The following is a 113,997-nucleotide window of genomic DNA, read 5'->3' on the forward strand; positions in this document are numbered from 1 at the left end:
AAACAGCGTGCCGCCGTTGGCGTATTCCATCTTGCCGATGCGGCGACGGTTGGCACCGGTGAAGGCGCCCGACTCGTGGCCGAACATCTCGCTCTCGAACACGGATTCGGGCAGTGCCGCGCAATTGAGCGCGACGAACGGACCGCGCCGCCGGCTGCCCTCGTGAATGGCGCGAGCGAGCACTTCCTTACCCGAGCCGGTCTCACCGGTGACGAGGATGTCGGCGTCGGTCGGTGCCAGCGCGGTGACGAGCCGGCGCACGTTCTGCATGGCCGGGCTCTGGCCGATCAGTGGGTACGCCTGCCGGCCCTGTAACGCCTCACGCAGTCGGAGGTTTTCGGAAGTGAGCCTGCGCTTTTCCAGCGCGCGCCGTACCACGTCGACCAGGCGCTCGGAGTGAAACGGCTTCTCCATGAAGTCGTACGCACCAGCACGCATGGCGGCCACAGCCATCGTCACATCGCCATGACCGGTGATGAGGATGACGGGCAACTGGCGGTCGTGCTGCAGCATCTCGCGCAGTACGGCCAGGCCGTCGCGGCCGGGCAGGCGCACGTCGGTCACGACCACGGCAGGCGTTTGCGTCGCGAGCGCAGCCAGCGCGCTTTCCGCATCGGCAAACGACTGCACCGGCACGTCCGCCAGCGTGAGCGCTTGCTCGCAGCCCAGGCGCACCACGTCGTCGTCTTCGATCAGGAAGACAGGTGCGTGATCGATGGGGGAAGACAGATCAGGAGAGACGTTTTCAGGCATGCGGTTTTACGACACGTTCCAGCTCGATGACGAATTCTGCGCCGCCAGCGCCGTCGTCGGCATTCTGGCCCACGAGCCGCCCGCCGAAATCTTCGATGATGGCCAGTGAGATTGCCAACCCGAGCCCAAGGCCCAGGCCGTCGTCCTTGGTGGTGAAAAAGGGCTCGAACAGGCGCGGCAGTACGTCGGGGGGGATGCCCGGGCCAAAGTCGCGCACGGTGATGCGTACCCAATTCTCGATGGGTTCAACGCGCACATGCACGGCGGCGGATTCGGGTTGCGAGGTCTCGGCCATCGCATCAATGGCGTTGCGGATGAGGTTGACGAGCACCTGCTCCAGCCGCACGGCGTTAGCCCAGACAGCCAGGTCGGGCGGCACCGGCGGGGCCGTCACCGTCACACCCACCTGGCGGCGGCGCGTTTCCACCAGCATCAGCGCCTGGCGGATGGTCTCGTCCACCGACACTGCAGCGCGCGCCTCATCCCCACGCGCGCCCTTGCGCGAGAACGCCTTGATGTGCGAAACGATGCGGCCCATGCGCTCGGCAAGCTGGCTGATGTGCGTAAGGTTGCCGCGCACCTCGTCGATACGGCCGCGCTCGGCCAGTTGATTGGCGTTATCGGACAGCGTAGTCAGCGCGGTAAGCGGTTGATTGAGTTCGTGCGTGATGCCGGCGGCCATCTGGCCGAGCACCGCGAGCTTGCCGGCCTGCACGGCAGCGTCGCGCGTTTCGCGCAGGATGCGCTGTGCGGCGTCGAGTGCCTCGACCTTGCTGGCGAGTGCGGTGTTGGCGGAGGTCAGCTCAGCCGTGCGCTGGGCAATGCGCGCTTCCAGGTCGCGTTGGACTTCGCGCAGGGCAGCGCGTGCGCGGCGTTGCTCTTCGCGGCGGCGGGTACGCAGGCGCAGCGCAACGAACACGGAGAAGACCAATGCCATCGCAAACGCAGCACTGGCACCGGCCACCAGGGCGGTGCGTTGCTCGTCGCGCGGGTCAATCAGCACGGCAACCTGCCAGCCAAGCAGGCCCACGGGCCGGTACTGCACGCGCAGTGTCGACGCCGATTTTCCGGGCAGCGCAACGCGTACGGTCTGGGGCGGTTGGTCCGCAGAAAAGGGTACGCCCCCGGCTTGGGTGTCGAGTGGCGTGAGGGAATGCGGCGCATATTGGCGCGTCGCGTCGAGGGCAGTTTGCTGTTCGGGGCTCAACGTGCCGAGTGTGCGGTACTTCCATTCAGGCACAGACGACAGAAAGATGACGCCGTGGCGATCCACCAGCAGCACCGTGTCGCCGCTGCGCGAAAGCGATGCCTCGAAGGCATCCAGGTTGACCTTCACGACCACCACGCCGATCGGCTTGGCGTCTTCGCGTACTGGGGCAGCCACAAAATAGCCGGTCTCGCCGGTGGTGTTGCCTACACCGTAGAAGCGGCCCAAGCCCTCGCGCATGGCCTCGGCAAAGTACGGGCGAAACGCGTAGTTCTGGCCGACGAAGGAAGTCGGCAGATCCCAGTTGCTGGCCGCAATCGTGAGGCCCGTCGTATTGATCAGGTGAGCGGCGGCCAGATCTGTAGCCGCCTGGACTTCTTTCAGATAGGCATTGGCGGCACGACGCATGGTGGCGTCCCCCGCCTGCGCGTCTTGCAGCAGCGCAACGTGCAGTACGTGCTCCAGCGCAGCCAGCCGCGGCAACGATTCATAGCGCGCCAGCGTGCTGCGCAGGTTCTGCGCGTAGTAGGTGGTGCGCTGGCCGGCTTCTTCAGCGCGCGTGGCAACGTAGCGTTGCAGGGCGATGGCGTAGGCGCCCCACCCTGCCGCCGCGCAGCACGCGGCCATCGCCAGCGCAACGGCCAGCCGCCAGCCGCGCCCGCGTGCGGGGTGGGCAAGGTCGGCGTGACCGTCGGGTTGGGTCATGAATGCATCAGTGTTCGATTCGCGAGTGCTTGCGAGTATCGCGCATGAACACGTACACCATCAGCGAAATGAAGATCGTGCCCGTCACATACCAGTAGAACAGCGACTCGTGGCCGGCCTGCTTGAGCCACAGCGCGATGTACTCGGCCGTGCCGCCAAAGATCGACACCGTGAGCGCATACGGCAGACCCACGCCCAGCGCACGCACTTCCGCCGGGAACAGCTCGGCCTTCACCACCGCGTTGATCGACGTGTAGCCCGAAACGATCACCAGCGCGGCCATGATCAGGAAGAAGGCCGTCCACACGTTGGTGGTCTGGCTGATGCCGGTCATGATGGGCACCGTGAAGAGCGTACCCAGCACGCCGAACGAGATGAGGATCGGACGACGGCCAATGCGGTCAGACAATCCGCCCACGATCGGCTGCAGAATCGCGAACAGCAGCAGCGTGGCGCCGGACACCAGCGTGGCCTGGTCCTTCGACAGGCCGACCGTGTTGGCCAGGAACTTCTGCATGTAGATCGAGTACGTGTAGAACGCGACCGTGCCGCCCAGCGTCAGGCCCACGACGGTAGCCACCGCACGCGGATGCTTGGCGAGTTCGGCCAGCGTGCCGCGCTTCTTGTTGTCCTTCGCAGCGGTGAACGACTGCGTCTCTTCCATGTGCGAGCGCATGCGCATCGCAATCAGCGCACACAGCGCGCCGATGAAGAACGGAATGCGCCAGCCCCATGCCTCCAGTTGCTCATGCGTGAGCACGAACTGCTGCAGCACGATCAGCAACGCCAGCGCCACCAGTTGCCCAGCGATGAGCGTGACGTACTGGAAGCTGGAGAAGAAGCCGCGGTTTTCCTTGTTGGCGACTTCGCTCAAGTAGGTGGCGGACGTACCGTACTCCCCGCCCACCGACAGGCCCTGCAGCAGGCGCGCCAGCACCAGCAGCACCGGTGCCGCAACGCCGATGGTCGCGTAGCTCGGCGTGAGCGCAATGATGAGCGAGCCCATGCACATCAGCACCACCGAGAAGAACAGCGCGCGCTTGCGGCCGTAGCGATCAGCGTAGATGCCCATCAGCCAGCCGCCCACCGGGCGAGCCAGAAAGCCGACGGCAAACACCGCAGCGGTATTCAGCAACTGCGCGGTCTGGTCACCTTTGGGGAAGAACGACTTGGCAAAGTACAGCGCAAACGCCGAGTACACATACCAGTCGTACCACTCGACCAGATTGCCGACCGAGCCGGAGAAAATGGAACGCAGACGGCGACGCACATCTGCGGGGGTGTCTTTAGTGGGGGTGTCCGTCGGCGCGAGGGTGCCCGGAACCGCGCCAGCCTGGGGCTGCGTCATGGTGTCTCCTTGGAGCGTTGCGGCGGTGCTGTCGAAGCCCGCCGGTTAATAGGTGGTCGCTCTTACTCAAGAAGCATTCCATGCGGAAGGCAGGCACAGCGATCCGCCGCAAACGCCTTTGGGGCAAGGCTTTGCGGGAGATCGCCGGATCAACGAGGACAAGGAAAGTGTGCGGTTTTCCAGAATCGGCCACGCAGGCTGTGCGAAAACCCGCACGGTCGACCAAGGGCAATCGTTACGGAACGTCAGGCGGCCACGCCCAACGGGATGGTGTCGCGCACCAGCGGGTCTACTTCATCCACCGTTTCCTGCGCAGGTTGCAGATCCATGCGCGCGGCCAGATAGGCCGCAAAGTCAGCACGCACTTCCGGATGGCGCAGCGCAAACTCTACCGTGGCCTGTAGGTAGCCGAGCTTGCTGCCGCAGTCGAAGCGCTGGCCGCGATAGCGATACGCCAGGACCTGCTCTTCAGCGAGCAAGCTCTGGATGGCATCGGTCAACTGCAGTTCACCGCCTGCCCCGGGCTTCAGGCTACGCAGATGATCGAAGATGCGCGGCGTGAGGATGTAGCGCCCAACGACACCCAGGTTGGACGGCGCCTTCTCCGGCGCGGGCTTCTCGACAATACCGTCGAGCCTGACCAGGCGGTCATCCCATTCACGGCCCGCCACCACACCGTACGAACGTGTCGCCTGCGGCGCAATCGTCTCCACGCCAACGATCGAGCAGCGATAGTGGTCGTACAGCTCAGTCATCTGCTGCATGACGGGCGGCTGGTGGTCCAGCAGATCGTCCGCCAGGATCACGGCAAAGGGTTCGTCGCGTACCAGTTTCTGCGCGCTCAGTACCGCGTGGCCCAGCCCCAGCGTTTCAGGCTGGCGCACATAGAAACACGCGACGCCGGGCGGCTTGATCGACTGCACCATCTCCAGCAGCGCGTGCTTGTTCTTGACCGCTAACTCTGATTCCAGCTCGTACGCCTTGTCAAAGTGGTCTTCAATCGCGCGTTTGGCGCGGCCGGTGATGAAGATCATCTCCGTAATACCCGCAGCTGCCGCCTCTTCCACCGCATATTGAATCAACGGTTTATCGACAATCGGCAACATCTCTTTCGGGCTGGCCTTGGTGGCGGGCAGAAAGCGCGTACCGAGCCCCGCCACGGGAAACACGGCCTTGGTGATCTTCTCGTTCATGACAACTCCATCGGTGAGACGTAGCGTCACGAGCAAGTCATATGCCTACGGCTCAGCCCTTTAGCGGAGCGGGATGGTCAGTTCACGAGCGCATTCGAGCGCTATCCGGCGCGCCTTTCCTACAACCGATTGCAAGTCGGCCGAGCCAACTTTCAGCGCCGAAAGTTGAAAAGCGTACCCAATTCTGCGAGACCACTGACACCCGTTTGCGGCGCAGCAGGCCAGTAAGTACACGCCAACAGCGCATCAGGAAGATGGCTTGACCCAGCCGCGCGAGACCGGCGCGGCGCGTTCGGGCGCGCGGCGATAGGCGTCGATCTGAGTACGCAGTTGCGTCACCTCTGCTTCCAGCGTGCGGATGCGCTGGCGCAGCTGATCAGCTTCGTTTTGCGTCTGTTGGCGCACCGCGTCGTTCTGCAGGCGCAGGAAGCGCTCGGTGCCGGCCAGCGCGCTGGCTGCGCCTTCCAGCCGCGTGACGGTCTCAAAAGTCTGCTCCAGGCGCTCAAGCGTTTCGTCCGTCAGCTTGGGCGGGGTAGCCGGTGCCGTCGCCAGCGCCTCGCCAAGGCGCCGCTCCAGATCCGCCATTGCCGCCTGCAGTTGTCGGTTGCGCGCGGCTTCGTGCTCCAGCGCACGTTCGGCCACCTCGGCGCGGATGCGCGCCTCCATCCACTCGGCACCGGCGCCCGGTGCACCGATTGCACGTGATGCCACCCGATCACGCTCTTCGCGGGCGGAGTGGCCGGTTAGCGCCTGGGGCGTACCCGTTTCTGCGTGCGTCCACGGGATCGGCCACGGCGATACGGCGTCAGCAGCAGGGCCTGCAGACGTGTCACCGCGGCCTCGCGCACGATCCACCGCCTTCTGCAGCGTTGTATTGCTTGGCCGGCGTTGTACGCCAGCTTCAGCTAACCACTGAGCATATCGGCGTGCGCCATATACGCGGCGTGTCACAACGTGAATCGCCTCAATCACCTCATCGAGGAATACCGCGTTGTCATGCGGGAAGGCGACATCCAGACGCTGGATCGCATCAACGATCTGCGATTGCTGTTCGGGCGAGAAATGGAGACCGGGTCTGGCCATAATTGATGGTTCTGATGTCCATACAGTATACATCAAGGGTTAAAAACATCAATATCTGCATTTAACAAGTCATTATTTATATAACAGATTTTTATAGTTGTAGCGGCGTTATCATGCCAAGGACAGTCGAAAGAGCCTTCGGAATGCGTTTGCGGAAGCGCTTTCAGCGGTGCAGTGCGTCTTGCTGAACCATTGCGCATGCGGGCTTCGGGGGCGCAGAAATGGGTACGCCCTCCCCTCTTGGGAATCGGCGTGCTGGCGAATGGGCAAAAAAAAAAGCGCCCCAAGGGGCGCTTCTGATGATCTGAGGCGGTGGTTACAGCAGTGCGATATCCAAGCCGAAGCGACTTTTCAGCGCTTCCACCAGGGACTCGCGAGAAGCCCGATCTTCCAGCTTCACATCCAACATGACGCGGCCGGAATCCCATTCCTTGATTGTGCCGAGAAGATCACCTTCGCTGCTGCGAATCTTGTACTGGCGGCTGACTTCCTTGACCTTCCGGGTACGCCCTTCCTGGGCCACTTTTCGGATCTGCTCAACATCGCGGCTGGACAGACCTTCTTCCAGTACCCGATGCACCAGCTCGCGTGTGCGCTCCTCTCCAGCGCTCTTGAAGTACAACGTCAACTCGTAGCCGGTCGCAATCCCGATCCCCGCAGGGCGTTCCTTCATAACGTCGAGCACGGTTTCCGGCAGCTTCAGCAGAGCCAGGGTCTTGTTGACCGTACCGGCTGACACACCAGTAATCTCACAAATATCTTCTTCTTTTTTAACTTTTCCTTCGTCCAGTAACTGCCGCCAGGCGATGGCATTGTCGAGGACCGACTGCCCTGAACGTTGCTCGTTCAGCACAAACGACAATCGGTAAAAGTCGATATCCGACAGGCCATCCTCAATGAAGCAGTCCATCTCGGCCTTGCCCGCGGCGGCCAGTGCCCGCTTGCGGTAGTGGCCATCGATCAGGACATACCAGCCAGGCCTAGCAGGATCGGGGGCCGCCAAGCCAGGCGTCTGCTGGCCGTGCGTGGCAATCGAAGCCGCCCGTTCCTGCACGATCTGCGGATCGTAGATACGCCGGGCGTTGAGCGGGTTTTCCTGCAGGCGCTCCAGCGGGACCTTGATGACGCGGCGCTCAGAAGTATTCGCGGGCGCCGGACTTTCAGCGCTGAAAGCGGGGGCCGCCGGCTGCCCAAGCAGGCCGCGCGGATGCGAGGTGATGGCCTGCTCAGCCAACGCAAACCGATCAACCGGAGTCGCTTTGGTTTTCTCTGCCGCGATACCTGCCAGCATCCCATCCTTGAGCGATTTCAACTTCGCGCTCATGCGCGTTCCTCCTGCAACAACTGCAACACCTCGTCGACCAAGATGTCGATCTCATTGACTGCATCTCTCGCACCTTGTACGCCGTGTACCGTCGCACCGATTGCCTGGCACTCCCGGAATGCCGAGCGAGAGCCAATCATGGAATTCATTAATGGGATATCACCATCGTCACCAAGAATTTCAATTGCTTGCTTGGCGAGCGATACCCGTCGCTGAACCATGTTGGCCAACACGCGAATCCGCAGTGTTTCGTTAGTCACCTGCGCCTGCTGCGCGAGCGCCTTGGCAGCAACTGCGGCCCAGAGATCTGGCGGTGAGGGTACGACTGGAATCAAGGCGATGTCGGAAATCAACAACGCACTGGACGAGGAGGGAGAATGCACTGCTGGCGGACAATCGACCACGATGTAGTCGTAGTCACCGACAAACTTGCGAACTTCCCGATGCATCGCACCGCCCGACGGGGCAAGGCCGATCACCGAAGCGGGGAACGGCTTTTCATCTGACGCCTGTGCAGCCCACCGGGTAGCCGTACCCTGTTCATCCATGTCGACCAGCAGCGTCTTACTGCCGCGCAGGCCAAGGGTTCCAGCGATGTGCATGCTGACCGTCGTCTTGCCGCACCCGCCCTTCTGATTAAATACCGTTACGATCTTGGCGCTCACTGGTCCTCCACTTTCAGCGCTGAAAGTCAGTAGCGCCCATCTTAGGGAAGAGATTGCGAAAACACAAGATCAATAAAATTTAATTTATATAAATAGAGAAACGCGCGCCGCTAGATGCAAGCGGAGTTCAATCCACTTAAATTGAGATGTAAATGCCGTCTTCAGCGCATAACGTTCTGCGTTTGCCCCGGTACTTGCGCACTTTCTAGGTGTTTACCAGTGCGTGCGGAAAAGCGACATTGCGCAGAAATGCCGGCCATCGACACTGTGCCCCAAACTGGTTATGATGCTTAGACAGTCGTCTGAAGACTTTGTCTACGCAGGATTCGGAATCAGCCGGACTCTTCGTGCGATGTCCGGATCGGCTGGATGACTTGTATTTTTTGTTTTTTTAAAGGAATTTTTGCATGGCCTCGGGTACTGTCAAATGGTTTAACGAAACCAAAGGCTTCGGCTTCATCACTCCGGACGGCGGCGGCGCAGATCTGTTCGCGCACTTCTCCGAAATTCAAGGTTCGGGCTTCAAGACCTTGAAGGACGGCCAGAAGGTCTCGTTTGAGGTGAAGCAAGGCCCGAAGGGTCTGCAAGCCTCGGCGATCAAGCCGGAATAAGCATTTCAGGCTGACGGCCTGAAATGAAAAAGGGGAGCTTCGGCTCCCCTTTCTTTTTGCTCGCAGCAAACAGTTCGTTCTGCTTCAGGCTAGCTTTCGCACACTGGTGCGCGATGGTTGCAGGATCAGCGCCTTCGACGAATCCGCATCCACCTTGGCATCCGGGTACACCACCAGCACATCCTTCAAGGCCTTGCGGAACAGTGCACGGAATTTCCGCTCGCTCTCGGTCTCAGTACCAAACTGCATCTGCAGCGCTTCCCACGGGATCTCTGTACGCTTCTGGATCGTGAAAAAGCGGTACGTGAGCCACGAATACACATCGAGCGCAAACGGCGATTGTTTGAGCGCTTTCAACGCGCGCATGTCTACCGGCACTGGGCGATTCACGAGCTCGTTGAAGAACGGTTCGGACAACACCACGAAGCTCTCGAACATCGAGCCCTGGCCCGGCTGCATCGGGTCCCACCAGGTCGACAGTTGATCTGCCAGCAGGTAGCCGATACGGTCGATCGATAGTGGTTCCTGATTCTGGTTCTGGCTCGGCGCCGACTTGTTCTGCACGATCGCAATCGTCGCCGAGAACAGGCGGATCATTTGCTGGCGCACCAAGGTCATGGTGCCCCGCTTGCCACCCGTGGCCATCGGAATGCCCAGGTTGTACATGAACTCCGACAGCGAGTTACCAAGCGAGATGCGCCGGTCTTCCACCGTTCCCTGGAATTCCCCCCGCTTTTTCTTGGCCATGATCTCCTTGCCGATCCAGGCGAGCATCAGCCGTGGATACGAGCCGTAGGGATAGCCAAAGGAGACCGTCTCCGAGACGATGCGCTGCCGCCCATTGGTGGCCCGTTCAGAGCGCTGCTGGGTGAAGTACCCAGGCTGAATCATCAGCGAGATATTGCCGCTCGAGCGCGTCCAGACGGGCGGCGAGCCCTTGGGCGCCCGGTAGGGGAGAGTGACTTGCACGCTGGCACGGCTGAGGAAGCCGACTTCGCCGCTCTGCCACGCGTCTTCGCGTTCCATTGCCTGGGCTTCATCGAACAGGCGCTGAAATTTCTCCGGTGCGGCAATGACTTGCCCTCCCGAGGGGACGATGATGCGGCCGGGCGAATTGTCGTCCGACTTCCCGTTGGGTGTAAGGCGTTTGGTGACCATGGTGAGCAGGATTTGTTCAGAGCCTTTGTACTAAAACGCCTTCGGCTTGTCACGCAGAATTGGGTACGTTCTCTGATTTTCACTCGTTGTCGCGGGAAGGGCATCGGTGGGCAACCTGAAGGGTTGTCCACGGAAGACCTTTCCTCACTACAAGTTATCTATACCTTCTACGTTTACTACAGGTAAACCGTATACGCGCCCCGCAAAGCCTTGTCAGCATTGGGTTGAGGGGGGTGTTTTGTACCCGATTCTGCGAAGGTGCGAACCTGATTCTGCGTGGTTGCGTACCCGCTTCTGCGCGAAACCGTACCCGCTTCTGCGCAAAGCCCGTCCCCATTTCTGCGGGGACAACATGAGGTTGTCCACAGTGTTATCCACAGAAAACGCCGGTGAATGGCAGAACTCCTGCGCGTTTTGGGCGAAGCGTACCCGTTTCTGCGGGTGAAAAGACCGTGCTTGCGGCCAGAACGGCTTGCGTTGGTCCAAAGCGTACCTGTTTCTGCGATCCGATCGGCGTGTCATTCGCATTGGGGCGTACCCAATTCTGCGTACTGCCAAGCCATACGCTTGCAGGCAGCCCTGTTCTACTTAGGCCTATGAAGAAGCGAGTGCCCGCTTCGAGGTGTCCCCCTCCAACTTGTGCGTACCTGTTTCTGCGAAGTGCGAATCAGCGGCGGTAGGCATGCCGAGGTCCCGGAAGCGGTCGTCGGTATCGGGAGGCACAACTTTCATCGCTGAAACTTGGGGTACACCGCTTGGAGGTGGGCCCATCGGGTGAGCGCCACTTCGCGCCGCCGTACCTGTTTCTGCGGGTAAAAAGCCTTATTAGCCAATGGCTTGCCTCGCGTGTCTGCACGACGAGCGAACCTGTTTCTGCGGGAAGGGGCGCAGAAACAGGTTCGCGCTTCCCTGGGTGGACGGTCACCTTTCCCCGCAGAAATTGGTACGCCCTGCCCGACACGTTCTCGCAGAAATGAGTTCGCTTCGTTCGCACGAGAGCTCGCGCTGTGCCGCAGAAACGGGTACGGCTTACTTTGCGGATCCCCGCAGAAACAGGTACGCCGAGTCATTGCCTGGGTTTTGAGGAGATAAGGTGCCCTGAATTGTGTGGCACGTACCCGTTTCTGCGAAGGTGTGCGCAGAAACGGGTACGCCAATTGCCAGCCGGATCGCAGGGCATCGCGGTCTCGCAGAAATGGGTACGGTTTGTGCGGCGCGGCGAACCGCATTCGGGCTGATGGACAGGTGCGTGCAGACCGTCCACGTTTCGGGCATGATGCGCATCCCGCGCGCCAGGCGGTAAGTACTGCTCTGGCACGTTTTCCATCATTCCATCCGAATGCACCGCATTCCGACCGGCACGCTTCGGTGTGCCGGAATCTTGTTCAGAGTGGCCTCGCCCCATGGTGGGCGTGCATCGGGGGCCCCTGCTCTTCCTTGGGCTGGCCAGCGATGACCCTTCACAACAAGAGGAGACAACCTGCATGAATTGGCTCGCGCGCACTTTCAAGCTCGAGGAACACCAGACCGACGTCCGCACGGAAGTGCTTGCCGGGCTGACGACGTTCCTCACGATGGCGTACATCATCTTCGTCAACCCGAACATCCTGGCCGACGCGGGCATGCCGCACGATGCCGTATTCGTTGCCACCTGTATCGCGGCGGCGATCGGCACGATGATCATGGGGATGTACGCCAACTACCCGATCGCCATGGCGCCGGGCATGGGCCTGAACGCGTACTTTGCGTACGCCGTGGTCAAGGGCATGGGCTTTTCGTGGCAGGCGGCGCTGGGCGCGGTGTTCATCTCGGGCTGCCTGTTCCTGTTGGTGAGCGTGTTCCGCATCCGCGAGATGATCGTCAACGGGATTCCGCATTCGATCCGGGTGGCGATCACGGCGGGCATCGGGCTGTTCCTGGGCATCGTGTCGCTGCGCGGCGCGGGGCTGATCGTCGGTCATCCGGCGACGCTGGTGACGCTGGGCGACGTGCACCAGCCTTCGGTCATCCTGGCGGTGATCGGCTTCTTCGTGATCGTGACGCTGGACCACCTGCGCGTGAAAGGCGCCATCCTGATCGGCATCCTGGCCGTGACGGTGGCGAGCTTCTTCTTTGCCGGCAACACGTTCCACGGCGTGGTGTCGATGCCGCCGTCGCTGGCGCCCACGCTGCTGCAGCTCGACATCATGGGCGCGCTGTCGGTGGGCATCCTGAATGTGGTGCTGGTGTTCTTCCTGGTGGAGCTGTTTGATGCCACGGGCACGCTGATGGGGGTGGCCAACCGCGCGGGCTTGCTCAAGCAGGGCAAGATGGACCGCCTGAACAAGGCGCTGCTCGCGGATAGCACAGCCATCATGGCCGGCTCGCTCTTGGGCACGTCGTCCACCACCGCGTATATCGAAAGCGCCTCGGGTGTGCAGGCCGGTGGCCGCACGGGCCTGACCGCGCTGACGGTGGCCGCGCTGTTCCTGCTGTGCCTGTTCTTCTCGCCGCTGGCCGGCGTGGTGCCTGCCTATGCGACGGCGCCCGCGTTGCTGTACGTGTCGTGCCTGATGTTGCGCGAGCTGGTCGACCTGAACTGGGAAGACACGACCGAGGCGGTGCCGGCCGTGCTGACCGCACTGATGATGCCGTTCACCTACTCGATCGCCAACGGTGTCGCGTTCGGCTTTATCACGTACTCGGGCCTGAAGTTGTTCACGGGCCGCATGCGCGAAGTGCCGATCATCGTGTGGATCATCTCGGCGGTGTTCCTGTTCCGTTTCTTCTACCTCTCGGGCGGGCACTGAGCACGCTGTGCTGGCGACCGGCAATCAGACAACGCGGACCTTCGGGTCTGCGTTTTTTATGCCCGTGAGCCAAAAGCGTACCCGTTTCTGCGTGCAACTTTGAGCGCTGGCGTACCCGTTTCTGCGTAACGATGTCGACGATGACGCAGCAGAGCGTACCCAATTCTGCGGACGATGTGAGCGACAACTGTTGCGAGAATCCTCCCGACAATCGGTCTCAACGATCTGATCAGACACGCCAAACGCACGCAATGCGTACCCGTTTCTGCGTGATATGTGGAGGAATGTCAGGCCGACGGTGTGGCCAGTTTGCGTGCCGCTTTGGCGATGCTGGTGGTCAGATCAGCTTCACGTGCTCGTGCAGCGGCAGTCGGCAACGCCGCCAGGCCAAGTGCATGGGCCACGTCGGCTGCGGCCTCGCCAGCGGCAAGCCGCTCGCGTAGGTGCGCGCCGCGAACACCGCGCAGCGAGGCATTCGCCAGACGCGTCGCGGCTTCGGTCTGGCCGAGGGCGCGTGCGTAGTCCGCAGCTTCGACCAGCATGCCTTTCACGATCTGCAGCAGTTGTGAGCGTGAAGCAATGCCCTTGCGCTCACCAAAATCGCGGCGCAGCGCGGGGGAATCGATGATGCTGCCGTCGGCGCGGCGCGGTGAGCGTTTGCGGATCGACAGCAGCAGCGGCGTGGCTTCGTCGGGCAACGGCAGCGGCGATAGACCGAACGCGGTGCGGTACTCGCGCAGCGTGACCATCAACGCATCGCACGGTAGCCACCGCTGTGTACGCCCGCTGCCGACCGCCAGCAACCAGACGGATGCCGGCAGCGCGTCATCGGATGGCGCTTGCGCCGTGGGTACGGCATGCAGCGCGACATCGCCCATCCGTGCGCTCACGAGTTCCGAAACGCGCAGCCCCGCATGTGCAAGCAACTCGGCGAGGAAGCGATCGCGTGCCTGGCGCAGGCGGGCTTCACGGCCCAACGCCACGCGTGCGCGCACCGCATCCACCAGCAGCGTCATGTCGGCGGCGCTCAGCGAGGCTTCGGACTCGACGGCCGCCTGCGGTACCGATGGTGCGGCGGATGTCGTGCTCGGCTCCGGTACGGTGATGACGATCGCGTCGTCGTCGAGAAACGGGTTCGTGCGCAGATAGCCGGTGCGTTGTAGCCAGCCGCACAGGTTGGCTGCGATCACGCTGCTCTGGCGAGTGGAGCGTGGCGAGAGCGCGCCGCGCAGCGGTGTCCAGTTGGCATCGTCACGTTCGATGCCACGCGCACTGATCGCCCAGGCAGGTGGTTCTTGCAAAAAGCGCAGATAGGCGACGGCGTCGTCGCGGAGCCAACGGGCGATTGGCTTGCCGAACGTGCGTGCATACCAGCACACGCGCTCCGCTTCCACACGGTACTGCGACAGCGTTGACGCCCCCACCGCGCGCGCACCCGTTGCCCGTGCGTCGAGCCACGCCTGCACACGTTCGCGATCTTGCGCGAATGCTTGCAGATCCGCCTGGGAGGCGGCTTTCTCGGGAGGAGGCGCGGCGTCTGCCGGGCGCGGTTCGGACATGCTGGAACGCGTCGTGCACGAGGGTGAGGTGGATCGCGCAAGTATAGCGAGGCGCGTAGGGACACAGCGGCAAGCGTGTCATTGGAGGGCGGATTCAATCGCCGCGGGCACGCGCCGTGCTCGGTATGGAAGCGTCGCATTGGACAACGACACACGCGGGTGCGCTGCAAGGTGATCACCCGCTCAGAACCATTCTCCTCCGAGGTTGAAGACCATGAAGAATCAGATCAGGAAGATTGCCGCCGTGCTTGCATTAGGCTCACTGGGTGTGCTGACGGCGTGCGGCGGTGGCGATGATGACATCGGCCAGATCATCGGCACCAGCGCGCCGCAGTACCGCACGGTGCATGCCAACCCGTTCATCCAGAACGTCGACTTTGACGTGAACGGTACCGTCAAGATTGCCAACGTCGGCTTCAAGAGCGTCAGCAGCTATTTCGGGATCGATTCGGTATCGACCGTTGCGACCGTGACGAGCGCCGGTACCTCGGCACCGCTCGCTACGGCGAGTTTCTCCCCGGCCAACGGACATCGCTATACCGCACTGGCAATCGTCGCGGCCACTGGCACCGCCACCAGCCTGTCGATCATCGATGACCCGTACAACAAGTCGATTCTCTCGGACAAGGCACGCGTGCGTACCTTCAACGCGTCGTACAACGCGAACAACGTTGACGTGTATGTGACCGCGCCAAATGCTGATATCACCGCCCTTTCACCAACCATGGGCGGTGCGGCATATGGGGCCGCATCGCCGGTCAGCACGCAGGACTCGATCTATCTGGATGGGGGTACGTACCAGGTGAGCGTGACGACGGCGGGCACGAAGAACGTCATCTTCGCTTCGCAACCGTTCAGCCTGGCCAACAACGCAGACTGGCTGATCACCACACTGCCTGCCGGCGGTGTGGGGGCGGTCACGCCAAACGCCATTCGGGTGCTGGTGGCGCAGGCCAACGGCGCTTCGCAGACGGCCTCCGAACTGCCGTCAAAGTAAGCGCATTCGCATGCGCGGGTACTCGCCAACAACGGGCACGCCTCGCCTGTGCTGGCTCGGGAACGAAACCTGCTATCCAGGGGAGCGATGTTCACGTGTCGGCAGACGTCCGGCTGCCCAAGGGGGTGGGATGAGCGAATCCGCAGTCAACCTGTCGGCAACACTGCACGGCACGCAGCCCGCGGCACCCGTGCCCGGTGGTAGCCGGCATCTCGACGTGTTCTGGGTTGACGATCCCCTGAGGGGAACACGGCTGCACGTGAGTGCCACCGCCCAGAGTTGGGGTGTGCAGCCCGACACCCTGTGCGGTGCCCGCGAGCACTGGCTGGTGTACGTCCATCCGGATGATCACGCTGCGCTGCGCACTGCCTGGATGGGCTTGGCACATGGGCAGGGTTTCGCGCTTGAGTATCGCTGGATCGGTGCGGATCAACTTGAGCGCCGTGTGCGTGAGCGTGGCGACCTGATGCCGCCCACCCACGGCGTACCGTCCCACGCTGTGGGCCTGCTCGAAGACGTGACGCAGCATCAACAGGCGCTGGCTGCGCTCGCCGAGTCCACATTCCAGTTGCAATGGCTGACCGAGAGCGTGCCGTTTCCGCTGGCGCAGATCGACATCGGGCACTGCGTGCGCTTTGCCAACCACGCGTATGCGCAACGCTTCGGGTTGCGGGTGGACGACGTGCTGGGGCGCCATCTGCGTGAACTGATGGGGGACGCGGCCTACACGCGCGTGCTGGCCCAACTGGCTGAAGGCTTTGCCGGCCGCCGTGTCGATTTCGAAATGGAGCTGGAGTACCCGCGCGATATCGGCCGCCGCTTCGTGCATGCCGCTTACACGCCGCAGCGCGGCCTAGACGGCAGTGTGCATGCGCTTGTTTGCGTGGTGGAGGACATTACCGAGCGCAAGGAGGTCGAGCGTGAGCGCTTTCGCCATGAGCGCGAGTTCGTCACGCTGGTCGAGAATTCGCCGGACGTGATCGCGCGGCTTGATCGCGAGCTGCGCTGCGTTTATGTGAACCGCGCCGTGACCGAAGCCTTTGGCGTGACACCGGCAGACATGACCGGCCAGACGTTGACCGTGTCGTCGTTGCCGGCCAGCGTGGCGGGGCCGCTGGATGAGGCAACACGCCAGGCATTCGAGACGGGCACCGAGCAGACCTTGACGCTGCATCTGGAAGCCAATGCGGAGCGCACGCGCATCACGCACTACAACGCCCGTGTGATCCCTGAAGCCGATCGGTTTGGCGACACGGAGGCTGCGCTGCTGATCGTCTACGACGTGACCGAACGCACCGAGGCCGAGCGTGAGCGCAACGCGCTGCTGCTGCGCGAGCAGGCTGCCCGTGCGCAGGCTGAAGCCGCCGCGCTGGCGCGCGATCGGTTTCTGGCGGTGGTGTCGCACGAGTTGCGCTCGCCGCTCAATGGCATTCAGAACTGGGCCTACGTGCTCGAGAACCAGATTGCCGACGGGGCGCCGTTGATGCAGCGCGCGCTGGCTGGCATCAAGGCCGGTGTGGAGCAACAGGTACGGTTGATCGAAGATCTGCTCGATGCCACGCGGGTGATGAGCGGCAAGCTGCGCCTGACGCGTGAGCCCTTTACGCTGCGTACCGCGCTGGAGAGCGCGCTCAACAGCGTGCGCGCATTGGCCGCCGATCGCCATATCACCTTACACACCTCCTCCGCGCTGGAGGCGCACGAGATCGACGGCGATGCCGACCGCATCCAGCAGATCGTCTGGAACCTGCTGACCAACGCCATCAAGTTCACACCGGAAGGTGGCGACGTCTGGTTGTCGGCCGAGCTGGTGGGCGAGGTGGCCCGCATCGTGGTGCGCGACAACGGCCGGGGCATTGCGCCGGCGTTCGTGCCGTACCTGTTCGACCCATTTCGCCAGGCGGATGACTCGCACACGCGGCGTGCCGGCGGACTGGGCCTCGGGCTTGCGCTGGTCAAGCGCTTGACTGAGCTGCATGGTGGTCGCCTGCATGCGCACAGCGATGGCGAACACCGCGGTGCGACCTTCACCGTCTACCTGCCGCTGCACGCCGGCGCCGAGTTGACCGCGCCGCTGGCGGAAGACCCGGTGCGCGACGGGCCGCTGCCCTCACTGGCCAGTTTGCGCGTGTTGCTGATCGACGATCAACAGGACGCACGCGATGCGCTGGCAACGTTGCTGACGCAGGTTGGAGCGGATGTAGGCAGCGTCGGCTCCGGCCAGGAAGCCATCCTGCAGCTTGAGGCGTGGGGGCCATCGGCGCGCCCGCAGGTGATGGTGTGCGACATCGCGCTGCCCGATGAAGACGGCTACGTGATCCTGCAGAAGGTCCGTTGGTGGGAGCGCCAGCGCTTGCCCGCCGGCGCAGCACCGATCGAGGCCATCGCCTTGACGGCTTTTGCGCAGCCGGATGACCGCGTGCGCGCGCTGGCGAGCGGCTTTCACGAGCACCTGGTCAAGCCGGTATCGCCGCACGATCTGGTGCGCACGTTGCGCGTGCTGGCGCGGCTGTAGGCCCCCGGCGGCTTGGTTGTTCTAATACGACGTCAGCGGGCGACCGGCGACGCCGGTTTCTGGTCCGCCCATCAACGCCTGCGCAAACACCTGCGCAAAGCCGTTCTTGGTGACCGGCGTGCGTGTTTCCAGGCAAGTGGCCAGCAGGTCTTGCCAATGACGGATGACGTCTGGATAGGCGGCATCCGCCGGATGCAGGCCCAGGCGCAGCAGCGGCGTGTTGGCATGCTGCCGCGTCAGCCAACGCAAGTAGTAGCGCGACACCAGCCGGCGCGCGTTGGTCTGCACGCTGTAGGTCAGGCAGGGCGCTTTCAGCGCGCGCGTCGGGTGCAGCAGGAAGAAGCGCTGCAGTGTCGTCGTGTAGCGCAGCGGTAGCGCATCAAGTGCTTGCCACGTGGCTGCATTCATCAGCCATGCCGGCGCGACAAAGCCATGCAGCGGCCAGCCGTTGGCAGCAAACCAGGCGGCACCGGCTTGCATGCGTGCACGCGCAGTTGCCAGCGGAATCGCCGAAAACTCACCTTCACCCGCCGTATAGCGTGTGCGAATCAACTGGTCGACGAATCCGCCGGGGGGCTGGTCGTCCAGGTGTGCGTAGCCGTGCAGGACGAGTTCATCGCCAAGGGCCAGGCGCTCGGTCATCAGGCGGCAGAAGCGCTCGCTGTTGCGTGCGGTGGGTGCCTGATGGTAGTTGGGAATCACCAGTAGCGATTTCGGCACCGGGCAGACTTCATCCAACGCAGAAAGCAAGGCCATGCACGCCGGCCAGGTAGCTGGCGTGACATCGTGCATGGCAATGACCAGATAGCGCGACATGGTGGATGGGCTCGTCTGCTTTGGGGCTATCGCGTGCGATGGGCGCGCAGGTTGTGTTTGACGCCGTCGCATTCCGCCGCCCAGAACATCGTCACATCGACCAGGTGCGACGACGAGGTTACCGCGTCGTCCGCGTGGTCGGGGTGAGCGTGATGGTTTGGCAGCTTGCGCACGGGCGTCCTGTTGGTGGGGTGCGTGGTCAGGCCTGGCGGCGCAACTCGGCCGGTGCAATGCGCATCAGCCCGCGATACTTCGACACCGTGCGGCGCGCAACGATCACACCTTGCTCAGCCAGCATCTTGGCGAGCGACACATCGGAGAGCGGCGCATCGGCATCTTCGGCTTCGATCATTTCCTTGAGCAGCGCCCGCACCGCTGCCGCCGAACATGCACCGCCTGTGTCGGTGGCGAGCTGGCGTGAGAAGAAATGCTTGAACTCGAAGATGCCGCGCGGCGTGGCCATGTACTTGTTGCCGGTGGCGCGCGAGATGGTCGACTCATGCAGGCCAAGCTCTTCGGCCACGTCGCGCAGCACCAGCGGCTTCATCGCCACCTCGCCGTATTCCAGAAAGTGCTTCTGGTGCGCGACGATGGCCTCGGCCACGCGCTGAATGGTGGCAAAGCGCTGCTGCGCGTTGCGGATCAGCCAGCGTGCTTCCTGCAACTGGTGCGCCAGTGGCGTGCGACTGTGGCCGCGCGTCTGCGCAAAGAGTTCGGCGTAGACCTTGTTGATGCGCGCGCACGGCGCCACCGCCGGATTGGTGACAGCCACCCATTTGCCCTTGATCTTGGTGACAAACACATCCGGCACGATGTAGCCCGCATGCGTTTGAGAGAAGCGCTGCCCCGGGCGCGGGTCCAGCGCGCGGATCAGTGCACAGGCGTCGCGCAGTTCCTCCTCGGTGCAATTGAGTGCGCGGCGCATCTGCACGAACTCGCGCTTGGCCAGGCGCGGCAAATGGCTGTGCACGATGTCTTGTGCGATCTCCTGAATGCGTTCTTCGGCATCGGTATCTGCCGGGCGCGCCTCGATCTGCAGGCGCAGGCATTCGGACAGATCGCGCGCCGCCACGCCCGGCGGGTCCAGGCTCTGCACCAGCGCCAGCGCGATCTGCATTTCCTTCTCGGTGGGCACGGGCTCCACGGGTGCCAGCGGGATCAACTCAGAGAGCAACTGGCGCAGGTAGCCGTCGTCGTCCAGCGCTTCAACCACGGTCTGCGCCAGTACACGGTCGCGGTCCGACAGGCGGTAGCTCAGCAACTCTTCGTGCAGGTGTTCGCGCAGGCTTGGCGTGGCGTGTACCCACTCGCCGATGTCGCTGTCTTCACCATCGCCATGGTGGCTGCCGTTGTGGTTGTAATAGGTGCTGAAGTCTGCAGGAAATTCTTCCGATGCGGCGATGGCCGGATCGGTTTCGATGGCGCTGGTGGTGGTCTCCAGCGGCGTTGCATCGGCGTGCGAGGTATCAGCGATCGCACCGTCCGACTCGATGGATGCCGGCACTTCACCCGTACGAGCAATGCCACCGGCCTGGGCCTGCGCGCCCGCCTCGTGTTCGACCTCTTCCAGGAACGGGTTGCTGGCGAGCGCTTCTTGCATTTCCTGCGCAAATTCGTTGGCGGACAACTGCAACAGCTTCACGGACTGCTGCAGTCGCGGCGTCAGCGCGAGATGCTGCTTCGCACGCATTTCGAGAGCGGCCTTGATCATTCGCCTTGCCTCCTTCGGGTGAGTGGGCGCCGGTCTTGCGACCGACATGACTCTCCATCGATGCAAAGCGTGTGCCATGTCAGAAAACGCAGTTGCGACAAGGCTTTGCAGGCGGCAGACACGCCGTTTCTACATGGTCATGTCGTTTTTATATGCGCAGTGTTGCCGGCACATGACAGTGTTGTGCGTGCACGCGGGCCGCATCGCGCTATGGCAATGGGTGGCACGGCAGGTACATGCGTTGCTGCGGTGACCGGGAAACCGGCTGCACGCCGGCTTCGCGTTCCATCACCGCCACACGTAAGGAGAAACCGATGCAATCACGCACGCTGACTGCCGCCCTCGCGGGCACCATCCTGGCCCTCGGGATGACAACAGCCCAGGCCCAGACCAACCCCGCTCCGGCAGATGCGCCCACCAATGCGCCCAAGGCGGCCACGGATGCCATGCCTGCTGACGGCAATGCCGAAGGCGCCAAGCCAAAGGCCAGGCAGAAGAAGTCGCACCACGCGAAGTCTTCGAGCAAGTCAGGCGGATCGGGCAGCGCCAGTGCGGGTGATTCGTCGGGCGCGGCCAAGCAAAGCCAGTAGCCGATCCGTCCAACGAACCACACATGAGGAGACCCGCCATGCGAGTCCAATCTTTGACGCTACCGCAGGCGGACCGAACGGGATCCGCAGCGCAGAAAACAGCGGAACCCGTGCCACGCCGTGCGCCGCATGAGCACCCGGGCGAGCGCACGCACACGCATCCGCGCTGATGCGTTCAGCGCGGATGCGTACGGTGTACGGTATGCGACGTCGAGGAAGCGCCGGATCAGGCCGCCATGCCGGCGGTGGCCGTGGTCTGGTAGAGGTCGAGCCGGTTGTAGAGCGTCTTGAGGCTCACGCCCAGCGTCTTGGCCGCCTGGCGCTTGTCACCATGAAAGTGCTCCAGCGTGGCCAGGATCAGCGTGCGTTGCGCATCGGCCAGCGTCACGCCCACCGACAGGCTCAGCACACCTTCCTTGACGCTGGGCTGTGCAGGGCCGCGCGGCGATGCCAGCGGGGCGGTCAGTTCGATGGTCTTCTCGCCGAGGATGTAGCCGCGGTGCACCGCATTGCGCAGCTCGCGCACGTTGCCCGGCCATGCATGGTTGCGCAACGCGCCGAGTGCCGCGCGCGAGAACACCTTGTCGGTCTGATGCGCAGCATTGAACTGCGCCAGGAAATGCAGGGCCAGCTCTTCGATGTCGTCGTCGCGCTCGCGCAGCGGCGGCACGTGCAGTGGCACCACGGCCAGGCGGTACATCAGGTCTTCACGAAAGGCGCCGTCGGCCACGGCTTCCATCAAGTTGCGGTTGGTGGCCGCAATGATGCGCGCGCGCGTCTGGATCGGCTCTGTGCCGCCCACGCGCATGAAGACGCCGCTCTCCAGCACGCGCAGCAGCTTGACCTGCATCTCCACCGGCATCTCGGTGATCTCGTCCAGGAAGATGGTGCCACCGCTGGCGTGCTCGAAGTAGCCGATATGGCGCTGCGCCGCGCCGGTAAAGCTGCCCTTCTCGTGGCCGAACAGCTCGGACTCGATCAGGTTGGGCGAAATGGCGCCGCAGTTGACGGCAATGAAGGCCTGGTCGGCACGTGCACTCATGTCATGCACGGTGTTCGCGATCAGCTCTTTGCCGGTGCCTGACTCGCCCATGATGAGCACGGTGGCCAGCGTGTTCGACACCTTGCCGATCTGGCTGTACAGCGCCCGCATCACTGGCGAGCGGCCGTAGAGGTGGCCGAAATCGGGTTCCGCGATGGTCGGGGTGCCGGTTTCAACCGGCCCGTGATCGGCATCGTCAATTTCGGCAATGTCGGTCAGGCCCGGGGGGCAGCGTAGGCGCCCGGCAGTGACTGCACGATCGAAGGCGTTGGCTTCGCTCAAGGACATGGCTCCCTCGTGGTCGGTCACGACGGGGACGTTCCGGCACGGAGCCGCCTGTTCAGCGATGCTGGCTCCCGATGGCTTGGCGCGTCGTCATCCCGTCACATTGTGTGGAAAAGTTGAGCCATTATCGGGGCCGCTTTAGCGCGTTGTATGTCAGGCATGCGCTGACGTTTCGGCCATCCTGTCGGCCAAACGCTGACAAGAAACGGGCCCGAGACGCTGGCGGGGCGCAGGTTTTACGCCCGCTTCTGCTTTTTAGGCGGCCTATCGTGTCCATCGGTTGTCCATTCGGGCCGATGGGTGGCGAAGCCGTGACCTTCTCACCTATGCTGGGATCGCGCCTGCCTGGTCGGGCTGACCACTCGGCGTGATGCCGGCGCGTCTTTTCTTGCACGCGAGCGTGTAAAAGTTACCGGTTTGCGCACTGGCAACCAGGACTTGGCTGCGCAATCGCTGCGCCCCTCGCCAAGCGTGTCGGCGATGGAATACTTTTTGCACCTGCCGCTTGCCCGCGCATGGAAGGCCCGCAGTTGCCCCGCGCATTGACCGCCGACGGTCCAATCGAACCGCTGGCCACCCAATCGAATCGAGATGCCACATATTCTGATTGTCGAAGACGATGCCAACGCTCGAGCCGCCCTGGGTGAGCTGGTGAGTGCGGAAGGGTTCACCACCGCGCAAGCCGGCTCGCTGCGCGATGCGCGTATTCAGATGACGCGTCACAGCCCCGACGCCATCCTGATCGACCTGCTGCTGCCCGACGGCAACGGCATGGACTTGATGGAAGACATCACGCCGCACTCCGGCACCGAGATCATCGTCATGACCGGCCATGCCAGTGTGGAGACTGCTGTCGAGGCGCTGCGCATGGGCGCGGCCGACTACCTCGTCAAGCCGGTCAATTTCCAGCGCTTGAAATCCGTGCTTGCGCGCATCCCGCGCCCGGGTGATCTGAAGGCCGAGATCGGCAATCTGCGCGGCGAGCTGCGCCGGCTCGGCCTGTTCGGCCAGATGCTCGGCAACTCGCCGGCCATGCAGACGCTGTACGACCAGGTCAGCCGCGTGGCGCCCACCGAGGCGACCGTGCTGCTCATCGGCGAATCCGGAACCGGTAAGGAGCTGGCCGCACAGACCATCCACGACCTGAGCCTGCGTCGCAAGCAGCCCTTTCTGCCGGTCAACTGCGGTGCCATCTCGCCCAACCTGATCGAGTCGGAAATGTTCGGCCACGAGCGCGGCAGCTTTACCGGCGCCGACCGGCAGCACAAGGGCTACTTCGAGCGCGCCAACGGCGGCACGCTGTTCCTTGATGAAATTACCGAAATGCCGATCGAACTGCAGGTGAAACTGCTGCGTGTGCTGGAAACCGGCGTGTTCATGCGCGTGGGCACCAACCGCGAGATCGACTCCGACGTGCGCGTGATTGCCGCCACCAACCGCGACCCGGAAGAAGCCGTGGCCGACGGCAAGCTGCGCGCTGATCTGTACCACCGCCTGAACGTGTTCCCGCTGCAACTGCCGCCGCTGCGCGAGCGCGGCAAGGACGTCGACCTGCTGGCGCAGCATTTCCTGGACCAGCTCAACGCGCAGAACAACACCAAGAAGGCATTCCTGCCGTCCGTACCATCGGCCATGGACACGCTGCGCGCCTACAACTGGCCCGGCAACGTGCGCGAGCTGCGCAACTATGTGCAGCGCGCGTTCATCCTGTCGGACGACGCGGGCATCGACATAGCCAACGTGCCACTGCAGGTGTCGAGCACGCAAACCACGTCCGGCTCTACGCTGACGATTCCGGTGGGCACGTCACTGGCCAGTGCCGACAAGAGGATCATCCTGGCCACGCTGGAGCAATGCGGCGGTGTGAAGAAGCGTGCGGCCGAGCTGCTTGGCATCAGCCTGAAGACGCTCTACAACCGGCTGGAGGAATACGGCAACAGCAACAGCAACAGCGAAGACGGTGACGATGGCGCCGGTTCGGGTTCGGGCCGCTCGCATGCCACTGAGGCCTAGGCCGAGCACATCGATGATGTTCCGGGCGCGGTACGCAGCTTGCTGACGGTGGGGTATTCACACCCCACAGGAGGTTGCCATGCTGCGTTACGCCGTTATCTTTTTCATCATCGCGCTGATCGCGGCTGTGCTCGGGTTTGGCGGCATTGCCGCCAGCGCCGCCGGCATTGCCAAGATTCTGTTCATGATCTTCGTGGTGCTGTTTGTGGTGAGTCTGCTTTGGGGCCTGGTGGCCGGGCGCCGGTAAGGGCGCAGCCAACCTCGTGCGTGTGCCGATCGACACGCAATGCCACCTCTCAGGAGCGCAGACCCATGGAACCGTCCCAGACCAACCCGTTTCCCAAATCCGATGGCAACGGCAACCTGATCCGCGAAGATGTGGCGCAGGCGGCCGAGCGCGTCAAGGCGACGACCGCGGAGGCCATCGACCGCACTGCCGGCGCGGCCGCCGATGCACTCGATGAGGTCGTCGCCCGGCGCGCGCAGTGGCGCGCATCACGGCAGCGCTTTGCCAACGATGCGACGGACTGCATGCGCACGCATCCGCTGGCGACCATCGCGCTGGCCTTTGGCGCAGGCTTTCTCATCAGCCGGCTGCTGGGCAGCGACGACGACTGAGCCCCTGCCCCTGCTTGCGCGTATGCTGCGGGCTGACTACGCTCGAAGGCGGCGCGGGCTTGCCCGCTCGCCTTTCCTCAAGGACCATTCATGCGCCTGGCTGCCTTTTTCATCGACCGCGATGTGCTCAAGCGTTCTGCCCAGGTGCTGATCGGGGCGGCACGGCAGTGGTCTGTGCACCGCGCGGCCAGCAAGGGTGCGGCGCTGTCGTTCTACACGCTGTTCTCGATGGCGCCGGTGCTGGTGCTGGTGATCTCGATTGCCGGGCTGTTTTTTGGCGAACAGGCTGCGCGCGGCGAAATCTTCGGGCAAATCAGAGGCCTTGTGGGCGACCAAGGCGCTGCGGCGGTGGAGACGGTGCTGGCCGCCACCAAGCGCTCCGGCCACGGCCTGTTTGCCGCTGTGATGGCCGTTGTGCTGCTGGTGATTGGCGCCACCAGCGCCTTCTCCGAACTCAAGAGCAGCCTCGATGAACTGTGGGAAGTGCCGCCGCGCCAGCAGGCGGGGCTATGGGGGTTGCTGCGCGCGCGGCTGCTGTCGTTCAGCCTGATCCTGGTGCTGGCCTTTCTGCTGCTGGTCTCGCTCATCGTCAATGCGGCATTGGCGGTGGTTCAGCGCTTCTGGGGCGAGATCTGGGCGGGTGCGGGCTTCTTCGCACCGGTGGCAGAGGTCATGTCTTCTGCCTTTGCGTTTGCGGTGGTGTCGCTGTTGTTCGGCACCATCTTCAAGATGCTGCCCGAGACGCGCGTGGCCTGGCGTGACGTGGCCCTGGGCGCAGTGGTGACGGCGCTGTTGTTCTCGCTCGGCAAGCGCATCATCGGGTTGTATCTCGGCAGCAGCGCGGTGGCGTCTTCCTACGGCGCAGCCGGGTCCGTGGTGGCGTTGATGTTGTGGATCTACTATTCCGCGCAGATTTTCTTTTTCGGCGCGTTGGTCACGCGCCAGTACGCGTTGCTGTTCGGCAGCCGCAAGGAAGAGGCGACGGGGGTAACGGGAGCGACCGGCGTTGCCACGCAAGCCGCGCTGCTCAACCCAACGCTGGCGGCGGGTTCCGCCAACGGCACGCGCGACAGCGGACGCTAGTCCCGCGCAACGGCTCCAGCAAGCAGCACCTCTGCCACACAGGCCAGGCAGATCGTCAGCGCCGGATGCTGGCGCATGGAACGGCTGCCCTGCTCCGACACATTCGCGCACAGCGTCTTCAATTGTTCGGTACGCCGGTCAAATTGCGTGAGTGCGCGGGAGCCCTCGCCTGCCAGCCGGTCAATGCCCTCGGTCGTGGTGTGTTCACGCGCTGTGCGGTGTGATCAATCTGCGGGTGCAGGGGCGTGACGGTGGCGCCGTCGGACGGCGGTCTGGGGTTCTGCTCTGTCATGACGGGTTCCTGCGGTGCGAAGGCATGGATTGCCCAGCAACCGCCATGCCCCGATACGCCGCGCCCCAAAACAAAAGGGCCACGACTGTGGCCCTGGATACAGGTGAAAAAAACGACGCGACTAGCCGACCGTCACCACGGTCTTGCGCACGACCAAGATTTCCGCTTGCAGAGCGAGTGCTGCGAGTGCCCGCAGGCTGTCCTGCGGCAACGCCTTGATCCGCTTGCGGCGATTGGCGGCACGCTGCTGACGTGCCGCACGCAGGCTTTCTGCGTCGAGTTGCCACGCCTTACGGGTGGTCTCGAGAATGCGCTGCACTGCGGGATCAACAGGGGTTCGACTACGCACGATTGGACTCCTTACTTCTTAACTTCTTACTTGCTTTCAATGTCGCAAAGCACCACACCGTGTGGGTTTCGCGGCGGACTCCACAATACGGGAGCTTCATGACAACTTCGATAACACCGTCTCCGAAAGGGCTGTCGGAGCATTCCGACACCCTATTGGTCTCCACCATCCGGCGGACGGTTCCTACGGAGTTTCCCTTGCTTGGGCGCCGGGTCAGTTGATCCTAAGCAAGGTCGCCGATCGCGTACAATCTCGGCTGCCCCCTGGGTTGGCAACCCCGACAACCCCGATCGGGCAGTTCATCGGCCGTCAGGATGACCCCCGCCGGCCAGCGCACACGCCACGTGCGCATTCATCCGCATTTTTCACCCCTCCCTTTCGGTTTTTGCCCGTGAGTACGCTGCAGCAGGAGATCCGGCGCCGCCGGACGTTCGCCATCATTGCCCACCCGGATGCGGGTAAAACCACGCTGACCGAAAAGCTGCTCTGGTTTGGCGGCGCCATCCAGATGGCCGGCGCCGTGCGCGCGCGCAAGGCCAACCGCCATGCCACCTCCGACTGGATGGAGATGGAAAAGCAGCGCGGCATCTCGGTAACGTCCTCGGTGATGCAGTTTCCGTACCAGAACGAGGGCGGCGACTACATCGTCAACCTGCTCGACACCCCGGGCCACGAAGACTTCTCGGAAGACACGTACCGCACGCTCACGGCCGTCGACTCCGCCGTGATGGTGATCGACTCCGTCAACGGTGTGGAAGCGCAGACCATCAAGCTGCTCAACGTTTGCCGCCTGCGCAGCACGCCTATCCTCACGTTCATCAACAAGCTCGACCGCGAAGGCCGCGCGCCCATCGAACTGCTCGACGAAATCGAAAGCGTGCTGCAGATCCAGTGCGCGCCGATGACGTGGCCGATCGGCATGGGCAAGTCGTTCAAGGGTGTGTATCACCTGGTGAACGATACGGTGCAACTGTTCGACCCGAACGCCGATAGCGAGAAGGGTGCGACCGCCGGCCTGATCCAGGGTTTGGACAATCCCGAACTGGACCGCGTGCTTGGTTCGCAGGCCGAAGAGCTGCGCATCGACATCGAACTCGTACGTGGTGCATCGCACACGTTCGACAAAGAGGCGTTCCTGGCCGGCAAGCAGTGCCCGGTGTACTTCGGCTCGGCGGTGAACAACTTCGGTGTGCAGTCGCTGCTCGACGCGCTGGTGGGCCAGTCGCCGGAGCCGCTGGCGCGCCCCACCGAGACGCGCGAAGTCAAGCCGCTGGAAGAGAAGTTCACCGGCTTCGTCTTCAAGATCCAGGCCAACATGGACCCGAAGCACCGCGACCGCATTGCCTTCGTGCGCGTGTGCTCGGGCCGCTTCGAGCGCGGCATGAAGCTGCTGCAGGTGTCGACCGGCAAGACGGTGTCCATTAACAACGCCATCACCTTCATGGCGCAGGATCGCAACACCACCGAAGAGGCATTTGCCGGCGACATCATCGGTGTGCCCAACCACGGCACGATCCGACTGGGTGATGCGTTTACCGAAGGCGAGACGCTCAAGTTCACGGGCATCCCGTCGTTTGCGCCGGAATTCTTCCGCCGCGCGCGCCTGAACAACCCACTGCGGCTCAAGCAACTGCAGAAGGGGTTGCAGCAATTGGCCGAAGAAGGCGCTACGCAGATGTTCCGTCCGATTGCGTCGAACGACCTCGTGCTGGGTGCCGTCGGTATCCTGCAATTCGACGTGGTGGCGCACCGCCTGGAGCACGAGTACGGCGTCGATGCCATTTTCGAGCCGCACGAATGCGCGACTGCCCGCTGGCTCAAGGGCAAGCCGGAAGACATCGACAAGCTGATCGACAAGGCTGGCCACAACGTGGCGCTGGATGGTGCCGGTGACTACGTCTACCTGGCGCCGAGCAACGTGAACCTGCGGCTGACGCAGGAGCGGTTTCCGGACATCCAGTTCCTGGAGACGCGGGAAATCGTCTAAGGAGATGCGCAAGAAGAAACGGGGCCGAGTGCCCCGTTTTTCTTTGCGCGCTATCGGCCGTCCAACCGCCGCTGGCGCTGTATCCGCACCCGTATCGCATCCAGCCCACCACCCGCATCCAACACCGCATCATCCGCAAACACACCTAGTGCCAGACGCGCGAGCGTGCCGCCGCCCGGCACCTCCACCGCCATGCGCGCACCGCGTTCAAGCGCATGCCGCAGCGTGTCGTGCCAGAGCACGGGCCGTGCCATGTTCCACGCAAGGTCTTCAACGATGAGGGGCGCGCGGAAGAGCGCGCGTGCACGGCTGCTGCTCACATAGGTGATGTGTGGTGCGTGGGCCGCGACCTTTGTGGCGGCTGTAGCCAGTTTGGCGGCCTGCACATCAAGCAACGGACAGTGCGACGGCACTGCCATGCACAACCGCGTTGCCGTTGATGCGCCTGCCGATTGCGCGAGCGCGATGACCTGCGCGAGTGCGGCATCGCTGCCCGCCACCACAATCTGCCGTTCCGCGTTCAGGTTGGCAACATAAGCGGGCGTTGCCGCCGAGTTGACCTGCGCGACGATGGCGGCGACCTCCGGTTCGGTCAGGCCGGCGGTGACGGCCATGCCGTAGCCGCTCGGATAGGCGTCTTCCATGAGTTGCCCACGCAGGCGGACGAGGCGCAGTGCATCGCTGAAATCTAGTACGCCTGCCACGACGGCCGCAGGCCACGCACCGATCGACAGGCCAGCCACCATATCCGGCGCCGCATCCTGCCGAACAAGCGTGCGCGCTACAGCGACACTGGCGATCAGTAGACAGAGTTGAACCGCCACGGTCGACCGCAATGCCTCTGCGGTATCGAGCGTGAGCGGATCGACGCCCAGCACGTCACCCGCTTCGGCCAGGGCTTGCGCGACAGCCCGATCTGCGGGCAGCGTGTGCAGCATGCCCACGCGCTGGCTGCCCTGGCCGGGGAACATGAAGAGGATGCTCATGCGCCATCGTCCCATGGGTCTGCGACGAGGCGCGGGCCGTTGTCGGTCTTGAGCAACGTCTTGTGTGGCGAGGCCAGCCAGTCGCGGAAGGCGAAGCCGCCGTGGCCGGTGTCGATCTGCAGGTCGACGCGGCATTCGGTGTCGTCCAGCAGATGCACAAGGAGATCGCGTTGCGCGGTCGATGGCGGATGCGGCATGCGCACGACAAGGTCCAGATCGCTAGTCCCATGCAAAACCGGCAAACCGCTGGCAAGTGCAAAGCCCGCACCGCCGGTCGGCCCCCATGCCCAGCCGAGTGCGTCGAGTGCGGGGGCCAACGCGCGCAAGGTGCGCAGTGCTGCAAACGGAGCGTCGTGTGGGATCGCTGTGGCGGTGGTCGCCAGCGTTTCCGGCGTGACCACACGCGTGATGGCGCTGGCCGCGATGGTGCCTGCGCAGCGCTCGTTTCGCGCGCTGCCGCGCAGCCCTACCGGGATCAACCCATCCGCGCCGCGCGGCGCACGACGCACGACGACGGGCGCACCTTGCCGACATGCCGCGATGGCCCAGTCCGGCAAAGGTGCGCCGTCTGCTGCTGTGGGCATCGTGGATACCCACAGCAGGTCGTGCGCGCCGTATGCCTGCTGTGGCGTTTGCGTCATGCGATCAGCGCCTTGGTCGCGAGGAACAGCACCGAAGGCCCGAGCAGGCAACCGATGCCCGTATGGAACGTCGCCACCAGCGAGCCGTAGGGCACCAGGCGCCGGTCGGTGGCAGCCAGCCCAGCCGACACGCCGCTGACCGTACCCGCCAACCCGCCGAACACCATGGCCGCACGCGGGTTGTTCAGGCCCAATGCCTTGGCCGCGAATGGCGTGCCGACCATCACCAGGATCGCCTTGACGAGGCCTGTGGCAATCGACAGTGCCATGACGTCGGAGCTGGCACCCAGCGCTGCGCCCGTTACCGGCCCGACGATGTACGTGACGGCACCCGCGCCGATGGTGGTGACGCTCACGGCATCGGTGTACCCAAAGGCGTAGGCAACGCAGGCGCCAACGATGAACGGCAGCACCGTCCCCAGCAGCAGCGAGACGGCCCCGATCAGACCAGCCTTGCGTGCTTCGGTCACCTGTACCTCAAAGGCGGTGGCGACGATGGCGAAATCGCGCAGCATGGCACCGCCCATCAGGCCGATGCCGCCGAACAGCTTCAGGTCAGCCAGACCGCGCTCACCGCCGGTCTGCACGCCGCCCCAGTAGGCCAGCACCAGCCCGATCATGATGGCGATGGCGGAGCCATGCACACGCCCAAACGTCAGCTTTTTCGACAACCACATCGACAGGCCCATGACGATGCCGACCAGCGCAAAGGCGGCGACCAGGCCGTTGTGCTGCAGAACTTTCTCTAGCATTGACAGCATGGTGGGGCTCCTTAGGCGCGGACTTGTTCGGACTCTGACAGCGGCGGCAGGGGTTGCCGGTCTTCTGCCTTGCCTGTGCGGTTGATGAGTGCGATGCACACACCGCACACCACCACCGCGCCGATCGCGCCGAGCAGTGCGACGGGGCCGCCGCGCAGTGCCGTCACCACGTTTTGCGTGGCGGCCATTGCCACCACCACGGGGATGTACATCGCGCCCCAGAACGAGACGCCAGCCTCTGTTGCGGCGGGCATCAGCCCACGCTTGTGCAGGTAGAGCCGCGCGAAGATCAGCAGCAGCATGGCGATGCCCACGCCGCCTACATTGGCTTTCACGCCGATGGCCTGGCCGAGCAGGTCGCCCAGGAGGAGGCCGGCGATGTGACATAGCGCCAGCAGGGTCGTACCGTAGATGATCACGTCTTTGTCTCCTGAAGGAACGGCGATGGGTCGCCTGTTATGGGTGTTGTGGTGATCGAGGGCTAGAAACTTTTTTTTGCTGGTGGTGCATTCCTTGTTTCATCCCCTGCCGGGGCTGACTCACTTTCTTTGTCTTGCCAAAGAAAGTAAGCAAAGAAAGGCGCGCCCGAGATGGCGACCCCCTCCTTGAATTTCTGTTGCAGGGAGGGAAGGGAGGCAAACTCGCTTCGCTCAGACAGGCCTCCCTTCTTTTTCCTCCCTGCAACAGAAATTCAAGGCGCCATCTAGGGCAGGGGACGGCCACACCGTCTGGTGCGTGGCTTGGTGCCCAGATGGCATTTCTCCGTGGGCTACGCCTCCTCTGCGTGTGCGTTCCATTGCGCGCGCAGGCGTTCGCGCACTTGCGACGAGGCTTGGCGCAGCGGCGCGCCGAGGCGGCTTTCCAGCCCGCGCGATGGGTCCGCCGCAATGTCGGCCAACGCTGCGGCGAGTGCGGTTTGCACGGTGTCGACGTCGCCTGCATCGGGCGCGTTGGCCGATTTGACCTTCAGCAATTTCCACAGCAACCCGAGCGACGCAAAGCTGGCGATGTCGTGGGCCATGGGCGGAATTTCCTGCGCGAGGCGTTCCAGGTCGGCCACGGAGCGCAGCGTCACGCGCGCGGCAGCAGCTTTACCCATCGCGTGCACCATCACCTCGGCATCGTCGAGGGCGAGCAGGCGGTTGGCCTGATAGCCGTGTGCTAGCAGTGCGCCAGACATGGCACGCCCGACGATCAGGCCGATCACCGGGTGGCCAGCCAAGCGTGCTGCGGCATACGCATCGGCGGCGGCGGCCAGTGCGAGGTGGATGCCATAGGCTTCCTCTCGGCGCCCATAGGCTTGGCTGGCGACATCAATGACCGCGACGATGGCGCGTTTCTTCTCTTGTCCGGCGTCTTCGGCCATGACATCGCGCACCGCGCGGGCGAGTTGCCAGCCTTCCACGAGGCCGACTTCACCATTGCGTGCGCGGGGGAAGCGGTTTTCTGCATCGGGCACGACGGCGATGTAGCGGGCCGGTCGATCACCGAGGGTGGCATCCACGACTTGCACAGTGCTGCCGTAACCCGCAGCGGGTGTGCTGTTGGTCAGCGCACGCAACCAGGTCGCGCCGCGGGCGGAGAGTGGAGTCTGGTTCATGCTGGGTCCTTTGCGTAGAGCGTGCGCACATCTTCAGCGGTGGCCTGGCGCGTGGTGTCGACGGCAGAGAGACGTTCGAGGTAGTGGTCGATCCGCTCACTGCGCTGGTGCTTGGGTGCACCGGCACGCAGCCATTCGATGACTTGCGCGCGGATGCTGACGGCGTCGTCTTCGACGCAGGCATCGGCCAGGCCGGTGGCGGCGCGTTGCTCGCCGCCGGTCAGGCTCCAGATGAAGGGGCGGTCGCGCGAGTCGTATTCCTCAATGCCGGCTTCCTGTTCGATCACTTGCGGACCGTTGAGGCCCAGGCGTGCTTCGCGCGTCATCAGCAGGTAGCTGCACATGCCCGCTGCGATGCTCATGCCGCCAAAGCAGCCGACCACGCCTGCGGTGATGCCGATCACCGGGCCGTACTCACGCAGCGCGCGGATGCCTGCATGGATTTCAGCGATGGCCGCGAGGCCAAGGTTGGCTTCCTGCAGTCGCACGCCGCCCGTCTCGAAGACGATCACGGCGCGGGTGGGAATGCCGTTGCGGTTGTCTTCCGCCGCCAATTCCAGTGCGCCGGCGATCTTGGCGCCGGACACCTCGCCCATGCTGCCGCCCTGGAAGGCGCCTTCAATGGCGAGCACCACGGCGGGCTGTCCACCCAGCGTGCCGCGCGCCACGACCACGCCATCGTCGGCCTGTGTGACGATGCCCTGGCGCGGCAGCCACGGAGATGTCAATTGCTCAAATGGATCGAGCAACTCGCGGAAGGTGCCGGGGTCGAGCAGGGCGATGGCACGACGGCGCGCATCGCGTTCGATAAAGCTGTCGCGTTCAATCGGGTTGCGTGACATGGCTTCTCCTTACGCTGGGGCAAGCGCTTCAAGCGCCTGCTCGAGCCGCAACCGCACCACGGCCGGTGTCGCGCCGAAGTCGTTGATGGTGATCTTGGCAGCAGGCCATGGATGCGAGCCGAACACGCGCGCAAGCTGCGCCTGCCACGTCGCCTGCATGCCGTTGACCGAGGTGGTGATGGTCACGTCGATCTGGCCGGCGTTGCCCGGGGTGAGCAGCACTTCCAGGTCGCCCGAGCCGACCACGCCGGCATACGCGCGCCGGGCAGCGGGTGCGCCGCCGGCGAATTGGAAATCAAGATGCTCCATGTTCGGTTTCCTGATGAGCGGATTCGAGATCGGACACTGCGTGCGCGCTGGCGGGCAGGCGGTCGAGGAACAGCGTGGCGGCCAACAGATCGGCCGCGCCACCGGGCGACACGTGCAGTGCCAGCATGTCTTGTTCGAGCAGGCGGAACGCGTGGCGACCTTGCGGCGTTGCGAGGCCGCCCTCGGCGCGCACCATCGCCGCGCCGGTTTGCACGACGCGCAATGCATTCGCGCCGCCGCGTGCGAGCACGCAGGTGTCGTCCAGCGTGGCCATGACGGCGAGCAATGCGTCGACGCATGCATGGTCTTCGCGGATGCCCGCTGCGCGAGCCCGATGCAACGCGGGCAGCGCAATCTTGATCACATGGGGGAAGCCGGCGCAGGCCTGTCCCTTGGCACCACCGACGCCGTAGTCGTTGCAAGCACGCTCGCCCTTGTGGCCGGTCGAGACGGGCGCAAAGCGATCGGGGATGTTGGCAAGGCGTGCTGCACGGCTCGCAACAGCGGCTGCACCTAACGCATGCGGCGCTTGTGCGGAGGCTGTTACCAACAGACCGAGCGCCCAGATGGCGCCACGGTGCGTGTTGATGCCACCGGTGGCATCGAGCATGGCCGTTTCGCCTTCGCGGCCCAGACGGCCGATGCGCTCGCGCAGCGCCAGCGGCGAGTCAATTTGCGCGCCAGCCAACGCCATGGCTTCAAACGCAGGGCGCAGGGTTTGGGCCGAGTGCACCATCAGCGTCCAGTCGAGATCGTGATGCGCGCCGTTGCCACGCACGTCCACGAGACCAGGTTTGGGCGACAGCGTGACCTCGTCGATGAGCGCGGATTCCACCAGCGCGGCCAATCGCTTCGCACGCGCTTTCGGGCTGGCCGGCAGAGGCCGGTTCAGGGACTTTTCCATTACCAGCTCCGGAAGCGTGCAGGCGGGTCGTACAGGCCGCCAGACCATTCGACCAGGTCGGCGATGCTCTTGGCGGCGAGCAGCTCGCGGCTGGCATCGCTGCGGCGTACGTCGAGGTCTTCGGGCAGGGCGATCAGGCCGTCGCGGCGCATCTGTTCGGTCTGCGATGGATCGTGGCGCAGGCCGATGGACGTGACGCCCGCGACGGCCGCGATCATCGCGCGCCGCTCTTCCAGCGAACGTGCCTTGTAGAGGTACGCGATGCCGTCTTCGGTCAGCAGGTGGGTGACGTCGTCGCCGTAGATCATGATGGGCGCGAGCGGCATGCCGCTTTGCTTGGCGACGGACACGGCATCGAGCGTATCGACGAAGGTCGGTTTGCCGCCTTCCTGGAACGTTTCCACCATCTGCACGACGAGCTTCTTGCCGCGCTCCAACATCGTCACCGGCTCGGTCATGTCGAGCCACGCGGGCGTGGCATGACGGCGGCCGCGCGGGTCGTGGCCCATGTTGGGGGCACCACCAAAGCCCGCCAGGCGGCCGCGCGTGACGGTGGACGAATGCCCATCGCCATCCACCTGCAGCGTCGCGCCGATGAACAGGTCCACCGCGTATTGCCCCGCCAACTGGCACAGCATGCGGTTCGAACGCAGCGAGCCATCACGGCCGGTGAAGAACACGTCGGGGCGTGCGGCCACGTAGCGCTCCATGCCGAGTTCGGTGCCGAAGCAATGCACGCTTTCCACCCATCCAGATTCAATGGCGGGGATCAGCGTCGGGTGCGGGTTGAGCGTCCAGTTGCGGCAGATCTTGCCCTTGAGGCCCAGGCGTTCACCGTACGTCGGCAGGATCAGCTCGATGGCGGCGGTGTTGAAGCCGATGCCGTGGTTGAGCGACTGCACGTTGTGCCGCTGGTAGATGCCGCGAATGGCCATCATCGCCATCAGCACGTGCACGGGTTTGATGAGGCGCGGGTCGCGCGTGAACAGCGGCTCGATATAGAACGGCTTGTCGGCCTGCACGATGAAGTCGACCCACGAGCCGGGAATGTCGACGCGCGGCAAATCCGCCGGGTCATCGACGATCTCGTTGACCTGCACGATGACGATGCCATCCGAGAACGCGGCGGGCTCGACCAGTGCGGGCGTGTCTTCGGTGCTGGGGCCGGTGTAGATGTTGCCCTGGCGGTCGGCCTTGAAGCCGGCCACTAGCGACACGTTGGGGATCAGGTCCACCACCAGCCGCGCATAGAGCTCGATGTAGGTGTGGATCGCGCCCACCTCCAGCAGCCCGTCTGCCAGCAACTGGCTGATGCGCAGGCTCTGGGGCCCGGCAAACGAGAAGTCGAGCTTGTGGGCGATGCCGGCTTCGAAAATATCCAGGTGTTCTGCACGGCTCACGCTCGGCATGATCATGTGCAGATCGTGCAGGCGCTCGGGGCTCACCTTGGCCAGCGAGCGCGACAGGAAGTCCGCCTGCTTCTGGTTGTTGCCCTCCAGCACGACACGGTCACCGGGGGCGAGCAGCGCTTCGAGCGCAGCGACGATATCGCCGGTGGGGATGACCTTGCCGTTGGCGATGCGGCGGGCCGCAGCCAGGCGGCGTTCCTTCTCGTCGCGCCGCTTGCGCCACTGGGGCGGGATGGCGGCGTTGGCCGGATTGTTGGACATCGCTTGCATGAGTGGACAGCTCCAACCGTGGACTCGATGGGCTGTACCGTATGCCGGAAGGCTGCGCACTTCAATCAACCTTGGCGCGGTTTCATTAACTTGAAGTTAATGAAACAATGGGCAAATCACGGCAAAGTGCGGCGCAACAAGCCCATGCCCGGCGGAGACAGAACCATGGCAATTGATGAAGACATCACATTGAAGAAGCTGGAGGTCTTCCAGTCCTTCATGACACTGGGAAACATGGCGCGCGTGTCAGAGGCGCTCGGGCAGAGCACGGTGAGCGTGCACCGCGCGCTGCATTCATTGGAAGAGGGCCTGCGCTGCCCGCTCTTCAAGCGCGACGGCCGCAAGCTGATCCCGCTGTCCACCGCCTACGTGTTCGCCGAACATGTGGAGCGCATCCTGGCCGAGTGCGAAGCGGGGGTGCGCCGCACGCGCGAGGCGGCGGGGTTCTCGTCGACGACGCTGAAGATTGGCGGCCTGTATTCCATGACGGTCGGCACGCTGCCGCGCATCTTTGCCGGCCTGAAGACGCGCCGCTCGGCGCTCGACATCGAGCTGACGCTGGGTTCAAACCGCAGCCTGCTCGCCAAGCTGGAAGACGGCCAGCTCGACGCCATCGTCATTGCGCTGGGCGAACCGCTGCGCAACCCCGATCTGCTGACCGTGCCGATGTTCGACGACGAGATCCTGTTTGCCGCGCCGCTGGGCTCGCCGTACGCGTCATCGGCGGAGATCGACCTGCAGGCCGTGCGCAGCGAGAAGTTCGTCGCGCTCGGCGATGACTTCGCCACGTACCACGATTTCATGGCCGCCTTCGACAAGGCCGGCTTTGCACCGCAGATCGCGCTGCGCGTGGGCGACATCTTCTCGCTCATGAACCTGGTGAGCGGCGGCATTGGTTATGCGCTGTTGCCGCGCCGCGTGGCGGATTTCAGCCCCAAGGTGCAGCTGATTCCGCTGGCGGCGCGGTATGCGATCAGTCAACACATCGTGTTGGTGATGCAGCGCAATCGGGAGCGCGATCCGAATCTGTTGGCGTTGTCGGCGGAGTGTCGGTTGTTGGGCACGCGATAACGATGATCACGTGTGCCGCACCACGTGGAAGCCTTCTTCCGCTGTGGGCGCAACGAAGTAGCGCGTGATCTCTTCGAACTCTGCATCTGTCGGCGCGAACGGGTGGGCACCTGCGGCATTGCGATCGTGCAGACGCTGCTTGCAGACCGCATCGGGCACGTCCAGGTAATGCAGTTGGTGCGCGACACCGGCGCGCTCGAAGACTTCGCGCATCCACGCGCGGCTAGTCAGTGTATTGGCAGGGAAATCCAGCACAACAGAGAGCCCAGCGCCAAGCAGTGCGCAAAGGTGCTCAGTCAATGCGCCACGCAAGCGGCGTGCGCTGCGGGCGTAGTCGGCCACGCTTGTGATCTCACCCGGATACAGATGCGCGAGCCAGCTGTCTTCACTCAGCAACACCGTTGCGGGCGCGTCGGCCAGCCGTTGCGTCAACGTTGATTTTCCGGCGCCGATCTTGCCGCACACCAGATGCAGCGTGGCCTGGGTGGATGCGGCGCCGGGCGTTTGCGATTGCAGCGTCATGACAAGCTCCTGAGAGGGGAGGGTTCAGGAGGCGGGCACAAAAAACCCGCCTCGGGGGCGGGTTCGTTTGCTACCGGCTGACGCGCGCTAACCCACCATTTTTGGAATGGTGCGAATAATCGACGCGAGGCGGGAGGTGTGGCGAAGCATGGTGGGGAGCTTGGGGGATTGGGTTTGGGTTGTCAACGGTAGGTTGTGGTCAGTGTTTCTTGATGCCATTGGCGCGTACGTATTGCTAGCGCTGGAAGGGTGCCAGTTGAACCCAGAGACATGGGATGCACTGGAAGCGGTTGAACGCCAATAGGCACAACTGCAAATGAAAACGCCCTGAGCGGGTCAGGGCGTCTTAGTCCTTCATGCGCTTTCATGCTGGAGCATCAGCGGCGCGTTTTTCGCTCATGGGCCATACCCGCCGTTCGAATTCATGCGGCAGAACCGGCGTCGAATAAAAAAAGCCCTGCGCAAAATCGCAATCGACTGCCTTGAGAAAATCCCGCTGCTCGGCGGTCTCCACACCCTCGGCAATGACTTTGAGCCCCAGTTTGTGCGCGAGGACGACCATGGCCTCGCACAGCGCCTGGTTGTCTTCGTCAAAGCTCAGGTTGTGGACGAATGAGCGATCGATCTTCAGGTAGTCAATGTCAAAGCGCTTGAGGTAAGCAAGCGACGAGTAACCGGTCCCGAAGTCGTCGATCGAGATCCCGATGCCCGCGCTGCGCAACGTCCGCAGCGCCTCGTCCGTCCGCGATTCGGCCTGCAATAGCAGCCCCTCCGTGATTTCCACCATCACGCTCTGCACCGGCAAGCCTTCGCGCGCAAGGAAGTCGGACCATCGCGCGCACAGTTGGGCATCCTGGCGCATCTGGACTGGAGACATGTTGACGCTGATCTGGAACGACGGATGGAATTGATCGCGCCATTGCCGCGCCTGTTGCACCGCCTGCTTGAACACCCAATCGCCGATGGGAACGATGAGGCCCGTGTCTTCCGCCACGGAAATGAAATCGTGCGGGTTGATCGTACCGCGCTCTGGGTGCAGCCAGCGGATCAGCGCCTCGGCTTTGCAAACCTCGCCCGTGGCGAGGTCGACGATGGGCTGGTAGTAGACCTGAAACTGGTCACTGGGCAGCGCGGCGCGCAAATCGCTGGTGAGCCGCAGGCGCTTTTCTGCCTCCACCTGCATATCGGGCTTGAAGTAACTGAAGCGATTGCGCCCGGCGTTCTTGGCCGCATACATGGCTTGATCGGCGTTCTTGAACAGCACATCAAGATCGTGGGAGTCGTCGGGGTAAAACGTCACGCCAACGCTGGCAGAAATGAAGGCTTCTTCCGTGCCCAGCGTGAATGGCTCGGCCAACTTGCCGATGATGGTCCTGGCGATCCGTTCAACGCTCTCCGTGTCATCCAGATTGGGCAGGATGACGGTGAACTCATCGCCGCCTAGACGGGCGACCGTATCCGATTGGCGCACGCACGAACCGATGCGCTTGCCGGCCTCGATCAGCAACGTATCTCCCCTGTCGTGGCCGAGCGAGTCGTTGACCTCCTTGAAGCGGTCGAGATCGATCAGCATCAACGCCATGCGCCGCCCGAAGCGGCCTGGCTGACTGGCTTCCTGAGCAAGGCGCTCATGGAACATCTGGCGATTCGGCAGGCCCGTCAGTGCATCGAAGTTGGCCTGTTTCCAGATGGTTGCCTCAAACGCCATCCGGTCGGAGAGATCACGACCGATCGCCAACACGGAATGCACATGGCCGGTGTGGTCGGTCTCGGGCGTGAGGCGGACGTGCGAGCATTGTTCGCGCCCATCCTTGCCGGCCCATCTCAGTTCGAATTGCGTGCTGGTTCCGCTTGCAATGACATCGCTGATGATTTTTTCGTAGACGCGCGCGTTGTCGCCGCCGGGGAGTTCCGAGGGCCGCTTGCCAAGCGCTTCCGTGAGGCTGCATCCCGCCGCGGCACAGAACGCAGGGTTGGCGTAAATGCGGCGCAACTCGCGGTCATAGCGGGCAATGGTATCGGGCGAGTTCTCGATCAGCGTGCGCGACTCCCGCTCCCGCGTGACGAGCTCTGCCGTGCGTTCGACAACGGTTTGCTCGAGCGAGGCATTGATCTCGTTGATCTTCTGGATCTTCTGCTTGATCGCTTCGCGCATTCTCTCGAAGCGCTGCGCGAGCCTGCTCAGTTCGTCCTTGGCGCGGGCCCCGGTTTCTACGTGCTTTTCTTCGTCTACCTCGGCGCCGGCATCGTCGCCGGTATCGTGCACCTTGCGCACCAGCTCCCTGAGCGGTGCAGAAATGCTGTGCGAGATGAAGTAAGCAAGGAAGATCGACAGCAGAACCCCCGAGATGCCAACCAGCGCGATCTGGTTTCGCACCGCTTGTGCCTCGGCCGTCAGTTTTTTCTCCGCAATGGTGCTCACCACGAACCAGGTCGTGCCGGGGATTTTGGCGTACGCAGCCAAATAACGTCCTCCGCGCTTTCCCTCGACCGCAACGAAGCTTTGCGCCTCGCCCGATGTCGCGTTGCGCGCGATGTTTTCGAGCAGGCCGGGTTCGGGTAGGGCGCCGGTGTCATTCGATGCGTCGGCGGGCCGGATGATGACCTCGTTACTCGCATCGAGAATGTAGATTTGCGTACCGCTGCCCGTGGCGACGTCGTTGAAGATGGTCGAGAAGTATGCCGGGCGGACGATCAGCACCAGATTGCCGAGCTGCTGGTTGCTGTTCTTGTCGATGATGGCGCGCACCACCCCGAGGTTTTGCTGTCCGACACCGTTGTCGTAGCTGCCCCAGTACGTGTGCCCATGCGCGTCCTGAGCGCGCGAGACGAGGCGTGTCACACCCTGGGTCAATTGCGTGGCGGCCTGTGTGTCCAGAATCCGGTTGTTCTTGTCGAGCAGATACTTCTGGTTGATGAAATCCACCGATCCGTAATGCTCGAGGAGCAGCCGCGCCATGTCCTGGCGTGCCTCGCTTTGTTCCTTGCCGTGGCCGCTCGCAGCCCTGGCAAGCGCGCCTTGAACCCGATTGGAGAGCACCAGCAAGTTGCTTTCCGTCTCGATCTGCCGCATGCGCAACTCGATGTTTCTCGAGACTTGCTTGACCACCTCCTTCGAGAATATCTCCGCGTTCTCCTTGATCGCCGCGATCGAGTTCACATACGAAATGCTGGCCGAAATGAAGATCGGCAGCAGAGACAGCAGGATGAACGCGGCAACCAACCGGTGGCGAATCTCAACGCGGCGAAGCAGGTCCTGTGAGAGGTAGTCGAAAGCGCGCTGCAGCAACCGTGGGATCGAGTTCATTTGTAGTGCATCTTCGCTTCATTCTTGACCGATTCATCGAGTCGCTTCGCCGCTTGCCTGGGCGACATCTTCTTGAGCAACACGTCCTGCATCAACCCGTGCAGTGACTCGAGTGTGTTTGACGGCAGCGTCGAATAGTACGGGCTGGCAGTGACCAGATAGCGGCTGGCCGTATTCGTATAGTCGACGATTTCCGGGTCACTGACAGTCGTTTCCGCGTCTTGCTGGAATGGAGAGATGTTGTGGCGCTTTCTCTGCAGAATCGGGAAGCCTTTGCCGGCGATGAATTCCAGAAAGCGCATTGCAGCCGCCTTGTTGGGCGTCTCGCATACGGCAAAGCCTGTCTCACTGCCCAGCACGGGTACCACCTGCTCGCCGCGCTTGTTCCATGGCGGGATGAACACGCCGACCGCAAAGCGATTGCCATGCAGCAGCAGGCCCGCCGCCCAGCTGCCCTGGAAAGCCATCGCCACCTTGCCTTCCTTGAAAAGACGCATGCCGTCGTCGTAGCCGGTTGCCATGAACGACGCCTGCACGTAGCCGCGTTCCGGCAGCAGCGCCATCCTGGCGAAGATATCGGCGACCTCGGGGGTGCCGAGATCCAGCGTGCCCTCGGCCATCTTGTTTTTCCAGTTTGGCTCGTGCGCGACCACGTTGTTGGCGAAGCCCGAGGCAAACGGTCCGTTTCCGAGCATGTTCGGGAATGCGCCATTCAACATCAGGGGCGTGAATCCTGCGCGTTTGAGCTGCGCGCACACGCGCAGGAACTCGTCGAAATTCGTTGGCAGCTTGTCGACACCCGCTTTTTCGAACATCTCGCGGTTGTAGTAGATCATCGTCGTTGCGACGCCGCCCGAGATGCCGAACCCTTTGCCGTCGCGGCTGGTCCAGTCCCGCTTGAGCGGGGCGAGCATGTTCGCCCAGGCCGATGTCTGGCTGACATCGGCAAGGACACGCTGATCGGCCAGTTCGGCCGAATAGGCATTGGGATTGACGCTCAACAGATCGGGCAGCGTGCCGGCAGCAACACGGGGTTTGATGTTCTCTTCGACCGAATTGCCGATCATGAACTGAACGTCCACCTGCACATCGGGATTGAGCTTGCTGAACTCGGCAGCGATCTGAAGCATCTGCTCGGGCCAGTCCGGTGCCCAGATCAATGCCGTAATGCTGGTTCGGTGCGGCGGGGGCGAACTGGTAATGGGGGCATCTTGCTGGTGGCAACCGCACAGAACCAGCAAACCGATCAGACCGGATAGCAGCCGGGCAAAGTGACTTTGTCGCACATCACGCTCGCTTTCGGGTTTGGTATGCGCCGGTTGGGCTCGCGAGGCAGGGGAGACTTCTCGCGGCGGCCCGTCGATTGGGGGGCTCGATATTGCTGAGCATGGATTACCTGCAGATGATGGCGTGCGCCAGCAGCGCCCGCCACGCCGGGCAGATCGGGAAGCCCATGCGACAGCCAGAATGCGGATAGTTGGGCATGACGACGAATAAGCTGATTAACCGCAACAGAGGCAATCTGTTCATCGGCAGCCCACATGAATCCTTTAATGGTCGCCAGGCGCGTGCGTTTGTTACCCATGTGGCCCAGCGCCGCAATGAACCGGGCACCTCGACACATGGCAATCTGCAAACGTTTGGCCCATGACGACGGCGTTGCCGGGCACCATCAGCACGGCTTTGGTGATCTTGCTTGCGGGGCGAGACGGCCTTGCGTCCAATCCTCCGCAGTTAGCGGGCAGGCCAATCGGCACCTACGGGCGCAAGCCAAACAGCCCCTGCCAGAACGATTCAAAAGTGCCGGGGTGCCGCGAGTGCGTCGTCGGCGCATCAGTCTTTGAACCCAGTGCTTCATCAGGCGTCGGGGCTGCCTCGCTGTCCGGCGCCGCAGCCGCAGCCACACTCGCCCGCCGCGCTTCCTGCATCGCCCACACGCTATCCGCAATGCGCGCCGCCAGTTCTGCCTCGCAGTCCCGGCCGAGCAGCACACCGAAGAGCACGTCCCGGTTGTGACCATCGTCAGCAAAGCGCATCGCAATGGCGACCATCTTTTCGTAGTGTTCCTGCGCAATGCGTTCACGCTCGCGTTGCGCTGCGCGCTCCTCGGCTTCCTGCGCCTCGTGCTCGGCCTGCCAGCGCTGCATCTCTTGCGCGAAGACTTCGTCGTAGACCCGGCGTTGCTCGGCGTCGGAGAGGATGGCGTAGGCCTCGCGGATCTCCTGGAACGCCGCATAGGCCTCGGCCTCGCGGCCAGGGTTGCGGTCGGGGTGCCACTTCATTGCGGCACGGCGATAGGCCTGCTTGATTTCATCCAGGGTCGCGTCGGGCTGCACGCCGAGGGTCGCGTAGATGGTCGTCATGGCGGAAGGGGGCGGCTGCCAAGGGTAAGGTGATCCTAGCATGCGGTTGTTGACCTCTTATGGCTGATTTCCGGTCGGGTGGCCTCGTCTCTTCGAATGAGTTGCGTTGACCCTCGGCGCTTGCACGGCGCATGCTGCTATCAAGTCGTCACCCACAGGGTGCGTGCCGTGGCAACGAAATCATCTGGCCTGTTAAAAGCGGTCGCCCATTGCCGGCACGCTCTACGACTTGCGCGCTTGTCCACGGGGTGGGGTCGCCAAAGTGCCAAGGGCAGTGACCAGACGCTGCTGTACTTCGGCTGCCTGACGCTGTTCATCGCACTGGCTTCACCGGCCGGCTATCTGGTGGATATCCAGACGTCGTACCTGCTCAAGAACCAGTTGCATGCCACGGCGACGCAGATCTCGATGTTCCGGCTGGTGACGGGCATCCCGGTGTACCTGGCGTTCGCGTTCGGTCTTGTGCGCGACCAATGGAACCCGCTGGGATTGCGGGATCGCGGCTTCTTCCTGATGTTCGCGCCTGTCACCGCGCTGGCACTCGTCGGGATGGCGTTGTCGGGTCTCTCCTACCCGGCACTGCTTGTCGGGATGTTGCTGGCGATGTTGTCGTCCCGGTTTGTCGCGGCGGCCTACCAAGGGTTGATCGCGCTGGTGGGCCAGGAACAACGCATGTCTGGGCGCCTGAGCGTGCTGTTGAATTGCGTTGGCACGCTACCGGTTGTCGCGAGTGCGTTCGCCTCCGGGTACATCTCCGATCATCTTGCTCCGAAGCAGGCCTTCTTCCTGGCGGCGGCGCTCATGTTGGTGGTGGCCATGCTGGGGCGATGGAAGCCCGCTTCCGTTTTCGGCCACACCTATGCAAGGCCGCAGGCCAAGGCGGCGGATTTCGTTGGGAACGTCAGGCGGCTGGTGAGGCATCGGGCTGTCTATCCAGCGGTGCTGATCTGCTTCCTGTGGAATTTCGCACCGGGCGCGGCCACACCGCTGCAGTTCTATCTGACCAACGCGCTGCATGCATCGGATTCCGTGTACTCGTACTACAACGGCATCTTCGCCGCTGCGTTCATCCCGACCTTCTTGCTGTATGGCGTGCTGTGCAAGCGTGTGGCGCTAAACAAGCTGCTGTGGTGGGGAACGATCGTCGCCGTGCCGCAGATGGTTCCGCTGGCCTTCATTCACTCGGCCGATCTTGCGCTGGTGCTGGCGGCACCGATCGGGCTGATGGGCGGTGTCGCCACGGCAGCGTACTTTGATCTCGCCATGCGGTCTTGTCCGCCAGGGCTGCAAGGCACGCTGATGATGCTGGTGGATGGTGTGCTCGCACTCTCTGCGCGTGCAGGTGATTTGCTTGGCTCACGCATCTACAGCAGCAGTCCAACGTACGGATTCACGTACTGCGTGATTGCGACAACTGTGGTGTACGCGCTGATCTTGCCCCTCATCGCACTGACGCCGAAGGGGTTGATTGCCACCAGGGATGGTGAACCCAATCCGGAAGTCGAGGCCGAGGTGGTGAACGAGGTTCGGGGCACAGAGTCGACTTAGACGCCGAACCACCAAAGAAAACGCCCTGACATTTCAGGGCGTTTTCTTTGGTACGAGTTGCGCTTGCCTTATGTCACCGTCAACGTCCCATTCATCGTCTCATGCCCCGAGCCGCAGAAGATGTCGCACAGGAAATCGAACGTGCCGGTCTTGTCGGGCGTGAGTGCCAGGCGCACCGTCTGCCCCGGCACCACATCCGCCCGCACGTTGAAATCCGGAATCGCAAAGCCCATCAGGATGTCCTGCCCGGTCAACTCGAACACCACGGGTACGCCGCGTTTGAGCGTGATCTTGTCGGGCGTGAAGGTGAACTTGCGCGCGTGCACGCGGATCACCTGCGGGCCTTCGCCATGCGCAACGCAGGCGAGTGCGGCACCAGCGGCGAGTACGGTGAACTGACGCAGCGCCAGACGCCGTTTGGGGTTGTGTGCAAGGGTGGGGCGCATGTCAGGTGGTCTCCGGGGTCTTGGTGGTGGCGTTGGTCTCGCTGCTGGCCTGGATCGGTTGTTCGGCCAGCGCCCAGGTGGCAGCATCCTGCTTGCCGTGTTCGGTGATGCTGCGCCAGCCCAGGCCGCGATACGGCGCGGCGGTATCCCACGGGATCGGGTTGCGTTTGGCTTGCGAGCCCGGTGCGGGTGGCGCAGGCAGCGGGAACATCAGCGAGCGCGCCGAGTGGTGCGCGATGTGCCCGGTCATGTGGTGGTGTTCCTGGTGGATGTGGCCGTAGAAGACGGTCACGTTCGGGTGCGGCGTCAGCAGATCAATCACCTGCTGACCGTCGCGCGTGGCCCAGTCCCACTGCGGGTACAGATCAAACAGCGGGCGGTGCGTGAACACCACGACGGGCGTGTGCTCTGGCACCGAGCGGATGTCTGCGGCCAGCCAGGCAAGCTGCGCCTCGCCCACGCGTGCGGATGGGTCCGACACGTTGTCGATGGCGATGAAGTGCACGCCCTTGTGGTCGAACGAATAATGCGTGCGACCGAACAATTCAATGTAAGCGGCGCCATTGTCGAGCGAGGCGTCGTGCTCACCCGGCATGTAATGCACCACCGGTACCGTGAGCTTGGCAGCGATATCGCGGAACTCTGTCAGCCGCCTGCGGCGCTCGTCAGGGTCGTCGCTGATGTGGGTGAGGTCACCTGTAAAGACAACGAAATCAGGGGCGGGCGACAGCGCGTTCACGGCGGCAATCGCCTTGGGCAGCGTGCCGCGCGCGTCGGGGTTGGGCGCGCCCTTGAAGCCCCAGTGGCAGTCCGATAGCTGCACGAAATAGAAGTCTTCCTGCTTGCCGCCTACTGCGCGCGTGGTGGCGGCCATTGCCTGCCAGCCGGGCAGGCCGGAGGCATACACCAGACCGCCGACCGCGGCCAGTTGCAGAAACTGGCGTCGTCCGGGTTGTTTGCTCATGGGGTGTCCCCTGCGTTGGGTTGCTGATTCGGTCGTTGATCCAGCGCAATGGAGAACAATGAAGAGAGATGGCGCGCCGGTCCTGTCTGTCATACCGGCCGGCGTGGGCGCGTATTCCACAAAACGCGCGTTTTCAACGAAATTTCTTTCGGCGGGAATAAACTGGATTGCACCCCGGTAGTACGTTCGTCAACCGCTATCAGGCCGCCATGTCCGACCTGTCAGACCCCACGCTCGATTTGCCCACCGACGCCCAGCGCTTCGCCCAGGCGGTGCTGCCGCATGTCGATGCGGCCTACAACCTGGCGCGCTGGCTCTCGGGCGATACGCAGGACGCCGACGACATCGTCCAGGAAGCCTGCCTGCGCGCGTTCCGGCTGTTTGGCGGATTCCGGGGCGGCGATGGTCGCCCCTGGCTGCTGGCGATCGTGCGCAACACGTGGTTCTCGGAATGCGCGCGCCGCAAGCAGGCGCCCGCCCAACCGTGGAATGACGAGGCCGCCGCCAGCCAGGCCCAGGCTGATGACGATGGCGCCAGCTACGGTGTGGACCCGGCCGCGCTGCTCGCCCGTATCGACGATGTGCGCCGGGTGCATGCCGCGCTGGCGCAATTGCCGGTGCCGTATCGCGAGGTGCTTGTACTGCGTGAGCTGGAAGACCTGCCGTACCGCGACATTGCCGCCGTGGTCGATGCGCCCATCGGCACGGTCATGTCGCGGCTGGCGCGTGCGCGGCAGCAGCTCGCGCGCCTGTTGACCGAAGACACCGCGCCACCGCGCACCAATGTCACGCCGATCCGTGCATCGGGCGGCACGGGAACCAGTACCAAGGAGGCCCGCCATGAACTGTGACGACATCCGCGCTTTGCTGGCCGCACGCGCCGATGGCGAACTCGGTGCGGCCGACAGCCTGCGCATGGAAACGCATCTGGGCACCTGCGCGGCCTGCACGGACGTTGCCACGCGCCACGACACCGTGGTGCGGGCGCTGCGCCAGGGGCTGCGCGCGCCTGCGCTGTACATGAAAGCGCCCGCAGGCTTGAGCGAGCGCGTGCTGCACGCTGTGCAGGTTGAAGCGCAGGCCAAAGCCGGTGCGCGGCATACACCGCCACCTGTGCCTGCCCGCGCGCCGCGTCGGGCCGAATCCGTCTGGCAGCGTCTGGCCGGATGGCTGATTACGCCAACCCGGGGCCTCGGCGTGGCGGCGGGTGCGCTGGCAGCCGTGGCGCTTGGCGTGGGGGTGCTGGTCGGCCGGCCTGATGCTGCTGCGCTCACTGCGCACGACATCACCGCCAGCCATGTGCGGGCGCTGCTGGGCGCACGTGAGACCGATGTGCTGTCGTCGGATCGCCACACGGTCAAGCCCTGGTTCAACGGCCGGATCGACTACGCGCCGCCGGTCACGGACCTCGCCACGCGCGGCTTCCCGCTCATCGGCGGGCGGCTGGATTACATCGACGGCCGCCCGGTGGCGGTGCTGGTGTATCGGTCTGCGCAGCATCCGGTTGATCTGTATGTGCGCCCCGAGGCCGGCGGCGACGCCGAGCCCGCCCTGCGCACGGAACGCGGTTATCAGTTGATGGTCTGGCGCAGTGCCGGCATGGGCTACTGGGCCATCACCGATGCCTCTGCTGACGTAGTGCAAGCGTTTGCGCGTGCCGTGCGCGGTGGTTGAAACCGGCGTTTCTTTCGCGCGTGTGCCTCGGCGCAACGCGCGCCCACAGTGTGCACTTTTGCCGCACCGTGCCGAATGACTGCAATGTTGCCGACGGCTGTCCTGGCAAGGACTTACCCGAATTTGTGTCCGATCGCAAAGGTTTCGGTTCCGGTGGCCGATACGTTCCTTTACCATTCAACTCAGTTTTGTGAGGTGTGCTCTGCGAGCCGCTTCCATGTCTTCCCGGTATCTGTTTGATAGGTTTAAACATGGTTTCTGCGACGCCCCGCATCAGCAACGCAACCCTGGCAAGCATGCTTCGCGGCGGCCGGTTCTCACTCGGCAACCGCATCGTCTTCAGCTTTGGTGTGCTGTTCGTATTGATGGTCGTCATGGCGGTGGTGTCTTACGACCGCCTGCGCGTGATTGATGAAGAAGCCGTGAGCCTGGAGCGCGACTCCGTGCCGGGGCTGTATCTGGCGACGGCGCTGCGTGGAGCCACGCGCAACAGCCATGCAACGCTCGAACGTGCCCTGTTTGTCGACGCCGACGCTGCAACCGCCAACCGTGATCTTGAGCGCGCCGCCCAGAGCGTGCGCGAGCTCGACCAGCACTCGGCTGCCTACGAGGCCACGATCTTCCGCGAAGACGACCGCCAGCGCTTCCGCGCCTATCGCGCAGTCGTTGACAAGTACCTGCCGATGTTCAACGAGGCCATGCAACTGGCGCGCACCTCCAAGCCCGCCGCACAGGCGGCTACCGTGCGTGGCACCGCACTCTGGGAGGAAGCCACGGTGCTCGCCGACGGGCTGGTCTCCGACAACCGCAAGGTGGCCGATGAATCGGCACGGCAGATCCGCGTCTCCGTGCAAGGCGCCGAGGTGACGCTGGCCGTGGCGTTGGGCTTGGTGCTGCTGGCGGCGCTGGTGCTCGGCTACGTCCTGCACAAGGCGATTACCGTGCCGATGGCGCGGCTGGTGCAGGTGCACGACAACATGCGCACCGGCAATCTGTCTGGTCGGCTGGACCTGCACCGCAGCGATGAATTCGGCACGCTGGAAGAAGGCTTCAACCGCATGGCCGAAGAGCTGGCGAGCCTGGTGTCGCAAGCGCAGAAGTCGTCGCTGCAGGTGACGACCTCGGTGGCCGAGATTGCCGCCACCTCCAAGGAGCAGCAGGCCACCGCTGCCGAGACAGCTGCCACCACCACCGAGATCGGCGCGACTTCGCGCGAGATCTTCGCCACTTCGCGCGACTTGCTGCGCACCATGAACGAGGTGTCGACCGTGGCCGAGCAGTCGGCCACGCTGGCCGGGGCCAGCCAGAGCGGCCTCACCCGCATGGAAGACACCATGCGCGGCGTGATGGAAGCGGCGGGTTCGGTCAACGCCAAGCTGGCGATCCTCAACGAGAAGGCGACCAACATCAACCAGGTGGTGTCGACCATCACCAAGGTGGCGGACCAGACCAACCTGTTGTCGCTCAATGCCGCCATCGAGGCCGAGAAGGCCGGCGAATACGGCCGCGGCTTTGCGGTGGTCGCCACCGAGATCCGTCGCCTGGCAGACCAGACGGCCGTGGCCACCTACGACATCGAGCAGACCGTGAAGGAGATCCAATCCGCCGTGTCCGCCGGTGTGATGGGCATGGACAAGTTCTCGGAAGAAGTGCGGCGCGGCATGCGCGATGTGCAGCAGGTCGGCACGCAGCTCTCGCAGATCATTACCGAAGTGCAGACGCTGGCGCCGCGCTTCCAGATGGTGAACGAAGGCATGCAGACGCAGGCCACCGGTGCCGAGCAGATCACGCAGGCGCTGTCGCAGTTGTCGGAGGCCGCGCAGCAGACGGCGGAATCGCTGCGCCAGTCGTCGCAGGCGATTGATGATCTGACGCTGGTGGCCAACCAGCTTCGTACCGGCGTGTCGCGTTTCAAGATCGAAGCCTGACGCCTGCCGGAGTTTTTTGCTGTAGCGAGAATCGCCATGCTTTACCTCCTGTTTGAACTCGATGGCGACCGCTATGCGCTCGATGTGGCGCAGATTGCCGAAGTGCTGCCGCTGGCCGCACCCAAGGCGATTCCCGGCGCGCCCGCGTGGGTGGCCGGGCTGATCGAGCGGCATGGCACGCCGGTGCCGGTGATTGACGTGCCGCAGCTTGCGCTTGGCCGCGCGGCGCGGCCGCTGCGCTCCACCCGCCTGGTGCTGGTGCAGTACGAGGCAGACACCCGCGGTGGCGATGCACCACTGCTCGGTCTGATCGTCGAACACGCCACCCACACGCGCCGCATTGATGCGGCGCGTTTTGCCGACAGCGGCATCGCCATGCCCAACGCGCGTTGGCTCGGGCCCGTCGCCAGCCTGGAAGAGGGCCTCGTGCAGCGTGTCGATGCCCAGGCGATGCTCGATGCGCAGGCGCGTGCGCTGCTGTTTCCGGCCGCCGTAGCCGCAGCCACACAGCCGGCCTGATGATCGTCATGGTGGCCGTTGACCCCCGTTTTGAAGCCTGGCTCTCGCACGAGACGGGCATTGATGCACCTTCGCTCGGTACGAACACGCTGGAGCGCGTGGTGCTCGACCGGACCCGCGCCATGCTGGCTGCGCGTGGTGCACCGAACACGGTGGATGCTGCGGCGCTCGACGCGTACTGGCTGCGCCTGAATACCTCGCCCGAAGAGCGCCAGGCGCTGATCGAAGCGCTGGTGGTGCCCGAAACGTGGTTCTTCCGAGACCGCGAAGCCTTTGTCACGCTCGCCCGCCTGGCCGGTGAGAAGCTCGTGCGCGAGCCCACGCGTGTGCTGCGCATCCTGAGCGCGCCGTGCTCGACGGGCGAGGAACCCTATTCCGCGGCGATGGCGCTGCTCGACGCGGGCATCGACCCCGCACGCTTCACCATCGACGCGATCGACATCAGTGCACGCGCGCTTGAAGTGGCCAAGCGCTCGGTCTACGGGCGCAACGCGTTTCGCGGCCATCCGCTTAACTTCCGCGAACGCCATTTCACCGAGGCCGAAGGCGGCTGGCAGTTGAACGACGCTGTGCGCGGGCTGGTGCGCTTTGCGCAGGCCAATCTTTCTGATGCACCGGCTGATGCATTGACCAAGGATCGGCGCTACGACTTCATCTTCTGCCGCAACGTGCTGATCTACTTCCACCGCGATGCGCAGGACCAGGCGATCCGCCGGCTCGATTCACAACTGGCGGACGACGGCATGATCTTCGTTGGCCCGGCGGAGACGGGCCTGATGATGCGCCACGCCATGAGTTCCGCGCGCATTCCGTTGGCGTTTGCCTTCCAGCGCACGCCTGCGGGTGAGAAGCGTGTGCGGACACCGCTACCGTTCCGCTTGCCGCTGCCACCCGAGAAGCCCGCTGCGGCGCCGGTGGGTTTGCCAGGCATTACGCTGCCGACCGTGCCCGTGCGCCCGGTGGCGGCGCGCGTGCCTGCCGCCAAGCCGGCTCCCGCGTTTTCGGCACGGCCTGCGACCTTGGCCGTACCGGCCATCCCCGTTCTGGACGCCCTGCTGCCCGAGCCGCCCACCTTGGCGGAGGCACGCCGGCTGGCCGACGCCGGCCGCTTTGATGAAGCCGAGCACGTGGCGCTGGAGATCGCCAACCTGCGGGCGCCCGAAGCCGATACGTTCTACCTGCTCGGCCTGATTGCCGATGCACGTGGCCGCCACACCGATGCGGGTGATTTCTACCGCAAGGCGCTGTACCTGGAACCGGCGCACTACGAAGCCCTGACCCACCTGGCTGCGTTGCTGGACGTGGCCGGCGACACGGTCGGCGCACGCCAGCTCATGCTGCGTGCAGAGCGGGCCTTGGCGCGCCAGGGCAGGGCGCCTTCCGGACCCTCTGCACCATCCGAACCACCGCAGTACTCACGAGGAACGCATGGCGCACGCCGTCCATGACCACGCGGGCGTCACCACGCTCGTTGATGACTGCTGGAACCGCATCGGCACCCGCGGTGATCAGTCCTGCCCGCAGTTGCCAACGTACACGCGCTGCCTGAACTGCCCCGTCTTTGAACAAGGTGCCGCCGCGCTACTCGACCGCGCGCTCAGCCAGGACGATCTGGAGGCTGCCGCGCGGGCCCATCGCAACGCTGCGCCACTGCGTGCGCAAGACCAGGCCGATGCAGAACTGGCCGTGCTCGTCTTCCGCATTGCCGACGAATGGCTGGCGCTGCCGGCCACCGCACTGCGTCAGATCGACGAGCCACGCGCCATCCATTCGCTGCCGCATCGGCGCAATCGGGTGGTGCTGGGGCTGGTCAACATTCGTGGGGCGCTGACGGTGGCGGTGTCGCTGGGCGAGCTGCTGGGCCTGGACTTGTCGCGCAGTGGCAAGCACGCGAGCCGCAATGGCTACGCGCGCCTGCTGGTGGCCGCGTACCAGGATGAGCCGGCCGTCTTCCCGGTGGACGAGGTGGAGGGTGTGCTGCGCTTTCCGGCGTCTGCCTTGCTGCCGGTGCCGTCCACCTTGACCGCCGCCGCCACGGCGCACGCACGCGGCGTGCTGGCCTGGCGCGAAACCACCATCGGCCTGCTCGATGCCGATCGCCTGTTCGATTCGATTGCCCGGAGCCTGCGATGAGCATGGATGACGATCTGGGCCGCCAATCGCTGCTCGCGCTGTTCCACGAAGAGGCGCAGACGCAAACGCGCGTGCTGTCCACCGGCCTGCTGACGCTGGAACGCGCCCCCACCGACGCTGCCGCGCTGGAAGCCTGCATGCGTGCTGCGCACTCGCTCAAGGGGGCGGCGCGCATCATCGGCCTGCAGGACGGTGTGGACGTTGCGCACCGCATGGAGGAATGGTTCGTGGCCGCGCAGCGCGGCACACTGGTGCTGACGGCCGCGCATATCGATGTACTGCTGCGCGGGACGGATCTGCTGCTGCGTGTCGGCCAGCCCGCCACCGTTGGGCAAGTGCCGCGCGCGGAGATCGACGCCGTGCTCGCTGCGTTCTCTGCCGCCGATGGCGCTGAAGCCGAGCCTGCCACTACAACGTTTGCCGACCCCGAGCAGGCCGCCGAAGACGCCACGCTGAAGGCCGCGATGGCCCTGCTGAACGCCGAGGTGGCGGCGTTGTCTGCCCCGGCGCCGGCCGCGCTGCCGGAACCGCAACCCGAATTACCGCCCGAGCCCATTACGCCGGCGCCACATCGTGCGCCCATCGGCGCAACGCGCCGAGGTTTCCACGACGGGCAGCGCATGCTGCGTGTGCGCGCCGACAACCTCGACCGGCTGCTGAGCCTGTCGGGAGAATCGCTGGTGGAATCACGCTGGCTCAAGCCGTTTGGTGAGTCGATGCTGCGCGTCAAGCGCAGCCACCGCTCGGCCACGCTGGCGCTCGATACGCTGTACGAAACCCTGGTCGAGCGGCTGGACCCGCATGCCGATGCCGACATGCATGCCGCGCTCAACGACGTGCGCCAGATGCTCGGCCACATGCAGCAGACGCTGGGCGAGCACATCGACGATCTCGACCGCTTCGACCGCCGCAGCACGCACCTCGCACAGCAGCTGTATGACGAAGCCCTGCAATGCCGCATGCGCCCCTTTGGCGATGCCACGCACGCGTACCCGCGCGTGGTGCGTGACCTGGCGCGGTCGTTGGCCAAGCGCGTGCGCTTTGCCATCGTCGGTGAAGCCACCCAGGTCGATCGCGACATTCTCGACATGCTGGATGCCCCATTGGGCCACCTGCTGCGCAACGCTATCGACCACGGCGTGGAAACACCGGAAGCCCGCGAGGCACAGGGCAAGCCCGCCGAGGCCAGCATTACGCTGGAGGCGCGCCACAGTGCTGGCAAGCTGTTGATTACCGTGGCGGATGACGGCGCGGGCATCGATCTGGAAGCCGTGCGCGCAGCGGTGGTGCGGCGCGGTTTGTCCGATGCCGATACCGCCAGCCGCCTGTCGGACCATGAACTGCTCGACTTCCTGCTGCTGCCGGGCTTCTCGATGCGCGAGCAGGTGACGGACTTGTCTGGCCGTGGTGTCGGGCTCGATGCTGTGCACGAGATGGTCAAGGCGGTGCGCGGCACGGTGCGCATTCAGACCGAGCCCGGCCGCGGCACGCGCTTCATGCTGCAGTTGCCGCTCACGCTGTCGGTCATCCGCAGCCTGCTGGTGGATGTGGGCGGCGAGGCGTATGCGTTTCCGCTGGCCTACGTGCGGCGCACGCTGGAGCTGGCCCGTACCGAGATCGACATGCTCGAAGGGCAGCAGCATTTCCGCTTCGATGGCCGCCCGGTGGGGTTGGTGACCGCGCACCAGTTGCTCGGCACGCAGCCACCGGGTGAGGCGCGCGACAGCGTGCCAGTGGTCGTCATTGGCGAAGGGGCAGAGACCTACGGCATTGCCGTCGACCGCTTCCTGGGCGAGCGCATGCTGGTCGTGCAGCCGCTGGATGCACGGCTGGGCAAGGTGCGCGACATTGCCGCCGGGGCGCTGATGGAGAACGGCGACGCCGTGCTGATCGTCGACGTGGATGATCTGCTGCGCTCGGTCGACAAGCTGGTGCGTGGTGGCCAGCTCGACAAAGTGCAGCGCGGGCAGGGTGTGGCCGTGCAGCACCGCAAGCATGTGCTGGTGGTGGACGATTCGCTCACGGTGCGCGAGCTGGAGCGCAAGCTGCTGGAGAAGCGCGGCTACGTCGTTACCGTGGCCGTGGACGGTATGGACGGCTGGAACGCCCTGCGTGGTGCCCAGTTCGACCTCGTCGTCACCGACATCGACATGCCACGCATGGACGGTATCGAGCTGGTCACACTCATCAAGCGCGATGCGGTGCTCAAGTCACTGCCGGTGATGGTCGTGTCTTACAAGGATCGGGAGGAGGATCGCCGCCGCGGGCTGGAAGCCGGCGCCGATTACTACCTCGCCAAGGGCAGTTTCCACGATGAAGCACTGCTCGACGCAGTGCGAGACCTGATTGGAGAGGCGCGGACATGAACATCGGCATCGTCAACGATATGCCGCTGGCGGTGGAAGCCATGCGCCGCACGATTGCGCGCCGGCCCGAGCACCGCGTGCTGTGGGTGGCGACCGACGGCGCGCAGGCGGTGGATTTTTGCGCCGCGCAGCCGCCCGACGTGGTGCTGATGGATCTGATCATGCCGCGCTTTGACGGCGTGGAGGCCACCCGCCGCATCATGGCATCGAGCCATCCGTGCGCGATCCTGGTGGTCACCAGCAGCGTGGGTGCCAACGCCTGGCGCGTGTACGAAGCGATGGGCGCGGGGGCACTGGATGCCGTTGATACCCCCACATTGACCAGCGGCACCGATGTCGAGTGCAACCACCCACTGCTGACCAAGATCGACCAGATTGGCCGCCTGCTGGAAAAACCCGTCATGCCCAAGCCGCGCGCCATTGCGCCTGTACGCGGCGGTGCGGTGCCCTTGGTCGCGATCGGTGCTTCTGCGGGTGGCCCCACTGCGCTGGCTGCGGTGCTGGGCAAGCTGCCGGTGGAGTTTCCGGCCAGCATTGCCGTGGTTCAGCACGTGGACCAGGCGTTTGCCGCCGGCATGGCCGAATGGCTGGATGGCCAGACTGCATTGAAGGTGCGCGTGGCCGTCGAGGGAGATCGCCCGCGTGCCGGCGAGGTGCTGCTGGCGGCCACGAATGACCACATGCACGCGCTGCCCGGCGGCACCTTCGGCTACACACGAGAGCCGGCCGCCACGCCATATCGGCCGTCTGTGGATGTGTTCTTTCACAGTCTGGTCGAACACTGGCAGGGCACCGCCATTGGCGTGTTGCTCACGGGCATGGGGCGCGACGGTGCCATCGGCCTGAAGGCGATGCGTGCCAAGGGCTATCACACCATCGCGCAGGACGAGGCGACCAGCGCAGTGTACGGCATGCCCAAGGCAGCGGCGGCCTTGGATGCGGCACGCGCCATCCTGCCGCTCGGCCGCATTGCCGATGAACTCACGGTGCTCGTGCGCAAATGAACGCGGCACGGGCCATGATCGACCACACATAACCAAAAACGGGGAGCATCACATGACCAACCAACCACACGACAGTCCAGGCGGCCCAGACAGCTTGGATGGCCCGGAAGACAAGCCCATCCCTGTGGCGGAAGCCACACTGGAGGCGGCGCGTGCCCTGCTGCATACGCCGGCGGCTGCCGACGTACCGGTGATGGTGCTGCTGGTGGACGACCAGGCCATCGTGGCCGAGGCCGTGCGCCAGGCGCTGGCCGGCGAAGAGCGCCTCGACTTCCACTACTGCGCGCGTTCGGACGAGGCAATGATCGCCGCCATTCAGACGCGGCCCACCGTCATCCTGCAAGACCTGGTGATGCCGGGCACCGACGGCCTGACGCTGGTGCGCGACTACCGCGCCAACCCGGTACTGCGCGATGTGCCCATCATCGTGCTGTCCACCAAGGAAGAGCCGGTCATCAAGAGTGCCGCGTTTGCAGCGGGTGCCAATGACTATCTCGTCAAGCTGCCGGACCGCATCGAGTTGCTCGCGCGCATCCGTTACCACTCGCGTTCGTACGTCAACCTGCTGCAGCGCGATGAGGCCTACCGCGCGCTGCGCCAGTCGCAGCAGCAGTTGCTGGAAGCCAACCTGGAGCTGCGCCGCCTGACCAACTCCGACGGCCTGACGGGCCTGGCCAACCGCCGCTATCTCGACGAGTATCTGGGCGCCGAGTGGCGACGCGGTGCACGCGAAGGCACGACGCTGTCGTTCCTGATGATCGACGTCGACAACTTCAAGCTCTACAACGACACCTACGGCCACGTTGCGGGCGACGAGGTGCTCAAGCGCATCGGCAGCACGGTGGAAGCGTGTCTGGGCCGACCCGGCGATCTGGCCGCGCGTTTTGGCGGCGAGGAGTTTGCCGTCGTGTTGCCCGGCACCAGCGCAGAGGGGCTGACGGTACTGGCTGAAAAAATCCGGAGCGCAATCGAGGCGCTGCAGGTGCCGCACGTGCATTCGTCCACGGGTGCATACGTGACAGTGAGCGTGGGTGGCGCGATGGTCAACCCGGTGCACGATGTGCCGACCACCACGCTGATCGAAGCCGCCGACCTGGCGCTGTACCAGGCCAAGCACGAAGGCAAGAACCGCACGGTGATCGGCACCGGCGAGGGTGCCGGCCGCAGCGTCTAGGTTTCGGCGAGCTGCCGTTCGAGCACAAAGGCTTCGAACGCTGCCGGCGGCACCGGCGGGCAGAAGAGGTGGCCTTGCCCGTAGTCGCATCCGGCGGCCATGAGGATGGCGCGCTGCTCCTCGGTCTCGATGCCTTCGGCAATGACTTTGATGCGCAGTGCGTGTGCCATGCTGACGATGGCGCTGCACAGCGCGATGTCTTTCGCGTCATGCGCCAGGCTGCGCACGAATGACTGGTCAATCTTGATGTAGTCGATATCGAAGCGCTTGAGGTACGACAGCGAGGAGTACCCGGTGCCGAAGTCGTCGAGCGCAATGTCAATGCCGGCGCGACGGAAGTCATTGAGGTGCTCGACCACATCGGCGTTGTCGGCCATCAAAGAGCCTTCCGTGATCTCGACAACCAGGCTGTGCGGTGGAATGCCCCTGCGCATCACCACCTTGGGCCAGGACTGATCTCCCGTGGCGTTGACGCGAAACTCTATCGGCGATTTGTTGACGGACACCTGCAGCGCGTTGTCGAGCGTGGCGTGCCAGTGCATGAGCTGGTCCAGCGCCTGGTTCAACACCCACTTGCCGATCTCGACGATCAGGCCCGAGTCCTCCGCCACCGGAATGAAATCTGCCGGATCGATCTCGCCGCGCGCGGGGTGTGTCCAGCGGATCAGCGCCTCCGCCTTGCGTACCTTGCCGGTCTGCATGTCGACGATGGGCTGGTAGTGCACCGCGAGCTGGTCTTGCTGGAGCGCCACGCGCAGGTCGCTCGTGATGCGCAATCGCTCCTGTTCCGCCCGCTGCAATGCCGGTGTGAAGACGGCCCATTGATTGCGCCCGGCGCTCTTGGCGGCGAACATCGCCTGATCGGCGCGCACCAGCAACGTTTCCGCGCTGTCCGCATCGCGCGGGTACAGCGCCAGCCCAATGCTGGCCGACACCTCCACGCTTTCCTGGCCAAGCCGCAGCGGTGACGCGATCCGCGCCAGCAGGGCCCGGATGATGGGCGCCGCGGCGCCAGCATCGGACAGGTCCGGCAGGATGATGGTGAACTCGTCGCCGCCCAGCCGCGCGACCGTATCGGTACCGCGCACGATGGCCGAGATGCGGCGCGCGATCTCCTTGAGCAGGATGTCGCCCTGGTCGTGGCCAAGGGTGTCATTGACCTCCTTGAAGCGGTCCAGATCAATGAACAGCAGCGCGACTTGCGAGTGCGACTGGCGGGCCCGCGCAATCTCCCGGCGCAGACGGTCGTAGAACAGGTGCCGGTTGGGCAGATCGGTGAGCGCGTCGAAGTTGGCCTGCCGCCAGATGACCTCTTCTGCGCGCTTCTTCTCGGTCATGTCGTGAATGAGCGCAACGCGGCGTGGTTCGCCCAGCGCGCTGCCGGCAAACGTGTCGATGGTCAGCAAGGCGGGGAACTCGCTGCCGTCCTTGCGGCGGATCAGGTATTCGCCGCTCCACGTGCCCTTGTCGGCAACGGCCGAGCGCATGGCATCGACGACGGCGCCTTCGTTGCATTCGGAGCGGATGGCATCGCTGGACTGGCCCTTGAACTCCTGTGCGCTGTAGCCCGTCGTGACGGTAAAGGCTGGGTTGATGTCGACCACCTCGCCGTCGAGCGTCGTCACCATCATCGCTTCGCTGCTGGACGCATAGACGAGCGAGGCCATGCGCATCTCTTCCAGGTGTCGCTTGCGCTCAGCCATTTGCCGACGCAGGGTGAGATACAGCAGCCCGATCAGCAAGGTCGAGGCAATGCCCCCCACCACCGCAGTGTGCCGGTACGTCTCGAACGGCTCCAGCACCGATGCCACTGACTCACCAACCAGGAAGTAGAGCCCGATCTCGGGCACATGGTGATAGCCGATGATGCGCTCGATGCCGTCGGTGCCCGAGACCACGCGGTAGCTGCCCGTTTCCGGCGCACCCGGTTGGTTGAACTGGCGCTTGCGCGGCGGCTTCTCCATGCCGACGGTCGGGTTGGGTACTCGGGCGATGATCAGGCCCGAGTCCTTGATGATGGTGGCCACGCCATCCTTGCCCACGGTGAGCGTGTTGGCAAAGCCTGCGAACTGCTCCGGGCTGACCGACACCACCACCACGCCTGCAAAGCGCCCAGCCTTGAGGATGGGCCGCGTGAACTGGATGGACCACTTTTTCGAGACCTTGCCCTGGACCGGGTCACTGATGAACAGCGTGTCGCGTCCGCCCGATGCCTTGTGCACGCGAAAGTGCTCGCGCTGGCTCAGGTCAACGCGGTCGGTGACGGGGCCGATGCTGGAGTAGACCAGCATGCCGTTCTCATCGATGACGGCCACCTGGAAGGTCAGGTCGCGCACGACTTCCTGCCGTTCGTGGATGACCTGTTCGAACACCTCGCGGCCAGCCAGCCAGCTGGCGCGCAGGTCGAGCAGGAATTCCGACACGCGTCGCGCGCTGCCGAGCGAGTACTCGCCAAAGGCCTGCGCTTCGACTTCGGTGCGCGCTTCTGCGTCGCGGATCAGCCGGTCATGCTCCTTCGTGAGCTGGTGGAACGTGAACCACCAGATGAAGACCAGGCATGCCGCCACCCCGAGGTTGAGCGGCGACAGCAGCCAGCGCAGCCCAGTGGGTCTCCCCGGCCGCCTTCGCCGTTCTGACGTCGTGCCATCTGAAGCCTTCGATTGCGCCGTGGCCATCCCCACTCCAGGGTGAGCTCATCCATTTGTCTCCGGGGCCAGTCGTCTCTGGGGGACGTTTTGCGGCCCGGGGTTTCGGCAACTCCATGCACATCACTCTATATCGGAGCAGATCATCTGTGTCTTAAGCCAAACGGTAGGAGGGGGGCTAGAACAGCGCAATCGTTTGCCAGGACATGCGCGCCTTGAGTTTGGTGTTTGGGTGCAACGCGGTGCGCTGGCGGTTCAGCGCATGTTGTCGAGCATGCCGCGCGCCCGGGCGCGTGGGAGGTTGGCCGCGGGTGTGGGGTCTACCCTGTCTGAGGTATAGGCCGCCATGCACCTGCGAATCACAGCCCAGTACGAGGGCGCGACACAGCGGGCATGTGCGTAGTAGCCGCGCTGTGTCAGCAGCCGGTGCAGGGCAGGCAGCTGGTAAGACGGCACGCTCGCAGCCAGGTGATGTTCAACGTGAAAGTTCACCCGGTTCGGGCCGATCAGCAACCGCCCGAGCGGCCCAGCCAGCGTGGTGCCGGTGTTCTCGCGTGGGTCGCGCGAGAGGTGGTCGGGCACGCCGCCGTGCTCGCTCATCACCCGCACGCGCACCAGCAGTGGAAACACGAACACCATGCCGATCCACCAGCAGGCGTAGACCTGCGGCACGCCCAGCGCCCACAGCGTGCCGAACAGCACGCCATGCGAGACGAGGAAGGGTGCGGTGGTCTTCCAATGGAACGTCTGCACCTGATAGACGAGGTTCTTCACGCCGTTGATGCCCGACACGTCCCGCAGCAGCTTGCGCGCGAGGCTCGCCCGCGTGGCCGGGTAGCCGTGCACGAAGGCCAGATCGGGGTCATTGGCCGTGCCGGCGGTGCGGTGATGTTCCAGATGCCCTTTGCGATACGCCCGGTACGGCACGTTGGGCAGGCCACCGAACAGCCACGTACCCGCCCATTCGTTCATGCGCCGCGAACGGAAGAACGCCAGATGCGCCGTGTCATGCGTGAGGATGCCCAGCCCCAGCGCGCGCCCTGCCAGCACGATGGACGCCACCCCCCACGCAAGCGGATGCGGCCACACGGCGGGCAATGCAAATGCCGCGGCAATCAACGCAAAGTTGACCGCCGTGACCCACCATGCGCGCCAGTCTGACGGCGTGGTCAACGCCTTCAGCTCGGCCTTGTCGATCACGTGCAGGACGGACATCGCGCGGCTCCTGTTTTGTCGTCGTGTGGATCAGCGCTCGTAGAACGCAGCCTGCCGCGCGGCCATGTCGCGCAACAACGCGGGCGGCGTAAAGCGGCGGCCATGCTTGTCGGCCAACTGGTCGCACAGTGCAACGAACGCGCCTACACCCACGCGGTGGATGTGCGATACCGGCCCGCCCCGGAATGCCGGGAAGCCCCAGCCGAGCAATGCACCCACATCGGCATCGCGCGGGTCGGTCACCACGCGTTCGTCCAGGCAGCGGGCAGTTTCCACCGCCTGCACGGTGACGAGCCGATCGACCAGCGTCTGCACGTCGGGCTGCGTGGCGGCCTTCGGGTACTCTGTCGCCAGCCCCGGCCACAGCGTCTTCTTGCCACCCTCCGGATAGTCGTAGAAGCCCTGTCCCGCCTTGCGGCCGATGCGGCCCAGCGCCACCATGCGCTCGGCCACGGCTTCACCGGGGCGCTCGATGTAGGCGACGCCCAGGTCTGCGCGGGTCTGCTGGTTGACCTTGTGGATCAGCTCGCTCGACACCTCGTCGATGAGCGCCAGCGGCCCGACCGGCATGCCCGCTTGTACCCCGGCGTTCTCGATGAGGGCAGGGGCCACACCCTCGGCCAGCATGGCCAGCCCTTCGAGCACGTAGGTCGAGAACACGCGGCTCGTGTAGAAACCCCGGCTGTCGTTGACGACGATGGGCGTCATGCCGATCGTGCGCACATAGTCGAGCGCCTGCGCCAGCGTGGTCTGCGAGGTCTGCCGCCCGACGATCACCTCCACCAGCGGCATCTTGTCGACCGGCGAGAAGAAGTGCAGGCCGATGAAGTTGCCCGGCCGGCTGCTGGCCTCCGCCAGCCCGGTGATCGGCAGCGTGGACGTGTTGGACGCGAAGATGGCATCCGGCGACAGCACGGCCTCGGCCTGGCGTGTGACATCGGCCTTGATGTCGCGCTGCTCGAACACGGCTTCGATGACGAGTTCGGCGCCGTCCAGATCGGCATAGCGCGTAGTGGGCTTGATGCGTGCGAGCAGCGCTTCGGCCTGCTCCGCATGCAGACGGCCGCGCTGTACCTGTTTCTCGACCAGCTTGCGCGAGTAGTCCTTGCCGCGTTCGGCGGCTTCCTGCGTGCTGTCGAGCAGTACGACCGGCAGCCCCGCCTTGGCCGTGACGTACGCAATGCCGGCGCCCATCATGCCGGCGCCCAGCACACCCACCTTGGCGTAGCGGCGCACCGGCACATCGGCAGGGCGTGCGGCCAGCTTGTTGGCGGCGTTCAGGCTGAAGAAGAGGGTGCGGATCATCGCGCGTGCCTCGGGCGAGAGCACGGCTTGCACGAAGTAGCGCGCCTCCGTCTTCAGGCCCGTATCCAGATCGGTGATGAGCCCTTCGTACACGCATGACAGGATGCTGGCCGCCGCCGGGTAGTTGCCGTAGGTCTTCTGCCGCAGCATGGCGTTGGCAGCCGTGAAGATCTGCTGCACGGCGGGGCTGGAGATGCCGCCACCGGGCACCTTGTAGCCTTTGGTGTCCCACGGTTGCTGCGCGCGGGTTTGGCCCTCAGTTTGCACATGACCCAACAGCCACGTGCGCGCAGCGTCGGCTTCTTCCCCCGCATTGACCACCGCATCAACGATGCCGAGCTTGAGTGCCTCTGCGGCCTTGATGCGCTTGCCTTCCAGCAGCATCGGTAGCGCCTTCTGCACACCAATCAAGCGCGGCAGCCGCTGCGTGCCGCCACCGCCCGGCAGCAGGCCCAGCGTGACTTCCGGCAAGCCGAAACGCGCACGTGCGTTGTCGGCGGCCACTCGGTAGTGGCAGGCGAGTGCAATCTCCAACCCACCGCCCAGCGTGGAGCCGGGCAGCGCAGCTGCCACCGGTTTGCCGCAGGTTTCCAGCTTGCGCAGCGCGCGGTGCAGTTCGCACGTGCGATCGAACAGTGTGGCCGCGTCGTCGCTGGCCTGCAGCCATTCAAGGTCGCCGCCGGCAATGAAGTCCGGCTTGGCGGAGGTGATGAGGATGCCTTTGACGCTGGCGTCCGCCACCACCTGGTCGATGGCGGTGAAGAAGGCGGCGCAAGTCTCGCCGTTGAGTACGTTCTGTGCGCGGCCCGGCTGGTTCCACGAGAGCGTGGCGATGCCGTCGGCGTCGATGGTGATGTCGATCATGTCGGCGCTCCCTTAGATGCGTTCGATGATGGTGGCGGTGCCCATGCCCGCACCCACGCACAGCGTGGCGAGGCCCGTGCTGGCGCCACGGCGCTCCAACTCGTCGAGCAGCGTGCCGAGGATCATGGCGCCCGTTGCGCCCAGCGGATGGCCCATCGCAATCGCGCCGCCGTTCACGTTGATCTTGTCGTGCGGTACGGCCATGACCTCCATGAAGCGCAGCACCACAGAGGCGAAGGCTTCGTTCAGTTCATACAGGTCGATGTCCGATGTAGACATGCCGGCGCGCTTGAGTGCTTTCTCGGCGGCGTAAGAGGGGCCCGTCAACATGATCGACGGCTCCGAGCCGATGCTCGCAAAGCTGCGGATGCGCGCACGCGGTTTGAGACCTGCGCGCTGGCCGGCCTCGCGACTGCCGATCAGCACGGCGGCGGCGCCATCGACGATGCCCGAACTGTTGCCGGCGTGGTGCACGTGTTCGATGCGTTCCAGTTCCGGATAACGCTGGCGGATCACGGCGTCAAAGCCGTATTGCTCGCCGAGTTCCGCAAACGACGGCTTGAGCTGCGCGAGCGTGTCCACCGTGGTCTGCGGGCGGATCATCTCGTCGCGGTCGAGGATGGTGAGGCCGTTCTGGTCGCGCACCGGCACGATGGAGCCGGTGAATCGGCCTGCCGTGGCCGCAGCATGTGCGCGGCGATGGCTCTCGGCAGCGTAGGCGTCGACATCGCGGCGGCTGTAGCCAGACTGGGTGGCGATGGTGTCGGCTGACACGCCCTGGGGCACGAAGTACAGCGGAATCGCTGCGGCCGGGTCGACTGGCCATGCGCCGCCGCTGGCGCCCATCGGCACGCGCGACATACTCTCCACGCCGCCGCCGATGGCGAAGTCGCTCTGCCCAGCCATTACCTGCGCGGCGGCCATGTTGCAGGCCTCCAGGCCGGAAGCGCAGAAGCGGTTGATCTGTACACCAGCGGTCGTTTCGGCATAGCCGGCGGCGAGCACCGCCACGCGGCCGATGCAAGCGCCTTGTTCGCCTACGGGCTCGACGCAGCCAAGCACCACGTCATCCACCAGCGCGGTGTCGAGCTGGTTGCGATCACGGATGGCGCGCAGTGCGGTTGCGGCCAGGCGCAGCGGCGTCACGCCGTGCAGGCTGCCATCCTTCTTGCCCTTGCCGCGCGGCGTGCGTACGGCGTCGTAGATATAGGCTTCCATCGGGTTCGGTCCTTGGTGTCGTACTCGTCAAAGGGTGCGGGCGATCAGCTCTTTCATGATCTCGTTGGTGCCGCCGTAGATCTGCTGCACGCGCGAGTCGGCCCACGCGCGGGCGATGGGGTATTCCCACATGTAGCCGTAGCCGCCGTGCAGTTGTACGCAGCGGTCCATCACCTTGAACTGCAGGTCGGTGGTCCAGTACTTGGCCATCGATGCGGTGGCGGCATCGAGCTTGCCGGCCAGCTTCAACGCAATGCATTGGTCGACAAACACGCGGCCGATCTGCACTTCGGTTTTCAACTCCGCCAGCGCATGGCGGGCGGTCTGGAAGTCGAGGATGGATTTGCCGAAGGCCTGGCGCTCGCGCACGTAGCGCAGCGTCCAGTCGAGCGCACCTTCGGCCGAGGCGATGGCGCTGATGGCGATCTGCAGCCGCTCCCACGGCAACTCCTGCATCAGGTAGCCAAAGCCGCGATGCTCCTCGCCCAGCAGGTTGGCGGCGGGCACGCGTACGTTGTCGAAAAACAGCTCGGCCGTGTCCTGCGCCTTCATGCCGACTTTCTTCAGGCGCTTGCCCTTGCTGAAGCCGTCCATGGACGTATCCACCACGAACAGGCTCGTGCCTTTGGCGCCGCCCTCGGGCGTGGTGCGCGCCACGACGATCACCACGTCGGCATGCCAGCCGTTGGTGATGAAGATTTTCGAGCCGTTGAGCACGTAGTGATCACCGTCGCTGCTACGTGTCGCGGTGGTGCGCACGCCCTGCAGGTCGGAGCCGGCACCGGGCTCGGTCATGGCAATCGCGCCAATCATCTCTGCGCTCGCCAGCTTGGGCAGGTAGTGCTGCTTGAGCGCCTCGCTGCCGTAGTGCAGCAGGTAGGGCGCGACGATTTCCGAGTGCAAGCCAAAGCCCAGGCCCGTGGCACCCGCGCGGGCGATCTCCTCCATCAGCACCGTGCTGTAGCGAATGTCGGCCCCGGCGCCACCGTAGGCCTCGGGCATGCTGGCGCAGTGGTAGCCCGCGGCAGCGGCTTGCTCCCAGATGGCGCGGTCGACGTAGCCCTGGTCTTCCCAGCGCTCGTGGTGGGGCAGGACTTCCGCCTCGATAAAGCGGCGGACGGATTCGCGAAAGGTGTCGTGTTCAGCATCGAACAGCGTGCGGGCAATCATGAGGGCTCCGGAGGAGGGGCGGATGGTTGCCGTATTTCAGCAAGACCCGCACAATTCCGGTTGATCTGGGTCGCCACGTTATTGATATGAAGCGCCAGCCGAAAACAGTCTCCAAACGCCCGCGTCGACTTGAGCGCCCTGAGCGCGCCCGCATCGCCATCCTGTTGCCGCCACGCCTGTTCGCGGGCTATGTGTTTCTCACGCAGGAGATGCTGCTGGTGGCCGGCACCATGCAGGCGCGCAGCGTGGACGTGATGGGCAGCCGGCTGTTCGAGATCGATCTGCTCTCAGCAGACGGGCAACCCGCCATCAGCTTTGCCGACATGGCCGTGCCGGCGAGTGGTGCGTTGCGCACGGCCGGCCTGCACGACGTGGTGATCGTGCCTGGCCAGTTCGCGCCGCAGGCGATGCTGGAGGGGGAGGAGTCGCAATTTGCCGATTGGTTGCGCGCGCAATACGACGCGGGCGCGCTGGTCGTGGGCTTGAATGCCGCGCCGCTGTTCGCCAAGGCAGGCCTGCTCGATGGTCGCCGCGCGACTGGGCTGGCGAGTGAGCGGGCGTGGTTTGCTCGGCACTTTCCCGATGTGCACTACACGCCGGACAAGCCACTGGTGGTGGATGGCCGCCTCATCACGGTGAGCGGCATCAACCCGGCGGTGGATGCGTGCGCCTATGTGATCGATCACTGCCGAGGAGCAGGTGCCTCGCGGCGCCTGCTGCGCACGGCGCTCACACAGTCGCTGCCGTCATACGAGCACATGGCCGTGTGGACAGCGCAGTTCAAGCGCCACGGCGATGCGGCCGTGCTGGCCATTCAAGAGATCGTGGAACGGGAGTTGGCAGCGCCCCCGGCGCTGGCAGAGCTGGCCGCCCAGGCGGCAATGAGTGAGCGGACCCTGACACGCCGTTTTGCCGCCGCCACCGGCAGCAACCTGCGGCGCTACGTGGCGGCGTTAAGGCTGGAGTTGGCGGCGTTCCTGTTGCGCACCGGCAGGCAGCCGCTTGATCACATTGCGGATGAATGTGGTTTTGGCAGCGTCAGTGCGCTCAGCCGTGCGTTTGCAACGGGCTACGGCAGCAGCCCGCTGCGTTATCGGGCGCAACAACGTGGTAGCAACAACTGAGTGCATCACGGACGGAACAGGTCGTAACCGGCGAGCAGAACAACACCTGCCAACGCGGTTAACGCCAGTGAATGTTGGCCGAAATACAGCAACGCGGCGGCCAGCCAGCTGGCCGCGAAAAAAGCACTCATGCGGTTCATGATCACACCTGGTTGTTTTGTGGTTGGGGCGGCGCTGCCAGCACATCGTGTGCGTTACGCGTGCTGGAAGCGATACTCCTGGGTCTTGCCGCCATAGCCATACGCTGCGGCGCGAACGTCCTGTACATAGATATAGGACTCTTCGTGCAGATTGCCGAGCAGCGCTGCAAAGGCCTCGAACGCCTCGGCGATGTACTGCGCCTTCTCCGCTTTGGTGTTGGTTTCGTCCGTCACCTTGATGTCGAAATAGACGCTGTGCTTGCCTTGCGCCGCGAGCGTTTGCCCGCCAACGATCCAATCCGCGGGGTCGACGTAATCGATGGCGATGGCCGTGACCTTGGGGTCTTTGCCGAGGATGCGGGAGGTGAGTTCCAGCAGCGTGGTGGAAATTTTCTGCGTCATCTCCGCAGAACGTTGGGCACTGACTTTGACGTTGAGGATCGGCATGATAGCTTCCTTTATTAGTTAGCAATGCAACTATAAGAGCCAAAAAAATGCGCTCAGGTCAGGGTCGAGCGCACACCCCGGATTTTCGACACCGTATCGGTGAACTCCGCACTGCCCAGCACGCGCTTGAGGCGGGCGGTGACGGCGCCACTCGCATCATTCAGAGCCGCACCAATCTTCATGGCCTCCGGCGTCGGGAAGATCGCGGTCTCGCGGCCGTCGGCTTCTGTCTTGCGGCGCTCGATCAGGCCTTTGGCTTCCAGGCCGTCCAGCGCGCGCGTGGCCGTCGGGCGCGTGACGGACATCGCTTCCGATAGCTCGCTTTGCAGCATGCCGGGACGGTCGACGATCGCTCTCAACATGAAGCCTTGCGGAGGCGTCAGGTCGAAGGGCGCGAAGGCATCTGCCCAGACGCGTTCGAGCTTGCGGGCCAATGCGGAGGTGTTGAAGTAAAGGCAGTGGTCAAACATGGTGAGTTGGATGGTAGGCGGTTATAGTTAGATATGCAACTTATTCTTGTTGTGTGACGCGGGCTTAGTCCAACTGGATCCATGCACCGTGCCTGGCTCAGTACGTCACCGTCACGATGATTGTGTCGTTATAAACCCCGGCCTGCGGTGTCACCTGTACGGGTACGCGCCCATATACCGTCGATACCTGCGATGCCCCGCTCCCGATGCCGGCCACCGTTGAGGTTCCGGCCGTGCCATCCCCCCACACGGCGGTGAACGCACTGGTTGTGTAGAGCCCGTAGCCCACGGTTTGGGTGCCGCCCGTGCGCGTCAGCAACCGGTTGGCGACCGTCGCGCCGCTGCCCCCGCCGGCGGACAGCGACAACGTCCACGGCGACTGGTTCGTGCAGTTGAGTGTGATGGCGCTGCTGGCGGTGACGGCCGCGTTGAGCAGGCCGGCTGTGCCGAAGTTCAGATTCGTTGCGCTGATGATGCAGTCGCTGATCAGGCTGGCGGTGGCAGAGAACGAAAACGTGGTCGGGTTGGTGGTGATGCTCGCGCACGTCGTGGTGCCGGGGTTGAACAGCGAATAGGTGGTCGCGCTGGCGCCAGAGAAGCTCTGCGTGTAGGTGCCGGCAGGCAGTGTGGTTTGTCCGCCAGTGACGCGGCCATACACCGTAACGGTGGCGGAGCCCGCGCCGAGCAGGCCCAGCGGTACATCCACTGTCAGCGCCGGTGTGGAAGGGGTCGTGCGCCCACCCCAGACGGTGCTGCGCCCGCTGTCTGTGTACACGTTGTACTGCAGTTGGTTGCTGCCGAAACTCAATACGCGTGGCGTGATGCTTGTCCCGCCACTGCCCGTGCCCAGATTCAGGCACGCGCGTGCGGAGCCCTGGAGCAGCGGAAAGCCGTTGCAGTTGACGGTGAGCGTGGTGGTGACATCGGTGTTGCTGCCCTGCACGGGGCTGATGTTGCCGAAGTTGATGCTGGCCGTGGTGACGGAGCACGACTGTGCGTGTGCATACGCCGGCAGCAGCGCGGCCAGCATCAGCAGACAGGTGCGCAGCCAGCGTCGGCTCATGGCGCGCCACGCTGTGGTTGAGGCACGCAGCGCAGCGGGCCGAACGTCGGCAGCGCGCCAGCATCAGCGGGGTAGGTGAACTGCACGACGCAAGGCGGGCTCACGTCATCCACGCGTACGGTGTTCTCCGTATCCAGCGTGTCGATGAAGGCCAGGCCGTCATAGCCGATCGGGTAGCGCTGGCTATTTCGCACGAGTGTGGCGGTACTGCCGGCCGGCAGTGGTTGGTCCTGCGCATCGACCAGGCGAAGTTGCGCGCCGCGAAAGGTTTCGATTCGAAAGCGTGCCAGCACACCAGAGCGGTCAGCCGGGGCAATCGTCATGGTGCTGGTATCGAGCTTGGCGTTGATGGGCAGTACGAGCGGATCGATCGCCACGCGGTTGTTTTCGTATGAGACGAGGTCCGGTACGAGCAAGTGGCCACCCGCATTCGTGCGGCCCATCAGGCGGTTCTCGAAGGTCACCGGCACGTTGGGGATGCCTTCGGTTGAGACCAGCGCAAATCCGTCGTTGATGCGTCTGCCCGGCAGCACGTCGCCATCCATGACAACAACCGAGCCGGTCAGGTCCACTGCTGTGCTGGTCTGGCCGTTGACCTCCTGCGCGGCGACAAAGGCATCGCCGTAGCGGCTGCGGTAGTTCAGTTGCGCCAGGGAGCGGCGGTCCGACCCGGTCTGGTTGGCTTGCAGCTGCCAACCGAAGCCACCGCCGTATTCCGGCGTGCGGATGGCGCTGACGGTGGCCGAGGTGTGGCCACGGTCGGTGCCCACGCCAACGGCCGTGCTGGTGTCGTTGCCCAGCGCCATGGTGAGCGTCATCAGCACACCGCGCGCGCGGCTGTCTGCGAGGTCTTGATAGGCACTGGCGCTGAGCGAGAAATCGCGCCCGACCTGCGTGCTGTACGACAGCGATACGATACGCGACCTGCCCGTCACTGGGTCGGACACACCGATGTAGCTGGCCGCCACGCTGCCCGAGCGGCCTGCCGGCACCGACACCGTGGTGCGCAACAGCGAGCGTAGAAACGGCGCACCTGCAGCGCTTGCCAAGTCGCGGTACGTGCCGAAGCTGCGCATGCCTTGCACGTCAACGTTGAAGATGGGCGTGCGGTACTGATAGCCGATGGTGCCCTGTGCGCCGTTCCGGCCATCGCCTTGCGAGTACGCGGCCGCGCCAGACAGCACGCCGCCCTGGCCCAGTCGCACAAGCGCACCTCCGCCGGCATTGGCGACGCTGCGCGTGGCTTCTGCATGACCTTCAAGCGTGAGGCTGCTGGTGAGGCCATAGCGCGTGGAAGTGCTCAGCGCGGGGCTCGATGCATAGTCGAACGAGCGCACGCCATAGTTGTTGCGCAGGAAGCCCAGCTCTACGGCGTAGTCGAGCAGCCCCGCAGCAAGCAGCCGCGTGTCGATGTACAGCGGCACCGATGTCACCACGTCACGCCCGAGCGCATCCTTGACCACGATCACCGCCTGCCCGGCGCCCGTGATGGCCGGCGCGTTATTCAGCACGAACGGCCCGCTGCCCACCTGCCCCGTGAACTGCCGCACGTTGTTCACATAGAGATCGACCGCCGTGGGCACGGCCGCGCTGCCGCCAAGCGCGGGCAGTGGGTACGTCACCAGGTCGGGGCGCAGTGCGAAGTTGCGTCGCCACTGCATGCCGCCCAGCCGGACGGCACGGCTCCAACTGAGTGATGACGTCACGGTGTCGCCCACGGCGAGCGTCGTGAGCCTGTCGGCATCGGAGTGCGACCAACTCGTGTCGAGCCGGGTGTAACGGTGTGCGCTGGAGCCGAACACGGCAACGCCGCTGTTGGCGAACACGCCGCCCGGGTGGAAGACACGCTGCTCGCTGAACAGGCCCAGGCTCGGGCCGCCGGGGCCGAGCGTGGTGGGCTGCAGGTAGGCGTCGTAGTTGAGCACGAGGCCCGTGCCGCTGGTGGCTGCCACGCGGCGTTGCGTCTGATAACTGAGCATGTTGGGTACGCGGCGCGCGTCGTCCAACGCGAATTGCGCCTGCTGGGTGCGCACGTCATACACATAGCGCAGACCGGGGATGCCGTCGAGCGCGATCAGACCGTTCGCGTTGGGTTGCAGATCATCCACGCGGATGCCGATCGCGCGCAGTTCATCGGCGGTGGTGGACAGCCGTCCATCATGCAGGCGGAAGCGCGCGATGATCTGCGTGGACGTGCCGTTGATGATGGCCTCCAGATAGATGTCGCCCAGGCCGGCGGCGGGCAGTGGGCCGTCAGGGCGTGTGGCAGCGAGCAGGGCGGGTGCATCGGTGCCAGCGCTGAGATGCTCCTGCGCGGTGGCGGACACGGCCAACGCCAAGCCGCAACCCACGGCAAGTACGCGGCGGCAGGTCGTGCCCGCGTTGCACATCAGTCGGCACGGGCAAGCGGAATCTCAACCGCAACGCCATTGATCTGCGACCGCAGTCGCTGCGGTGTGGCAGTTGCTGTGCCGGCATTCGCGATGGGCCAGGTGCGTGTGGCGCCGGCCAGCGCATAGCCGAGTAGGCCCGGAGTGATCTCGTTGCGCGTGCCGTCGCTCCATTCGATGGAGACGGCCGAGAGCTGTGCGTGGTACCTGTCGATGTTGCGCACCACCAGCACGGCCTTGCCGCCGTCTTGGCGCAATGTGGCCGTCAGCTTGGGCGGCGCATCCGCAGTTGCATTGACGAACACTGGCACCGAGTAACGCAACTGCATCGTCACGCCGGTCAGCGTTTGCGGGCGACGATCCGGTAGTTCGTCGATCAGCAGGCGGTAGGCCTGTTCACCCGCGCCGGCAGCAGGCGGCTGCGTCAACACCACACGCACAACCTGTTCGCCGCTGGCCGGAATCTGCACGATGGGCGGGCTGGCGACCAGTGTCGCGGCAGGCTCAAGATGATCGCCATCGGCATCCTGCGTCCATCGGAACACGCGTACCTGCGCGTTGAGTGGTTGCGTGCCGCGGTTGTGCAGCATGATGACGGCCGCCATCTGGCCTGGCGGCAGGTCAAGACGGATGGGTGAGATCTGCAGCGCAGCCGCGTGCGCGGCGAATGGCGCGAGCGCTGCAATCAGCACGGCAAGGCTCGCTACCCAGACCCAGCGCACGTGTCGGCATCGCAACGCCGTGACGTTGCGATGCGCCGCATGCGAGGCAACCCCAAGGCCGAGCAAACTCAGAACGTGATGGTGGCGGTGATGGTGGAGGTATAGGTGCCGGCAGCTGGCGTGCTCTGCTGTGGCACACGGCCGTAGACCGTCAGGGTTTGCGCAGTGCCGGTACCGGTGCCGGTGACCGTGTTGGTGCCGATGGTGTTGCCCCAGACCTGGGTGTGGGCGCTGTCACTGTAGAGCTGGAAACCCACGGTGGCACCACCGCTGCCCGCCAGCAGGCGTGCGGCGACGGTTGAACCTGTGGTGGTGCCCGCATCCAGCCCCACGTTGTAAGGTGCGGCGGTGCTGCATGTGACACTCAGGCTGGTGGTTTGGTCCACGTTGGCGCTGAGCACGCCCTGGGTGCCGAAGTTCAGCGGGTTGGCGCTGATCAGGCAGTTGTTCTGCAGCGTGAGCGTGACCGTGAAGGTGGTCGTTTGGGTAGCGGCGCTCAGCCACCCGGGGGCAGCCAGCAGGCCGGCCAGCACGATCAACCGGGGGTGGAGGCGGAACAGGCGGGATGTTGATGAGCGGTTGCCACGCATCGGGCTCTCCTCGGAAGATGGCCCGATGATGCGTGCGGCAGCACATGCATCGACAGTGACGTCGCGGGCTCGGCTTGTTGTTGAAAGGTGATCGTTTCAACATAGTCAAAGAGAGGTCCGCTTCCCACTGATTATCAAAATTCCACAGTCACAATCTGTTGGTGTGCTGAGATCGCCGCATCTTCGACTTGCGCCGGTAGAGCCGGTATGGCAGCGCCGCGCGATATGCGGCTGGGCGACGCGCCCAGGCATTGCACGCTGACAGCGGCGGGTGGTTGGCTGTTGATCATGCAGCTATCGGCCACCGCAAGGTTGATGGTCAGGTTGGTGCGGGTTGCGGCCACCGGCACGGTGGGGGTTGCGCCCAGGGCCAGTGGGGCAAGGAGTGCAAACGTACGAGGGAGTTTCACGAGATCAACGGACGAGCGATGAGGAGCGCCGGCCGTATCGCGGCCGGTGGACTTCGTCTGTATCGGCACCCGGGGCCAAAGATATAGGCCCCGGGAGAGCGAAATCTCCCCCGGCGGAGGCCGCTATGCTCAAAAGTTGATCGTGGCGCTGGCCCGGAACGTGCGCGGCGCCCCTTGCGCGAGGATGAACCCCCAGCTCGGCAGCCAGTATTTCTCGTTGGTCAGGTTGTCGATGTTGAAGCGGAACGTGACGGCCTTGCCGCCCACCTTGGTGCTGTAGCGTGCACCCGCATCAAACGTGTGATACCCCGGCACGATATTGCTGTTGTTGGCCTCCAGCGCCGAGTTGCCGACGTACTGGCCACCGGCCGACAGCACCAGCCCGGGCATGGCCGGCACCGCGTATTCGACATACGCCGTGGCCTTGTACCGTGGCGATCCGTAGGCGCGCTTGCCAAGCACCGAGGCATCGGATTCCGTGTTCTCCGAGTTCATGAACAACACTCCACCAAGCAGAGTCCAGTCACGCGCGATCTTGCCGCGTGCGCTCAACTCCAGGCCGCGGTAGCGCGTCATGCCGTCTTGCGTATAGACGTTGTCCGGGCGCAGGTATGCCAGGCCACGTTGCACCTGGAACAGCGCCGCACCCAGGGTCCAGTCGTGTAACTCCGCCTTGGCGCCCACCTCGACTTGCTTGCTTTTGAGCGGGCCGAACACGGTACCCGCATTGGCTGCTGTGAGGGGTGCGCTGGCACCGGCTTCGAGCGATTCCACATAGCTCGCATACAGCGTCATCGGTTGCACGGGTTTGAACATCAGCGCCAGCGTGGGCGTGATCGGCTCGCGGCTGTACTTGGCCGACACGTCACCGCTCGGCGTGTAGCCGGTCTGGCTGAAGCGCGTGTAGCGCAGGCCGCCCAACACCGACCACTGTTGGTTGAACTTGACTGTATCGCTGGCGAAGACCGAGGTCTGGTCGATCTTCGACGTGCGGTACATCCCCTCGGATGACGGCACCCGCATCAACGGCGCACCCGACGACACAAACGCCGATGGGTTGTACAGATTGCCCGTGCCCAGGAAGGTGGAGGCGAAGCCGGTATTGGCCTGCGTCAGGCTTTGCCACGATGTGCCGAACACCAGTTCATGCTCGATCGACCCGGTGCGCACGCGGCCATTTGCCATCACCTGGGCTTGGCTGTACGCATAGCGCTGGTACGAGCCGTACTGCAACTCGCTGAAGGTGCCGGCGTTGTCGGTCAGCTGGATGGCGCTGTCGGCGTTGCCGCGGTTCTGCTGCGTGTAGCGGTATGACGCGCGCACGTTCCAGTCGGGTGCGGCTGCCCAGTTCAGTTCGGTGCCGACGGTCTTGATCTCGGTCTCGTAGTACGAACCGCGCGAGGCCACGCGCTGGCTGCCGTCGATGGCGCGCGGTGTACGCACGAACTCGCTCACCGGTACGCCAAAGTCCTGCCCGGGGATGATGCCGTAGTACGCGCCCTGCACGTTGCGCTGCATGTACAAGCCATCGAACGACCATTGCAGATTCGGCGTGATGCGCGCATCGAGCGCGAGTGATGCCGAGTCGCGCTTGATATGGCCGCCGTCGACAAAGGTGTTGCCTTCTTCATGCACCACGCCAAGCCGTGCACCCAGCGCCTTGGTGGGGCCAAAGCGGCCGCCCAAGTCGATCGATTCCTTGAGCGTGCCGCCGCTGGTATAGCCGAACGTGGCGCTGCCGCCAAAGGTGTTGGTCGGGCGCTTGGTGACGAAGTTGGCAATGCCGCCCGGCGTGCCGAAGCCGTACATGAAACCCGACAGACCCTTGAGGAGTTCCACGCGCTCGAAGTGTTCCAGCGGCACATCGCTGCCCCAGTTGGGCACGGCCATGCCGTCGATCTTGTAGCCCTCCAGCAAGTCGAGCTGCAGGCCGCGGATGGTGATATTCGATGCCTCGCCAATGTAGCCGTCGTTGTTGGCGGTCACGGATGGGTCACCCTTGAACACCTCGCCAATCGTCTGCGCCTGGCGGTTCTGGATCAGCTCCTGCGTGACGACGTTGATGGAGAACGGCGTGTCGAGCAGGGGCTTGTCACCCAGGGCACCGGTGCTGGCCTGCTTGGCACCGTACGCAGCCGCTTTGCCGGCGGAGACCTGCGTGGCGGGCAGGTCGACCTGGGCCGAGGTCTGCTGCGCCCAGGCGGGTGCGCCCGCACTCATGGCCGCGAGCATCCACGCGAGCCTCCTTGTCAGGTGCGGCGCCAATGGCGTGACACGTAGGCGTGCGGCGCGTGTGCGGCAACGAAAGGTGGATCGGCGTGAAACGGCGGCTGGCATGTGATGCTCCCCTGAACAGCGTTGTCATTGAAAAAGGCGAGCGCGTGTCCACGCGCCCCGTTGAACGGCGGGCGCGGGAACGTGCGGGTGGTTGTCGTTTTTTTGAGGTGAGCCTGGCGTTAGGGCTCTTTGGCCACGCTTGGATGCAGGCCGTTGCCGGCGCGTGCGGCAGGTGCGTTGTTGGCGTCTACCTTGCGTGCAGGCATCGCCCAGACAGAATCAGGCGCACCCTGGCGCGCCCGGCGCAGCGTGGCACGGGCGAGGGCGACAAAGCCGCACGCCAGCACCAGCGCGCCCAGGTCGAAACCGGCCACGTTCCATTCGCCACGCGCGATCGTGCGCAGCAGGTGGTCGCCAGTCACGACGGCATTGGTGATGGGCACCAGCACCGCTGCAATGGCTGCGGCGCTCAGCAGCTCAACCGCACCGCGTGCAGGCGGTCGTACCAGCGCCCACGCAATCGCTGCGAAGAACACCGTGTAGTACGTCACGCCCGTTGAACGCTCTGGCCACAGCAGCGCCGCCGGGAACATCGCCATCACCCCCACGCAACAGCCGATGCATACGCCCACTGTGGCGCGCGCCAGCAACTGGTGCACGCGTGGCTGATCGAGTTTGCGTTGTTTGCGGCGCGATTCGATCCACAGCAGGTTGCCCGAATAGAAGACGAACGCGCCGGCAATACCCATCACCAGGTACGCCAGGCGCAGGACGATGTCCCCATAGGTGCCGAAGTGCAGGCCGTAGACGAGGCTGAAGATGCCGTGATTGGTGTCGCGTGCATCGGGTGTCTGGTTGCTGACGAGCTGGCCGCTGTTGGGCTGGCCGGCGGCGGCGTGAATGGCGACGGAGCCGTAGTCGCCCACCGCGCGCGTGCTGCTGCCGCGCACTTCTGCCACGGCGTTGGCATCTCCAATGTGCTGGTAGTGGATCGACTTGACGGTGAAGTTGGGGCCGGCGGTTTCGCGTGCGCGGGCCAGCAGCTCCTCAGCCGACAACATCGATGCCGATCGATTGGCAGCCACCACCGTACCGGCCGCCGTGGTGACGCGCGGTACAGCATCAAACAGCTTGCCGTTGAGCGCCACGCTGTTGAACACCGTCATCAGCACCACGCTCAGGCACAGCACCGGCGCGGTCATCGCAAAGATCAGGTGGAACGGCAGGCTGAACAGGCCGAGCACGTTGTGCACGTCCATCCAGAAACGCTTGAGGTTGCGCCCGGGGCGCACGGCCAGCAGGTCCTTCTTCAGGCGCGGCAGGTGCAGCAGCACGCCCGAGATGAGCGCCACGCCATACAGCACCGAGATCGCGCCCATAAAGTACATGCCCACATCTTCCAGCCCCAGCGAGTAGTGCAGCCGGTTCAGGAAGTTGGCCAGCTCCCCCTTGGAGGGTTCGAGCGACAGGTCCTTTGGCGTGGTCTTGCCGGCGGTGAGCTTGCTGCCGGTGGTGGTCTGCCAATCGCCCTTGTTGTTCTGCCAGTAGGCGGAAAACTCGGGCTCGCCTTCGTTGGGGAGGATCACGTAGGCGCTGGCGGCCGCTGCCGGGTGCGTGCGCACGAGCGTGTTCACGAAGTGGTCGACGTCGGCAGGCGTGGTGGCAACGGCAGCGTGTTCGGCCCGCAGCGGGTTTTGCCACGCGTGCAGCTCCTCATGGAATACCGTGAGCGCACCGGCAAAGAACGCAATGAACAGTGCCCAGCCAGCCATCAGGCCGACCCAGGTATGCAGCGTCTGATACAGACGGAGAGTGGCGGATTTCATGGTCAGGGGTGCAGCAGGCGCGGCAGCCAGAGCACGCCAAATGACAGGAGATTGGCCGTGCCGAACACGACCCACGCGTGAACGCTGGTCGAGAACAGCACGCTTGCGCTGATGAAGACCACCCACAGCGGCAGGCAGACGAGCAGCGCGCCGATCAGGCCGCTCTCCCAGCCGCCCGGCAGCCACAGGATCGCCAGCGTGCACAGCGCAATCGACAACGGCAGGCCGAGTACCACACCGGCCAGCCACTTGGTGCCCATGCCGGTCACGGCCGTACCTCCGCCGCCTGGCGACGTTGCTGTACCCACGCACCGGCCATTGGCCACAGCGAGAGGCCACCTGCTACCACCAGCAACACACCGATGGTCGCGCCGGCCCAGCCGAGCACGTCGTTCCACAGCACCACGGCAATTGCCGCCATCACCAGTGCGGCCGCGCAGAGCACGCGGCCACGCGCAAGCGAACCGGGCGCGAGCAGCGCCTGATTAGGCGACGCCGCGTACAGGCAGCCTGCGGCCAGCAACCCGAGCAGGAGGGCAACACCGTGCATGACAGATTTCAGTGGAATCAAGAACGCAAATGATAATGATTCGTATTGAATGAAACAAGCCAATGCCGGTCGCGTTGTAAGGTTGGAGAGGCGGGGGGGCGGGTGAGCGAGGCCGCGCCATGCCGGCCGCACGTCGGCGGCCGGCTGGCGGGTAGGGGAAGCCGGGGTTACTGCTGCAGGACCTTGTATTCGATCTTTTTCAGCACACCGTCCGAATCATCAAAGTAGAACGAAGCCACCTTTTTTGAGCCAACAGGAATCCCGACGAACGCGATGCCGATTGCCGCGTTGCGCGAATAGCGATAGTTCCAGATGTCGAGGCCACCAGCCGTTGCCTTGTCGCTCGGTGCGCCGAGTTCCAGTGCAACGTCTTCGCGCTTGGCAACGCCCGGAACGAACTGCTTCTGCAGCGATTCCTGCGTTGCGTCAGAGATTTTGTCGACGCCCGTGCCACCACCGACGCTCACGGCGCAGCCGGACAGGGCAAATGAGAGGGCGAGACCGGATACAAGAATACGAAACATGAAAGTCCTTCTTATTGGTTGGAGTATGGAAAGCCGCTTCGATGCCACAGCGTGAACCGCGAGTTCGCTGCCCCCGCATCGCATGCGCGCCCGCATCGTAGAGAGGGTGCGCGGAAAGCGCATCCCCTTAAGCGTCGTGTTTCCGCCAAATTGAAGTGAAACTTTCTAAGGTCTCGTCTGATTGATCTTTAATTCCAGGCTGGGAGCGGGTTTGCGCTGGTTTAGCTGAGCGCTGCCTCGACAAAATGCAGACGATCTTGCCCCCAGAACATGTCGTTGCCGACAAAGAACGTGGGCGCGCCGAACACGCCGCGCGCCACGGCTTCTTCGGTGGTTTTGCGCAGCGTCTGCTTGACGTGGTCATCCTGCACCAACTCCATCATCAGCGCGGGCGAGATGCCAGCGGCTTCCAGTACGGCCGCCAGCTCGTTCAGGTCACCCAGGTTGCGCGGGTGCTCGAACATCGCGCTGAAGATGGCGCCGAGGTAGTTGTGGAACTCGACGTCACTGCGCAGTTGCATGCCCACGGCACCGCGCATCAGTTGCAGCGTGTTGATCGGGAAGTGCGGGTTCTGCTGGATCGGCACGCCAAAGTATGTCGCCCAGCGTTCCAGGTCGATGTTGGAGTACCGGCCCTTGGCCGGAATGGTGGCCGGGCTGCTGTTGCTCGTGGCCTGGAACACGCCGCCCAGCAGCATCGGCCGCCAGACGATCTCCGCGCCCTTGGCTTGCGCAATCTTCGGCAGTTGGTGATACGCGAGGTAGCTGTACGGGCTGCCCACATCGAAGAAGAATTCGACCTGCTTCATGCGTGTGTCTCCTGGTGTTGTAATGGTGTTACCAGCGCTCGATCCACGGGCGCAGATCCAGCTCGTGCGTCCAGGCGTCGCGCGGTTGCGTGTGCAGGTACCAGTAGTTCTCGGCGATGTGCTCGGGGTTGAGGATGCCGTCTTGGTCTTTCAGGGCATAGCGCTCGGGAAAGTTCTCGCGGATGAACTCGGTATCGATGGCGCCATCGACCACCACGTGCGCCACGTGGATGCCCTTGGGCCCCAGCTCGCGCGCCATGCTTTGCGCGAGCGCCCGCAGCGCATGCTTGGCGCCCGCGAATGCCGCAAAATTGGCCGATCCGCGCATCCCTGCCGTTGCGCCGGTGAAGAGAATCGTGCCGCGCCCCCGCGTGACCATGCGCTTGGCCACCTCGCGCCCGGCCAGGAAGCCGGAGAAGCACGCCATCTCCCAGATCTTGAAGTACTTGCGGGCGGTCTCTTCCAGGATGCTGCTCGGCACGTTGGCGCCGATGTTGAAGACCATCACCTCGATGGGGCCGACGTCGCGCTCGATGTCGTCGACGAGCTTGATAACGTCTTCTTCCTTGCGCGCATCCGACGCGAAGCCGAGCGCCTGGCCGCCTTCCGCACAGATCGCTTCGACCAGCGGCTGCAGCTTGTCGGCCGAGCGGCGCGTGACGCAGGCAACCAGGCCCTCGCGCGCAAAGCGTTTGGCGATGGCACCGCCTGTGGCGTCTCCTGCACCGATGACCAGTGCCGCCTGCTTGTTGCTTGTCTCCATATCCACCTCGTTTATAGAATAACGATCGTTACCATAACAAACGTTATGCTACTGGTTGCATAGTGTCAAGCGAGTCGAAGTACGGAGGTAAAGATGCGATACCAGCCGGGTCACAAAGAAGAAAAGCGCAAGGCGCTGCTCAAGGCAACCGCCCGCAAGGTCAAGATCAGTGGGTTTGCGGCGACGGGCGTGGATGCCCTTGCGCAGGCTGCCGGCATGACCAGCGGCGCGTTCTACAGCCACTTTGGTTCCAAGTCGGATTGGCTCAAGGCGTTGATCGAGTCCGAACTGGCCGCCAGCCGCGAGATGTGGGCCGGCAACCCGCACGACACGGCGCAAGACTGGCTGCGCTTTGAGCTGGACCGCTACCTGAATCTCGCCCACGTAAAGCATCCCGAAGCGGGCTGTGCGGTGCCTGGTTTGGCGGCAGAGATTGCACGCGCAGACAACAGCGTGCGTGCGCTCTATCAGGAAGAGATGCGCAAGGGCCACGCGGTGCTCGCGCAGCGCCTGGGCGATGACGATGCGGCGTGGGCGATGATCGCGCAACTGGTGGGCGCCATCCATATCGCCCGGGCCATGCCGGACGAGGCCATGCAGCAGGTCGTCATCGAAGCGAGCAAGCGGTTCTTGCAGGACGCTGTGATGCGTCTGGCCGCCAAGGCGCAGCCGTAGTTACTGCAGATTGCCCCAGCGCGGCACAGCGGGTTCTGCATTGGCCCATTGCCAAGCGTTGCCGTTCTGGCAGGCGTAGATGGTGTAGCCGGGGGCGGTCTTGGGGGCGTCGCCGTCCTGCACGGTGAGGATCGCCTCGCGGCACGTTGCCAGCGGCGTGGTGAAGGTGCGTACCAGCACCACCTTGCCATGTGCCTTGGTGATGCCCATCAGGCGTTCCAACGACCAGTTGAGCGAAGGGGCGCCGTCACTCAATCGGCCCACTGCTGTGGCCAGCGCGTCTTGCTCACTGGCGGCCCATTTGCGTGTGGCGTACTTGATTGACGCATCGGTAGCCGCGTTGACCGTGACCGCCACGCCATAGGCCACTGCCGGATTGGCTGTCACCGCACCGCTGGCCACACCCGCCGCCGCGCCGGTCAGCGGCCCGACCGATGAGCATCCGGCAACCAGGCCTGCACAGCCCAACAGAAGCCAGCGCAACGCCCTCATTGCAGCGAACCCCATCGCGCGGTGGCGGGCTCGGCGGTCGCCCATTTCCACTGCTTGCCGTCGTTGCAGATCGACGCGATGAAGAAGTCGACCTGCGTGGCCTCGCCGTCCACAGTGAAGAGAATTTCCTTGCAGCTGACGAGCGGTCCGGTGATCGAACGGGTGACGACGACACGCCCGCGTTCATCGGGCTCAAGGGGGATGCGGTGTTTGACCTGCCAGTTGCCGACAGTGTTGTCAGGCAGCGCGCCTGCGATCTGGGCAATCTGATCCTGTGTCTCGGTGTGCACGACGCGTTGGGTGTGCTGCAGCGCCGCGCGGGCGCCGGCCTGCACGCCCAGGCCGATGCCGGTGGCCACTGCGGCGTTGTCGGTCACCTTGGCGGCGAGGGCCGCGCCACCAATACCGGCCGCGGCCGTCGTACCTTCCGACATGAAAGAACTGCAGCCGCTGAGGACGGGCGCGCTCAGGGCGAGGGCACAGCCCAGCATCCGTGCGGATGTGAACCAAGGTGTGCGCATGGGGGGCTTCCAAATCTGCAACGCGCTTGATTCTAAGGGATGTCGCTGCCCGGAAACGGTTATGTGGCGCGGATTCCCACAATTGTTTTCAGTTCGCGCGGGTCACCTATACTGATCTGCCCAGCATCAATCCATGCGCTTCCATCAGCGTTCCGCTGGTGATTTCTGGAGGTGTTGTGAGCAGCGTGTCGAACGTCGACAGCGCGCGCTGCACGGGTTCGGAGGCCATGTGCGCCTCCCACGCGGCCCGGTCCCGATACACCTCGTGCAGGAGAAAGACGTCCGACTCGTCATGCGCGCGATAGAAGGAATACGCCAGCGTGCCGGGCTCCTCGCGCGCCAGTGCCACCAACGTCGAGAGCTGCCGGCAGAGCGTATCAACGGTTTCGGGCTGCGCCCGCAGTCGAACGATCAGCAGATACATGTTTCGCCTCAGAGCTAGGAAGATGGGTTGCCATCTTTCATGGTCAGGCGAGCGAGGTCTTGTAGAAATGCGTCTTCGTTTGCGCGTCTCGCCGATAGTGCAGGGGCGATTGCCCCGTGAGCGATCGAAACTCCCGGTTGAACTGCGGTTGATCGTAGTAGCCGTGCGCGAGCGCGGTGTCGAGCAACGGCAACTGCGGTTGCAGATGCAAGGCGCGCACCGTGTGTTGGAACCGCACCAGCCGCCGGAATGCGACCGGCGGCAAGCCTTCCACCGCCAGGAAACGGCGCTCCAGTTGCCGCCGGCCGAGCTGCAAGCGTGCGGCCAGCGCGTCGATGGAGGTGGTGTGTGGTGCGGCATAGAGTGCGGCAACCGCAGCCGTCACCTGAACATCGGCGTACGCGGGTGCCAGCTGCGCCAAGAGGAACGCATCGATCAACGCAACGCGCTGTGAGAAATCGGCGGCTTGCGCCACCTGCTCGTGCCAATGGAGCGCTTCGCGACCCCACAGTACGTCGATTGGCGCTTGCGTATCCAGCAACCGGCCGATGGATTCGCGGACCAACGCCCCCCATCGGCCTGCGCGAATCCGTATCGCCGTGAAGCCGATGTCATGGGTTGATGCCAGCGCATACGGCTGCAGCCGTACGCACAGCATGTGGGCGGAGGGCAGCACTGCTCCACCTTCAGTGCGAAACGGCTGGCGGTGATGCAGAAACACTTCCGCGCCAGTGCCGGGCAGCAGTCGCGGCAGCGCAATGCGCTCGCCCGGCGTGGCTTCCCAACTCCAGTAGCGGTCGATGTAAGGGCGCAGTGCGGGATGCGGGCGCGCCATCTGCGTTTGCACGGGTTTGCCTCCGGGCGGTCGAAACGCCATTGTGTTGCAGTGTTTGGGCAGCGGGGCAGCCGCGTTGCCCGCTTTCACGTACGGCAGAGCACCTTCAGGTGCGCGACCAGCGCATCGAACACCACCCGCACGCGCGTTGGTACGGGCCCCCGCTGCGGGCGATAGACGTGAAGCGTCCATGAAGGAGGCTCGAACCGCCGCAACACGCGCACCAGTTCCCCGCGCTCGACGTGCGGGCGCAGCAGGTACTCGGAGGTTTGCGTGAAGCCCAGGCCCGCGCAGGCGGCTTGCACCTCGGTCTCCGGGTCATCGGTCACGAAGGCCGTGTGGCGGGGTTGGATCTGGGTGTCACTACGGAAGGCCCACGACCAGGCACGGCCATCCGTGCGGTTGATGAGCGTGGTGACCGGCAGCGCCAGCAGTGCATCGGGTGTCTTGGGTTCGCCCACGCGGGCGAGCAGCGCGGGTGCGCCCACCACCCACAACGGCACGGTGCCGATCGAGCGCGCCACGAAGCGGTTGTCACCGATGAAGCCGACGCGCACGCCCACGTCGATCTGCTCATCCACCACGGCGGAAGGGGTGTCCGACAGGCGAAGGTCTGCGACCAGGCCCGGGTGCTGTTGCATCAGTGCCGTCAGCACAGGCATGACATAGGTGCGCCCCACATGCGAAGGCGCCGTGACACGCACGATGCCGCCCATCTCTGCCGCCTTGGCCGACGAGGCATCGAACAGGCCATCGACGGTCTGCAGCGCGGTCTGCGCCTGTGCGGCGAAATCCTGCCCGTAGCGCGTGATCTGCACGCTGCGCGTGTTGCGGTGGAAGAGCGTCTCGCCCAGCGTGTCTTCCAACTCGCGCACCGCCCGCGTGACGGCCTGTGGCGACACGCCAAGCCGTGCTGCCGCTTCTCGAAACGTCGTCGCGCTGGCGGCCGCAGTGAAGATGCGCAGCAGTTCAAGCCGGTCTTGCATGGCAACCCCTTGAATTCCAGAAATGGGAATTTTGTTTGCCGGATTATTCCATTTATTTGCCGCATCAGCCTACCCATACTTGGCTCCAAGCCTGGCGGTACCGAGCCCCAACCAACCGCCGGACGCCAGATTTCTCCATCTACGGCAAGGAGCCGAACATGAACGCAGCAACGCAACAACTGAAGGACAAGATCGCTCTCGTGACGGGCGCCAGCTCGGGTATCGGGCACGCTTCTGCCATTGAACTGGCCAAGCGCGGTGCCAAGGTGGTCGTGGCTGCTCGGCGCAAGGCAGAACTCGACGCGCTGGTGCAGACGATCCGCGCGCAAGGCGGCGAGGCTGCCGCCATCGAAGCCGACGTCACGCGAGAAGACGACATCCGCAAGATGGTCGATTTCACCGTCAGCACGTACGGGCGCCTGGACATTGCCTTCAACAACGCAGGCACCGAGGGCGTGTTCGCACCGCTCACCGAGCAGACCGATGCCACCTACGACAAGGTGTTCGATCCCAACGTGCGCGGCGTCTTCCATTCGATGAAGTACGAGGCCGAGGTGATGCTCCGCCAAGGCTCGGGCAGCATCATCAACAACGCATCGATGGGCGGCGTGATCGGTTTTGAGAACGCGGGCCTGTACATCGGTACCAAGCACGCAGTGATCGGCATGACGAAGACCGCGTCGATCGAATGGTTCCGCCGTGGCATCCGCGTCAACGCGCTGGCGCCGGGCTTGATCGAGACGCCGTTCCACCATCGCGGTATCTGGCCGTCGGCCGAGGCGATGTACGACTTTGCCGCCGGCACGCCAGCGGGCCGCGTCGGCAGTGCGCAGGAAATGGCGACGATCGTGGCCTTCCTCGCCTCGGATGACGCGAGCTTTGTGTCGGGCCATGCGCTCGTGGCGGATGGCGGGTACTCGGTGGCTTGATGTGGTGCGCGATGCGGCGCGGCCAGGGTTTGTTGAGACCCTAGGTCTCGCCGCACATCTGCCGCCGGTAGCGCTCCGGCGAGAAACCGAGCTGCTTGCGGAACATCGTGATGAACGCCGATGGCGTGCTGTAGCCGAGCGCCAGGGCGATGTCCTGGATCGAGCAATCCTCCTTGAGCCATACCAGTGCGCGCAGCAGCCGCACGCGGTTGCGCCATTGCACGAAGCTCATGCCGAGTTCGCTCTGGAAACGGCGTGCGAGCGTGCGCTCGGTGCTGTGCACGCGTTCGGCCCACTGCTGCAGCGTGGTGTTGTCGGTCGGGTCCAGGCGGATGGCCTGCAGGATAGGCTCGAGGTGGCGATCGGTGCTGTCTGGGAGGTAGCTGTCGGTATGCCCGGCGCGAACGAGGGTTTCGACCAGCAGCTCGAACTGGCGCAAGTCCCAGTCGTCCGCCATGGCGGTGACACGGCGCGCGGCAAAGTCTTCGAACAGCGCGCGCACCAGCGGCGTCTGCGGGATCAGGCAAGCCATGGGCGGCAGCCGTTGCGCGAGCGGCTCGGCCAAGTACACGGAGAGGAAATCCGTCGCCTGCCGGATCGACGCCGAATGTGGCTGGTTGGCCGGCACCCAGATCAGGTATTCGGCCGGCGCCGTCAGCCGACGGCCATCGACCACGACCTCCATCAAGCCGAGGTTGATGCGGTTGATCTGGCCCCACGGGTGCGTGTGCGGCTCGATGGCGGTCTCGGGTTCGAAATGGTCGTAGCGGAAGTAGAACGGGGCGCCCTTGGGCACCCGCAGGTCGGCTTCACGGTAGGCGGTGTACATGTTGGCGCGCTTTGTCGCTTTCGATGCGTTAAATTGTCTGGTTTGCATTATATGTTCTGAACCAGACATCACTACACTTCGGCCATCGTCTGATAACGGAGGCCATCGTGCCTGTGCTGTATCCCCTGCTGGCGGTGTTGATCTGGGCCGCCAACACCATCGTTTCAAAGGCCGCGGCCGGTGTGCTGGATCCGGCGGCCATCTCGCTCTACCGCTGGCTACTGGCGGCGTGCGTGCTCACGCCGTTCTGCGTGCGGCCGCTGTGGCGCCAGCGTGCGCAAGTGGCGGCGCAACTGCCGCGCTTTGCCGTGCTCGCGCTGCTGGGCATGGTGATGTACCAGTGCCTGGCCTACTACGCCGCGCATAGCACGAGCGCCACCAACATGGGCGTGATCGGCGCGTTGATCCCGATGCTGGGGCTGATCCTCAACGTTGCAGTGTTTCGCCAGCCCGTGGGCATGCAGGCGGTGACGGGCGTCGTGGTGTCGCTGCTGGGCGTGCTGTATCTGCTTGGCCGCGGGCATCCGGCCACGTTCCTTGATGGTGGCGTCAACCGCGGCGACGTGCTGATCCTCATTGGTGCAACGTCATACGCGCTGTACAACATCCTGTACCGACGCTGGGCGCTGCCGTTCGGGCAATGGCTCAATCTGTACGTTCAGGTGCTGATTGCCGTCGTTTTTCTGGTGCCCGTGGCCTTCACCGCGCAGAGTCTGGCGGTTCCGCGCCAGGGCATCGGGCTCGTGGTGTTTGCGGGCATTGCTTCATCGATTGTCGCGTCGTATCTGTGGATGCTGGGCTTGAAGCGCATCGGCGCCGAGCGTACGGCGATCTTGATGAACTTGATGCCCGTCTTTACCGCAGCCATGGCGGCGGTGATGCTGGGCGAGACTGTGCACGGCTATCACTGGATCGGCGGTGGGCTTGTGCTGCTGGGGGTGAGTCTGGCGCAGGGCATCGTCCGTCTGCCGATCGGGCGACCGGGCTTGAGCCCACGCTGATTTCGGCCATCACGGCACAGTGGTTGGCGGTAAAATTGGGAAGCACGACGGGCGCTTGAGGCGCCCGCCGCGTTTTCCAGAACCCCCTTCGCCAGACCATCGCTAGACCATGAAGCGCAGCGCCCGCACTGGCAACACCAGCGTCACCGTCGATGATGTTGCCGCGCATGCGGGCGTGTCGATCAAGACCGTCTCGCGCGTGCTGAACCACGAGCCCAACATCAGCGAGAAGACGCGCGCCAAGGTGGTCGAGGCGATGCAGACGCTCGACTACCGCCCCAATCCCGCTGCCCGCCGCCTGGCCAGCAAGCGCGCCGACATCATCGCGCTGGTCTACGACAACCCCTCCGACAACTACATCGTCAACATCCAGCACGGCGCGCTCGAAGCCTGCCAGGCGCTCGACTACAGCCTGCTGCTGACGCCCTGCAACTACCGCGATCCGAACCTTGCCGAGCAGATCATCCAGAGCGTGCGCCAGCGCGCGCTGGCCGGGTTGATCCTGACGCCGCCGGTGTCGGATGTGGCGTCGTTGGTGCATGCACTGGACGAGGCCGGCGTTGACTACGTGCGGTTGGCGCCCGCCGATCGCCAGCACAAGGGTTTGTCCGTCAACACCGAAGACCGTGCCGCCGCGCGCGATATGACGCTGCACTTGATCGGCCTGGGCCATCGCCGCATTGGCTTTGTGGTGTGCGATCCGGACCACGGTGCGGCATACCAGCGCGTGTTCGGCTACCGCGATGCGATGGCGCAGGCGGGTATCGCTGTTGATGAGCGCCTGGTAGAGCAGGGCGAGCACTCGTTTGAATCCGGCGTGGCCTGTGCAGAGCGGCTGCTGTCATGCGAGCCGCGTCCGACCGCCATCTTTGCCGGCAACGATGATATGGCCGCCGGTGTACTGCGCGTGGCGCAGGCGCGCGGCATCAAGGTGCCCGAAGAACTCTCCATCTGCGGCTACGACGATACACCGCTGTCGCGCCAGTTGTGGCCGGCGCTGACCACCGTGCGCCAGCCGATTCAGGCGATGGCGCATGCCGCGGTGGAACAGCTCGTGGCGATTCACCGCCCGCACCTGCCGGGGTTGAAGCCGCATTCGGTGCACGAGAACCTGCAGTACGAACTCGTGATCCGGGAATCGACTTGCCCGCCGGCGCGGTGATGTTGGTTACGCCGGCTGCTTCAGCAACGCGTATAGATCATCCTGCGGGTCATAGCCAAGCAACCGGCGGCCGGTCTCCAGACCCCAATCCATCCCCTTGTTGTTCGACACGCCATTCACGACAATGGCCGGTGCCGGCCAGCGTGCGGGGTCGGCCGTGACGGAGCTCAGGAACAGCCGGCGCAGGTCGCCGTTCGACAGCCACATGTTGCGGAACCAGCGCAGTGCGATGCGGCTGGCTTCATCGGACACTTCGGTGGGCACGGGCGTACCGGCGGTGCCGGAGTAGTTGATGTCGTTCGGGTCGTTCTCGTCGGGCAGCGCCCAGCCGATGCGCAGCGACACGATCGACAGCTTGCCGCCTGTTGCTGCTGACACAGCACCCACCGCCTTGCACAGCCGCTCGCCCATCGCCTTGGAGGTACCGTAGGCGAGCGAGTAAACGTCTTCGATGCCGTTGTTCCAGCGCGTGCCGGGTGCCGGGGCCAGCTCGGCGGTGAGTTGGCCGGGGCCGATGGTGCCAGCCAGCGGTTGGTCCTTGTACGCGCCCATTGCATGGTTGGATGAGGCGAACACGAAGCGCCGCACGCCGCGCGTGGCGGCCGCCTCCAGCACGTTGAGCGTCATGCCGTACGAGGCCAGCGCCTGCTCCCACGTCGCATCGGGCGTGGAGTGGATGGCAGCCAAGTGGATGACGGCATCGACGTTGTTCAGCAGGTCGGTCCACGCGCCGTCGGCTTGCGTGAGATCCGCCTGGACCCATTGAAAGCGCTGAGCCGCCTGCGGCGAGAACTCGACGTTCTGGGCGACCCAGTCGACGCCGATGATGGACGTGCACCACGGGGCCGAGGCCAGCGCTTCAACGACTTTGCGGCCGAGGTTGCCGGCTACGCCGGTGACGAGTACGCGAGCAGGGGTTTGGTAGTCAGCCACGATGTTGGATTTTGCTTGTGTGTTTGATTGGAGCTTGGGCCTGGTGGTCCATCCCCCGTTTCACCCCCTGCCGGGGGCGACTCACTTTCTTTGTCTTGCCAAAGAAAGTAAGCAAAGAAAGGCGCGCCCGAGATGGCGACTTCCCCTTGAATTTGTGTCACCGGGCGGAGAAGGAGGCAAACTCGCTTCGCTCAGACAAGCCTCCTTCTTTTTTCCGCCCGCTTACAAAAATTCAAGGCGCCATCTAGGGCCGGAACGTCAACGGCCGAACCGTCTCTGCGTTTGTGTTGGCGCCGGGGTTCGTGTGTTGTCAGCCACGGTTCGAGCCAGACAGCACATCGATCCACACCGCCAGCACCAGCACCACGCCCTTGACGATCATCTGCCACGAGGCGTCGACGTTCATTTGCTGCATGCCGTTGTCGAGGCTGGCCATGACCAGTGCACCGATCAGCGCGCCGTATACCGTGCCCGAGCCGCCGCGCATCGACGTGCCGCCGATGAAGCAGGCGGAGATGGCATCCAGCTCGCCGCCCACACCGGCCGACGGCGAACCGGCGGCTGAGCGCGCCGTGGTGATGATGCCCGCGAAGGCACACATCAGGCCCATCAGCACGAACACCAGCAGCTTGACGCGGCTCACGTTCACGCCGGACAGGCGCGTGGCTTCTATGTTGCCGCCCACTGCGTAGACGTGGCGGCCGAACACGGTTTGCGTGGCCACGTACGAGAACACCGCCAGCAGGATCAACAGGATCAGCACCGGCAGCGGCACGCCGTTGGCCTGGTTGAGCACGGCGACAAAACCGAACGAGGCCGCCGCAATGGCCAGCAGCTTGAGGCCGTCAGCCCACAGCGGTGTGAGCGCCAGTTGCAGGCGGGCACGCTCGCTGCGGCGGCGCACCGTCAGCACGACGGATATGGCGACGATGACGGCCGCCAGCGACCACGCCAGCCACGCCGGCACGAAGCTCTGCGCGATGTTGACGAGGTCATCCGGCACCGGTGCAATGGTCACGCTATCGGTGCTCCACTGCAGCACGCCACGGAAGGCCAGCATGCCGCCCAGCCCGACGATGAACGACGGCACGCGGAGTTTGGTGGTGATGAAGCCGTTGAACCCGCCGATGACGGCGCCCGCCACAAGCACGGTGCCCACTGCCAGCCACGTGTTCCACCCGAGATTGACGGTGAGGATGGCGACCAGCCCACCCAACAAGCCGAGCAGTGAGCCAACCGACAGGTCGATCTCTCCGGCGATGATGACGAACACCATCCCGCAGGCCAGCATGCCCGTCACCGACATCTGCAGGAACAGGTTGGAGATGCTGTTGGGCTTGAGGAACGTGCCGTTGGTCTGGAAGTAGAAGAAGATCCAGATGAGCGCCACGGCCAGCAGCAGGGCCAGCACTTTGTAGCGCACAAACAGTTGCTGGATGGCACGGCTGTCCATACGCGGACCACCGCCGCCACCTTGGCGGGCGAGTTGGGATTGCAGGATGTTCGACATGGCGAAGCTCTGTTCAGGCAGCTTGGGGCTGCGGTTCAGCATTGATGGCGGCGGCCAGGATGCGCTCCTGGGTCAGGCCTTGATTGACGAAGTCGCCGCGCACCTGGCCTTCGCCCATGACCAGGACACGATCGCTCATGCCCAGGATCTCCGGCATTTCGGACGAGACCATGATGATCGCCACGCCGCTGGCGGCCAGGTCGGCAATCATCTTGTAGATGTCGTACTTGGAGCCGACGTCCACACCGCGCGTGGGCTCGTCGAGGATCAGCACCTTTGGCGCGGCCAGTACCATCTTCGTCACCACGGCTTTCTGCTGGTTACCGCCCGACAGGCTGGCGATCGACAGCGCGGGGCTGGCGGTCTTGATGCGCAGGCGCTTGATTTCGCGGTCGACGGTGGTGAGTTCAGCGCCCTTGTCCACGCGCACGCCACGTGCGTACTGCGCCAGCGTGGCGAGCGTGATGTTCTCGCCCACGCCCATCAGCGGCACGATACCGTGGCGCTTGCGATCTTCAGGGACGAGGCAGATGCCGTTGGCGATGGCCTCGGCAGGTGAGTTCACCTTGACGGGCTTGCCTTCCATGATGATCTCGGCGGACGAGCGGCCAGGGTAGGCACCGAAGAGTGCCGACACCATCTCCGTACGCCCCGCACCTACCAGGCCGGCAATACCGAGGATCTCGCCACGGCGCACGGCAAAGCTCACGTTGTCGGCGCGCTTGCGGTTGGGGTTACTGATATCCCAGCAGGTGACGTTGCGCGCTTCCAGCACGACTTCACCCACGGTGTGTTCCACCTTGGGGAAGAGCGAGGTCATCTCGCGGCCGACCATCATCGTGATGATGTTGTCGACGGTCATGTCGGCGGCGGGGCGCGTGCCGATGTGCTTGCCGTCGCGGATGACGGTGATGGTGTCGCACACGCGTTTGACCTCATCCAGCTTGTGCGAGATATAGACGCACGCGACGCCGCTGCGCTTGAGGTCTTCAATGATGTGAAGCAGCACCTCGATTTCCTTGGCGGACAGCGATGACGTCGGTTCGTCCAGGATCAAGAGGCGTGCGTTCTTGGCGAGCGCCTTGGCAATCTCGAACAGCTGCTGGTGGCCGCTGCCGTAGTTGCTTACGGGCGCGGCCACGTTCACGTCGGTCAGGCGCAGGCGGGCGAGAAGCTGTTCGGCCTTGGCGTGCATGGCGTCGTAGTCCATGCGGCCCCCGGGCTTGGTGATCTCGTTGCCGAGGAAGATGTTCTCCGTGACGGAGAGCTGCTGCACCAGCATCAGTTCCTGATGGATGATGACGATGCCTGCACGCTCGCTGTCGCGCACGGAATGCGCGCGCAGCGGTGTGCCGTCCCATTCGATCTCACCCTCGAAGGTGCCGTAGGGGTAGACCCCTGACAGCACCTTCATGAGGGTGGATTTTCCGGCGCCGTTCTCCCCGCACAAACCGACGCATTCGCCGGGCTTGACGGCCAGGCTCACGCCGTCGAGCGCGCGCACGCCGGAGAACGACTTCACGATGTTGCGCATCTCGAACAGGGTGCCGTTACTGCTCATGGCGTCCTCCTACTGACTACGACTGACGACTGCATCAACGGCTTACTTGCCGAAGATCTGCTGGTGCGTATAGAAGCCGTCCTTGACGACGGTGCTGTCCAGGTTGTCCTTGGTCAGCAGGGTCGGCGTCAGCAGCACGGTGTCGACATCCTTCTTGCCGTTGTTCAGCTTGGTGTTGAACTTGGGCGCGGTGCCCTTGACCAGATCGACGGCCATCTCGGCAGCCGTGGCGGCAATCTCCTTGATCGGCTTGTACACCGTCATGGCTTGCGTGCCTTCGGCCACGCGGCGCACGGCGGCCAAGTCGGCATCCTGACCCGACACCGGCACTTTGCCCGCCAGTTTCTGGCGTGCCAGTGCCTGGATGGCGCCGCCGGCCGTACCGTCGTTGGACGCGACAATGCCCTGGATGCTGTTGTTGTTGGCCGTCAGCGCATTCTCGACAATGTTCTGCGCCTTGGAAGGGTCCCACTCCGGCGTCCATTGCTCGCCGACAATCTTGATGTCGCCTTTGTCGACCAGCGGCTTGAGCACCTTCATCTGGCCTTCGCGCAGCAGGCGCGCGTTGTTGTCGGTGGCGGCGCCGCCCAGCAGGAAGTAGTTGCCCTTCGGGGCCAGCTTGACCACGCCCTGTGCTTGCAGCTCGCCCACTTTTACGTTGTCGAAGGTCACGTAGCCGTCCACATCCGCGTTGAGGATCAGGCGGTCATACGACACGACCTTGATGCCCTTCTTCTTGGCGCTGGAAATCGCGTTGCCCAGCACCTTGGAGTTGAACGGCACGATCACGAGCACATCGACGTTTTGCGCAACCAGGTTTTCGATCTGGGCGATCTGCTTGGCTTCGTTGGCGTTGGCCGATTGCACGTTGACGGTGGCACCCAGCTTCTTGGCAGCGTCGACAAAGTAGTCGCGGTCATGCGTCCAGCGCTCGACACGCAGGTCGTCGATCGAGAAGCCGATGACCGGTGCTTCCTTGCTGGCATGGGCCGATGTCGCGGCAAAGCTCAGGACCGCCGCAGCGGCAATGGTGTTCAGTACACGGGAAATCATGAGAGGTCTCCTGTTGTGCATAAGGGTGTTCTTAGAACGTGATGCCCGTTTTCAGGCCGATCACGAACGCGTTCTTGTTCTGCGTGGTACCGCCCGGATGCAGGATGTACTGCAGATTAGGACGGAAGTACACAGAGGGCACAGGCGAGTAGCTGTAGTACAGCTCGCTCACGTATTCGTAGCCGTCACCCACCGCAGTATTTGAACCGGTACGGGCGTTGACTTGGCGTACATAGTCCGCATAGCGGCCATTGTTGTGCGTTGCGCCGACAGCAAAGCCGATGGTGTCGGCCAGGCGATCAAACGGCCCCTTGTACTGCACGCCCACCGAGAGTTGGTGATCGGTTTGCGCGGTGTTGCGGTCTGCCTGCGAGAAGTTCAGGAACACCGTGGCACCGCGTCCGCCGGCCGTGCCGGTCACTTGCTGCTGCAGGTTCAGGTAGGCGCCATATTGGCCGCTGTGCTGCTTGGCGTCCAGGCCGGTGATGCCGCGCGGGTTGCCGTTGACGTCTTCGTACAGGTCGCGGCCATTGGACGTGTTGTACCAGACGCCTGCCTTGTACGAACCCGGCCGACCGTCGATGTTGGGCAGCCAGCCGAACTCCAGCGGGATCAGTGCGCCGGTGGTGCCACCCGGGTTGTTCAGCTTCCAGCCGTTGCGGCGGGCCCAGCCGTCATCCACGTAGTTTGGGTTGACCTGGTACACGCCGATCTGCGCGTAGGTTTCGGCCGAGGTGTGCACCTTGGCGCGGGCACCCCATTGGCTGGTCGGCCAGTTCACCCAGTAGCTGCCCACCAGGTTGCCAGGCTGCGAGCCGCAGAACGTCAGGTTCTGGAAGTCGCACGAGAACGAGAAGAAGTCTTCGCCCACCGTCACACGGCCGGCCTTGATTTCCAGGCGGTCGTTGAGCAGTTTCTGGTTCAGCCAGAACTGCGTCAGGTGCCAGGTCTGGCCGCGGCCATAGACCTCCTGGATCAGCATGTTGTTGCCGATGTTCGCATCGCTGCCGAGGTTGCGGCCGTTGCGGTCAGTGATGGTGGCCTGGAACGTGGCGCCTTGCCAGCCCGTGAGCTTTTGCATGTCCAGCGTGGTGCCCATCACCCACTGGTCTGTGTAGCGCGTGAGGTGCTCGGTGCCGCCGCTGAAGTTGTGCGCGAGTTCGCTGCCGTAGCCGAGGTTGAACGTCACACCCTGATCGGCCAGGCGGGTGCGCAGGCCACCCCAGTCGCCCAGTAGGTAAGGGCTGGTGGTGACGTCGTACGCGTGGGCGCTGGCTGCACCGAGCGCCAATACGGCGGCAGCGATGGCCGATGCGCCCAGGCGCTTGCTACGGGATTGACGATGTGCGGCCTGATCTGCAACCGATCGACGCGCGGGCTTCAAGGGCCGCGGCGAGGCATCGAAGCGGGGTTCGAGCTCCATGGACTGTCTCCTGATATTTGGTCCCGTCTGCCTTGCATGACAGCGGTGTCAGCGTTCTGTTCTCAATGGTGTGGCGGGCTGACGGACGCAAGAATGGCCACAATTGACAGCGCTGTCAATCTCGGGGTTTGCCCTAGTCCGAGGCCGATCTGCAGCGTGTTGAGGAGGCGATGGGGTGGTTGTTGCGATGCGGCAATCGCAGGCGAACCGGCAGTTGCCGCCATGGGCGCGGCGCTTTGTGCATGGCATCGACCTTGCTCATGCTGCGCGTCGCTTTCTTTTTCTTTTCTTTCGACCCAAGGAGCCGCACATGCAACGCGAAGACGTGACCGACCTGATCGTTCTGCAGAAGATCAAGAAGCAACTGACGTGGGCGCAACTGGCCGAGGTGATCGGCCACAGCAAGGAGTGGAGCACCGCTGCACTGCTCGGCCAGATGACACTGACCGAAGCGCAGGCGAATGCCGTGGGTGTGGCGCTGGATTTGCCGGAAGAGGCGATCGCATTGCTGCAGGTGCCGCCCTACAAAGGCTCGCTGCCCACCGCCGTGCCGACTGACCCGTTGATCTACCGGTTCTATGAGCTGATCAGCGTATATGGCACCACGTTCAAGGCGCTGATCCACGAAGAGTTTGGCGACGGCATCATGAGCGCGATCGACTTCAACATGGACCTCACGCGCGAGCCTGACCCCAAGGGCGATCGGGTGCGCATCGTGATGAGCGGCAAGTTTCTGCCGTACAAGACCTACTGAGTGCTCACGCGTCTTCGCTATCGTCGTCGTGCTCGTCGATGAGCGGACGGCCGCGGCGCGGCATCTCCGAATCCAGCACCAGGCGGCCATGCACGCGCCCGTTCATGCGCGTGACGTGGTGCGTGCAGTCTTCCATGTGCGAGGCCATGAGTTCACGCACGCGCTCGGCATCGCGTGCACGCGCGGCCTCGTAAATCTGCCGATGGAACTTGACGGTGGACGCCCCGAACTTGGCGTGATCCTTGGGTGAGGTCTCGTTGCCGAACACCACCAGTTGCCGCAGCATTTCGTTGATCAGCTCGCAGCAGAACCGCAGCATCGGGTTGGGGTTGGCGGCGGCCAGGATGTCGTGAAAGCTCAGGTCTTCCTGGCGTTGGTCCAGCGGTGCAACGGCCTTGGCGGAAGCCGGGTCGCACAGGTCGATGGTGTGTTCGAGCGCATGGAAGTCGTCTTCGGTCAGGTGCGGCACGGCACCGGCGGCCAGTTCGGGCTCCAGCAGGCGGCGCACGGTGTAGACATCCGCAATGCCGATGTCTTTGAAGAACAGGTAGTTCTGCATGAGCTGGAACGTGCGGTCGAGCGGCACCTCGACGATGGTGCCGCCGCCGGCAGGCCCCGTGCTCACGCTCACCAGCCCTTGCACTTCCAATGACTTGAGCGCCTCGCGGATAGTGCCCTTGCTCACGCCAAAGGTCTCCTGCAGCTTGATCTCCTGCGGGAGTTTGTCGCCGGGCTTGAGGTTGCGCTGTGTGATCAGCCGCTTGAGTTCTTCGGCAACGAGGTCGGCGCGCTTCTGCTTGCGGATGCCGATCGACGCCGTCTTACCTGCTCCGAGTGTGGCCATGGATTCCGTTCCTGAGTTGCACGCATTCTAACTGCGGGGTCGTGCCGCGCGGCCTGACCGACGTGGTGCATGCATGCCCTTCGAGCGTGCGCACGCACCGTATTTCTGCATCCTCGCCCGGTACTTCGACTGCACACACCTTGGCGTAAACACCGACGGCTTCGCCGTTGACGCGGCGCGGATGCGGCTTCTATGATGATTTCGCCTATTTATCATAACAAATATAAAGAACTGGTCTGGTTCTTGCTCGACACGATGGTCGGCGAAAACCTCGCCGGTAAAGGCCAGGAGGAGGCGCCGATATTCGATATGGGTGGCTCCAAGCGCTGTTCTGTACCCACGTGAACCCAAGGAGTGCGCTTTGAATCGTCGAGACTTGCTCAAACTGGCGGCGCTGTCCGCTGTGCCCGCGTCGGTGCTGCATGCCCGTTCTGCGTTTGCTGCCGATGCCATCGAGTTGGGCTGCCCGGTGCCGATGTCCGGGGCGTTTGCCGCCAACGGCAAATTTGCCGACCTGGGCATGAAGCTGGCCGTGGAGCAGTACGGCAAGGTGCTCGGACGGCCGCTTGTGTATAGCGTGCTCGACACCGAGGGCAAGCCGGCCACGGCTGTACGCAAGGTTCAGGAACTCGCGCAGCAGAAGAACGCGCGCTACTTTGCGGGTGGCATCCTGTCGTCCGAATCGCTGGCGATGGGTAAGGAGGCGGAGAAGCTTGGCGGCGTGTTCATCACCACCGCCGGGGCCGATGAAATTACCGGCAAGGACTGCAACCGCGCGACGTTTCGCTGGTCGGTGCCGACCTACGGCGCCATCGAACGCACCGTGCGCCCGTTGATCGAATCGATGCCCAAGGCCAAGCGCTGGTACACCATCACGCCGCAGTACGTGTTTGGCGACGGGCTGCTCTCGGCGGCCAAGAACATCTTCAAGGAAAAGGGCATTGAGCACGTCGGCAACAGCTACCACGCGCTCACCGAGAAGGAGTTCAGCGGCTACCTGACCAACGCGATGGCCGCCAAGCCCGATGTGCTGCTGATCCTGAACTTCGGCTCGCAATCGTCCGACACGCTGCGCCAGGCGGTGAGCTTCGGCATGAAGAAGAACGTGACGATCCTGGTGGCATGGGCGTCGGGGCTGGAGCAGTTCGAATCGCTTGGCGCAGACCTGTGCGACGGCGTGTACTTCGGCGCGCAGTATTGGCACGACGTGGATACGCCCGCCAATCATGATCTGGTGAAGCGCACGCAGGCCGCGTTCAAGGCCAATCCGAACTACAGCCTGGCGGGCTCGTACACGTGCACCAAGATCCTGCTCGACGCGATGGTCAAGGCGGGCAGTGCGGACCCGAAGGCCGTGATCGCCGCGCTGCAGGGCATGAAGTACGACGGCCTGACCGGCCCCGAAGAGATTCGTGCGGCCGACCACCAGGTGCTCAAAAACTACTACCTGCTCAAGGGCAAGCCCAAGAGCCGCATGAAGGACAAGGACGATTTTGCTGACGTAGTTGCTGTCGGCAAGGCGTTCCTGCCCGCCGAACAGACGCAGTGCAAGCTGGCTTGATCTGCCGACCGCCCGCGCTTGATGTGAGTTGCGGGCTTCTGTCTTCCTGAATGCGATCCCAATGAACGTCTACCTGCTCCAGGTCGTCAACGGCGTGGGGATCGGCATGCTCTACTTCCTGCTGGCGGTAGGGCTGTCGATCATCTTCGGGCTGTTGCGCTTCGTCAATTTCGCCCACGGCGCGTTCTATGCGCTGGGTGCGTATCTCTGTTTCCAGGCCCTGCAACTGGGCATGAATTTCTGGATGGCGCTGGTGCTGGCGCCCATCGTCATCGGCGCGCTGGCGTGGGTGACGGAGAAGGTGCTGCTGCGCCACGTCTATGCGCAGGCGCATGAGTTCCACATCCTCATCACCGTGGGGCTGGCGCTCGCTGTTCAGGAACTCATCATCGTCGCGTGGGGGCCGCTGGGCGTGGATGTGCCGCCGCCCGATGCGCTGCAAGGCGTGGTGATGTGGGGTGATTTTGTCTACCCCAAGTACCGGCTGTTCGTGATCGGTTTCACCGCCGTACTGGCGACCGGGCTGTGGTGGCTGCTGGAGGGCACGCGGCTCGGCAGTGCGGTGCGCGCGGGCAGCGAATCGACCGAGATGGTGTCGCTGCTCGGCATCAACGTGTTCCGCCTGTTCAGCCTGATGTTTGCACTCGGTGCCGCCACGGCGGCGGTGGCGGGCGTGCTGGCTGCACCCATCCGTGGTGCGGAACCGTTCATGGGCGTGGAGGCACTCGGCATCGCCTTCGTCGTAGTGGTGGTGGGCGGCATGGGCAGCTTTGCGGGGGCGCTGGTCGGCGGCCTGCTGGTGGGCATCGTGCAGAGCCTGATGAGCACGCTGTGGCCCGAGGGCGCGCGGCTGATGATCTATGTGGCGATGGCAGCGGTGCTGCTGCTGCGCCCGCACGGCCTGCTGGGGAGGGGATGATGCAAGGGTTAGCTCATGGATTCGCGCGCTACCGCTTCTGGTGGTTGTCGCTGGGTGTGACGCTGCTGCTGCCGCTGGTACTGACCTCCGGCACCTTGGCGACGGAAGTGCTGGTCTACGCGATGGCCGTGATGGCCTGCAACCTGCTGCTCGGCTATACGGGGTTGCTGTCGTTCGGGCAGGGCATCTTCTTCGGGCTGGGCAGCTATGCGGTGGGCGTGGGCCTGACGCAGTTGTCCTTGCCGATGCCGGTGGCGATCGGGCTGGCGGTGGTTGTGGGCGCAGTCGTTGCAGCGGCGGTGGGGTGGTTCGCCATCCGTCAGCGCGGCACGTACTTCGTCATGCTCACGCTGGCCTTCTCGCAGATGTTCTATTTCCTGGCCTACACCACGCCATCGCTCACAGGTGGGGACAACGGTTTGCTCGACATTCCGCGCCCCGCGTTCACGGCATCGCCGTGGGCGTTCTATGCATTCGTGGCGGTGCTATTCCTGATCGTGTTCTTCCTGGTGCAGCGCGTGACGGAATCGGTGTTCGGCCGCACGCTGCTGGCGATTCGTGACAACGAAGAGCGCGCACTCGCCGTCGGCTACAACGTGCGTGCGTTCAAGCTGCTCGCCTTCGTGATCTCGGGTGCGGTCACCGGCTTGGCTGGCGCGCTGCACGCCATGCTCACGGGCATCGCGCCGCTGGCCAACATCGATTACCACGTCAGCGAGATGATCCTGGTGATGACCGTGATTGGCGGCACCGGCAATGTGTTTGCCTCGGTGCTGGGCGCGGCGTTCTATGTGCTGCTGTCGGACTGGCTCTCCAGCCTGTGGCCGCGGTGGTTGATGCTGCTCGGCTTCCTGCTGATTGCAGTGAGCCTGTTCATGCAGCGGGGGCTGTTCGGGTTGGGGCAGAAACTGTGGCAACGCGTGCGTACGCCGCGCAATTCACCTGCTGTTCAGGAGGAACGCGCATGAGCACCACGCCCATCCTGCAAGCCACTGGCATCGTCAAGCAGTACGGCAAGTTCACCGCGCTGGGCGGCGTGGATTTGCGCGTACTACCTGGCACAGTGCACTCCGTCATCGGCCCCAACGGCGCGGGCAAGACCACGCTGTTCCACATGCTCACGGGCACGCGCATGATCACCAGCGGCACCATCGTCTTCGATGGCCACGACGTGACGCGCGAGGCCGACTACCAGCGCGTGCAGCGCGGCATCGCACGGTCGTTCCAGGTGACGAGCCTGTTCCCGAGTTTGTCGGTACGCGAGAACCTGCGCCTGGCAGCGCTCGGTACCACGCCGCGTCGCGCCATGCACGGTTGGCGCTTGCCACAAGGCGATCTGGCCTGCACCGACACGGTAGACCGCGTGCTCGATCGGCTTGAGCTGCCGCGCCTGGCCGACACACCGGCCGCCGCTCTGTCGCACGGTCAGCAGCGCCGCTTGGAAGTGGGCATGGCACTGGCCGCCAACCCGCGCGCGATCTTCCTCGACGAGCCGACTTCCGGCATGGGTGTGGATGACCTGCCCGCCATGAAGGCGCTCATCCGTGGCCTGGCGCACGACCACACCGTCGTGCTGATCGAGCACAACATGGACATCGTCATGGACATCTCCGACACCATCACCGTCATGCAGCAGGGCAAGGTGTTGATGGAGGGCACGCCCGATGCTGTGCGCGCCGACCCGCGCGTGCGTGCCGCCTACCTCGGCAACATGATCACCGGAGGCAAGAAGTGATGACGGCGATCCTCGACGTGGAAGACCTCCACGGCTACTACGGCAAGAGCCACGTGCTGCAGGGCGTCGCGCTCACCGTGGGCGAAGGCGAACTCGTGACGCTGCTCGGCCGCAACGGCGCGGGCAAGTCGACCACGCTCAAGGCGATTGCCGGTGTGGTGACGCCGCGCGGGCACGTGCGCTTTCGCGGCAAGGAGATCGCCGGGCAGCCCGCACATCGCATTGCCGCGCAGGGCCTGTGCTTGGTGCCGGAGCACCGCGGCATCTTCAAGCTGCTGACGGTGGAAGAGAACCTGAAGCTTGGCGCGCGGCGCGATTCGCCGTGGCAACTGGCCGACATCTATCGCATCTTCCCGCGCCTGCACGAACGGCGGCGCAACGGCGGCGCGAACCTCTCCGGCGGTGAGCAGCAGATGCTGGCCATCGGCCGCGCGCTGATGAACCACCCGCGTCTGCTGATGCTCGATGAACCGGTGGAGGGCTTGGCGCCCGTCATCGTGGAAGAGATCGTCGCGCAGTTGAAGGTGATCAAGCAGGCGGGCGTGTCCATCCTGCTGGTGGAGCAGAACCTGGAGGTCTGCACGCAACTGGCCGACCGCCACGTGATCATCGAACAGGGGCGCGTGGTCTACACCGGCACCAACGACGCCTTCCGCGCCGACGATGCGATCAAGGACCGCTACCTCGGCGTCGGTCTCGCTGCCTGAACGGAGTTCCCCATGACAACAACCACACTCGACACGACTTTGCGCGTCTACGGCGCACGCCTCTGGAACACGCTCATGCAGCAGGCCAGTATCGGCGCCACGCCCAAGGGCGGCGTGCGCCGCCTGGCGCTGACGGATCTCGACCGCCAGGGCCGCGACTTCTTCGTCGCGCAGGCCGAAGCCGCCGGCTGCACCGTGCGCGTGGACGCCATCGGCAACCTCTTCGCGCGCCGCCCCGGCCGCAACAATGCGCTGCCGCCCGTGATGACCGGCAGCCACATCGATACGCAGCCCACCGGCGGCAAGTTCGACGGCAACTACGGCGTGTTCGCGGGCATCGAGGTGGTGCGCACGCTCAACGACGCGGGCATCGAAACCGAAGCGCCCATCGAAGTGGTTGTGTGGACCAACGAAGAGGGTTCGCGCTTTGTGCCGGTGATGATGGGCTCTGGCGCCTTCATCGGTGAGTTCACATTGGACGCCGTGCTGGCCGCGCAGGATCGCGACGGCGTGACCGTAGGCGAGGCGCTGCGCAGCATCGGCTATGCGGGGACGGAAGCGGTGGGCGGCCGGCAGGTCGGCGCGTATTTCGAAGCGCATATCGAGCAAGGCCCGGTGTTGGAAGCGCACGCCACCACCATCGGCGTGGTGACGGGCGCGCTCGGTCAGCGCTGGTATGACGTGGTCTTGACCGGCATGGAGGCGCACGCCGGGCCCACGCCGATGGAGTTGCGTCGCGATGCGCTGCTGCCTGCAGCAGAACTCGTCGGCATTGCCAACCGCATCGCACTGGAGCGTCCGCCGCATGCACGCGCCACGGTGGGCTGCCTGAGTGTGCATCCCGATTCGCGCAACGTGATCCCGGGCCGCGTATCGATGACGATCGACTTGCGTGCGGCGGACGATGCTGTGCTCTCAGACATGGATGCCGCGCTGCACGCCGCCGTGGACGAACTGCGCGCCCGCAGCGGCATCGACATCGCACTCAAGCAGGTCGTCTACTTCCCGCCGCAACCGTTTGATGCGACGTTGGTGAACGCGGTACGCAACGGCGCGCGGCAGCTTGGGTTGTCGGAGATGGACGTCATCAGCGGCGCGGGCCACGACGCGGTCTACCTCGCCCGCGTCGCACCCACTGCAATGATCTTCGTGCCATGCAAGGACGGCATCAGCCACAACGAGATCGAAGACGCCCGCCCCGAACACCTGGAAGCCGGCTGCAACGTGCTGCTGCACGCCATGCTGCAAGCTGCTGGCCGCTAATCACCAACACACGCCCATGCGCATCCTGATCGCCCGCTTCAATCACGAGACCAACACGTTCTCGCCGGTGCCGACGCCGCTGGCGTCGTTTCATCCGCGCTATGGTGCCGACGCCTACCGTGCCGCCAAGGGCACGCGCACGGCGGCCGGCGCCTTCATCGACTTGGCCGAGGCGGCAGGCGCGGAGATCGTCGTGCCCGTCATCGCCGGGGCCAACCCGAGCGGGCGCGTGGCCGCCGAGGCATACACGACGCTGTGCGACGCTATCGTCGCGGCGGCGGCCGGGTGCGATGCGCTGATGCTCGACCTGCACGGCGCGATGGTCGCCGAGAACAGCGACGACGGTGAAGGCGATCTGCTTGAGCGTCTGCGCGCCGTGGTGCCCGATGTGCCCATTACGGTTGCGCTTGATCTGCACGGCAACCTTACACAGAAGTTCATCGACCTGGCGGACATCGCGGTCAGTTTCAAGACGTATCCGCACGTCGACATGTATGAGACGGGCGAACACGCTGGTCGGCTGTTGTTGGACAAATTGGCCGGGCGTGCGAACCCGGTGCTCACGTGGCGCCGCCTGCCGATGGTCACGCATACGCTGCGCAGCCGCACCGACGAAGGGGCCATGCACCGCGCCGTGGCGCTGGCCAAGCAGGCGGAGCAGGACGGCATGCTGGCCGTGTCGATACTCGCGGGCTTCGGGCTGGCAGACATTGCCGCGCCGTGCCTATCCATCGTGGTGGTCGGCAATGGCGATGCACGAGCCGCCGATGTCGCCGCCCAGCGCATTGCCGACGCCATCTGGGCCGACCGCGAAGGCTTTGTCTATCGCTCGGAACCGCTCGCCGAATCAATCGCCCGCGCCGCCGAGTTGGCCGCCACGCCCGGAAAGGGCCCCGTGCTGCTGCTCGACCACGGCGACAACTGCATGTCCGGCGGCACGTGTGATGACATGCACGTTCTGCACGAAGCGTTGAAGCAGGGGTTGAGTGGCATCGCCGTTGGGCCCGTGTGCGACCCCGAAGCCGTCGCCGCGATGATCGAGGCGGGTGTCGGTGCCACCGTCACGCTGCCGGTGGGCGACAAGGTGCCGCTCACGCAATTGGGCGTGTACCCGGTCTCACGTGTGTTGAAGGGCAAGGTCGCTGCCATCAGCGACGGCGAATACATCATCACCGGGCCGACCTACACCGGCCAGCGCATTCGCATGGGGCGCACGGCGCTGCTCGACATCGGCGCGGCGCAGGTGGTCGTCACCGAAACGCCGCAGGAGCATTGGGACCTCGGCATCTTCACGCACATCGGCGTGGACCCGCATGCCGCGCGCTTCGTGCTGCTGAAGTCGCGCATGTATTGCCGGCCCGTGTTCGTGCCGATTGCCAAGGCCGTGGTCGAGTGCGATGGCGGCGGTGTGACGAGTTCCGACTACAGCCGCTTTCCGTTTGCCGCGCTCAAGCGGCCGGTGTTTCCGTTGGATGTCGCGACTGCTTCGTAGAGATACCCAACCGGCTTACCCTCGGTCCGCTGCGGGCGCGTCTCGGTCTTGGTAATGATGCGGTCCGCCAAGCCGTCGATCTCTTCGCATTGCGCGCGCGTCCAGCTCCGCAGTTGTTCGATGTTCTTCAGCAGGCCGAGCCGAAGAATTTGCGTGTCTTCGCCCATGCCGACGAGCGCGGCCGAATGCTGGCCCGCCGTCACCACGTCGCCGGCGGTCAGTTCAAAGACATTCCCCGCGCCATCCTTGAATGTAGCCGTCCCGCGAATGACGCGGTAGATGACCACCTCGCCCTTCGAGAACGAGGCCGCGTCGACCGCGCCCGCCTGGCTCTTGGGCAAGCTCGATTCACCGTGCGGGTCGGTGGCGATGAGGTGTCCTGTCACAAGCTGGCCGCTGGGCGCTTCGATGCCGGTGTCGCGCACGTACACCGGTTCGGGCGAGCGGATGGAATCGCCGGCCAACGGCCTGTAGAGCGCATGCAATTCCAGCGGGTCTTGCACCCAGAAGCCTGCGCCTGCCGGCCGATCATGCACCGGATGGCTCCAGGCAATGCGCGGCGTTTCGGCTTCGTTGATCAGTGCCGACGGCACAATCGTCGGGTTGGGAAACGTGGTCGGATCGGTGATGAACGCCTCGAGAAACTTGCCTGAGCACCCCATGGAAAGTGCATCGGGCACCACGGTTTGCGGCGTGCTCAGGTTGTCTTCCGTAGACAGGCCCGACCACGTGTAGAAAAGCTGCCGATGCACGATCGCGCTTTGCAGGATCACCGAGCCGGGGCCGACGTAATGCAGTCGGCCATCGTAGTCGAACGTAAACACGCCCGATGTGACCAGCACGAACTGAAAGGCGCCCGGCGGCAGATGCAGGTGGAAATCGGTCGGGCCCGTGTCTTCCAGGTAGATCGGCCGGTTGGTGGCGACCTCATGCAGCAGAAAGGCTTCGTTGTTGGCGGCAAAGCCTTCGTCGGCGCGGCTGTACAGCGCCTGCGGGCGATAGGTCGCCTCGTACTTGGCATTCTGGCGGCGATCGATGGCAACGAAGTCGCCCGTATTGAGGCGGATGGGGTTGCCGCCCGGATGCAACAGGCTCGAAGCGCGTTGGGACTCCGTGGTGTGAGTGTTCATCGCAACCCTCCGTGAATCGATCAACGTCGATGGAGCATGACCTGCTCGGATTCGATACTCGCCCGTCCAAATTACGCCTCGCTGACACGGACCCTGGCGTCAGTTCGTGACCGCCATCTTGCGCGAGCGCCTGCGCGTGACGGCCTGGCTCGACGTTTGTGCATTGAGCAGCGCCCACAGCGTGACGCGGTGGGCGTTGTCTGCGTCGCCGGCGGTGGTGCTGGTATCGAAGGGCTCGTTGTCGTGGATAGTGGCGCGCACAATCGGGTAGATCTGCTTTTCCCATTTGCTGCCGTTGAACACGCCGTAGTGCCCCACACCGGCCTGCACGTGGTGTGTCTTCAGATACGGCGGCAGCCCCGAGCACAGGTCTTGCGCGGCCACGGTTTGCCCGACCGCGCAGATGTCGTCCTTCTCGCCCTCGACCGTCAGCAGAGCGGTGCGATGGATTGCCGCCGGCTCAACCAGCCGGCCGCCGACCATCAACTCGCCGCGCGGCAGTGCGTATTGCTGAAACACCTTCTCGACCGTTTCCAGATAGAACTCGGCGGTGAGGTCGCATGTGGCGAGGTATTCGTCGTAGAAGGCGCGGATCGTGTTTGCCTTGGCAGGGTCGCCCTTGGCGCGCTGGTAGTACAGCTCTTCAAACGACTGCGCGTGGCGATCCGAATTCATCGACATGAACGCGCTCAACTGCACGAAGCCCGGATACACGCGGCGCTGCTCGCCCACAAAGCCGGGCGGCACGACGCCGATCAGGTTCTTCTCGAACCATTCGATCGGCTTGCTGTTGGCCAATGCGTTGACTGCAGTCGGCTCCACGCGGCAATCGATGGGGCCGGCCATGAGCGTGAGGCTGGCCGGCTGCGCAGGGTCGTTGTCAGCAGCCATGAGCGAGACCGCCGACAGTGCGGCCACGGTCGGCTGGCAGATGGCCAGCACGTGTGCGTCCGGGCCGATGTGGCGGATGAAGTCGATCAGGTGGCCGACGTATTCATCAAAGCCGAAGCGCCCGGCTGAAAGGGGAATGTCGCGCGCGTTATGCCAGTCCGTCACATACACGTCGTGATCGGCCAGCATCGTGCGCAGCGTGCCCCGCAGCAGCGTGGCGAAGTGGCCGGACAAGGGCGCGGCAACCAGCACGCGCGGTTGCCTCGCGGGTGTGACCTTGCGGAAATGCACGAGGGTGCCGAATGGCGTTTGCATCACGGCGTCTTCCACCACCGGCACCGCCTGGCCGTCGACCTCCACGCTGTCGATGCCGAATGACGGGCGGCGGTGCGTGATCGCGCTGCATTCCAGCAGTTCGAGCCAGGCATCGAGCGCGCGGCCAGTCGGGTGCTCGGTCGAGGGTGGCCATTGCGCCATCGCCAGCCGCGAGAACGAGGCCCACGCCCGCGCGGGCCGCAGGCTTTCGGAGAGCCACTGGTAGAAGGGATACGCGAGCATGTTCATGGCGATTGCGTCGCAGCGCACGTGAATGCGCGTGAATGCAAGTAAGGCAGGTCAAGCGAAGCAGGCAATACGTGTGCCAGCTCAGATGCCGGTGGGCGTGAAACCGCATGCACGCTGGTGATGACTGGCACAGGCTTTGCGCGGCATCCACGCGGGGCGCGGCGAGGCCTGCGCTCTTGCAGCGCACGGGTGCAGACAGCGCACCGGCAAGGTGCCCGGCGCAGGTCTTGCACCGGATTGGAAAACGGGATGGAAAACGAAAAACCCTGGGGGACCGAGATGAAATCCGCCGACCTGGCCACGCTCACCATCAGCAGTCGCAATTATTCGTCGTGGTCGATGCGCGGCTGGCTGCTTGCCAAGCTGAGCGGCCTGCCGTTCGAGACGGTGAGTGTGCCGATCGACGCCTCATCGCGTGCGGAATTGCTGCTGCTGTCACCATCGATTCTGGTGCCGTGCCTCACGCACGAGGGCCGCAAGGTGTGGGACGTGCTGGCGATTGCCGAATACCTCAACGAACTCTCGCCCCAGGCCAAACTGCTGCCCGCCGACCGACATGCCCGCGCACACTGCCGCGCGATCTGCGGCGAGATGCATTCGGGCTTCAGCGCACTGCGCTCCGCACTGCCGATGAACTTGCGCGCACATTTTCCCGGCTTCCGCATTTGGTCGCGCGCGCAGCACGACATCGAGCGGATCACGCTCATCTGGCGCGAGTGCCTCGCACAGTACGGCGGCCCCTGGCTGTTTGGCGAGATCAGCATGGCCGACGCGATGTATGCGCCCGTCGTCATGCGATTCCTGACCTATGACGCCAAGCTCGATCCGGAGATCGCCGAGTACTGCATGCGCGTGCTCGCCCACCCGCACGTTGCCGAATGGATTGCCGGGGCAAAGGCGGAGAAGGAAGATATTGATGAGTTGGATATGGAGTTCTAGGGCGGGCTTGTCTAGCTAGCGCGCCGAATCCCAGAAGCGTTCTGCCCGGAACGGGCGAACATCCACGGTCGGTGTTTCGCCCGTCATCATTTCCGCAATTAATCGCCCGGTGATGGGGCCCAACGTCAGGCCGTGGTGGGCATGGCCAAACGCAAACCACATGCTCGGGTGGTGCGGTGCCTGCCCGATGATCGGCAGCATGTCGGGCGTGCAGGGGCGGGCGCCCATCCACGGCTCCGCATCCACGCGCTCGGCCAGCGGGAAGAGCTTGCGCGCGACGGGCTCGACGGCTTCCAGCTGCACGGGCGTCTTCGGCGCATCACGGTGCGCGAGTTCCGCGCCTGTGGTCAGGCGAATGCCGCGCGCCATCGGCGCCAGCACATAGCCGCCGTCGGCATCGAGCACCGGGTGGTTCAACTGCGTGCCCGCTGTGGGCGCGTAGTGCATGTGGTAGCCGCGCTTGACCGCCAGCGGCAGGCTATAGCCCAGGCGCGAGGTGACCACGTCCGCCCACGGGCCCATGGCGATGACGACGTTGTCGGCGCGCAGTTCGCCTTCCTTGCTGCGCACCAGCCACGGTGCGTTGCTTGTGAGCGAGTTCGCATCGCCTTCAAACAACTGGCCGCCGATCTGCTCGAAATAGTTTGCATACGCTGTTACCAGCGCGTTGGGGTCGCTCACGGAATCGGCTTCCGTGTAGCGCAGGCCACCCAGTAGCGATGGGTCCAGATGCGGTTCAACCGTGCGCAGGCGTGCGGGGTCGAGCGTTTCAAAGGCGACACCGTATTCGCGCTGCCAGCGCTCGACGGTGCGGGTTTCCTCGTCCTGCGTAGCCGCGTTGCGGAAGACCTTGATCCAGCCGCTCGGGCGGATCAGGTCCGTGGCGCCGGCAGCTTCCGCCAACGCGCGATGTTCGGTCACACTATGCGCGATGAGCGGCGCATATGCCCGCGCGATGGCGGCATGCCGACCGGGGTGCGAGTTGCGCCAGTAGCGCCACAGAAACGGCAGCAATCTGGGCAGATCGCCCAGGTGGTAATGCACGTCTGCCGACGTATTGCTTGCGTAGCGCAGCAGCGTCGGCAGATCGCGTGGGAAGGCATACGGATAGACGCCCTCGCGCTGGATCAGCCCGGCGTTGCCGAACGACGTCTCAAAGCCCGGTGCCCGGCGGTCAACCAGCGCGACGGCGCGCCCGCGCTGCTGCAGGTGCACCGCCACCGATACGCCGACGATGCCGGCGCCCAGCACGATGGTGTCAAAGCGCATGCGTGATCTGCCTTTAGCCCTTGGCCAGCGCCGTGACGGCGATCTCCACGTCAATGCCCGGGCGCATCAGGCCCGACTGCACGCAGGCGCGCGTGGGCGCGTGGCCGGCTGGCACCCAGGCTTCCCACGCGGCGTTCAGCTCGGCAAAGTGCTTGGCGTCGGTCAGCCAGATGTTGGCCGAGATCAGGCGCGTCTTGTCGACACCGGCTTCGGCCAGCAGCGCATCGATGCGGCCGAGGATGTTGTTGGTCTGCTCGGTGACGGACTTGAAGTCGAACGCAGCGTCGGGCACTTGGCCTGCCAGATGCACGATGCCGTTGGCGATCACGATCTGGCTCATGCGGGCGTTGGTGTGGAAGCGTTGGATGTCGGACATGTGGGGGTCGGGAGGGTAACGGGTGAAAAGAACGCCGATGGTAGCGCGCCTGCCTGACTTGCGCAGGGAGCGGCTCGCCAGCACGTCAGGTATGACCCGCCGCTAGCTGCCATGTCATTGCAGATGAGGATGTTGACGCTGGTGGGCTCCGGTGTCGCATTGGTTTGCCCGGCTAGCACAAGGCTCAAGGTGGAGCAGGCACAGCGGCGGGCGGCGTGGGCGCGTATCGGCTTTGATCGAATTTGCAGCGAGTGTAAGGAGCTTGGTTCCTCAGGACGCATGCAAATGATTGGGGCCACTATGTGGGAAGGACATATGGGCTGGCTGCGTGGGCACGGATGTGCGGCAGCCCGGCGACATCATCTGAGCAAAAAAAAGCTCAACGGCTGTTGAGCTTTTTGTATGTCCATCGCCGCAGGTTACAGCGCCATCTCTGCTGCTGCCTTGGCGGGTTGCGGTGCAGCGGGTTTGGCGGCTGGCGCCACGTGCAGGTCAATCTGCGGCGGCGGGTTGAGCTGCAGCACTTCGCTGGTGTTCGCCCACTCTTCGTAGACCTTGGCTGGGCTGTCGTTCAGCTTGGTGCCGTAGCTCGGCACGATCTGGCGGATCTTCTGCTGCCAGGCCGGCGTGGCCACCTTGTCCTTGAACACCTTCTCCAGCACGCTCAGCATGATCGGCGCCGCAGTCGATGCACCCGGCGATGCGCCGAGCAGACCCGCGATGGTGCCGTCCTTCGACGCGACGATCTCGGTGCCGAGCTTGAGCACGCCGCCCTTGGCCTCGTCGCGCTTGATGATCTGCACGCGCTGACCGGCTTGCCACAGGCGCCAGTCTTCCTTCTTCGCGTTCGGGAAGTATTCCTTCAGCGCGTTGAAGCGGTCGTCGTCCGACAGCATCAGCTGGCCCGCCAGGTATTCGACCAGCGGAAACTCGTCCACACCCACGTGCATCATCGGCATGACGTTGTGGGTGTTCGTGCTGCGCATCAAGTCCAGATACGAGCCGTTCTTCAGGAACTTGGTCGAGAACGTCGCAAACGGCCCGAACAGGATGATGCGCTTGCCGTCGAGCACGCGCGTATCCAGGTGCGGCACCGACATCGGCGGCGAACCGACCGACGCCTTGCCATACGCCTTCGCCAGATGGCGCTTCACCACCTCGGGGTTGTCGGTGACGAGGAATGAGCCGCCCACCGGGAAGGCGCCATAGTCGCGCGCTTCCGGAATGCCCGATGCCTGCAGCAGCTTGAGTGCGCCACCGCCCGCGCCGATGAAGACGAACTTCGCATCAATGTCCTGCTGCGCGCCCGACTTCAGGTTGACGTACGACACGTGCCACGTGCCATCGGCATTGCGCTTGATCTCGCGCACCTCGCTGGAGAGCGACAGCGAGAAGTTCGGCTGGCTTTGCAGATAGCCGACAAACTGGCGCGTGATCTCGCCAAAGTTCACGTCGGTGCCCACTGGCATCCACGTAGCCGCCACCTTCTGTGAGCGGTCACGCCCTTCCATCATCAGCGGCACCCACTTGCTGATCTGGTCGAAGTCTTCCGAGTACTGCATGCCGCGGAACAGCGGGCTCGCCTGCAGTGCCTCGTAGCGCTTCTTGAGATAGCGAACGTTTGTGTCGCCCCACACAAAACTCATGTGCGGGGTGGAATTGATGAACGCGTGCGGGTTCTTCAGCACGCCGTTCCTGACCTGCCACGCCCAGAACTGGCGCGAGATCTGGAACGATTCGTTGATCTCGATGGCCTTCGAGATATCGATCTTGCCGTCCGGCTTCTCTGGCGTGTAGTTCAGCTCGGCCAGCGCGGAGTGGCCGGTGCCAGCGTTGTTCCAGCCGTTGGAGCTTTCCATGGCAACGCCATCGAGGCGTTCCACCATCGTCATCGACCAGCTCGGCTCCAACTCGTGCAGCCAGACACCCAGCGTCGAACTCATGATGCCGCCGCCCACCAGCAGCACATCGACCTTCTTGGCCTCATCTGCGTGCGCGGACACCGTCACCAGGCACACCACGACCGCTGATACGACCCTTCGTATTGCTTTGATCACCACAACTCACTCTCTCACACAGAAAACGCCCCGGCCGCGAACGCATGCCGAAGCCTGACGCCTCACATCGAGGCGTTTACAAAAATCGGTTCAGCCGATGCCAGCGCGTCTTCAAATCACACCGCGGAGGTGAAAATTGCTGCACCACAGCGGGGCATGTATGCAACCCGCTGCATGGCTTGGTGGCAGGTCTGGCGGGGAGCCGGCGGCGGGCGATCGGCGGCGTAATATAACCGAAATTGACGATTTTTATTGCTATGCAGCATGAGGCCTATGGCCCCGTCTTCTGCTGCAGTGACATGGCTTCACGCTTACGTGGCTGCGCAGGGTAGATGGCATTGGAATCGACACGCCGAAACAACAGTTAGTCACGTAAAGATCAGAATTAAATAACTCTGTTTCGCCGCCAACCCGCGCGGGTATTGGGTTTTTGCGAGTGTTAGCAACATTTAAAACATGTCCCCCCGGTTGAGGGGATCGGCCGCCATCGGCGCGATGACACAATCGCCGGAAAACCGGAAACTGCGGCCTTGATGGCACTCGAAACCATTGCAGATCCGGACGGGGGAACTTCATGCAGGGAAGTTGGATTGCAATCTCCGCAGCGCGTGCGCGGGCGCATCGGCTGTATGGCGTACGGGGTTGGTTGGTGACGTTGTTGTGGCTGACCACGTTGCCGGTGCTGGCAATGGTGCTCGGGATGATTGCCGCGTTCGTGCTGCATGTGACGGGCGGCGAATGGGTGCATCCGCTGTTCGTGCTGCCGTGGCTGGTGTATCCGGTGGGGCTGGTGGCAGTGGCGTTCTTGCGCGTGCGCTGGTTTCCCGCGCTCTGGTTTGTGTACTGCCTGTTCCAGTTGCCGATGGTGCTCTACGTAGGGCCAATGCTTCAGCAGTGGCTGGCGCAAGCGCCCAGCCACACCCTTGAAGCGTTGCCGACGGTGTTGCTGTTTGCATTGCAGGTGCTGGCACCCCTGGTGGCTATGGGATACATCGTGCGCTCGCGCCGCGTGCGGGTCACCTATCGGCATCAGGTGCGGATTGGCGATCCGGCTGCTGCACCAGCGGTGTTTGATCGGCCTGCTCCAAATGAGACGCCCACCGATGCCACTGACCATGCCCGCGAGCGGGCCGCACTGCGCCGTGTGACGCAGGAGTTGAGTTCTGGCGTGTTGGACACGCAAACGTGGATGCAGGTGATGCGGCATCACGCCTTTGCCACCGATAGCCTGCGCACCACCGCCTACGTGCGCGCCCGCATGGCCGAGCTGTGCCCGCCGGCCCATGTGCACCCGCCGCTGCTGCGCACGCTGGCATCTGGCCTGGGCGCATTGTTTGTCAGCCTGACGGCGATGGCGCTTCTGGTGGCGGCGGTGCTTGCACTGGCGTGCCGACTGCCCAGCGGGATGATTGAGCAGCTTGCCATGCCAATGGTGCTGGTGCTGACACTGAGTTGGCTGGTTGGCCTCTTTGCCGGTACGTGTTTCCTGCGCCGCGTGGCTTAACGCTTGGCCGATGGCGGCATGGTGGGGTGGTTCCAATCCCCACCCACTGCCTTGACGAGGAACACGCTGGTCGTCAGTTGCTGCCCCAGGATCTGCACCGCCGTACGCTGGTTGTTCAGCAGCGACTGCTGCGCGGTGATCACGTCCAGCGACGTCGCCAGCCCGCCTTCATAGCGCACGCTGGCAATGTCGTAGACCTTGCGGGCGCTGGCGACGGCTGCGCGCGCTTGCGTCGCGGCACGGTCGAGCGATTGCAGGCCGGCCAATCCATCTTCCACTTCCTGCAACGCGCCCAGCACCGTCTGCCGATAGTTGGCGATCGAGCCTTGGTACGCGGCATTCGCAAAGTCCACGCGCGCGCTTGTGCGGCCGGCGTCAAACACCGTCTGCGCGATCTGTGTGCCGAACGACCACAGCAGCGTGGGCGCACTGAACAGCAGTGCGAGATCACGGCTTTCCCAGCCGGCGCCACCGCTCAGCATCACGCTGGGGAAGAACGCGGCGCGCGCCACCCCCACCTGTGCGTTGGCGGCGGCGGCACCGCGTTCAGCGGCGGCCACGTCAGGGCGGCGTTCAATCACGTCGGACGGCAGCGCCACCGGAATTGCGGGCGGTGTTCCTGCCAGCGGTACGGGGTCGATGTGGAACGCGGGGGCGGGCGTGCCGACCAATGTGGCCAGCGCGTGCTCATACTGCGCACGCTGCTTGGTCAGCAGCTCAGCCTGTGTGGCGGTGCTGTCGACCAGCGCTTGCTGTTGCGCGAGGTCCAGGCCAGAGGCCACGCCGTCCTGATGGCGTGAGGTGACGAAATCGAGCGCCTTGCGCTGCAGGGCCAGGCCCTCCTGCACGACGGCGATTTCGGCATCGGTCTCGCGCAGGTTGTACCAGGTGGTGGCCACTTGCGCGGCCAGCAACAGGCGAAAGTTTTCCAGGTTGGCCGCAGCCTGTTCTTCGCTGGCCTTGGCGTTGCTGACGGTGTTGCGCACGCGGCCGAACAGATCGGCTTCGTAACTGACGTCGGCACGCAGGACGAAGTCGTCCTGCACCGTCGACATGGTCGGACTGCTGTACGACGCAAGCGGCCGGAAGGCGGACGTGCGGGTGCGTGCGTCGTTGCTGCTGGCAGTGACCGTTGGCAGCAGGCTGGCGCGCGCCACGCGCGTGACGGCTTGGGCCTGCTCCAGATTGGTCAGTGCCACCTTGAGCGACTGGTTCTCGCGCAGCGCTTGCTCGATCAGCTTGTCGAGCTGCGGATCATTGAAGCGCTGCCACCATGGGCCCTTGGGGGCATCGTCGGCGGGTTGCGCGGCGCGCCAGGGGGCCTCGGTCTGCCAGTGCGCGGGCAGGTCCATGGCCGGGCGCTCGTAGGTTGGCGCGAGCGAGCAGCCCACCAGCAGGGCGGTGAGCGTGGATGCCAATGCGGTCACATGGAACTTGGGCAGCCCGGTCATGATGCACGCGGCGCGGAAGCCGCAGGCGAGGACGTCGGAGATGCAGCAGGCGCCGGCTTCACGATGGTCACGGCCTCGCCCTGTTCGATGGAATCGGCCGGGTTGAGGATCAGCGCATCGTCCGATTTCAGGCCGGAGAGGATCTCGACCGTGCGGCCGAAGTCGCGGCCGATGTTGACGGCGCGCAGGTCCACGCGACCGTTCTCTGCCACGGCAATGCGTGGGCCTTCCTTGCGGAACAGCAGCGTGTT

General features: G+C 64.3%; 105 protein-coding genes (2 of these 105 only partly in view). 37 read left to right on the forward strand and 68 right to left on the reverse strand.

Annotation, left to right across the window (positions count from 1 at the left end; genetic code table 11):
- From F7R11_RS19610 to F7R11_RS19640, 7 genes are all read right to left on the reverse strand, one after another.
- Window positions 1–753, reverse strand: partial view of a sigma-54-dependent transcriptional regulator gene (locus F7R11_RS19610; RefSeq protein ID WP_064808546.1) — the 5' portion only. Its footprint begins 609 nt before the window's first position; 753 of the gene's 1,362 nt are visible here — the first part of the coding sequence; its start codon is at window positions 751–753; the stop codon falls past the left edge of the window.
- Complete coding sequence (locus tag F7R11_RS19615) at window positions 746–2,665, reverse strand: sensor histidine kinase (protein WP_064808545.1); 1,920 nt, start codon at window positions 2,663–2,665, stop codon at window positions 746–748. The genes F7R11_RS19610 and F7R11_RS19615 overlap by 8 nt, the downstream gene beginning before the upstream one ends.
- 7 nt (window positions 2,666–2,672) lie before the next feature.
- Window positions 2,673–4,013, reverse strand: a complete 1,341-nt coding sequence (locus F7R11_RS19620; RefSeq protein WP_064808544.1) for an MFS transporter — start codon at window positions 4,011–4,013, stop codon at window positions 2,673–2,675.
- A 245-nt stretch (window positions 4,014–4,258) separates the two neighbouring features.
- Window positions 4,259–5,206, reverse strand: coding sequence for a UTP--glucose-1-phosphate uridylyltransferase GalU (galU, locus tag F7R11_RS19625; protein WP_082932965.1), 948 nt, complete (start codon window positions 5,204–5,206; stop codon window positions 4,259–4,261).
- A 246-nt stretch (window positions 5,207–5,452) separates the two neighbouring features.
- Window positions 5,453–6,289, reverse strand: coding sequence for a hypothetical protein (locus F7R11_RS19630; RefSeq protein ID WP_064808543.1), 837 nt, complete (start codon window positions 6,287–6,289; stop codon window positions 5,453–5,455).
- 316 nt (window positions 6,290–6,605) lie between these two features.
- A complete protein-coding gene (locus F7R11_RS19635) occupies window positions 6,606–7,613 on the reverse strand; it encodes a ParB/RepB/Spo0J family partition protein (RefSeq protein WP_064808542.1) in 1,008 nt (335 codons plus the stop codon).
- Window positions 7,610–8,278, reverse strand: a complete 669-nt coding sequence (locus F7R11_RS19640) for an AAA family ATPase (protein WP_064808541.1) — start codon at window positions 8,276–8,278, stop codon at window positions 7,610–7,612. The genes F7R11_RS19635 and F7R11_RS19640 overlap by 4 nt, the downstream gene beginning before the upstream one ends.
- Window positions 8,279–8,685: 407 nt before the next feature.
- Here F7R11_RS19640 and F7R11_RS19645 point away from each other — a divergent pair, with 407 nt between their 5' ends.
- Entirely contained in the window at window positions 8,686–8,889 is a 204-nt protein-coding gene (locus F7R11_RS19645) for a cold-shock protein (RefSeq protein ID WP_021193171.1), read from the forward strand.
- Between the two features lie 84 nt (window positions 8,890–8,973).
- Here F7R11_RS19645 and F7R11_RS19650 read toward each other — a convergent pair whose 3' ends face one another.
- The gene (locus tag F7R11_RS19650) at window positions 8,974–10,047 is read right to left on the reverse strand and encodes a replication protein RepA (protein ID WP_064808540.1); all 1,074 of its coding nucleotides are present in this window, start codon (window positions 10,045–10,047) and stop codon (window positions 8,974–8,976) included.
- 1,484 nt (window positions 10,048–11,531) lie between these two features.
- Here F7R11_RS19650 and F7R11_RS19655 point away from each other — a divergent pair.
- Window positions 11,532–12,836, forward strand: coding sequence for an NCS2 family permease (locus F7R11_RS19655; RefSeq protein WP_064808539.1), 1,305 nt, complete (start codon window positions 11,532–11,534; stop codon window positions 12,834–12,836).
- A 287-nt stretch (window positions 12,837–13,123) separates the two neighbouring features.
- Here the strand turns inward: F7R11_RS19655 and F7R11_RS19660 are convergent, their stop codons facing one another.
- The gene (locus tag F7R11_RS19660; protein WP_064808538.1) at window positions 13,124–14,395 is read right to left on the reverse strand and encodes a site-specific integrase; all 1,272 of its coding nucleotides are present in this window, start codon (window positions 14,393–14,395) and stop codon (window positions 13,124–13,126) included.
- Window positions 14,396–14,609: 214 nt separating this feature from the next.
- Between F7R11_RS19660 and F7R11_RS19665 the strand changes: the two genes are divergently transcribed.
- The gene (locus tag F7R11_RS19665) at window positions 14,610–15,392 is read left to right on the forward strand and encodes a DUF4397 domain-containing protein (protein ID WP_064808537.1); all 783 of its coding nucleotides are present in this window, start codon (window positions 14,610–14,612) and stop codon (window positions 15,390–15,392) included.
- A gap of 130 nt (window positions 15,393–15,522) precedes the next feature.
- Complete coding sequence (locus F7R11_RS19670) at window positions 15,523–17,907, forward strand: hybrid sensor histidine kinase/response regulator (protein WP_064808536.1); 2,385 nt, start codon at window positions 15,523–15,525, stop codon at window positions 17,905–17,907.
- A gap of 21 nt (window positions 17,908–17,928) precedes the next feature.
- Here F7R11_RS19670 and F7R11_RS19675 read toward each other — a convergent pair whose 3' ends face one another.
- Together F7R11_RS19675 and F7R11_RS19680 are read right to left on the reverse strand one after the other, a co-directional pair.
- Window positions 17,929–18,723: a DUF2334 domain-containing protein gene (locus tag F7R11_RS19675; RefSeq protein WP_064808535.1), complete on the reverse strand. Its 795-nt coding sequence runs from the start codon at window positions 18,721–18,723 to the stop codon at window positions 17,929–17,931.
- A 199-nt stretch (window positions 18,724–18,922) separates the two neighbouring features.
- Window positions 18,923–20,434: an RNA polymerase factor sigma-54 gene (locus tag F7R11_RS19680; RefSeq protein WP_064808534.1), complete on the reverse strand. Its 1,512-nt coding sequence runs from the start codon at window positions 20,432–20,434 to the stop codon at window positions 18,923–18,925.
- 314 nt (window positions 20,435–20,748) lie between these two features.
- Here F7R11_RS19680 and F7R11_RS19685 point away from each other — a divergent pair, with 314 nt between their 5' ends.
- Window positions 20,749–21,024 carry a hypothetical protein gene (locus F7R11_RS19685; protein ID WP_064808533.1) on the forward strand — a complete coding sequence of 92 codons (276 nt, stop codon included), beginning with the start codon at window positions 20,749–20,751 and terminating at the stop codon, window positions 21,022–21,024.
- A gap of 226 nt (window positions 21,025–21,250) precedes the next feature.
- Here F7R11_RS19685 and F7R11_RS19690 read toward each other — a convergent pair whose 3' ends face one another.
- Window positions 21,251–22,354: a sigma-54 interaction domain-containing protein gene (locus tag F7R11_RS19690; protein ID WP_064808531.1), complete on the reverse strand. Its 1,104-nt coding sequence runs from the start codon at window positions 22,352–22,354 to the stop codon at window positions 21,251–21,253.
- 588 nt (window positions 22,355–22,942) lie between these two features.
- Here F7R11_RS19690 and F7R11_RS19695 point away from each other — a divergent pair.
- From F7R11_RS19695 to F7R11_RS19710, 4 genes are all read left to right on the forward strand, one after another.
- Entirely contained in the window at window positions 22,943–24,364 is a 1,422-nt protein-coding gene (locus F7R11_RS19695; RefSeq protein WP_064808529.1) for a sigma-54-dependent transcriptional regulator, read from the forward strand.
- A gap of 79 nt (window positions 24,365–24,443) precedes the next feature.
- Window positions 24,444–24,611 carry a DUF1328 domain-containing protein gene (locus tag F7R11_RS19700; RefSeq protein WP_064808527.1) on the forward strand — a complete coding sequence of 56 codons (168 nt, stop codon included), beginning with the start codon at window positions 24,444–24,446 and terminating at the stop codon, window positions 24,609–24,611.
- A 65-nt stretch (window positions 24,612–24,676) separates the two neighbouring features.
- Complete coding sequence (locus F7R11_RS19705; RefSeq protein WP_064808525.1) at window positions 24,677–24,982, forward strand: hypothetical protein; 306 nt, start codon at window positions 24,677–24,679, stop codon at window positions 24,980–24,982.
- Window positions 24,983–25,072: 90 nt separating this feature from the next.
- Entirely contained in the window at window positions 25,073–26,065 is a 993-nt protein-coding gene (locus F7R11_RS19710; RefSeq protein WP_064808524.1) for a YihY/virulence factor BrkB family protein, read from the forward strand.
- Between the two features lie 413 nt (window positions 26,066–26,478).
- On the opposite strand, the gene F7R11_RS19720 is transcribed toward F7R11_RS19710, so the two are convergent.
- A complete protein-coding gene (locus F7R11_RS19720) occupies window positions 26,479–26,706 on the reverse strand; it encodes a hypothetical protein (protein ID WP_031328816.1) in 228 nt (75 codons plus the stop codon).
- Window positions 26,707–27,097: 391 nt separating this feature from the next.
- On the opposite strand from F7R11_RS19720, the gene F7R11_RS19725 reads away from it, so the two are divergent.
- Window positions 27,098–28,693 (forward strand): peptide chain release factor 3, encoded by a 1,596-nt coding sequence (locus F7R11_RS19725; RefSeq protein ID WP_021193186.1) that lies wholly within the window; start codon window positions 27,098–27,100, stop codon window positions 28,691–28,693.
- Between the two features lie 50 nt (window positions 28,694–28,743).
- Here F7R11_RS19725 and mdcH read toward each other — a convergent pair whose 3' ends face one another.
- The 9 genes from mdcH to mdcA all read right to left on the reverse strand — a co-directional run bounded on the left by mdcH (window position 28,744) and on the right by mdcA (window position 36,415).
- Entirely contained in the window at window positions 28,744–29,679 is a 936-nt protein-coding gene (gene mdcH / locus F7R11_RS19730; protein ID WP_064808523.1) for a malonate decarboxylase subunit epsilon, read from the reverse strand.
- Entirely contained in the window at window positions 29,676–30,320 is a 645-nt protein-coding gene (locus F7R11_RS19735) for a malonate decarboxylase holo-ACP synthase (RefSeq protein ID WP_064808522.1), read from the reverse strand. Before F7R11_RS19735 ends, mdcH begins: the two co-directional genes overlap by 4 nt.
- Window positions 30,317–31,081, reverse strand: coding sequence for a malonate transporter subunit MadM (gene madM / locus F7R11_RS19740; RefSeq protein WP_021193189.1), 765 nt, complete (start codon window positions 31,079–31,081; stop codon window positions 30,317–30,319). The genes F7R11_RS19735 and madM overlap by 4 nt, the downstream gene beginning before the upstream one ends.
- Window positions 31,082–31,092: 11 nt before the next feature.
- Complete coding sequence (gene madL / locus F7R11_RS19745; protein ID WP_064808521.1) at window positions 31,093–31,500, reverse strand: malonate transporter subunit MadL; 408 nt, start codon at window positions 31,498–31,500, stop codon at window positions 31,093–31,095.
- Between the two features lie 350 nt (window positions 31,501–31,850).
- Window positions 31,851–32,681 (reverse strand): biotin-independent malonate decarboxylase subunit gamma, encoded by an 831-nt coding sequence (mdcE, locus tag F7R11_RS19750; RefSeq protein WP_064808520.1) that lies wholly within the window; start codon window positions 32,679–32,681, stop codon window positions 31,851–31,853.
- On the reverse strand, window positions 32,678–33,523 hold the full coding sequence (locus F7R11_RS19755; RefSeq protein WP_064808519.1) for a biotin-independent malonate decarboxylase subunit beta: 846 nt from the start codon (window positions 33,521–33,523) through the stop codon (window positions 32,678–32,680). The genes mdcE and F7R11_RS19755 overlap by 4 nt, the downstream gene beginning before the upstream one ends.
- 9 nt (window positions 33,524–33,532) lie before the next feature.
- Complete coding sequence (locus F7R11_RS19760; protein ID WP_064808517.1) at window positions 33,533–33,832, reverse strand: malonate decarboxylase subunit delta; 300 nt, start codon at window positions 33,830–33,832, stop codon at window positions 33,533–33,535.
- Complete coding sequence (locus F7R11_RS19765) at window positions 33,819–34,736, reverse strand: triphosphoribosyl-dephospho-CoA synthase (protein WP_064808515.1); 918 nt, start codon at window positions 34,734–34,736, stop codon at window positions 33,819–33,821. Before F7R11_RS19765 ends, F7R11_RS19760 begins: the two co-directional genes overlap by 14 nt.
- Window positions 34,736–36,415, reverse strand: coding sequence for a malonate decarboxylase subunit alpha (gene mdcA / locus F7R11_RS19770; RefSeq protein WP_064808513.1), 1,680 nt, complete (start codon window positions 36,413–36,415; stop codon window positions 34,736–34,738). Before mdcA ends, F7R11_RS19765 begins: the two co-directional genes overlap by 1 nt.
- A gap of 165 nt (window positions 36,416–36,580) precedes the next feature.
- On the opposite strand from mdcA, the gene F7R11_RS19775 reads away from it, so the two are divergent.
- Window positions 36,581–37,486 carry a LysR substrate-binding domain-containing protein gene (locus tag F7R11_RS19775; RefSeq protein WP_021193196.1) on the forward strand — a complete coding sequence of 302 codons (906 nt, stop codon included), beginning with the start codon at window positions 36,581–36,583 and terminating at the stop codon, window positions 37,484–37,486.
- A gap of 6 nt (window positions 37,487–37,492) precedes the next feature.
- On the opposite strand, the gene F7R11_RS19780 is transcribed toward F7R11_RS19775, so the two are convergent.
- The 5 genes from F7R11_RS19780 to F7R11_RS19795 form a co-directional block, all read right to left on the reverse strand.
- Window positions 37,493–38,008 (reverse strand): P-loop nucleotide/nucleoside kinase family protein, encoded by a 516-nt coding sequence (locus tag F7R11_RS19780; protein WP_064808511.1) that lies wholly within the window; start codon window positions 38,006–38,008, stop codon window positions 37,493–37,495.
- Between the two features lie 364 nt (window positions 38,009–38,372).
- Complete coding sequence (locus tag F7R11_RS19785) at window positions 38,373–41,315, reverse strand: bifunctional diguanylate cyclase/phosphodiesterase (RefSeq protein ID WP_064808508.1); 2,943 nt, start codon at window positions 41,313–41,315, stop codon at window positions 38,373–38,375.
- On the reverse strand, window positions 41,312–42,601 hold the full coding sequence (locus F7R11_RS19790; protein ID WP_064808507.1) for an ABC transporter substrate-binding protein: 1,290 nt from the start codon (window positions 42,599–42,601) through the stop codon (window positions 41,312–41,314). The genes F7R11_RS19785 and F7R11_RS19790 overlap by 4 nt, the downstream gene beginning before the upstream one ends.
- On the reverse strand, window positions 42,562–42,900 hold the full coding sequence (locus tag F7R11_RS27080) for a hypothetical protein (protein WP_170288732.1): 339 nt from the start codon (window positions 42,898–42,900) through the stop codon (window positions 42,562–42,564). Before F7R11_RS27080 ends, F7R11_RS19790 begins: the two co-directional genes overlap by 40 nt.
- A gap of 172 nt (window positions 42,901–43,072) precedes the next feature.
- Window positions 43,073–43,678 (reverse strand): J domain-containing protein, encoded by a 606-nt coding sequence (locus F7R11_RS19795; protein WP_064808505.1) that lies wholly within the window; start codon window positions 43,676–43,678, stop codon window positions 43,073–43,075.
- 237 nt (window positions 43,679–43,915) lie between these two features.
- On the opposite strand from F7R11_RS19795, the gene F7R11_RS19800 reads away from it, so the two are divergent.
- Complete coding sequence (locus F7R11_RS19800) at window positions 43,916–45,226, forward strand: MFS transporter (protein WP_064808503.1); 1,311 nt, start codon at window positions 43,916–43,918, stop codon at window positions 45,224–45,226.
- Between the two features lie 68 nt (window positions 45,227–45,294).
- Here F7R11_RS19800 and F7R11_RS19805 read toward each other — a convergent pair whose 3' ends face one another.
- Window positions 45,295–45,672: a cupredoxin domain-containing protein gene (locus F7R11_RS19805; RefSeq protein WP_048934813.1), complete on the reverse strand. Its 378-nt coding sequence runs from the start codon at window positions 45,670–45,672 to the stop codon at window positions 45,295–45,297.
- Window position 45,673: 1 nt separating this feature from the next.
- Window positions 45,674–46,636: a metallophosphoesterase family protein gene (locus F7R11_RS19810; protein WP_064808501.1), complete on the reverse strand. Its 963-nt coding sequence runs from the start codon at window positions 46,634–46,636 to the stop codon at window positions 45,674–45,676.
- Window positions 46,637–46,845: 209 nt separating this feature from the next.
- Between F7R11_RS19810 and F7R11_RS19815 the strand changes: the two genes are divergently transcribed.
- The 9 genes from F7R11_RS19815 (at window position 46,846) to F7R11_RS19855 (ending at window position 57,434) form a co-directional block, all read left to right on the forward strand.
- A complete protein-coding gene (locus tag F7R11_RS19815; RefSeq protein WP_064808499.1) occupies window positions 46,846–47,487 on the forward strand; it encodes an RNA polymerase sigma factor in 642 nt (213 codons plus the stop codon).
- A complete protein-coding gene (locus F7R11_RS19820; RefSeq protein WP_064808497.1) occupies window positions 47,477–48,310 on the forward strand; it encodes an anti-sigma factor family protein in 834 nt (277 codons plus the stop codon). Before F7R11_RS19815 ends, F7R11_RS19820 begins: the two co-directional genes overlap by 11 nt.
- 251 nt (window positions 48,311–48,561) lie before the next feature.
- Window positions 48,562–50,238, forward strand: a complete 1,677-nt coding sequence (locus tag F7R11_RS19825) for a methyl-accepting chemotaxis protein (RefSeq protein ID WP_021193214.1) — start codon at window positions 48,562–48,564, stop codon at window positions 50,236–50,238.
- A gap of 36 nt (window positions 50,239–50,274) precedes the next feature.
- Window positions 50,275–50,757, forward strand: coding sequence for a chemotaxis protein CheW (locus tag F7R11_RS19830; protein WP_064808495.1), 483 nt, complete (start codon window positions 50,275–50,277; stop codon window positions 50,755–50,757).
- 8 nt (window positions 50,758–50,765) lie between these two features.
- Complete coding sequence (locus F7R11_RS19835) at window positions 50,766–52,205, forward strand: CheR family methyltransferase (RefSeq protein ID WP_082932994.1); 1,440 nt, start codon at window positions 50,766–50,768, stop codon at window positions 52,203–52,205.
- Window positions 52,186–52,890, forward strand: coding sequence for a chemotaxis protein CheW (locus F7R11_RS19840; RefSeq protein ID WP_064808491.1), 705 nt, complete (start codon window positions 52,186–52,188; stop codon window positions 52,888–52,890). The genes F7R11_RS19835 and F7R11_RS19840 overlap by 20 nt, the downstream gene beginning before the upstream one ends.
- Window positions 52,887–55,256 (forward strand): hybrid sensor histidine kinase/response regulator, encoded by a 2,370-nt coding sequence (locus tag F7R11_RS19845; RefSeq protein ID WP_064808489.1) that lies wholly within the window; start codon window positions 52,887–52,889, stop codon window positions 55,254–55,256. The genes F7R11_RS19840 and F7R11_RS19845 overlap by 4 nt, the downstream gene beginning before the upstream one ends.
- Window positions 55,253–56,260 carry a chemotaxis response regulator protein-glutamate methylesterase gene (gene cheB / locus F7R11_RS19850; RefSeq protein WP_021193219.1) on the forward strand — a complete coding sequence of 336 codons (1,008 nt, stop codon included), beginning with the start codon at window positions 55,253–55,255 and terminating at the stop codon, window positions 56,258–56,260. The genes F7R11_RS19845 and cheB overlap by 4 nt, the downstream gene beginning before the upstream one ends.
- A 52-nt stretch (window positions 56,261–56,312) precedes the next feature.
- On the forward strand, window positions 56,313–57,434 hold the full coding sequence (locus F7R11_RS19855) for a diguanylate cyclase domain-containing protein (protein ID WP_104577572.1): 1,122 nt from the start codon (window positions 56,313–56,315) through the stop codon (window positions 57,432–57,434).
- On the opposite strand, the gene F7R11_RS19860 is transcribed toward F7R11_RS19855, so the two are convergent.
- The 5 genes from F7R11_RS19860 to F7R11_RS19880 all read right to left on the reverse strand — a co-directional run bounded on the left by F7R11_RS19860 (window position 57,431) and on the right by F7R11_RS19880 (window position 65,851).
- Window positions 57,431–60,109 carry a bifunctional diguanylate cyclase/phosphodiesterase gene (locus F7R11_RS19860; RefSeq protein WP_082932963.1) on the reverse strand — a complete coding sequence of 893 codons (2,679 nt, stop codon included), beginning with the start codon at window positions 60,107–60,109 and terminating at the stop codon, window positions 57,431–57,433. The genes F7R11_RS19855 and F7R11_RS19860 overlap by 4 nt on opposite strands.
- 225 nt (window positions 60,110–60,334) lie before the next feature.
- Entirely contained in the window at window positions 60,335–61,294 is a 960-nt protein-coding gene (locus F7R11_RS19865; RefSeq protein WP_064808487.1) for a fatty acid desaturase family protein, read from the reverse strand.
- A gap of 30 nt (window positions 61,295–61,324) precedes the next feature.
- Complete coding sequence (locus F7R11_RS19870; protein ID WP_064808486.1) at window positions 61,325–63,463, reverse strand: 3-hydroxyacyl-CoA dehydrogenase NAD-binding domain-containing protein; 2,139 nt, start codon at window positions 63,461–63,463, stop codon at window positions 61,325–61,327.
- A gap of 12 nt (window positions 63,464–63,475) precedes the next feature.
- On the reverse strand, window positions 63,476–64,681 hold the full coding sequence (locus F7R11_RS19875; RefSeq protein ID WP_064808484.1) for an acetyl-CoA C-acetyltransferase: 1,206 nt from the start codon (window positions 64,679–64,681) through the stop codon (window positions 63,476–63,478).
- A 27-nt stretch (window positions 64,682–64,708) separates the two neighbouring features.
- Complete coding sequence (locus tag F7R11_RS19880; protein WP_064808482.1) at window positions 64,709–65,851, reverse strand: acyl-CoA dehydrogenase family protein; 1,143 nt, start codon at window positions 65,849–65,851, stop codon at window positions 64,709–64,711.
- A gap of 86 nt (window positions 65,852–65,937) precedes the next feature.
- Between F7R11_RS19880 and F7R11_RS19885 the strand changes: the two genes are divergently transcribed.
- On the forward strand, window positions 65,938–66,975 hold the full coding sequence (locus F7R11_RS19885) for a GlxA family transcriptional regulator (RefSeq protein ID WP_064808480.1): 1,038 nt from the start codon (window positions 65,938–65,940) through the stop codon (window positions 66,973–66,975).
- Window positions 66,976–66,980: 5 nt separating this feature from the next.
- Here the strand turns inward: F7R11_RS19885 and F7R11_RS27440 are convergent, their stop codons facing one another.
- The 15 genes from F7R11_RS27440 to F7R11_RS19955 all read right to left on the reverse strand — a co-directional run bounded on the left by F7R11_RS27440 (window position 66,981) and on the right by F7R11_RS19955 (window position 79,956).
- On the reverse strand, window positions 66,981–67,115 hold the full coding sequence (locus F7R11_RS27440) for a hypothetical protein (RefSeq protein WP_039596576.1): 135 nt from the start codon (window positions 67,113–67,115) through the stop codon (window positions 66,981–66,983).
- Window positions 67,116–67,169: 54 nt separating this feature from the next.
- Window positions 67,170–67,562 (reverse strand): tautomerase family protein, encoded by a 393-nt coding sequence (locus F7R11_RS19890; protein WP_064808477.1) that lies wholly within the window; start codon window positions 67,560–67,562, stop codon window positions 67,170–67,172.
- 53 nt (window positions 67,563–67,615) lie between these two features.
- Window positions 67,616–68,032 (reverse strand): MarR family winged helix-turn-helix transcriptional regulator, encoded by a 417-nt coding sequence (locus F7R11_RS19895; RefSeq protein ID WP_064808475.1) that lies wholly within the window; start codon window positions 68,030–68,032, stop codon window positions 67,616–67,618.
- 97 nt (window positions 68,033–68,129) lie between these two features.
- The gene (locus F7R11_RS19900; protein WP_064808473.1) at window positions 68,130–69,095 is read right to left on the reverse strand and encodes a Csu type fimbrial protein; all 966 of its coding nucleotides are present in this window, start codon (window positions 69,093–69,095) and stop codon (window positions 68,130–68,132) included.
- Window positions 69,092–71,422, reverse strand: coding sequence for a fimbria/pilus outer membrane usher protein (locus tag F7R11_RS19905; protein ID WP_231973306.1), 2,331 nt, complete (start codon window positions 71,420–71,422; stop codon window positions 69,092–69,094). Before F7R11_RS19905 ends, F7R11_RS19900 begins: the two co-directional genes overlap by 4 nt.
- 62 nt (window positions 71,423–71,484) lie before the next feature.
- On the reverse strand, window positions 71,485–72,207 hold the full coding sequence (locus F7R11_RS19910; protein WP_064808467.1) for a fimbrial biogenesis chaperone: 723 nt from the start codon (window positions 72,205–72,207) through the stop codon (window positions 71,485–71,487).
- Between the two features lie 68 nt (window positions 72,208–72,275).
- Window positions 72,276–72,797 (reverse strand): Csu type fimbrial protein, encoded by a 522-nt coding sequence (locus F7R11_RS19915; RefSeq protein WP_064808465.1) that lies wholly within the window; start codon window positions 72,795–72,797, stop codon window positions 72,276–72,278.
- 134 nt (window positions 72,798–72,931) lie between these two features.
- Window positions 72,932–73,207, reverse strand: coding sequence for a hypothetical protein (locus F7R11_RS19920; protein ID WP_151180554.1), 276 nt, complete (start codon window positions 73,205–73,207; stop codon window positions 72,932–72,934).
- Between the two features lie 129 nt (window positions 73,208–73,336).
- Window positions 73,337–75,439, reverse strand: a complete 2,103-nt coding sequence (locus tag F7R11_RS19925) for a TonB-dependent siderophore receptor (RefSeq protein ID WP_064808461.1) — start codon at window positions 75,437–75,439, stop codon at window positions 73,337–73,339.
- A gap of 224 nt (window positions 75,440–75,663) precedes the next feature.
- The gene (locus F7R11_RS19930) at window positions 75,664–77,310 is read right to left on the reverse strand and encodes a PepSY-associated TM helix domain-containing protein (RefSeq protein ID WP_064808459.1); all 1,647 of its coding nucleotides are present in this window, start codon (window positions 77,308–77,310) and stop codon (window positions 75,664–75,666) included.
- 2 nt (window positions 77,311–77,312) lie between these two features.
- Entirely contained in the window at window positions 77,313–77,570 is a 258-nt protein-coding gene (locus F7R11_RS19935; RefSeq protein WP_192840329.1) for a hypothetical protein, read from the reverse strand.
- Between the two features lie 5 nt (window positions 77,571–77,575).
- Window positions 77,576–77,860, reverse strand: coding sequence for a hypothetical protein (locus F7R11_RS19940; protein WP_021193238.1), 285 nt, complete (start codon window positions 77,858–77,860; stop codon window positions 77,576–77,578).
- A gap of 167 nt (window positions 77,861–78,027) precedes the next feature.
- Window positions 78,028–78,384, reverse strand: a complete 357-nt coding sequence (locus F7R11_RS19945; RefSeq protein WP_021193239.1) for a hypothetical protein — start codon at window positions 78,382–78,384, stop codon at window positions 78,028–78,030.
- Between the two features lie 221 nt (window positions 78,385–78,605).
- Window positions 78,606–79,193, reverse strand: coding sequence for a 2-hydroxychromene-2-carboxylate isomerase (locus tag F7R11_RS19950; protein WP_064808456.1), 588 nt, complete (start codon window positions 79,191–79,193; stop codon window positions 78,606–78,608).
- 28 nt (window positions 79,194–79,221) lie between these two features.
- Window positions 79,222–79,956 (reverse strand): SDR family oxidoreductase, encoded by a 735-nt coding sequence (locus F7R11_RS19955; protein WP_064808454.1) that lies wholly within the window; start codon window positions 79,954–79,956, stop codon window positions 79,222–79,224.
- A 93-nt stretch (window positions 79,957–80,049) separates the two neighbouring features.
- Between F7R11_RS19955 and F7R11_RS19960 the strand changes: the two genes are divergently transcribed.
- Window positions 80,050–80,631, forward strand: coding sequence for a TetR/AcrR family transcriptional regulator (locus F7R11_RS19960; RefSeq protein WP_064808452.1), 582 nt, complete (start codon window positions 80,050–80,052; stop codon window positions 80,629–80,631).
- On the opposite strand, the gene F7R11_RS19965 is transcribed toward F7R11_RS19960, so the two are convergent.
- The 5 genes from F7R11_RS19965 to F7R11_RS19985 all read right to left on the reverse strand — a co-directional run bounded on the left by F7R11_RS19965 (window position 80,632) and on the right by F7R11_RS19985 (window position 83,889).
- Window positions 80,632–81,114 (reverse strand): hypothetical protein, encoded by a 483-nt coding sequence (locus F7R11_RS19965; RefSeq protein ID WP_231973304.1) that lies wholly within the window; start codon window positions 81,112–81,114, stop codon window positions 80,632–80,634.
- A gap of 5 nt (window positions 81,115–81,119) precedes the next feature.
- The gene (locus F7R11_RS19970; protein ID WP_064808450.1) at window positions 81,120–81,614 is read right to left on the reverse strand and encodes a hypothetical protein; all 495 of its coding nucleotides are present in this window, start codon (window positions 81,612–81,614) and stop codon (window positions 81,120–81,122) included.
- 136 nt (window positions 81,615–81,750) lie between these two features.
- Window positions 81,751–82,068 carry a putative quinol monooxygenase gene (locus tag F7R11_RS19975; RefSeq protein WP_064808448.1) on the reverse strand — a complete coding sequence of 106 codons (318 nt, stop codon included), beginning with the start codon at window positions 82,066–82,068 and terminating at the stop codon, window positions 81,751–81,753.
- Between the two features lie 43 nt (window positions 82,069–82,111).
- Window positions 82,112–82,915: an AraC family transcriptional regulator gene (locus F7R11_RS19980; RefSeq protein WP_167317181.1), complete on the reverse strand. Its 804-nt coding sequence runs from the start codon at window positions 82,913–82,915 to the stop codon at window positions 82,112–82,114.
- A gap of 74 nt (window positions 82,916–82,989) precedes the next feature.
- Window positions 82,990–83,889, reverse strand: coding sequence for a LysR family transcriptional regulator (locus tag F7R11_RS19985; protein ID WP_064808444.1), 900 nt, complete (start codon window positions 83,887–83,889; stop codon window positions 82,990–82,992).
- 158 nt (window positions 83,890–84,047) lie between these two features.
- Between F7R11_RS19985 and F7R11_RS19990 the strand changes: the two genes are divergently transcribed.
- The gene (locus F7R11_RS19990; protein WP_064808442.1) at window positions 84,048–84,818 is read left to right on the forward strand and encodes an SDR family NAD(P)-dependent oxidoreductase; all 771 of its coding nucleotides are present in this window, start codon (window positions 84,048–84,050) and stop codon (window positions 84,816–84,818) included.
- Between the two features lie 40 nt (window positions 84,819–84,858).
- Here the strand turns inward: F7R11_RS19990 and F7R11_RS19995 are convergent, their stop codons facing one another.
- Window positions 84,859–85,647, reverse strand: coding sequence for an AraC family transcriptional regulator (locus F7R11_RS19995; protein ID WP_031328829.1), 789 nt, complete (start codon window positions 85,645–85,647; stop codon window positions 84,859–84,861).
- A 107-nt stretch (window positions 85,648–85,754) separates the two neighbouring features.
- Between F7R11_RS19995 and F7R11_RS20000 the strand changes: the two genes are divergently transcribed.
- On the forward strand, window positions 85,755–86,648 hold the full coding sequence (locus F7R11_RS20000; protein WP_064808439.1) for a DMT family transporter: 894 nt from the start codon (window positions 85,755–85,757) through the stop codon (window positions 86,646–86,648).
- Window positions 86,649–86,757: 109 nt separating this feature from the next.
- Window positions 86,758–87,810 carry a LacI family DNA-binding transcriptional regulator gene (locus F7R11_RS20005; protein WP_064808436.1) on the forward strand — a complete coding sequence of 351 codons (1,053 nt, stop codon included), beginning with the start codon at window positions 86,758–86,760 and terminating at the stop codon, window positions 87,808–87,810.
- 6 nt (window positions 87,811–87,816) lie between these two features.
- Here the strand turns inward: F7R11_RS20005 and F7R11_RS20010 are convergent, their stop codons facing one another.
- The 5 genes from F7R11_RS20010 to F7R11_RS20035 all read right to left on the reverse strand — a co-directional run bounded on the left by F7R11_RS20010 (window position 87,817) and on the right by F7R11_RS20035 (window position 94,290).
- Window positions 87,817–88,743 (reverse strand): NAD-dependent epimerase/dehydratase family protein, encoded by a 927-nt coding sequence (locus F7R11_RS20010; RefSeq protein ID WP_064808433.1) that lies wholly within the window; start codon window positions 88,741–88,743, stop codon window positions 87,817–87,819.
- 310 nt (window positions 88,744–89,053) lie between these two features.
- Entirely contained in the window at window positions 89,054–90,253 is a 1,200-nt protein-coding gene (locus F7R11_RS20020; protein ID WP_064809107.1) for a sugar ABC transporter permease, read from the reverse strand.
- Window positions 90,254–90,266: 13 nt separating this feature from the next.
- Window positions 90,267–91,814 carry a xylose ABC transporter ATP-binding protein gene (locus tag F7R11_RS20025; RefSeq protein ID WP_064808431.1) on the reverse strand — a complete coding sequence of 516 codons (1,548 nt, stop codon included), beginning with the start codon at window positions 91,812–91,814 and terminating at the stop codon, window positions 90,267–90,269.
- A gap of 42 nt (window positions 91,815–91,856) precedes the next feature.
- On the reverse strand, window positions 91,857–92,867 hold the full coding sequence (gene xylF / locus F7R11_RS20030) for a D-xylose ABC transporter substrate-binding protein (RefSeq protein ID WP_021193255.1): 1,011 nt from the start codon (window positions 92,865–92,867) through the stop codon (window positions 91,857–91,859).
- Window positions 92,868–92,898: 31 nt separating this feature from the next.
- Window positions 92,899–94,290, reverse strand: coding sequence for a carbohydrate porin (locus F7R11_RS20035; RefSeq protein ID WP_064808429.1), 1,392 nt, complete (start codon window positions 94,288–94,290; stop codon window positions 92,899–92,901).
- Window positions 94,291–94,600: 310 nt separating this feature from the next.
- Between F7R11_RS20035 and cynS the strand changes: the two genes are divergently transcribed.
- Window positions 94,601–95,044 carry a cyanase gene (gene cynS, locus F7R11_RS20040; RefSeq protein WP_064809106.1) on the forward strand — a complete coding sequence of 148 codons (444 nt, stop codon included), beginning with the start codon at window positions 94,601–94,603 and terminating at the stop codon, window positions 95,042–95,044.
- 4 nt (window positions 95,045–95,048) lie between these two features.
- Here the strand turns inward: cynS and F7R11_RS20045 are convergent, their stop codons facing one another.
- The gene (locus F7R11_RS20045) at window positions 95,049–95,888 is read right to left on the reverse strand and encodes a FadR/GntR family transcriptional regulator (protein ID WP_021193262.1); all 840 of its coding nucleotides are present in this window, start codon (window positions 95,886–95,888) and stop codon (window positions 95,049–95,051) included.
- 192 nt (window positions 95,889–96,080) lie between these two features.
- Between F7R11_RS20045 and F7R11_RS27085 the strand changes: the two genes are divergently transcribed.
- The 8 genes from F7R11_RS27085 to F7R11_RS20080 all read left to right on the forward strand — a co-directional run bounded on the left by F7R11_RS27085 (window position 96,081) and on the right by F7R11_RS20080 (window position 103,565).
- Window positions 96,081–96,233 carry a hypothetical protein gene (locus F7R11_RS27085; protein ID WP_021193263.1) on the forward strand — a complete coding sequence of 51 codons (153 nt, stop codon included), beginning with the start codon at window positions 96,081–96,083 and terminating at the stop codon, window positions 96,231–96,233.
- A gap of 16 nt (window positions 96,234–96,249) precedes the next feature.
- Window positions 96,250–97,449, forward strand: a complete 1,200-nt coding sequence (locus F7R11_RS20050) for an ABC transporter substrate-binding protein (RefSeq protein WP_064808427.1) — start codon at window positions 96,250–96,252, stop codon at window positions 97,447–97,449.
- Between the two features lie 61 nt (window positions 97,450–97,510).
- A complete protein-coding gene (locus F7R11_RS20055; RefSeq protein WP_064808425.1) occupies window positions 97,511–98,368 on the forward strand; it encodes a branched-chain amino acid ABC transporter permease in 858 nt (285 codons plus the stop codon).
- Window positions 98,368–99,336: a branched-chain amino acid ABC transporter permease gene (locus tag F7R11_RS20060; RefSeq protein WP_064808423.1), complete on the forward strand. Its 969-nt coding sequence runs from the start codon at window positions 98,368–98,370 to the stop codon at window positions 99,334–99,336. The genes F7R11_RS20055 and F7R11_RS20060 overlap by 1 nt, the downstream gene beginning before the upstream one ends.
- The gene (locus F7R11_RS20065) at window positions 99,333–100,103 is read left to right on the forward strand and encodes an ABC transporter ATP-binding protein (protein WP_064808421.1); all 771 of its coding nucleotides are present in this window, start codon (window positions 99,333–99,335) and stop codon (window positions 100,101–100,103) included. Before F7R11_RS20060 ends, F7R11_RS20065 begins: the two co-directional genes overlap by 4 nt.
- On the forward strand, window positions 100,103–100,810 hold the full coding sequence (locus F7R11_RS20070) for an ABC transporter ATP-binding protein (protein ID WP_064808419.1): 708 nt from the start codon (window positions 100,103–100,105) through the stop codon (window positions 100,808–100,810). The genes F7R11_RS20065 and F7R11_RS20070 overlap by 1 nt, the downstream gene beginning before the upstream one ends.
- Window positions 100,811–100,822: 12 nt before the next feature.
- The gene (locus tag F7R11_RS20075; RefSeq protein ID WP_064808418.1) at window positions 100,823–102,073 is read left to right on the forward strand and encodes a Zn-dependent hydrolase; all 1,251 of its coding nucleotides are present in this window, start codon (window positions 100,823–100,825) and stop codon (window positions 102,071–102,073) included.
- A 16-nt stretch (window positions 102,074–102,089) separates the two neighbouring features.
- The gene (locus tag F7R11_RS20080) at window positions 102,090–103,565 is read left to right on the forward strand and encodes a M81 family metallopeptidase (RefSeq protein WP_064808416.1); all 1,476 of its coding nucleotides are present in this window, start codon (window positions 102,090–102,092) and stop codon (window positions 103,563–103,565) included.
- Here F7R11_RS20080 and F7R11_RS20085 read toward each other — a convergent pair.
- Both F7R11_RS20085 and F7R11_RS20090 read right to left on the reverse strand, forming a co-directional pair.
- Window positions 103,496–104,695 (reverse strand): cupin domain-containing protein, encoded by a 1,200-nt coding sequence (locus tag F7R11_RS20085; RefSeq protein ID WP_197495056.1) that lies wholly within the window; start codon window positions 104,693–104,695, stop codon window positions 103,496–103,498. The two genes, F7R11_RS20080 and F7R11_RS20085, sit on opposite strands and share 70 nt — an antisense overlap.
- A 99-nt stretch (window positions 104,696–104,794) precedes the next feature.
- The gene (locus F7R11_RS20090) at window positions 104,795–106,150 is read right to left on the reverse strand and encodes a polyhydroxyalkanoate depolymerase (protein WP_064808414.1); all 1,356 of its coding nucleotides are present in this window, start codon (window positions 106,148–106,150) and stop codon (window positions 104,795–104,797) included.
- Window positions 106,151–106,429: 279 nt separating this feature from the next.
- Here F7R11_RS20090 and F7R11_RS20095 point away from each other — a divergent pair, with 279 nt between their 5' ends.
- Window positions 106,430–107,089, forward strand: a complete 660-nt coding sequence (locus F7R11_RS20095; RefSeq protein WP_064809105.1) for a glutathione S-transferase family protein — start codon at window positions 106,430–106,432, stop codon at window positions 107,087–107,089.
- Window positions 107,090–107,104: 15 nt separating this feature from the next.
- Here the strand turns inward: F7R11_RS20095 and F7R11_RS20100 are convergent, their stop codons facing one another.
- The 3 genes from F7R11_RS20100 to mqo form a co-directional block, all read right to left on the reverse strand.
- Window positions 107,105–108,358: an NAD(P)/FAD-dependent oxidoreductase gene (locus F7R11_RS20100; RefSeq protein ID WP_064808412.1), complete on the reverse strand. Its 1,254-nt coding sequence runs from the start codon at window positions 108,356–108,358 to the stop codon at window positions 107,105–107,107.
- A 13-nt stretch (window positions 108,359–108,371) separates the two neighbouring features.
- Window positions 108,372–108,734: a RidA family protein gene (locus tag F7R11_RS20105; RefSeq protein WP_021193275.1), complete on the reverse strand. Its 363-nt coding sequence runs from the start codon at window positions 108,732–108,734 to the stop codon at window positions 108,372–108,374.
- Window positions 108,735–109,153: 419 nt separating this feature from the next.
- Window positions 109,154–110,791 carry a malate dehydrogenase (quinone) gene (mqo, locus tag F7R11_RS20110; RefSeq protein WP_064809104.1) on the reverse strand — a complete coding sequence of 546 codons (1,638 nt, stop codon included), beginning with the start codon at window positions 110,789–110,791 and terminating at the stop codon, window positions 109,154–109,156.
- A 574-nt stretch (window positions 110,792–111,365) separates the two neighbouring features.
- Here mqo and F7R11_RS20115 point away from each other — a divergent pair.
- Entirely contained in the window at window positions 111,366–112,295 is a 930-nt protein-coding gene (locus tag F7R11_RS20115; RefSeq protein WP_064808409.1) for a hypothetical protein, read from the forward strand.
- Here F7R11_RS20115 and F7R11_RS20120 read toward each other — a convergent pair.
- Window positions 112,292–113,746, reverse strand: a complete 1,455-nt coding sequence (locus F7R11_RS20120) for an efflux transporter outer membrane subunit (protein WP_064808407.1) — start codon at window positions 113,744–113,746, stop codon at window positions 112,292–112,294. The genes F7R11_RS20115 and F7R11_RS20120 overlap by 4 nt on opposite strands.
- Window positions 113,743–113,997: the 3' portion of an efflux RND transporter periplasmic adaptor subunit gene (locus tag F7R11_RS20125; RefSeq protein ID WP_064808405.1), read on the reverse strand. It continues 1,050 nt past the right edge of the window; only the last 255 of its 1,305 coding nucleotides appear in the window; its start codon lies off the right edge, out of view; it ends in the stop codon at window positions 113,743–113,745. Before F7R11_RS20125 ends, F7R11_RS20120 begins: the two co-directional genes overlap by 4 nt.

Origin of the sequence: Ralstonia insidiosa (assembly GCF_008801405.1) — a bacterium.
Taxonomy (GTDB): Bacteria; Pseudomonadota; Gammaproteobacteria; order Burkholderiales; family Burkholderiaceae; genus Ralstonia; species Ralstonia insidiosa.

Coding starts and splice junctions, on each gene's coding strand:
- mdcH (WP_064808523.1), bottom strand. CDS start 29,679: ATGAGCATCCTCTTCATGTTCCCCGGCCAGGGCAGCCAGCGCGTGGGC.
- mdcE (WP_064808520.1), bottom strand. CDS start 32,681: ATGAACCAGACTCCACTCTCCGCCCGCGGCGCGACCTGGTTGCGTGCG.
- F7R11_RS19945 (WP_021193239.1), bottom strand. CDS start 78,384: ATGTTTCGTATTCTTGTATCCGGTCTCGCCCTCTCATTTGCCCTGTCC.
- F7R11_RS20005 (WP_064808436.1), top strand. CDS start 86,758: ATGAAGCGCAGCGCCCGCACTGGCAACACCAGCGTCACCGTCGATGAT.
- cheB (WP_021193219.1), top strand. CDS start 55,253: ATGAACATCGGCATCGTCAACGATATGCCGCTGGCGGTGGAAGCCATG.
- F7R11_RS19975 (WP_064808448.1), bottom strand. CDS start 82,068: ATGTATCTGCTGATCGTTCGACTGCGGGCGCAGCCCGAAACCGTTGAT.
- F7R11_RS19615 (WP_064808545.1), bottom strand. CDS start 2,665: ATGACCCAACCCGACGGTCACGCCGACCTTGCCCACCCCGCACGCGGG.
- F7R11_RS27080 (WP_170288732.1), bottom strand. CDS start 42,900: ATGGGTAACAAACGCACGCGCCTGGCGACCATTAAAGGATTCATGTGG.
- F7R11_RS19855 (WP_104577572.1), top strand. CDS start 56,313: ATGACCAACCAACCACACGACAGTCCAGGCGGCCCAGACAGCTTGGAT.
- F7R11_RS20080 (WP_064808416.1), top strand. CDS start 102,090: ATGCGCATCCTGATCGCCCGCTTCAATCACGAGACCAACACGTTCTCG.
- mdcA (WP_064808513.1), bottom strand. CDS start 36,415: ATGCAAGCGATGTCCAACAATCCGGCCAACGCCGCCATCCCGCCCCAG.
- F7R11_RS19930 (WP_064808459.1), bottom strand. CDS start 77,310: ATGAAATCCGCCACTCTCCGTCTGTATCAGACGCTGCATACCTGGGTC.
- F7R11_RS20035 (WP_064808429.1), bottom strand. CDS start 94,290: ATGGAGCTCGAACCCCGCTTCGATGCCTCGCCGCGGCCCTTGAAGCCC.
- F7R11_RS27440 (WP_039596576.1), bottom strand. CDS start 67,115: ATGAACCGCATGAGTGCTTTTTTCGCGGCCAGCTGGCTGGCCGCCGCG.
- F7R11_RS19660 (WP_064808538.1), bottom strand. CDS start 14,395: ATGTCCGAACCGCGCCCGGCAGACGCCGCGCCTCCTCCCGAGAAAGCC.
- F7R11_RS19665 (WP_064808537.1), top strand. CDS start 14,610: ATGAAGAATCAGATCAGGAAGATTGCCGCCGTGCTTGCATTAGGCTCA.
- F7R11_RS19955 (WP_064808454.1), bottom strand. CDS start 79,956: ATGGAGACAAGCAACAAGCAGGCGGCACTGGTCATCGGTGCAGGAGAC.
- F7R11_RS19835 (WP_082932994.1), top strand. CDS start 50,766: ATGGTGGCCGTTGACCCCCGTTTTGAAGCCTGGCTCTCGCACGAGACG.
- F7R11_RS20045 (WP_021193262.1), bottom strand. CDS start 95,888: ATGGCCACACTCGGAGCAGGTAAGACGGCGTCGATCGGCATCCGCAAG.
- F7R11_RS19985 (WP_064808444.1), bottom strand. CDS start 83,889: ATGCAAGACCGGCTTGAACTGCTGCGCATCTTCACTGCGGCCGCCAGC.
- F7R11_RS19880 (WP_064808482.1), bottom strand. CDS start 65,851: ATGATTGCCCGCACGCTGTTCGATGCTGAACACGACACCTTTCGCGAA.
- F7R11_RS19705 (WP_064808525.1), top strand. CDS start 24,677: ATGGAACCGTCCCAGACCAACCCGTTTCCCAAATCCGATGGCAACGGC.
- F7R11_RS19865 (WP_064808487.1), bottom strand. CDS start 61,294: ATGTCCGTCCTGCACGTGATCGACAAGGCCGAGCTGAAGGCGTTGACC.
- F7R11_RS19645 (WP_021193171.1), top strand. CDS start 8,686: ATGGCCTCGGGTACTGTCAAATGGTTTAACGAAACCAAAGGCTTCGGC.
- F7R11_RS19895 (WP_064808475.1), bottom strand. CDS start 68,032: ATGTTTGACCACTGCCTTTACTTCAACACCTCCGCATTGGCCCGCAAG.
- F7R11_RS19795 (WP_064808505.1), bottom strand. CDS start 43,678: ATGACGACCATCTACGCGACCCTCGGCGTGCAGCCCGACGCGACCCTG.
- F7R11_RS19805 (WP_048934813.1), bottom strand. CDS start 45,672: ATGCGCCCCACCCTTGCACACAACCCCAAACGGCGTCTGGCGCTGCGT.
- F7R11_RS19995 (WP_031328829.1), bottom strand. CDS start 85,647: ATGTACACCGCCTACCGTGAAGCCGACCTGCGGGTGCCCAAGGGCGCC.
- F7R11_RS20090 (WP_064808414.1), bottom strand. CDS start 106,150: ATGAACATGCTCGCGTATCCCTTCTACCAGTGGCTCTCCGAAAGCCTG.
- F7R11_RS19820 (WP_064808497.1), top strand. CDS start 47,477: ATGAACTGTGACGACATCCGCGCTTTGCTGGCCGCACGCGCCGATGGC.
- F7R11_RS19825 (WP_021193214.1), top strand. CDS start 48,562: ATGGTTTCTGCGACGCCCCGCATCAGCAACGCAACCCTGGCAAGCATG.
- F7R11_RS27085 (WP_021193263.1), top strand. CDS start 96,081: ATGATGATTTCGCCTATTTATCATAACAAATATAAAGAACTGGTCTGG.
- F7R11_RS19695 (WP_064808529.1), top strand. CDS start 22,943: ATGCCACATATTCTGATTGTCGAAGACGATGCCAACGCTCGAGCCGCC.
- F7R11_RS19970 (WP_064808450.1), bottom strand. CDS start 81,614: ATGCTGGGCTGTGCCCTCGCCCTGAGCGCGCCCGTCCTCAGCGGCTGC.
- F7R11_RS20025 (WP_064808431.1), bottom strand. CDS start 91,814: ATGAGCAGTAACGGCACCCTGTTCGAGATGCGCAACATCGTGAAGTCG.
- cynS (WP_064809106.1), top strand. CDS start 94,601: ATGCAACGCGAAGACGTGACCGACCTGATCGTTCTGCAGAAGATCAAG.
- F7R11_RS19890 (WP_064808477.1), bottom strand. CDS start 67,562: ATGCCGATCCTCAACGTCAAAGTCAGTGCCCAACGTTCTGCGGAGATG.
- F7R11_RS19875 (WP_064808484.1), bottom strand. CDS start 64,681: ATGGAAGCCTATATCTACGACGCCGTACGCACGCCGCGCGGCAAGGGC.
- F7R11_RS20055 (WP_064808425.1), top strand. CDS start 97,511: ATGAACGTCTACCTGCTCCAGGTCGTCAACGGCGTGGGGATCGGCATG.
- F7R11_RS19815 (WP_064808499.1), top strand. CDS start 46,846: ATGTCCGACCTGTCAGACCCCACGCTCGATTTGCCCACCGACGCCCAG.
- F7R11_RS20085 (WP_197495056.1), bottom strand. CDS start 104,695: ATGAACACTCACACCACGGAGTCCCAACGCGCTTCGAGCCTGTTGCAT.
- F7R11_RS19735 (WP_064808522.1), bottom strand. CDS start 30,320: ATGACGCAAACGCCACAGCAGGCATACGGCGCGCACGACCTGCTGTGG.
- F7R11_RS19680 (WP_064808534.1), bottom strand. CDS start 20,434: ATGATCAAGGCCGCTCTCGAAATGCGTGCGAAGCAGCATCTCGCGCTG.
- F7R11_RS20120 (WP_064808407.1), bottom strand. CDS start 113,746: ATGACCGGGCTGCCCAAGTTCCATGTGACCGCATTGGCATCCACGCTC.
- F7R11_RS20065 (WP_064808421.1), top strand. CDS start 99,333: ATGAGCACCACGCCCATCCTGCAAGCCACTGGCATCGTCAAGCAGTAC.
- F7R11_RS19780 (WP_064808511.1), bottom strand. CDS start 38,008: ATGACGCTGCAATCGCAAACGCCCGGCGCCGCATCCACCCAGGCCACG.
- F7R11_RS19935 (WP_192840329.1), bottom strand. CDS start 77,570: ATGGGCACCAAGTGGCTGGCCGGTGTGGTACTCGGCCTGCCGTTGTCG.
- F7R11_RS19700 (WP_064808527.1), top strand. CDS start 24,444: ATGCTGCGTTACGCCGTTATCTTTTTCATCATCGCGCTGATCGCGGCT.
- F7R11_RS20070 (WP_064808419.1), top strand. CDS start 100,103: ATGACGGCGATCCTCGACGTGGAAGACCTCCACGGCTACTACGGCAAG.
- F7R11_RS20075 (WP_064808418.1), top strand. CDS start 100,823: ATGACAACAACCACACTCGACACGACTTTGCGCGTCTACGGCGCACGC.
- F7R11_RS19960 (WP_064808452.1), top strand. CDS start 80,050: ATGCGATACCAGCCGGGTCACAAAGAAGAAAAGCGCAAGGCGCTGCTC.
- F7R11_RS19900 (WP_064808473.1), bottom strand. CDS start 69,095: ATGAGCCGACGCTGGCTGCGCACCTGTCTGCTGATGCTGGCCGCGCTG.
- F7R11_RS19925 (WP_064808461.1), bottom strand. CDS start 75,439: ATGCTCGCGGCCATGAGTGCGGGCGCACCCGCCTGGGCGCAGCAGACC.
- F7R11_RS19655 (WP_064808539.1), top strand. CDS start 11,532: ATGAATTGGCTCGCGCGCACTTTCAAGCTCGAGGAACACCAGACCGAC.
- F7R11_RS19885 (WP_064808480.1), top strand. CDS start 65,938: ATGAAGCGCCAGCCGAAAACAGTCTCCAAACGCCCGCGTCGACTTGAG.
- F7R11_RS19635 (WP_064808542.1), bottom strand. CDS start 7,613: ATGAGCGCGAAGTTGAAATCGCTCAAGGATGGGATGCTGGCAGGTATC.
- F7R11_RS19630 (WP_064808543.1), bottom strand. CDS start 6,289: ATGGCCAGACCCGGTCTCCATTTCTCGCCCGAACAGCAATCGCAGATC.
- F7R11_RS19990 (WP_064808442.1), top strand. CDS start 84,048: ATGAACGCAGCAACGCAACAACTGAAGGACAAGATCGCTCTCGTGACG.
- F7R11_RS19860 (WP_082932963.1), bottom strand. CDS start 60,109: ATGGCCACGGCGCAATCGAAGGCTTCAGATGGCACGACGTCAGAACGG.
- F7R11_RS19845 (WP_064808489.1), top strand. CDS start 52,887: ATGAGCATGGATGACGATCTGGGCCGCCAATCGCTGCTCGCGCTGTTC.
- galU (WP_082932965.1), bottom strand. CDS start 5,206: ATGAACGAGAAGATCACCAAGGCCGTGTTTCCCGTGGCGGGGCTCGGT.
- F7R11_RS19840 (WP_064808491.1), top strand. CDS start 52,186: ATGGCGCACGCCGTCCATGACCACGCGGGCGTCACCACGCTCGTTGAT.
- F7R11_RS20060 (WP_064808423.1), top strand. CDS start 98,368: ATGCAAGGGTTAGCTCATGGATTCGCGCGCTACCGCTTCTGGTGGTTG.
- F7R11_RS19765 (WP_064808515.1), bottom strand. CDS start 34,736: ATGGAAAAGTCCCTGAACCGGCCTCTGCCGGCCAGCCCGAAAGCGCGT.
- F7R11_RS20095 (WP_064809105.1), top strand. CDS start 106,430: ATGAAATCCGCCGACCTGGCCACGCTCACCATCAGCAGTCGCAATTAT.
- F7R11_RS20100 (WP_064808412.1), bottom strand. CDS start 108,358: ATGCGCTTTGACACCATCGTGCTGGGCGCCGGCATCGTCGGCGTATCG.
- F7R11_RS19685 (WP_064808533.1), top strand. CDS start 20,749: ATGCAATCACGCACGCTGACTGCCGCCCTCGCGGGCACCATCCTGGCC.
- F7R11_RS20105 (WP_021193275.1), bottom strand. CDS start 108,734: ATGTCCGACATCCAACGCTTCCACACCAACGCCCGCATGAGCCAGATC.
- F7R11_RS19675 (WP_064808535.1), bottom strand. CDS start 18,723: ATGTCGCGCTATCTGGTCATTGCCATGCACGATGTCACGCCAGCTACC.
- F7R11_RS19830 (WP_064808495.1), top strand. CDS start 50,275: ATGCTTTACCTCCTGTTTGAACTCGATGGCGACCGCTATGCGCTCGAT.
- F7R11_RS19760 (WP_064808517.1), bottom strand. CDS start 33,832: ATGGAGCATCTTGATTTCCAATTCGCCGGCGGCGCACCCGCTGCCCGG.
- F7R11_RS19785 (WP_064808508.1), bottom strand. CDS start 41,315: ATGAACTCGATCCCACGGTTGCTGCAGCGCGCTTTCGACTACCTCTCA.
- F7R11_RS19755 (WP_064808519.1), bottom strand. CDS start 33,523: ATGTCACGCAACCCGATTGAACGCGACAGCTTTATCGAACGCGATGCG.
- F7R11_RS20020 (WP_064809107.1), bottom strand. CDS start 90,253: ATGTCGAACATCCTGCAATCCCAACTCGCCCGCCAAGGTGGCGGCGGT.
- F7R11_RS19775 (WP_021193196.1), top strand. CDS start 36,581: ATGGCAATTGATGAAGACATCACATTGAAGAAGCTGGAGGTCTTCCAG.
- F7R11_RS19710 (WP_064808524.1), top strand. CDS start 25,073: ATGCGCCTGGCTGCCTTTTTCATCGACCGCGATGTGCTCAAGCGTTCT.
- F7R11_RS19690 (WP_064808531.1), bottom strand. CDS start 22,354: ATGTCCTTGAGCGAAGCCAACGCCTTCGATCGTGCAGTCACTGCCGGG.
- F7R11_RS19810 (WP_064808501.1), bottom strand. CDS start 46,636: ATGAGCAAACAACCCGGACGACGCCAGTTTCTGCAACTGGCCGCGGTC.
- F7R11_RS19620 (WP_064808544.1), bottom strand. CDS start 4,013: ATGACGCAGCCCCAGGCTGGCGCGGTTCCGGGCACCCTCGCGCCGACG.
- F7R11_RS19670 (WP_064808536.1), top strand. CDS start 15,523: ATGAGCGAATCCGCAGTCAACCTGTCGGCAACACTGCACGGCACGCAG.
- F7R11_RS19650 (WP_064808540.1), bottom strand. CDS start 10,047: ATGGTCACCAAACGCCTTACACCCAACGGGAAGTCGGACGACAATTCG.
- F7R11_RS20115 (WP_064808409.1), top strand. CDS start 111,366: ATGCAGGGAAGTTGGATTGCAATCTCCGCAGCGCGTGCGCGGGCGCAT.
- xylF (WP_021193255.1), bottom strand. CDS start 92,867: ATGATTTCCCGTGTACTGAACACCATTGCCGCTGCGGCGGTCCTGAGC.
- F7R11_RS19870 (WP_064808486.1), bottom strand. CDS start 63,463: ATGATCGACATCACCATCGACGCCGACGGCATCGCCACGCTCTCGTGG.
- F7R11_RS19940 (WP_021193238.1), bottom strand. CDS start 77,860: ATGCACGGTGTTGCCCTCCTGCTCGGGTTGCTGGCCGCAGGCTGCCTG.
- F7R11_RS19915 (WP_064808465.1), bottom strand. CDS start 72,797: ATGCGTGGCAACCGCTCATCAACATCCCGCCTGTTCCGCCTCCACCCC.
- F7R11_RS19950 (WP_064808456.1), bottom strand. CDS start 79,193: ATGAAGCAGGTCGAATTCTTCTTCGATGTGGGCAGCCCGTACAGCTAC.
- madM (WP_021193189.1), bottom strand. CDS start 31,081: ATGCTGTCAATGCTAGAGAAAGTTCTGCAGCACAACGGCCTGGTCGCC.